The 115,343-nt window shown below is 62.3% G+C and carries 99 protein-coding genes (1 of these 99 cut by a window edge); 50 read left to right on the top strand and 49 right to left on the bottom strand.

Annotated elements, in window-relative coordinates; all coding sequences use genetic code 11:
• Positions 1–89: 89 nt before the first annotated feature.
• Together WNZ15_RS16945 and WNZ15_RS16950 are read left to right on the top strand one after the other, a co-directional pair.
• Positions 90–839, top strand: a complete 750-nt coding sequence (locus tag WNZ15_RS16945) for an SDR family oxidoreductase (protein ID WP_342894173.1) — start codon at positions 90–92, stop codon at positions 837–839.
• 118 nt (positions 840–957) lie between these two features.
• Complete coding sequence (locus WNZ15_RS16950; RefSeq protein WP_342894174.1) at positions 958–1,485, top strand: N-acetyltransferase; 528 nt, start codon at positions 958–960, stop codon at positions 1,483–1,485.
• Positions 1,486–1,500: 15 nt separating this feature from the next.
• Here WNZ15_RS16950 and WNZ15_RS16955 read toward each other — a convergent pair whose 3' ends face one another.
• The 4 genes from WNZ15_RS16955 to WNZ15_RS16970 form a co-directional block, all read right to left on the bottom strand.
• The gene (locus tag WNZ15_RS16955; RefSeq protein WP_342894175.1) at positions 1,501–2,475 is read right to left on the bottom strand and encodes a helix-turn-helix domain-containing GNAT family N-acetyltransferase; all 975 of its coding nucleotides are present in this window, start codon (positions 2,473–2,475) and stop codon (positions 1,501–1,503) included.
• A gap of 452 nt (positions 2,476–2,927) precedes the next feature.
• On the bottom strand, positions 2,928–6,497 hold the full coding sequence (locus tag WNZ15_RS16960) for an efflux RND transporter permease subunit (RefSeq protein WP_342894176.1): 3,570 nt from the start codon (positions 6,495–6,497) through the stop codon (positions 2,928–2,930).
• Positions 6,494–7,597, bottom strand: a complete 1,104-nt coding sequence (locus WNZ15_RS16965; RefSeq protein ID WP_342894177.1) for an efflux RND transporter periplasmic adaptor subunit — start codon at positions 7,595–7,597, stop codon at positions 6,494–6,496. The genes WNZ15_RS16960 and WNZ15_RS16965 overlap by 4 nt, the downstream gene beginning before the upstream one ends.
• Before the next feature lie 25 nt (positions 7,598–7,622).
• Positions 7,623–8,180 (bottom strand): helix-turn-helix transcriptional regulator, encoded by a 558-nt coding sequence (locus WNZ15_RS16970; protein WP_342894178.1) that lies wholly within the window; start codon positions 8,178–8,180, stop codon positions 7,623–7,625.
• A 303-nt stretch (positions 8,181–8,483) separates the two neighbouring features.
• Between WNZ15_RS16970 and WNZ15_RS16975 the strand changes: the two genes are divergently transcribed.
• Positions 8,484–8,867: a hypothetical protein gene (locus WNZ15_RS16975; RefSeq protein WP_342894179.1), complete on the top strand. Its 384-nt coding sequence runs from the start codon at positions 8,484–8,486 to the stop codon at positions 8,865–8,867.
• 12 nt (positions 8,868–8,879) lie between these two features.
• On the opposite strand, the gene WNZ15_RS16980 is transcribed toward WNZ15_RS16975, so the two are convergent.
• Entirely contained in the window at positions 8,880–9,029 is a 150-nt protein-coding gene (locus WNZ15_RS16980; RefSeq protein ID WP_342894180.1) for a hypothetical protein, read from the bottom strand.
• Positions 9,030–9,298: 269 nt separating this feature from the next.
• Between WNZ15_RS16980 and WNZ15_RS16985 the strand changes: the two genes are divergently transcribed.
• The gene (locus WNZ15_RS16985) at positions 9,299–9,715 is read left to right on the top strand and encodes a hypothetical protein (RefSeq protein ID WP_342894181.1); all 417 of its coding nucleotides are present in this window, start codon (positions 9,299–9,301) and stop codon (positions 9,713–9,715) included.
• Positions 9,716–9,720: 5 nt separating this feature from the next.
• Here the strand turns inward: WNZ15_RS16985 and pcaF are convergent, their stop codons facing one another.
• Together pcaF and WNZ15_RS16995 are read right to left on the bottom strand one after the other, a co-directional pair.
• Positions 9,721–10,926, bottom strand: coding sequence for a 3-oxoadipyl-CoA thiolase (gene pcaF, locus WNZ15_RS16990; protein ID WP_342894182.1), 1,206 nt, complete (start codon positions 10,924–10,926; stop codon positions 9,721–9,723).
• Positions 10,927–11,047: 121 nt separating this feature from the next.
• Positions 11,048–12,451, bottom strand: a complete 1,404-nt coding sequence (locus WNZ15_RS16995; protein WP_342894183.1) for a mannose-1-phosphate guanylyltransferase/mannose-6-phosphate isomerase — start codon at positions 12,449–12,451, stop codon at positions 11,048–11,050.
• Between the two features lie 169 nt (positions 12,452–12,620).
• Between WNZ15_RS16995 and WNZ15_RS17000 the strand changes: the two genes are divergently transcribed.
• The 8 genes from WNZ15_RS17000 to WNZ15_RS17035 all read left to right on the top strand — a co-directional run bounded on the left by WNZ15_RS17000 (position 12,621) and on the right by WNZ15_RS17035 (position 20,093).
• A complete protein-coding gene (locus WNZ15_RS17000; protein ID WP_342894184.1) occupies positions 12,621–13,460 on the top strand; it encodes a metal ABC transporter ATP-binding protein in 840 nt (279 codons plus the stop codon).
• Positions 13,450–14,277 (top strand): metal ABC transporter permease, encoded by an 828-nt coding sequence (locus tag WNZ15_RS17005; protein ID WP_342894185.1) that lies wholly within the window; start codon positions 13,450–13,452, stop codon positions 14,275–14,277. The genes WNZ15_RS17000 and WNZ15_RS17005 overlap by 11 nt, the downstream gene beginning before the upstream one ends.
• Entirely contained in the window at positions 14,277–14,678 is a 402-nt protein-coding gene (locus tag WNZ15_RS17010) for a Fur family transcriptional regulator (RefSeq protein WP_342894186.1), read from the top strand. Before WNZ15_RS17005 ends, WNZ15_RS17010 begins: the two co-directional genes overlap by 1 nt.
• 142 nt (positions 14,679–14,820) lie before the next feature.
• Positions 14,821–15,399: an NnrU family protein gene (locus tag WNZ15_RS17015; RefSeq protein WP_342894187.1), complete on the top strand. Its 579-nt coding sequence runs from the start codon at positions 14,821–14,823 to the stop codon at positions 15,397–15,399.
• Positions 15,400–15,599: 200 nt separating this feature from the next.
• On the top strand, positions 15,600–16,283 hold the full coding sequence (locus tag WNZ15_RS17020; protein ID WP_342894188.1) for a tetratricopeptide repeat protein: 684 nt from the start codon (positions 15,600–15,602) through the stop codon (positions 16,281–16,283).
• Complete coding sequence (locus WNZ15_RS17025; RefSeq protein WP_342894189.1) at positions 16,280–17,632, top strand: PQQ-binding-like beta-propeller repeat protein; 1,353 nt, start codon at positions 16,280–16,282, stop codon at positions 17,630–17,632. Before WNZ15_RS17020 ends, WNZ15_RS17025 begins: the two co-directional genes overlap by 4 nt.
• Positions 17,633–17,777: 145 nt before the next feature.
• Positions 17,778–19,205: a ribosome biogenesis GTPase Der gene (der, locus tag WNZ15_RS17030; protein WP_342894190.1), complete on the top strand. Its 1,428-nt coding sequence runs from the start codon at positions 17,778–17,780 to the stop codon at positions 19,203–19,205.
• A gap of 90 nt (positions 19,206–19,295) precedes the next feature.
• Positions 19,296–20,093 carry an inositol monophosphatase family protein gene (locus tag WNZ15_RS17035; RefSeq protein WP_342894191.1) on the top strand — a complete coding sequence of 266 codons (798 nt, stop codon included), beginning with the start codon at positions 19,296–19,298 and terminating at the stop codon, positions 20,091–20,093.
• Positions 20,094–20,167: 74 nt separating this feature from the next.
• Here WNZ15_RS17035 and WNZ15_RS17040 read toward each other — a convergent pair whose 3' ends face one another.
• From WNZ15_RS17040 to rpsF, 10 genes are all read right to left on the bottom strand, one after another.
• A complete protein-coding gene (locus WNZ15_RS17040; RefSeq protein ID WP_342894192.1) occupies positions 20,168–20,539 on the bottom strand; it encodes a VOC family protein in 372 nt (123 codons plus the stop codon).
• 104 nt (positions 20,540–20,643) lie between these two features.
• Positions 20,644–21,372 carry an SDR family NAD(P)-dependent oxidoreductase gene (locus WNZ15_RS17045; RefSeq protein WP_342894193.1) on the bottom strand — a complete coding sequence of 243 codons (729 nt, stop codon included), beginning with the start codon at positions 21,370–21,372 and terminating at the stop codon, positions 20,644–20,646.
• An 82-nt stretch (positions 21,373–21,454) separates the two neighbouring features.
• The gene (gene purF, locus WNZ15_RS17050; protein ID WP_342894194.1) at positions 21,455–22,927 is read right to left on the bottom strand and encodes an amidophosphoribosyltransferase; all 1,473 of its coding nucleotides are present in this window, start codon (positions 22,925–22,927) and stop codon (positions 21,455–21,457) included.
• 327 nt (positions 22,928–23,254) lie between these two features.
• Positions 23,255–23,866 (bottom strand): CvpA family protein, encoded by a 612-nt coding sequence (locus tag WNZ15_RS17055; protein ID WP_342894195.1) that lies wholly within the window; start codon positions 23,864–23,866, stop codon positions 23,255–23,257.
• An 86-nt stretch (positions 23,867–23,952) separates the two neighbouring features.
• On the bottom strand, positions 23,953–25,347 hold the full coding sequence (gene radA / locus WNZ15_RS17060; protein ID WP_342894196.1) for a DNA repair protein RadA: 1,395 nt from the start codon (positions 25,345–25,347) through the stop codon (positions 23,953–23,955).
• Positions 25,348–25,380: 33 nt separating this feature from the next.
• A complete protein-coding gene (gene alr / locus WNZ15_RS17065) occupies positions 25,381–26,523 on the bottom strand; it encodes an alanine racemase (protein WP_342894197.1) in 1,143 nt (380 codons plus the stop codon).
• A gap of 138 nt (positions 26,524–26,661) precedes the next feature.
• Positions 26,662–28,146, bottom strand: coding sequence for a replicative DNA helicase (locus WNZ15_RS17070; RefSeq protein WP_342894198.1), 1,485 nt, complete (start codon positions 28,144–28,146; stop codon positions 26,662–26,664).
• A gap of 366 nt (positions 28,147–28,512) precedes the next feature.
• Positions 28,513–29,109, bottom strand: coding sequence for a 50S ribosomal protein L9 (gene rplI / locus WNZ15_RS17075; protein ID WP_342894199.1), 597 nt, complete (start codon positions 29,107–29,109; stop codon positions 28,513–28,515).
• A 107-nt stretch (positions 29,110–29,216) separates the two neighbouring features.
• A complete protein-coding gene (gene rpsR / locus WNZ15_RS17080; RefSeq protein ID WP_342894200.1) occupies positions 29,217–29,465 on the bottom strand; it encodes a 30S ribosomal protein S18 in 249 nt (82 codons plus the stop codon).
• Positions 29,466–29,471: 6 nt separating this feature from the next.
• The gene (rpsF, locus tag WNZ15_RS17085) at positions 29,472–29,906 is read right to left on the bottom strand and encodes a 30S ribosomal protein S6 (protein ID WP_342894201.1); all 435 of its coding nucleotides are present in this window, start codon (positions 29,904–29,906) and stop codon (positions 29,472–29,474) included.
• A gap of 492 nt (positions 29,907–30,398) precedes the next feature.
• Between rpsF and fabD the strand changes: the two genes are divergently transcribed.
• From fabD to gmk, 7 genes are all read left to right on the top strand, one after another.
• Positions 30,399–31,343: an ACP S-malonyltransferase gene (gene fabD / locus WNZ15_RS17090; protein ID WP_342894202.1), complete on the top strand. Its 945-nt coding sequence runs from the start codon at positions 30,399–30,401 to the stop codon at positions 31,341–31,343.
• Positions 31,344–31,405: 62 nt separating this feature from the next.
• Entirely contained in the window at positions 31,406–32,143 is a 738-nt protein-coding gene (gene fabG, locus WNZ15_RS17095; RefSeq protein WP_342894203.1) for a 3-oxoacyl-ACP reductase FabG, read from the top strand.
• Positions 32,144–32,389: 246 nt separating this feature from the next.
• Positions 32,390–32,623: an acyl carrier protein gene (locus WNZ15_RS17100; protein WP_342894204.1), complete on the top strand. Its 234-nt coding sequence runs from the start codon at positions 32,390–32,392 to the stop codon at positions 32,621–32,623.
• Positions 32,624–32,710: 87 nt separating this feature from the next.
• Positions 32,711–33,976, top strand: a complete 1,266-nt coding sequence (gene fabF / locus WNZ15_RS17105) for a beta-ketoacyl-ACP synthase II (protein WP_342894205.1) — start codon at positions 32,711–32,713, stop codon at positions 33,974–33,976.
• 202 nt (positions 33,977–34,178) lie between these two features.
• Positions 34,179–35,231 (top strand): endolytic transglycosylase MltG, encoded by a 1,053-nt coding sequence (gene mltG / locus WNZ15_RS17110; RefSeq protein ID WP_342894206.1) that lies wholly within the window; start codon positions 34,179–34,181, stop codon positions 35,229–35,231.
• Between the two features lie 42 nt (positions 35,232–35,273).
• Entirely contained in the window at positions 35,274–36,167 is an 894-nt protein-coding gene (locus WNZ15_RS17115) for a YicC/YloC family endoribonuclease (protein ID WP_342894207.1), read from the top strand.
• A 3-nt stretch (positions 36,168–36,170) separates the two neighbouring features.
• Positions 36,171–36,896, top strand: coding sequence for a guanylate kinase (gene gmk, locus WNZ15_RS17120; protein WP_342894208.1), 726 nt, complete (start codon positions 36,171–36,173; stop codon positions 36,894–36,896).
• Here the strand turns inward: gmk and WNZ15_RS17125 are convergent.
• From WNZ15_RS17125 to lptF, 7 genes are all read right to left on the bottom strand, one after another.
• Positions 36,887–38,503 carry a Na/Pi symporter gene (locus WNZ15_RS17125; RefSeq protein WP_342894209.1) on the bottom strand — a complete coding sequence of 539 codons (1,617 nt, stop codon included), beginning with the start codon at positions 38,501–38,503 and terminating at the stop codon, positions 36,887–36,889. The genes gmk and WNZ15_RS17125 overlap by 10 nt on opposite strands.
• Before the next feature lie 87 nt (positions 38,504–38,590).
• Positions 38,591–39,442, bottom strand: coding sequence for a 16S rRNA (adenine(1518)-N(6)/adenine(1519)-N(6))-dimethyltransferase RsmA (gene rsmA, locus WNZ15_RS17130; RefSeq protein ID WP_342894210.1), 852 nt, complete (start codon positions 39,440–39,442; stop codon positions 38,591–38,593).
• Between the two features lie 91 nt (positions 39,443–39,533).
• A complete protein-coding gene (pdxA, locus tag WNZ15_RS17135; RefSeq protein ID WP_342894211.1) occupies positions 39,534–40,553 on the bottom strand; it encodes a 4-hydroxythreonine-4-phosphate dehydrogenase PdxA in 1,020 nt (339 codons plus the stop codon).
• Positions 40,554–40,559: 6 nt separating this feature from the next.
• Complete coding sequence (locus tag WNZ15_RS17140) at positions 40,560–41,480, bottom strand: peptidylprolyl isomerase (protein WP_342894212.1); 921 nt, start codon at positions 41,478–41,480, stop codon at positions 40,560–40,562.
• Between the two features lie 133 nt (positions 41,481–41,613).
• Complete coding sequence (locus tag WNZ15_RS17145; RefSeq protein WP_342894213.1) at positions 41,614–43,989, bottom strand: LPS-assembly protein LptD; 2,376 nt, start codon at positions 43,987–43,989, stop codon at positions 41,614–41,616.
• 4 nt (positions 43,990–43,993) lie between these two features.
• Entirely contained in the window at positions 43,994–45,088 is a 1,095-nt protein-coding gene (lptG, locus tag WNZ15_RS17150) for an LPS export ABC transporter permease LptG (protein ID WP_342894214.1), read from the bottom strand.
• Positions 45,085–46,272, bottom strand: a complete 1,188-nt coding sequence (gene lptF, locus WNZ15_RS17155) for an LPS export ABC transporter permease LptF (protein ID WP_342894215.1) — start codon at positions 46,270–46,272, stop codon at positions 45,085–45,087. Before lptF ends, lptG begins: the two co-directional genes overlap by 4 nt.
• Positions 46,273–46,351: 79 nt before the next feature.
• Here lptF and WNZ15_RS17160 point away from each other — a divergent pair, with 79 nt between their 5' ends.
• Together WNZ15_RS17160 and WNZ15_RS17165 are read left to right on the top strand one after the other, a co-directional pair.
• On the top strand, positions 46,352–46,618 hold the full coding sequence (locus tag WNZ15_RS17160) for a hypothetical protein (protein WP_342894216.1): 267 nt from the start codon (positions 46,352–46,354) through the stop codon (positions 46,616–46,618).
• Positions 46,619–46,652: 34 nt separating this feature from the next.
• Positions 46,653–48,152: a leucyl aminopeptidase gene (locus tag WNZ15_RS17165; protein ID WP_342894217.1), complete on the top strand. Its 1,500-nt coding sequence runs from the start codon at positions 46,653–46,655 to the stop codon at positions 48,150–48,152.
• Positions 48,153–48,237: 85 nt separating this feature from the next.
• Here WNZ15_RS17165 and WNZ15_RS17170 read toward each other — a convergent pair whose 3' ends face one another.
• A complete protein-coding gene (locus WNZ15_RS17170) occupies positions 48,238–48,798 on the bottom strand; it encodes a type 1 glutamine amidotransferase domain-containing protein (RefSeq protein WP_342894218.1) in 561 nt (186 codons plus the stop codon).
• A 738-nt stretch (positions 48,799–49,536) separates the two neighbouring features.
• On the opposite strand from WNZ15_RS17170, the gene WNZ15_RS17175 reads away from it, so the two are divergent.
• Positions 49,537–49,989 carry a DNA polymerase III subunit chi gene (locus WNZ15_RS17175; RefSeq protein WP_342894219.1) on the top strand — a complete coding sequence of 151 codons (453 nt, stop codon included), beginning with the start codon at positions 49,537–49,539 and terminating at the stop codon, positions 49,987–49,989.
• A gap of 26 nt (positions 49,990–50,015) precedes the next feature.
• A complete protein-coding gene (locus WNZ15_RS17180; RefSeq protein ID WP_342894220.1) occupies positions 50,016–50,414 on the top strand; it encodes a rhodanese-like domain-containing protein in 399 nt (132 codons plus the stop codon).
• On the opposite strand, the gene WNZ15_RS17185 is transcribed toward WNZ15_RS17180, so the two are convergent.
• The 3 genes from WNZ15_RS17185 to WNZ15_RS17195 all read right to left on the bottom strand — a co-directional run bounded on the left by WNZ15_RS17185 (position 50,415) and on the right by WNZ15_RS17195 (position 54,177).
• Positions 50,415–51,113: an HAD family hydrolase gene (locus tag WNZ15_RS17185; protein ID WP_342894221.1), complete on the bottom strand. Its 699-nt coding sequence runs from the start codon at positions 51,111–51,113 to the stop codon at positions 50,415–50,417. It lies immediately after the preceding gene.
• Positions 51,113–52,999: an ABC-F family ATP-binding cassette domain-containing protein gene (locus WNZ15_RS17190; protein ID WP_342894222.1), complete on the bottom strand. Its 1,887-nt coding sequence runs from the start codon at positions 52,997–52,999 to the stop codon at positions 51,113–51,115. Before WNZ15_RS17190 ends, WNZ15_RS17185 begins: the two co-directional genes overlap by 1 nt.
• 110 nt (positions 53,000–53,109) lie before the next feature.
• Positions 53,110–54,177 (bottom strand): alpha/beta fold hydrolase, encoded by a 1,068-nt coding sequence (locus WNZ15_RS17195; protein WP_342894223.1) that lies wholly within the window; start codon positions 54,175–54,177, stop codon positions 53,110–53,112.
• A 139-nt stretch (positions 54,178–54,316) separates the two neighbouring features.
• On the opposite strand from WNZ15_RS17195, the gene WNZ15_RS17200 reads away from it, so the two are divergent.
• Positions 54,317–55,357, top strand: a complete 1,041-nt coding sequence (locus tag WNZ15_RS17200; protein ID WP_342894224.1) for an AraC family transcriptional regulator — start codon at positions 54,317–54,319, stop codon at positions 55,355–55,357.
• Here the strand turns inward: WNZ15_RS17200 and WNZ15_RS17205 are convergent.
• Positions 55,323–56,207 (bottom strand): DUF4344 domain-containing metallopeptidase, encoded by an 885-nt coding sequence (locus WNZ15_RS17205; protein ID WP_342894225.1) that lies wholly within the window; start codon positions 56,205–56,207, stop codon positions 55,323–55,325. The two genes, WNZ15_RS17200 and WNZ15_RS17205, sit on opposite strands and share 35 nt — an antisense overlap.
• Positions 56,208–56,454: 247 nt before the next feature.
• Here WNZ15_RS17205 and ndk point away from each other — a divergent pair, with 247 nt between their 5' ends.
• From ndk to WNZ15_RS17255, 10 genes are all read left to right on the top strand, one after another.
• A complete protein-coding gene (gene ndk / locus WNZ15_RS17210; RefSeq protein WP_342894226.1) occupies positions 56,455–56,877 on the top strand; it encodes a nucleoside-diphosphate kinase in 423 nt (140 codons plus the stop codon).
• A gap of 223 nt (positions 56,878–57,100) precedes the next feature.
• Positions 57,101–57,571: an EF-hand domain-containing protein gene (locus tag WNZ15_RS17215; RefSeq protein ID WP_342894227.1), complete on the top strand. Its 471-nt coding sequence runs from the start codon at positions 57,101–57,103 to the stop codon at positions 57,569–57,571.
• A gap of 96 nt (positions 57,572–57,667) precedes the next feature.
• Positions 57,668–59,773 carry a molybdopterin oxidoreductase family protein gene (locus WNZ15_RS17220; RefSeq protein WP_342894228.1) on the top strand — a complete coding sequence of 702 codons (2,106 nt, stop codon included), beginning with the start codon at positions 57,668–57,670 and terminating at the stop codon, positions 59,771–59,773.
• 235 nt (positions 59,774–60,008) lie between these two features.
• Positions 60,009–63,386: a hypothetical protein gene (locus WNZ15_RS17225; protein WP_342894229.1), complete on the top strand. Its 3,378-nt coding sequence runs from the start codon at positions 60,009–60,011 to the stop codon at positions 63,384–63,386.
• Positions 63,387–63,462: 76 nt separating this feature from the next.
• Complete coding sequence (locus tag WNZ15_RS17230) at positions 63,463–64,350, top strand: hypothetical protein (protein WP_342894230.1); 888 nt, start codon at positions 63,463–63,465, stop codon at positions 64,348–64,350.
• 165 nt (positions 64,351–64,515) lie between these two features.
• Entirely contained in the window at positions 64,516–65,238 is a 723-nt protein-coding gene (locus WNZ15_RS17235) for a GNAT family protein (RefSeq protein ID WP_342894375.1), read from the top strand.
• Between the two features lie 258 nt (positions 65,239–65,496).
• Positions 65,497–67,191: a hypothetical protein gene (locus tag WNZ15_RS17240; RefSeq protein ID WP_342894231.1), complete on the top strand. Its 1,695-nt coding sequence runs from the start codon at positions 65,497–65,499 to the stop codon at positions 67,189–67,191.
• A 127-nt stretch (positions 67,192–67,318) separates the two neighbouring features.
• Entirely contained in the window at positions 67,319–67,540 is a 222-nt protein-coding gene (locus tag WNZ15_RS17245; RefSeq protein WP_342894232.1) for a hypothetical protein, read from the top strand.
• Positions 67,537–68,439: a hypothetical protein gene (locus WNZ15_RS17250; protein ID WP_342894233.1), complete on the top strand. Its 903-nt coding sequence runs from the start codon at positions 67,537–67,539 to the stop codon at positions 68,437–68,439. Before WNZ15_RS17245 ends, WNZ15_RS17250 begins: the two co-directional genes overlap by 4 nt.
• Positions 68,440–68,512: 73 nt before the next feature.
• A complete protein-coding gene (locus WNZ15_RS17255) occupies positions 68,513–69,286 on the top strand; it encodes a hypothetical protein (RefSeq protein WP_342894234.1) in 774 nt (257 codons plus the stop codon).
• Positions 69,287–69,368: 82 nt separating this feature from the next.
• On the opposite strand, the gene WNZ15_RS17260 is transcribed toward WNZ15_RS17255, so the two are convergent.
• Positions 69,369–70,346, bottom strand: a complete 978-nt coding sequence (locus WNZ15_RS17260; protein ID WP_342894235.1) for a DUF808 domain-containing protein — start codon at positions 70,344–70,346, stop codon at positions 69,369–69,371.
• A 162-nt stretch (positions 70,347–70,508) separates the two neighbouring features.
• On the opposite strand from WNZ15_RS17260, the gene WNZ15_RS17265 reads away from it, so the two are divergent.
• Positions 70,509–71,489, top strand: coding sequence for a LysR family transcriptional regulator (locus WNZ15_RS17265; protein ID WP_342894236.1), 981 nt, complete (start codon positions 70,509–70,511; stop codon positions 71,487–71,489).
• On the opposite strand, the gene WNZ15_RS17270 is transcribed toward WNZ15_RS17265, so the two are convergent.
• The 10 genes from WNZ15_RS17270 to WNZ15_RS17315 all read right to left on the bottom strand — a co-directional run bounded on the left by WNZ15_RS17270 (position 71,396) and on the right by WNZ15_RS17315 (position 83,059).
• Positions 71,396–72,766, bottom strand: coding sequence for a lyase family protein (locus tag WNZ15_RS17270; protein ID WP_342894237.1), 1,371 nt, complete (start codon positions 72,764–72,766; stop codon positions 71,396–71,398). The genes WNZ15_RS17265 and WNZ15_RS17270 overlap by 94 nt on opposite strands.
• Positions 72,756–74,603 carry an ABC transporter ATP-binding protein gene (locus tag WNZ15_RS17275; protein ID WP_342894238.1) on the bottom strand — a complete coding sequence of 616 codons (1,848 nt, stop codon included), beginning with the start codon at positions 74,601–74,603 and terminating at the stop codon, positions 72,756–72,758. The genes WNZ15_RS17270 and WNZ15_RS17275 overlap by 11 nt, the downstream gene beginning before the upstream one ends.
• Position 74,604: 1 nt before the next feature.
• A complete protein-coding gene (locus WNZ15_RS17280) occupies positions 74,605–75,534 on the bottom strand; it encodes an ABC transporter permease (RefSeq protein WP_342894239.1) in 930 nt (309 codons plus the stop codon).
• Positions 75,534–76,451: an ABC transporter permease gene (locus WNZ15_RS17285; protein ID WP_342894240.1), complete on the bottom strand. Its 918-nt coding sequence runs from the start codon at positions 76,449–76,451 to the stop codon at positions 75,534–75,536. The genes WNZ15_RS17280 and WNZ15_RS17285 overlap by 1 nt, the downstream gene beginning before the upstream one ends.
• Positions 76,452–76,516: 65 nt before the next feature.
• A complete protein-coding gene (locus WNZ15_RS17290; RefSeq protein WP_342894241.1) occupies positions 76,517–78,040 on the bottom strand; it encodes an ABC transporter substrate-binding protein in 1,524 nt (507 codons plus the stop codon).
• Positions 78,041–78,192: 152 nt separating this feature from the next.
• Entirely contained in the window at positions 78,193–78,855 is a 663-nt protein-coding gene (locus tag WNZ15_RS17295) for an aspartate/glutamate racemase family protein (RefSeq protein ID WP_342894242.1), read from the bottom strand.
• A 13-nt stretch (positions 78,856–78,868) separates the two neighbouring features.
• Positions 78,869–79,708 carry an ABC transporter permease gene (locus WNZ15_RS17300; protein WP_342894243.1) on the bottom strand — a complete coding sequence of 280 codons (840 nt, stop codon included), beginning with the start codon at positions 79,706–79,708 and terminating at the stop codon, positions 78,869–78,871.
• Positions 79,709–79,712: 4 nt separating this feature from the next.
• Positions 79,713–80,642, bottom strand: coding sequence for an ABC transporter permease (locus tag WNZ15_RS17305; RefSeq protein WP_342894244.1), 930 nt, complete (start codon positions 80,640–80,642; stop codon positions 79,713–79,715).
• A 68-nt stretch (positions 80,643–80,710) separates the two neighbouring features.
• Positions 80,711–82,003: an extracellular solute-binding protein gene (locus WNZ15_RS17310; RefSeq protein WP_342894245.1), complete on the bottom strand. Its 1,293-nt coding sequence runs from the start codon at positions 82,001–82,003 to the stop codon at positions 80,711–80,713.
• Between the two features lie 63 nt (positions 82,004–82,066).
• Positions 82,067–83,059, bottom strand: a complete 993-nt coding sequence (locus WNZ15_RS17315) for an ABC transporter ATP-binding protein (RefSeq protein WP_342894246.1) — start codon at positions 83,057–83,059, stop codon at positions 82,067–82,069.
• A 301-nt stretch (positions 83,060–83,360) separates the two neighbouring features.
• Between WNZ15_RS17315 and WNZ15_RS17320 the strand changes: the two genes are divergently transcribed.
• Positions 83,361–84,086 carry a GntR family transcriptional regulator gene (locus tag WNZ15_RS17320; protein ID WP_342894247.1) on the top strand — a complete coding sequence of 242 codons (726 nt, stop codon included), beginning with the start codon at positions 83,361–83,363 and terminating at the stop codon, positions 84,084–84,086.
• Between the two features lie 152 nt (positions 84,087–84,238).
• Positions 84,239–85,129, top strand: a complete 891-nt coding sequence (locus WNZ15_RS17325) for an amidohydrolase family protein (protein WP_342894248.1) — start codon at positions 84,239–84,241, stop codon at positions 85,127–85,129.
• Positions 85,130–85,155: 26 nt separating this feature from the next.
• On the opposite strand, the gene purN is transcribed toward WNZ15_RS17325, so the two are convergent.
• Positions 85,156–85,806, bottom strand: a complete 651-nt coding sequence (purN, locus tag WNZ15_RS17330; RefSeq protein ID WP_342894249.1) for a phosphoribosylglycinamide formyltransferase — start codon at positions 85,804–85,806, stop codon at positions 85,156–85,158.
• Positions 85,803–86,879, bottom strand: a complete 1,077-nt coding sequence (gene purM, locus WNZ15_RS17335; RefSeq protein ID WP_342894250.1) for a phosphoribosylformylglycinamidine cyclo-ligase — start codon at positions 86,877–86,879, stop codon at positions 85,803–85,805. Before purM ends, purN begins: the two co-directional genes overlap by 4 nt.
• Before the next feature lie 271 nt (positions 86,880–87,150).
• On the opposite strand from purM, the gene WNZ15_RS17340 reads away from it, so the two are divergent.
• From WNZ15_RS17340 to WNZ15_RS17355, 4 genes are all read left to right on the top strand, one after another.
• Positions 87,151–88,236: an AI-2E family transporter gene (locus tag WNZ15_RS17340; RefSeq protein WP_342894251.1), complete on the top strand. Its 1,086-nt coding sequence runs from the start codon at positions 87,151–87,153 to the stop codon at positions 88,234–88,236.
• Positions 88,237–88,276: 40 nt separating this feature from the next.
• Positions 88,277–88,957 carry an AAA family ATPase gene (locus WNZ15_RS17345; protein ID WP_342894252.1) on the top strand — a complete coding sequence of 227 codons (681 nt, stop codon included), beginning with the start codon at positions 88,277–88,279 and terminating at the stop codon, positions 88,955–88,957.
• A 155-nt stretch (positions 88,958–89,112) separates the two neighbouring features.
• Positions 89,113–91,335, top strand: coding sequence for an RNA degradosome polyphosphate kinase (locus tag WNZ15_RS17350; RefSeq protein ID WP_342894253.1), 2,223 nt, complete (start codon positions 89,113–89,115; stop codon positions 91,333–91,335).
• Between the two features lies 1 nt (position 91,336).
• Positions 91,337–92,863: a Ppx/GppA phosphatase family protein gene (locus tag WNZ15_RS17355; RefSeq protein WP_342894254.1), complete on the top strand. Its 1,527-nt coding sequence runs from the start codon at positions 91,337–91,339 to the stop codon at positions 92,861–92,863.
• A gap of 33 nt (positions 92,864–92,896) precedes the next feature.
• On the opposite strand, the gene rnd is transcribed toward WNZ15_RS17355, so the two are convergent.
• Positions 92,897–94,075 (bottom strand): ribonuclease D, encoded by a 1,179-nt coding sequence (rnd, locus tag WNZ15_RS17360; protein ID WP_342894255.1) that lies wholly within the window; start codon positions 94,073–94,075, stop codon positions 92,897–92,899.
• 197 nt (positions 94,076–94,272) lie between these two features.
• Here rnd and WNZ15_RS17365 point away from each other — a divergent pair, with 197 nt between their 5' ends.
• The 3 genes from WNZ15_RS17365 (at position 94,273) to WNZ15_RS17375 (ending at position 98,757) form a co-directional block, all read left to right on the top strand.
• Complete coding sequence (locus tag WNZ15_RS17365) at positions 94,273–94,899, top strand: ParA family protein (protein WP_342894256.1); 627 nt, start codon at positions 94,273–94,275, stop codon at positions 94,897–94,899.
• Between the two features lie 166 nt (positions 94,900–95,065).
• Positions 95,066–96,847, top strand: coding sequence for an aspartate--tRNA ligase (gene aspS / locus WNZ15_RS17370; RefSeq protein WP_342894257.1), 1,782 nt, complete (start codon positions 95,066–95,068; stop codon positions 96,845–96,847).
• A gap of 122 nt (positions 96,848–96,969) precedes the next feature.
• Positions 96,970–98,757 (top strand): ABC transporter ATP-binding protein, encoded by a 1,788-nt coding sequence (locus WNZ15_RS17375; RefSeq protein WP_342894258.1) that lies wholly within the window; start codon positions 96,970–96,972, stop codon positions 98,755–98,757.
• Between the two features lie 109 nt (positions 98,758–98,866).
• On the opposite strand, the gene WNZ15_RS17380 is transcribed toward WNZ15_RS17375, so the two are convergent.
• Both WNZ15_RS17380 and WNZ15_RS17385 read right to left on the bottom strand, forming a co-directional pair.
• Positions 98,867–100,039, bottom strand: a complete 1,173-nt coding sequence (locus tag WNZ15_RS17380) for a hypothetical protein (protein ID WP_342894259.1) — start codon at positions 100,037–100,039, stop codon at positions 98,867–98,869.
• Between the two features lie 124 nt (positions 100,040–100,163).
• A complete protein-coding gene (locus WNZ15_RS17385) occupies positions 100,164–101,054 on the bottom strand; it encodes a sugar kinase (RefSeq protein ID WP_342894260.1) in 891 nt (296 codons plus the stop codon).
• Positions 101,055–101,211: 157 nt separating this feature from the next.
• On the opposite strand from WNZ15_RS17385, the gene WNZ15_RS17390 reads away from it, so the two are divergent.
• The 4 genes from WNZ15_RS17390 to WNZ15_RS17405 all read left to right on the top strand — a co-directional run bounded on the left by WNZ15_RS17390 (position 101,212) and on the right by WNZ15_RS17405 (position 107,833).
• A complete protein-coding gene (locus tag WNZ15_RS17390; protein WP_342894261.1) occupies positions 101,212–102,852 on the top strand; it encodes an EAL domain-containing protein in 1,641 nt (546 codons plus the stop codon).
• Between the two features lie 165 nt (positions 102,853–103,017).
• On the top strand, positions 103,018–103,581 hold the full coding sequence (locus tag WNZ15_RS17395; RefSeq protein WP_342894262.1) for a TetR/AcrR family transcriptional regulator: 564 nt from the start codon (positions 103,018–103,020) through the stop codon (positions 103,579–103,581).
• A 13-nt stretch (positions 103,582–103,594) separates the two neighbouring features.
• On the top strand, positions 103,595–104,689 hold the full coding sequence (locus WNZ15_RS17400; RefSeq protein WP_342894263.1) for an efflux RND transporter periplasmic adaptor subunit: 1,095 nt from the start codon (positions 103,595–103,597) through the stop codon (positions 104,687–104,689).
• Positions 104,690–104,722: 33 nt separating this feature from the next.
• Positions 104,723–107,833 (top strand): efflux RND transporter permease subunit, encoded by a 3,111-nt coding sequence (locus WNZ15_RS17405; protein WP_342894264.1) that lies wholly within the window; start codon positions 104,723–104,725, stop codon positions 107,831–107,833.
• A 125-nt stretch (positions 107,834–107,958) separates the two neighbouring features.
• Here the strand turns inward: WNZ15_RS17405 and WNZ15_RS17410 are convergent, their stop codons facing one another.
• The gene (locus tag WNZ15_RS17410) at positions 107,959–110,979 is read right to left on the bottom strand and encodes an Ig-like domain-containing protein (RefSeq protein ID WP_342894265.1); all 3,021 of its coding nucleotides are present in this window, start codon (positions 110,977–110,979) and stop codon (positions 107,959–107,961) included.
• 647 nt (positions 110,980–111,626) lie between these two features.
• Between WNZ15_RS17410 and WNZ15_RS17415 the strand changes: the two genes are divergently transcribed.
• Positions 111,627–111,947, top strand: a complete 321-nt coding sequence (locus tag WNZ15_RS17415; RefSeq protein ID WP_342894266.1) for an antibiotic biosynthesis monooxygenase family protein — start codon at positions 111,627–111,629, stop codon at positions 111,945–111,947.
• Between the two features lie 125 nt (positions 111,948–112,072).
• Here WNZ15_RS17415 and WNZ15_RS17420 read toward each other — a convergent pair whose 3' ends face one another.
• The 3 genes from WNZ15_RS17420 to WNZ15_RS17430 all read right to left on the bottom strand — a co-directional run bounded on the left by WNZ15_RS17420 (position 112,073) and on the right by WNZ15_RS17430 (position 114,821).
• Complete coding sequence (locus WNZ15_RS17420) at positions 112,073–113,428, bottom strand: GNAT family N-acetyltransferase (protein ID WP_342894267.1); 1,356 nt, start codon at positions 113,426–113,428, stop codon at positions 112,073–112,075.
• A gap of 99 nt (positions 113,429–113,527) precedes the next feature.
• Positions 113,528–114,298: a glycerophosphodiester phosphodiesterase family protein gene (locus WNZ15_RS17425; RefSeq protein WP_342894268.1), complete on the bottom strand. Its 771-nt coding sequence runs from the start codon at positions 114,296–114,298 to the stop codon at positions 113,528–113,530.
• Positions 114,299–114,353: 55 nt separating this feature from the next.
• A complete protein-coding gene (locus tag WNZ15_RS17430; protein WP_342894269.1) occupies positions 114,354–114,821 on the bottom strand; it encodes a RidA family protein in 468 nt (155 codons plus the stop codon).
• 238 nt (positions 114,822–115,059) lie between these two features.
• On the opposite strand from WNZ15_RS17430, the gene WNZ15_RS17435 reads away from it, so the two are divergent.
• Positions 115,060–115,343 carry the 5' portion of a cell envelope integrity EipB family protein gene (locus tag WNZ15_RS17435; RefSeq protein ID WP_342894270.1) on the top strand. Its footprint extends 595 nt past the window's final position, so the window shows 284 of its 879 coding nt (coding positions 1–284); its start codon is at positions 115,060–115,062; the stop codon falls past the right edge of the window.

A 115,343-nucleotide genomic window follows, 5' to 3' on the forward strand; every position in this document is an offset into this window, starting at 1 on the left:
GGCGGTTTTCGGCCCATCTCGCATATCGGGTTTCCGGCAGCTGAAAACAGGTCCAGACAGGCCTCCTCGACATTATGAGGAGCCATTAGATGATGCATGGAAAAACGATACTGATCGCCGGTGCCAGCAGTGGCATCGGCGCGGCTGCGGCGCGCCTGTTTGCCGGAGCCGGGGCCAGCCTGATGCTTGCGGCCCGGCGCGAACACCATCTTCAAGAGGTGAGGGCGTCCCTCCCGGATGCGTCCGACCGGATCGCCCTATTTGTCGGCGATGTATGTGACAGCGGTTTTTCCGAAGCAGCGGTCAGCGCAACCCTGGATGCCTTCGGCGGGCTGGACGGAGCGTTCAACAATGCCGGAACGCTCGGCGACCTGGGACCGGTGCCGGACATGAGTCTGGAAACCTGGAACCAGGTGATCATGACCAATCTCGACAGCGCGTTCCTGGCAGCCAAACATCAGATCCCGGCAATGAAATTGCGCGGTGGGGGCTCAATCGTGTTCACCTCGTCCTTCGTCGGCCATACGATCGGTCTGCCGGGCATGGCCGCCTATGCGGCGGCGAAGGCCGGCCTGATCGGTCTGACCCAGGTTCTCGCCGTGGAACACGGACCGGACAACATCCGTGTGAACGCGTTGCTGCCGGGCGGCACCAAAACCGAAATGGCCGGTGACGATCCCGCGTTTCACGAATATGTCGCCGGACTTCACGCTCTCAAGCGCATGGCCGAGCCGGAAGAAATCGCCAGGGCGGCGCAGTTCCTGTTGTCCGATGCCGCCTCCTTCGTCACCGGATCGGCCATGCTGTGCGATGGCGGCAACTCCATCTCGAAGGGGTAAGGCTCTGCCGGAAGGGCGGCGGACGGCTGCGGCCGTCCGCCTGTGAGCGGAAATGCTGTTGCCTTGTCGGCCGGACGTGGCAATACAGAGAGGAGTTTTTGTTGAAGGAGCGTCATCCGTGACCGAAAAAACCGTTCTGCGCGCCGGCACCGAATCGGATCTTCATGCGATCGAAACGCTCTACAGGGCGGCGTTTCCGGACGAGGATCTTGTTCCCCTGGTCCGCCGTCTGCTGCGCGAACACGACGGGTTCCTGTCCCTGGTGGCGGTCTCGGGCGATGACATTGCCGGTCACGTGATTTTCACCAGATGCAGCGTTGAACCGGGCGGTCACACGGTCGCGCTGCTTGGACCGCTCTGCGCCGCGCCCTCCGCGCAGAAGCGAGGCATCGGCAGCCGCCTGGTCCGCGCGGGTCTTGAACGCATGGACGCCTGGCAGGCGGTAATGGTGCTGGTTCTGGGAGATCCCGGTTATTACGGCCGCTTCGGCTTCTTGCCCCTTTGCCCGATATTGCCTCCTTACGCAATCCCGGACGACTGGGCCGCAGCTTGGCAATACCTGGATCTGGACGGGAGCAAGGCGCCCAGAACCGGACGACTGACAGTCCCGCCGCCGTGGCAGGACCCGACGCTCTGGTCAGAATAGAGCAGGGCATGTTCGTCAGGGCCGCTTGCGGACAAACATCTGCTCGGTCACTTCCTTGCCCCACTGGTCACCGGCATATTCGTCGGCAAGCACAAAACCGTTTCGCTCATAGAGCGCCCGCGCCGCGTCAAGTCCCTTCAGGGTCCACAAGTGGATCTCACCGAACCCGTGCCGGTCGCAGTGTTCCAGCGCCCGTGCGAGCAATACCTTGCCGAGTCCCTTGCCGCGCAGCCGTTCCGACAGGATGAACCAGCGCAGATGGGCGATGTTGCCGCCAAGGTCCTCACCGTCAATGCTGATCGAGCCGATGACTTCGCTGCCCTCGACAACACTCCAGCTGTTGTTTGCCGGATTGCCGATCCGGGGCATGAATTCCGCCATGGACTTTGACACCACGCTCTCGAAAGTCGGCCCCGTGCCGATGATTGGCCCGTGCGTGCGGGCGTGCAGGGCGGCGATGTCTCCGATCATGCCGGTCTGGTAGCCTTCGACGATTGGCAAGTCAGCCGGCATGTCTGGCGACAAGTCTGGTGAAGAGGCGGGGCCGGTATCTTGCGAAGTGCCAAGGGCCTCGGCATAGGCCGTCATGGACCTTGCAACGACTTCGGCCTGACGGCCTTCGATCCGGGACAGCGCGCGCAGCGCCTGGTCATTGCCGTACTTGTCGACCCTGGCAAAGGTTTCCAGTCCGGCCGGCGTCAGGCTCAGTCCGAAACTGCGGCCGTCGGTCTGGGACTGCGTCTGGACGATGTCGCCGCGGGTCTGAAGGGACTTGAGCAGACGGCTGACGGTCGACTTTTCCAGTTTCAGCCTGTTGCAGAGGTCTTTGGCCGTGATGCCCGGGCAAAGGCCGATTTCCATGATGGCGTGCACGCCCGAACCGGACAAGTCGGTTCCGGCGATGGTCTTGTCCAGAAAACCGAATTCCCGGACCAACTGGCGCGAGGCGGACCGGATGTCGTTGACGAGGTCGGGCGAAGGTGCAGTCATGAGAGTCATCCATATAGTTGTATTAAGCAACTATATGGATGAGCGGACGTTCATGCAAGACCAGATCCGTCGTGCCCCTCGGATCGTTATCCCGGACTTGCGCTTCGGTGTGTCCTGGATGGTTGCCGTCAGGCACCCTTCAGGCAAACCAAAAGGCCGCCGAAAACGGCGGCCTCAGCTTGTTGACAAACTCAATTTCGTCATTCCGGCCGGTCTGCAGCGCAGCTGCATGGCCAGAGCCGGAACCCAGCGATTACTTCGCGCGGCAGGCGCGTCTTTAATAATGATTTCAGATGTTTGAATTGCTCCGGTGCTCGCCTTCGCTCGCGCTGATGCGCTAGGTTCCGGATCAGCGCGCAGCTGCGCTGCACTTGTCCGGAATGACCAACTGGGAGTTTGTCAGCAGTCTGAGGCCGCCGAAAACGGCGGCCTCTTGTTGGAGGAGCTGAAACTCATTCCGCTGCGTGCGGAAGCTCTTCCTGCGGGGGGACTTTCGGAGCAGCCGGCTTCGGCATGGCGACGACCTTGGCCGCCGGGCGCTCCTGTTCCTGTTGCGGGTCCGTCCATTCGACGTCCTGTTCCGGTACTGCCGCCGGAACGAGGGCCGGTGTGCGGCGGTAATGTCCGACGATGTTGGAGAAGGACTTCATCCACACGCTCGGCAGCGCAATCATGACCGGGATCATCAGCAGCGTCAGAAGGGTCGAGAAGGCGAGGCCCGAAATGACCGCCGTCGCCAGTTGCACCCACCAGACCGCCGTGATGCCGCCGTAGGTGATCACCTGATTGAAGAAATCGAAGTTGATCATGGTGGCCATGGGAATCAGCCCGGCGATGGTCGTGATCGTGGTCAGCAGGATCGGACGGATACGCTGGGCCGAGGTTTTCAGGATCGCGTCCAGCGGTTCCAGTCCGTCATGGAGGAACCGGTTATAGGTGTCTATCAGGACGATCGCGTTGTTGACCACGATCCCGGCAAGCGCCACCACCCCCGTTCCGGTCATGATGATCGAGAACGGCTGATTGGTCAGCAGCATGCCGAGCAGCACCCCGAAGGCCGACAGGATGACCGTCGAGAGCGTCAGGAAGGTCTGGTAGAAAGAGTTGAACTGCGTCAGCAGGATCAGGAACATCAGGAACAGCGAAGCTGCGGCGGCCTTGATCAGGAAAACGCCGGATTCCTGCTGATCCTCGTCAGCACCGCGGAATTTGAGGAACACGTTGGACGGCCATTCCTGGGTATCCAGCCAGGTCTGCAGCCCGGCCACCTGTTCGGTCGGGTTGGAGCCGCTTTCGGGGTTGACGGTTGCCTTCACATACATGGAATAGAGCCCATCCCGCCGGACGATCTCGGACACTTTCTGTGCGGGCTGCCGGCTGACGAAATTGGCCATCGGCACCAGACCCAGCTCGGTCTGCAGGCGGAGTTGGTCGAACCGGTCGATGCTGCGTTCATGCTGCGGCAGCCGGACGCGGATATCGACCTCGTCCTCGCTGTCGCCGGGCCGGTAGGTGCCGATCAGGACACCGTTGGTGACCAGCTGGACCATGTTGCCGACGGAGGCGATATGGGCCTTGTAGCGGCCGGCCTGTTCCCGGTCGATGGAGATCTGCCATTCGATGCCGGGCAGGGGACGGTCGTCCTCCTGGTCCATCAGGGTGTCCTGTCCGTCGATTTGCGTGCGCACGCGGGCCACGGCCGCGACCATGTCGTCATAGTCGGTCGACCTGATCTCGAGCTGGACGTCCTTGCCGGTGGGCGGACCGCCCTCGATCTTGCGGGTCTCCACCTTGATGCCGGGAATGTCGGCGGTTGCCGTGCGGATATCGGCGAAGATTTCCTTGGCCACGCGCCGGCAGCAGAAATCGGCCAGTTCGATGTTGATCTCGCCCATGACATCGGCCGGCTTGTCCTGAACGTCGCCAACGGACGGTCCGCCGGACGAGCCGCCCGGTGTGAACGCGTTGGTGATGACGTTGTCGACGCCCGGAATGGTCATGATCCTGTCTTCGACCTGGACCACCAGGTCCCGGGCTTCCGCAGCGGACATGTTGCCCCGGCCGGAGACCAGCACGACAGCCTGTTCCGGTTCTTCCTCGATGAAGAATTCCACGCCGGTGGGATTCGACGCGAAGCTGACGAAGATGGCGGCGCAAGTCCCGAACAGCAAGAGAACGGCGGCGATGTTGCCGATCGGATTGCCGGCGAACAGCTTCAGGATCCGGATGTATACTCCGGTGAAGCCACGGACATTCCGGACATCGAATGCCTCATTGCCGGACAACGCGGCGGCCTCCGCCCGATCCATTTCAGCCCGCTTGGCTGCGCGGGCCTGGGACCAGCGCACGAAGGGGCGCAGGATCCGGTAGGACAGGTAACCGAGCGCCAGGAAGGCAATGACGGCCAGCAACAGCGTCAGGGGCTGGATCATCTGGGCCGGGACCGCGCCCGCCAGGGCAAGCGGCACAGCCGGACCCGTGGCGACGGCGAGAGCCGACAGGATCGCGATAATCGCGGCGAGCAGTGCGGCCGCATACCGGTTCAGCCAGTGCGAGACCTGCGCCAGAATGCCTCCGGTGACCGGCAGGAAGATCATGGCCGTGAACAGCGATGCGGTCAGGACGATGATGACCATGATCGGCAGGTAGCTCATGAACTCGCCGGCAACGCCCGGCCACAGGAGCATCGGAAGGAACGCCACCAGGGTCGTCGCCGTGGAGGACACGATCGGCCAGAACATCAGCTTGGCGGCGCGGATATAGGCTTCCCGGTCCTCCATGCCTTCATGGATCTTCCGGTCGGCATATTCGGTCATCACGATGGCGCCGTCGACAAGCAGGCCCACCGTCAGCACCAGGCCGAACATGACCATGTTGTTGACCGTCTGGCCGATGCCGCCAAGGATCAGAAAGCCGACCATGAAGGAGGTCGGGATCGCCAGCCCCACCAGCAGCGCCGAGCGCAGGCCGAGCGCGGCCAGCACCAGGATCATCACCAGGAAGATCGCGGTCAGGATCGAGGATTGCAGTGAGCCGAGCACTTCAAAGATGTTGTTCGACTGGTCCAGCATCATGTCGACACGGATCGTATTGGGCCAATCCTTGGAAGCGTTCTCGACGACCTCCCGCACCGCGGCGTTGTTCTCGATGATGTTGGTGCCGATGCGTTTGACCACCTGGAGCGAGATCGCCGGATTGCCGTTCACGCGGGTGTAGGCGCTGGCGTCCTTGAACGTGCGCCGGATGTCCGCGACGTCTGCCAGGGTCACGACGCCTTCGCCGCTCTGTTTCAGGGGCAGCGAGTAGACGTCCTCGACGGTCTCCACGAGGCCCGGCACCTTGACGTTGAAACGGCCCTTGCCGCCGTCGATGAAGCCGGCCGGCACGAGCTGGTTGTTGAGCTGCAGCGTGTTGAGCAGCTCCTGCTGGGTGATGGCATAGGATTCCAGCTTCTGGGTGTCGATCAGGACTTCCAGAAGCTCTTCCCGGTGTCCGGTCAGATCCGCCGAACGCACCGTGTCGATGGCCTCGACCTCGTCCTTCAGGCGCCGCGCATGCTGGTAGAGCGTGCGTTCCGGCACGTTGCCCGACAGGGCGATGATCATGGTCGGCGCCAGCGCGAAGTTCATTTCCGTGATGGTCGGCTCTTCGGCCTCATCCGGAAGATTGCTCTTGGCCTGGTCGACCTTGTCGCGGACATCGGCGAGCGCCTCGTCCTTGTTGAACGAAATGTCGAATTCCAGCACGATCCCGGCATGGCTTTCCGAGGCGATCGCGGTGATCTCCTTCAATCCGTCCAGACCGCGCAGCTCCGTCTCCATCGGCCGCACGAGCAGCCGTTCGGAATCTTCCGGCGAAATGCCCTGCTGCACGATCGAGATATAGAAGATCGGCAGATCGATGTCCGGGCTGGCTTCCTTCGGGATCGAGATGTAGGTGGCGACACCGGCGACGATCAGCGCCAGCATCATCACGAAAACCGTTTTCGGACGCCGCAGGACGCCTTCGAGCATGTCTATCATTGGCTTGCCTCTGCGGTTTCAAAGACGGGGTCCACACGTTCGCCGTCCGTCACGTATTCCTGCCCGACAGTGATCGCGACCACTTCTTCCGGCAGGCCGCCGATCCACATGCCGTCCTGTTCGCCGCCGAGCACCCGGATCGGGTGGAACACGGTCATGTTCTTGTCGTCCACGGCGCGAATGCCGACCTGTCCGGCATCGTTCAGGGTCAGGATGGCGGGCGAGATCTTGTGCGCCCTTTCCGCCGGCAGCGGCAGCATGGTCACGGCCGTGACACCGTCCCGCGCCTTGCCGTCCGGATTGGGCAGTTCCACCTCGATGCGGAATGTGCGTGTGTCCGGGTTGGCGGAGGGTGAGATGTAACGCACCTTGCCGTCCAGGGTTTCACCGGTGACCAGATTGACCTTGGCGGGCATGCCCAGGGAAATGGCGCCGATGCTCAGTTCCGACACCTGACCGATGGCGATCATCGGATCGGAATTGACGACGGTAGCGCAGATGCCGCCGCTTTCGAGCTGGGCGCCGATTTCCGCCATGGGGCTTTCGAGGACCCCGCCGATAGGCGCTCGGATGATCGTGCGTTCCAGTTCCAGTTCGGCTTCCTGCAGCCGGGCGCTGGCGGCATCGAGCTGAGCCTGAACGGCGGCAACGCGGGTCTGGGCGGTGAAGCCCTTGCTGTTGAGCTGGGTGGCTGCCGCATGATCGAGTTCGGCCTGGGCCAGCCCGGCCTTGGCTTCAAGCACGCGTGCCTTGCGCGTTCCCGCATCCAGCACGCAGAGGATCTCGCCCGCCGTCACACGGGCACCTTCCCGGGCCGGCCGTTCAATGACGTCGTCCGTGGTTTCTGACCGCACCGCTACCTTGGCTTCCGCCTCGGTCCGACCGCGAACCTCCAGCACCGCACGGCGGTCCTGGGCGACGAGGCGCTGAACCTGCACGCGGAAGACGTCCTCGGTTGCCTGGCTGGCGCGCAGCGCGGGCGGCGGCGTTGCATGTTCGCTGTCGCCGACGCCGCCGATCACCATCGTGCCGCTGTACATCCAGAAGCCGATGCCCGCTGCAAGGCCGGCGGCAAGGACGTAGGAAAACTTCACTCGCATTGTTTCAATCTCCGAAACGTCGCGCCTACTCGGCGGCCGTCGCCAAGGGGCGGGCCGCGTCTTCGGCAATCTTGATAAGGGCGTCGCCATGCTCTTCGAGATGGGCGAGGGTGAAATTCATGCAGGCGATGCCGTACTCCCGGGTCCAGTTTGAACCGGGATGAGCACACTCCTGATCGTGGTCCGGGCCTGTCAGCAGGCGCAATTCCTCCAGCACCTGGGCCTTGCGCCGCTCCAGCGCCCGCCGGACGATTTCGGGAGGCAGTTTTGCGGCATTGAGCGCAATCAGCAGGAAAGGGGACTTGAAGGTATCCGGGGCCTGTGGTTCGCACAGGGACGTGATGAACTCCGTACGTCCGGCCTCGGTGATGGAATACACCTTCCGGGCCGGTTTGCCCGCTTGCGGTTCTTCGCGCACGGTCACCATGCCTTCGGCCTCGAGGCGGGCGAGCGCGGGGTAGATCGACCCGAAGCTTGCGTCCTCGAAATAGCTGAAGCGGCCTTCGGTGGACTCTTTCCGGATTTCGTAACCGGTGGCGTCTCCGAATGACAAGATCGCCAGGCACAGGCTTCTGACACTCATGGCAATCTCCGTGGCCGAAAACCTCTGCCCGGGCGATGATCCGGGCGGACGTTTCGGGCCGGTTGAAACCGGGCTGGGACTTTTGTTTCAGGCATCGTCAAAATTGCCATATGCTGGAACGATATATCGAACAAATATATGTCTTGCCCGCCAGGATCAAGAGTGCGGCGCACAAATTTTACCGATGGCAGTCAACTTCCGGGTCAGGGATCGGAGTGCGATGGCTGTTTTGACAGGTGTCGGCTGCGCCGCAATACAGTTAGGATAAAGCGGTTTCGCGAAAGCTGTATGAAGAGGGGACCGATGACCGGATCAAGCCGCATATCTCGTCGCATCGCACTGCCGAGGGATCCCCTGTTTCGGCTGCTGGCGGTCAACCTTCTGGCGGGGATCTGCATTGCCGCTCTGGTGCTTGGCGGTATCTTCGCGGGCAATATCGGCAATCTGCGCGTTTTGGTGCAAGGGGCCGAAGACCCGGTTCTACCCGTGCTCATGCTCGCTTTCGGCCTTGTGATCACACTTGGCTCGGTTGTCATCGGGTCTGCGATCATGCTGCTTGGCCAGACCGGCCGCAGCGGCGGGCCTCCGCGGAGGGAACGGCCTGGTGCCGATGGGGCCGTCCTGCAACCGGTTCCGGTCAGGGGCGACTCGCACCGGTCGCGCGGGCGGCAATTTCCGGCCGGTTAACGCGCTGAAAATTCAGTATGAAATGATCTGATTGGCTTCCCGCGCATGGGCGGGACTGTCCGGCAATGGCCCGAAATCCGCGAACAGCGTCATGGCCGCTGCGGTGAGCAGGAGCAACAGTCCGACAGATGAGAGAGACATCTCTTCGCTTCGTTTGTTCATGACGTCCTCCTTGTTCGGACGCTGTTTCTACGCCTCCAGGCTCTAAGGGGCCGGTAACACATATTGTAAAATTTTACGGACCGGCAGTTTTGACAGGTCCGGTGTCCGCCAGGGAGCCGCAAGACACGGCCCGCAGGCCGGCGCGTCCTGTGTTAACCACCTTCCTCGAAATACCGTTTCGAAACCATACCACCCGGTTGCGGCGATTCTGCCGATCGGGTACGACCTAGGGTGGGTTAACGATTTGTTAAGCAAATCCTGGGGTTGCAATGAGGTATTTCGTTCGAAACATTCATGTCTTTGTTTTTGCGCTGGTTAGCATCCTGTCGGCGGTCTGGGTCGCCAACAACCCGCACCGGACAGTCCGTCTCATTCGCCCTCTGGTAGAAGACGCGGTTGAGCTTCAGGACCTTGCGCAAGGCGCTTACGATGAAGTGCGCCAGGTCAGCTGGAATAGGGCAGCAGGCGAGGTCGTGACGCTTTACGTGTCCACGCTGCGCATGCCGACCATGCTGTTTGAACGGCTGGCCGACAGAATTGGAGATGTCGAGAGACAGATGAAGCGTCGCCAGCGCGTGGACGCCGCCTCCGATCCGGATATGCCGAGACCGGCACTCGTCGTGTCCGGGACGCAGTTCAAAGGGCGCTGGCAGACCGGCACGTCAAACCGCCCGCCGAAGACCTGAGCGCGTCAGACAGCGGCAAGGGCGATGGCGATGCCCTGGCCGACGCCGATGCACATCGTGGCGAGCGCGAGCCTGCCGCCGCGGACCTTCAACTCCAGGGCCGCCGAACCGGTTATCCTGGCACCGGACATGCCTAGCGGATGACCGAGCGCGATGGCGCCGCCGTTCGGATTGACGAAGTCGGCATCTTCCGGCAGTCCCAGATCCCGCATCACCGCGATGGCCTGGGCCGCGAAGGCCTCGTTGAGTTCGATGACATCGAATTCGGACACTGACAAACGGTTGCGGGCGCACAGTTTCCGGGTTGCGGGAGCGGGGCCGATCCCCATGATGCGCGGCGGAACGCCCGCAGTCGCCCCACCTACGATACGCGCGATGGGGGTCAGATTGTGCTTTTCGATCGCCGCTTCGGAAGCGATCAGAAGCGCGGCCGCACCGTCGTTCACACCCGATGCATTGCCTGCGGTGACCGAACCGTTGTCGCGGAACGGGGTCCTGAGCGCGCCAAGCTGGTCAAGCGTGGTTCCGGCCCTGGGGTGTTCGTCCTTGTCGACCAGCACCGGATCTCCCTTGCGCTGGGGGATCAGCACCGGGATGATTTCCTGATCGAACCTGCCGGACGCCTGCGCTTTGGCGGCCCGTTGCTGGCTTCGAAACGCGAAGGCATCCTGATCCTGCCGGGAGATGGCAAACTCGGCTGCCACGTTTTCGGCCGTTTCCGGCATCGAATCGATACCGTACTGGCTTTTCAGAAGCGGGTTCACGAATCGCCAGCCGATCGTGGTGTCGTGGATTTCCGCATTGCGCGAGAAGCCGGCCTCCGCTTTCGGCATCACGAACGGAGCCCGGGACATGCTTTCCACGCCACCGGCGATCGCAAGGTCGATTTCACCGCTCTTGATCGCGCGCGTGGCCGCAATGACGGCATCCATGCCCGATCCGCACAGGCGGTTCAGCGTGAGACCCGGCACCGTTTCCGGAAGACCGGCGAGCAGGGACGACATGCGCGCCACGTTGCGGTTGTCCTCGCCAGCCTGGTTGGCGCAACCGTAAAAGACATCGTCCAGCTCCATCCAGTCGGTGTCCGGATTGCGTTCCATCAGCGCGCTGATCGGAATGGCGCCAAGGTCGTCGGCGCGGACCGAGGCCAGCTTGCCGCCGTAGCGGCCGATCGGTGTACGGACATAATCGCAGATGAAAACGTGGTGCATGGCTCTTTCCAGTCCCTCGCGCGGGTCCGGCCCCTGAGGGCGTGGGGACCCCGGATCCCGGGCAAGTCTTGCCGGATTTCAGGATACAAGGCAAGGACGTGTCACAGATAAATGGTTCAGTTCAGGATTCTTGTGATGCAATCGGGTGCCGGACGATGTCGTCTTCCTGCAGGTAGGTTCCCGACTGGACTTCGATCATGCGCACGGCAATCTTGCCGGGATTGTGAAGGGTGTGCTGCGCCCCAAGAGGCACATACGCCGATTCGTTTTCGCTGAGCAGCGAAGTCCGGCCGTTGATCGTGATTTCCACGGTGCCGGACACAACGATCCAGTGCTCCGCCCGGTGAAGATGGCTCTGCAGGCTGAGACGTTTTCCAGGCTTGATCAGCATCGACTGCACCGCGAACCGGTCGCCGGAATTGATCCGCTCGGTGTAGCCCCAGGGCCTGTAGGAGCGCGGGTGGCGGTCGACTTCGTCGCGGCCTTCCGCCTTCAGTTGCTCGACAACGGTTTTCACATCCTGGGCGCTGTCCTTGTGCGCGACAAGAACGCTGTCGGCGGTGGCGATGACCATCACATCCCTGAGCCCGATCACCGATACCAGGCCGCGGTCCGCGTAGGCAAGGCAATCGTGACTGTCCAGAAACCGGGCGTCGCCGAGGCCGCTGTTGCCGTCCTTGTCCTTGTCGAGCACGGCCCAGATGGCCGACCACGATCCGAGGTCGTCCCAATCGGGGGCGACGGGCGCGCAAACAACGTTTTCCGCCTTTTCCATGACGGCGTAGTCGATCGAGATATTGTCCAGTTTCGCGAAGGCATCCTCGTCGAGCCGAATGAAATCCAGATCGCCGTGCCGCGTCTTCATGACGGCGACAATATCCTTGTAGAGCTTCGGTTGATGCTGTTTGAAGGCCTCGATCATGGTGCTGGCGGCATAAAGGAAGATGCCGGCGTTCCAGACGTAGCCGCCGTCCCGCAAAAAAGCTTCCGCCGTGTCCTGGTCCGGTTTCTCGACGAACGCCTCGACCGGACGGACAGCCTGGCTGCCTGCGGCAACGCGGATGTATCCATAGCCTGTATTGGGGTCGGTCGGCTGGATGCCGAATGTCACGATCTGTCCGTTTTTCGCGGCCGTCTCCGCTTCGCGGACCGCTGCGAGAAAAACATCCTCCTTGCCGATCAGATGATCGGACGGCAACAGCAGGATCAGGGCCTCGGGGTCTTTTTCCGCGGCGATCAACGCCGCCATAAGGGCAGGGGGGGCGGTATTGCGGCCGACCGGTTCCAGCAGGATCGGCTGGGCCTCCATGCCGAGCTCGGACAATTGTTCGCCGACCAGAAACCGGTGGGCGTTGCTGCCGATCACGATCGGGTCGGCAAAATCAGGCTGCTCGATTCGCCGGCAGGTTTTCTGAAACAGGCTCTCGCCACCGAAAAGAGGCAGAAACTGCTTCGGCCGGTCCGTTCGTGACAGCGGCCAGAGGCGTGATCCGACCCCGCCCGACAAGATACACGGAAAAATCATGATTTCGTTCCTGTGCTGCCGCTTTGCAGCATGCTCGGGTCATGCTGCGGTGCGGTCAGTGTGAAACACCAGGGGAGTGGTTGCAAGTCAGGCACTTGAGGGTTATCTATGTAATAATATAACGCCACGTGGCGTCGCGTGATGTGAGCTGAGCAGGCTTTTTGATACGATGGCAAATCCCAAATCCGGACTGGTGCGGCTGGAGCGAGCAGGCATGCGCATGGGCAGCAACTGGCTGGTCCGCGGCGTGGATCTGACCGTCTCCCCCGGCGAGATAGTAACGCTGATCGGGCCGAATGGTTCCGGCAAATCGACCACTGCGAAAATGGCTCTGGGCATCCTCAATCCCTCCGAGGGCCGTGCCGAGCGGCGACCGGGCCTGAAGGTCGGGTATGTCCCGCAGAAACTTGCGATCGACTGGACCCTGCCGTTGACGGTTGCCCGGTTTCTGCGGCTGACCAATCCGCTGTCCGATGCCGATTGCCGCGCCGCCCTGGAGCGCACCGGCGCCGAGCGCTTGCTGACATCCGAAATGCGGGCCTTGTCCGGCGGAGAAATGCAGCGTGTCATGCTGGCGCGGGCGATTGCGCGCGATCCGGACCTGCTTGTTCTCGACGAGCCGGTCCAGGGCGTGGATTATGTCGGCGAGATCGCGATCTACGATCTGATCTGCAGCATCCGGGACACGCTCGGCTGCGGAATTCTGATGATTTCGCATGATCTTCATATCGTCATGGCGGCCGCGGACCAGGTGATCTGTCTCAACGGGCATGTCTGTTGCCGGGGCACGCCGTCCGAACTCAGCAAGGACGACAATTATCACGCCTTGTTCGGCGCGCGCGGCAATCCGGCGCTGGCCGTCTACCAGCACGATCACGATCATGTCCATCTGCCCGGCGGCGAAGTGCGCCACGCGGACGGGTCGATCTGCTCGTCCTGCTCCGGCGAGCATCACGACCCTGACATCGACGAAACTCCGGACGGGATCGGACTGCGCGATGCTGGATGATTTTTTTATTAGGGCCCTGGTTGCCGGCATCGGGGTCGCGCTGGTCGCCGGGCCGCTCGGCTGCTTCATAGTCTGGCGCCGCATGGCCTATTTCGGTGACACGCTGTCCCATGCCGCGCTGCTGGGCGTGGCGCTGTCGTTGCTTCTGCAAATCAACACCACCCTTGCGGTGGGAGGCGTGTCCGTGATTCTCGCCGGGCTGCTGGTGTTCCTGCGCCGCCGCGAAACGCTGTCCTCGGATGCCATTCTCGGACTGCTGTCTCATTCGGCGCTGGCGCTGGGACTGGTCTGCCTGGCGTTCATGACCTGGGTCCGTGTTGATCTTCTGGGGCTTCTGTTCGGTGACATCCTGTCCGTGACACGGCTGGATATTGCCATGATCTATGGCGGTGGCGCCCTGGTTCTGGTGCTGCTCGTGCTGATCTGGCGGCGGCTGTTCGCGGCCACGGTCAGTCCGGACCTGGCGGCCAGCGAGGGCTTGCGGCCGGAGCGGACCGAACTTGTCTTCATTCTGCTCACCGCCATCGTGATCGCTATTTCGCTCAAGGTGATCGGCGCATTGCTGATCACGGCACTCCTGATCATTCCTGCCGCCGCGGCACGGCGGATGTCCGCTTCACCCGAGCAAATGGCCGTCATTGCCGCATTTGCCGGTGCCGCAGCGGTTGTTGCAGGGCTGTACGGATCGCTTCACTACGACACGCCATCGGGCCCCTCGATCGTTGTCGCGGCGATGCTGCTGTTCATGCTCAGCCTTGTTCCGGGCGGGCGGATTGTGAGAAGGATGAGTGCCGCCACAAAAGGAGATCGACCGTGATGGCCCACTCCCATCCCGAACTGACGAAGAACCAGTCGCTGGTGTTCGGCTCGCTTTCGGAAGCCGGCGGTCCGCTGACCGCTTACGCGATACTGGATGCGTTGCGCGACAGCGGTTTCCGCGCGCCGCTGCAGGTGTATCGCGCGCTCGAAAAGCTCGTCGATTACGGGCTGGTTCATCGGCTGGAGAGCCTGAATGCCTTTGTTGCCTGCAGCCACTCGGGATGCGCCGGTCATGACACCGCCGCCTTCGCGATCTGCGAGAAGTGCGGCCTGGTCAGTGAGTTCACACCGGACAAGGCCATCGCGTACCTGAAGGACTGGACCGGTGAGCAAGGTTTCCAGTTGTCGCGAACCACCATCGAACTGCGCGGCATCTGCAAGCAGTGCGCCGCCGCCTAGGGCCGCCGGAGGCGCAATGACGCGGGGCTGCTTGCCGCGCTGATGGGTGTTGCGGGCGCGCCGTCTGCCTCCTATGGTCCGCCTGTGGCGCGGACACACGGGACCGCGGGGCATCGCCTGCGGGCGCAGAGGGAGAGCGGATATGGCCTTGCTGATTGCGGGACTGGTTTTGTTTTTGGGAATTCATGCAGTTCCCATTTTTTCGTCCAGGCGGGCAGCGCTGATCTCCAGGCTCGGAGAAAACGGCTACAAGGGTCTTTTCGCCCTGGTTTCGGCCGTCGGCCTTGGCCTGATCATCTACGGGTATGGCCTTGCGCGGGCGGAAGGTCCGCTGCTGGTCTACGACCCGCCATTCTGGCTGCGTCATGTCACCATGTTGCTGATGGTGCCGGTATTCATCTTTCTCGTCGCGGCCTATGTACCCAGCCGGATCAGCAGGACCCTGAAACACCCGATGCTGGTGGCGGTGAAACTCTGGGCGTTCGCCCATCTGCTCGCCAACGGCGATCTGGCCTCGGTGTTGCTGTTCGGTGGTTTTCTCGCCTGGGCGGTGGCCGACCGCATTTCCCTGAAACGGCGCGGGCCGGGGGCGGGGCTGATCGCGGCGGCAAAAGACCCCGGAAAATTCTCCGATGTGGTCGTGATTCTGATCGGCCTCGTGCTTTATGCGCTGTTCGTCTGGAAGCTGCATGCCTGGCTGATCGGTGTCCCGGCCGCCTGATCGGTTCGAACAGGACGAAAAAGCCTCCGCAAACCGTCAATTTGCGGCGGATTGCCCCACTTGCGCCATGAAGGACCGATTTAAGCCCGGACAAGGAATTGCCCGAGCCTGATCAAATGGATAATGTGCGCCACTCGATAACGGGCGAGGGCCGGTCTTCCGGACCGGGCCGATGAAGTGAATGCAGGAAAAAGACACGCATGTCTGACATTTTTCGTGAAGTCGATGAAGATATCCGCCAGGAAAAATACCGTCGGCTTTGGGACCGCTTCGGTTTCTGGGTGATTGGTGTCGCGGTCCTGGTCATCGTCGGCACTGGCGGCTACCGGGGCTGGCTCTATTGGCAGGAACAGCAATCCCAGAGCGCCGGCGATACCTTCTACGACGCCGTGCAACTGTCGGAAGACGGAGACTACCAGGAGGCGGCCGCGCTTTATGGCGACCTGGAAGGAGCCATTGGCGGATATCCGGCCCTGGCCCGGTTCCGGCTTGCGACCGATCTCGCCAATGCAGGGGACACCGGCGAAGCCCTCGCTGCGTTCGACGCGTTGTCCCGCGATAGCGGACTGATGGAAGCGCTGCGCGACATCGCAGCTCTGCGCGCCGCCTATCTCGCCGTTGATCTCGAGGACTATTCGGCCATCGCCGACCGGGTGGAGAAGCTCACCGGCGAAACCGGCCCGTTTCGTGCAGCTGCACGTGAAGTTCTCGCTTTAAGTGCCTGGAAAGACGGAAATGTGGATGCGTCCCGCCAGTGGCTGGCCGCGCTTGAGGAAGATCCGGAGACGCCGGCGGAAATCTCCCGGCGCGCAGCGATACTGCGGGATCTCGTTCGCGCCACCAACGGCGCTGCCGAGGCGGCCAGTGAAGGAACCGCTCAGTGAGTTTTACGATTGTGTCCCACCGCGCGCGCGGAACATTCGCTGTCCTGGCGCTGTCCCTGGCACTGACAGGGTGCGGTTCGGTCAGTGATTTCACCGACAACTTCAATCCGTTCAGCCGGGACAAGGTGCTCCCCGGCGAGCGCCAGCCTGTGTTCGACGGTGCCGATCCGGCGACCGTGGCATCAGGCCAGGCCGCCAAGGTTGGACCGGCGACCGGCGGGCAGACCTGGACCACGGCCGGCGGCGGCCTGACCAACGATCCCGGGAATGTCGCAGTGTCCGTTTCCGGCAACCGGGCCTGGCGTGCGCAGGTCGGCACTTCGGGCAGGGGGATCACCTCGGCGGCGCTGCGTTTGTCGGCACGGCCCGTCAGTGACGGCAGCCGCATCTATATCTACAAGCCGAACGGCGAAGTGGTCGCGCTTTCCACGGCTGGCGGAAGGCAATGGACCCAGAACCTGCGTCCGGAAGGCGAGCGGGACATCGGGCCCGGCGGCGGCGTGACGGTGGAAGGCGGCGTGGTCTATGCGGCCACCAGCTACCGGCAGATCGCGGCTCTTGAGGCCGGTTCCGGCCGCGTCATCTGGCGGGCCGACCTCGATACACCGGCCCGCGGCGCACCCGTTGCGGGTAAGGGCCATGTTTTCGTCGTCTCCCAATCCAACGAAGTTTACGCCCTGAACCAGTCCGACGGCACTGTCGCCTGGAGTTATGCCGGCATCGAGGAAACCGGGGGGCTGCTGTCCGCGGCCAATCCGGCGATCTCGGGGAACCGTGTGATTGTTCCGTTCTCGTCGGGTGAGATCATGGCCATCGACATCAAGTCCGGCGAACCGGCCTGGATCGATGGCGTCTCGCGCGGTTTCAGGACCCTTGCGCTTTCCGGGCTGGCGGACGTGTCCGCGAGCCCGGTGGTCACCGGCAACACGGTTTACGCGACCGGGGTGTCCGGCCGGACCGTTGCGGTTGACGTGCGGACGGGTCAGCGCCGCTGGGAGCAAAATCTCGGCAGTGTCCACACACCCGTTGTCTCGGGCAGCGCGCTGTTCATGGTCGATCTGGACGATCGCATGGTGGCGCTCAACCTCAAGAACGGCGAGACCCTCTGGGCAACGGCTCTGCCGCGTCCGGAAAAGAAAAAGAAGCGCCGCAACTGGGCTGGCCCGGTTCTGGCCAACGGCACTCTGGTGGCCTTTTCCAGTGACGGACAGATCGCGATGGTCGACTCCGCCAGCGGCAAGATCATCTTGACGCAACGGACCAACACGGATGTCTTCGTGACGCCCATCGTGGCCGCCGGGCGTATCGTGGTCCTGACGGAAAACGACGGCGTCGCCGCCTTCAACTAGAGCATCCTGCGTTCCATCGAACGCGGAGCGCGTGCTCTGACACATTAAATTGGAACAACGGCTTCCCGGTCCTCTCTGACCGGAAAGCCGTTGTTCCTGCATTCAGGGCGGGCCCATCATGCCCCGCCTGACAGGAGTTATTGCTGTGGGCGCCACTGTCGCCATCGTTGGACGGCCGAATGTCGGCAAGTCCACATTGTTCAACCGCCTTGTCGGCAAACGCCTGGCCCTGGTCGATGACACCCCGGGCGTCACGCGCGACCGGCGGCCGGGCGAAGCCCGTCTGGGTGACCTCAAGTTCACAATCGTCGATACCGCCGGCCTTGAAGACGCGGACAAGAGCTCGCTGGAAGGGCGCATGCGCCGCCAGACCGAGGAGGCGATCGAGACCGCCGACGCGGTGCTGTTCGTGATCGACGCACGTGCCGGTGTCACGCCGCTCGACGCGCATTTCGCCGAAGTGGCCCGCAAAACCACCCGGCCGGTGATCCTGCTGGCCAACAAGGCGGAAGGCCGCGCCGGGGAAAGCGGTCTTTACGAATCCTACGCGCTCGGTCTCGGCGAGCCGATCGCGATCTCGGCCGAACACGGCGAGGGCCTCTCCGATCTCTACGATGCGCTGAAACCGCATGTCGACCGCATCACCGAGGAGGAAGAAGGCCGGCGCGAAGAGGCCGTGACCAATGTCGATGTCGACGAGGACGGCGAAATCGTCGGCGAGGAAGAACCGGTCGGCACCCGCGAGCGCCCGCTGAGGGTTGCCATCGTCGGCCGGCCGAATGCGGGCAAATCCACGCTGATCAACCGGATGCTGGGCGAGGACCGCATGCTGACCGGCCCGGAAGCCGGCATCACGCGCGACTCCATCTCGGTGGAATGGACCTGGCGCGACCATCACATCAAACTGTTCGATACGGCCGGCATCCGCAGAAAGGCGCGGGTGCAGGAAAAGCTGGAAAAGCTGTCCGTGGCAGACGCGTTGCGCGCGATCAAGTTCGCCGAAGTCGTCGTGGTCACGCTGGACGCGACCATGTCCTTTGAAAAGCAGGATCTCCAGATCATCGATCTGGTGGCGCGCGAAGGCCGGGCGCTGGTCATTGCCATCAACAAATGGGACCTGATCGAGGACCGGGAAGAAGCCTGGAAAAAGATCAAGGACGCCAACGAGCGGTATTTCAACCAGATCCGGGGCGTGCGCATCGCCACGCTGTCGGGCCTGCAGGGGCAGGGGATCGACAGGCTGGTAGAGAGCATCTTTGGAGCTTACGAGGCCTGGAACGCACGTGTGTCGACGTCCAAGCTGAACCGCTGGCTGGACCGGGTGACGGCGAAACATCCGACACCGGCCGTGGCCGGGCGCCGCGTGCGCCTGCGCTACATGACACAGCCGAAGACCCGCCCGCCCCACTTCGTGGTGTTCTGCTCACGGCCCGAACAGTTGCCTGAGAGCTATACGCGGTACCTGGTCAACTCGCTGCGGGAGGCTTTCGGAATCCAGGGCACGCCGATCCGGCTGTCCTATCGGAAGGGCGAGAATCCCTACGCGACGAAGAAAAAACGGAAGATTCAGTAGCCGGGCGGCTTCGCCCGGACTTCCACGCTGAAAGTTCCCTGGCACCAGACACCGGTCGCCGGGGCCAATACCTTTAAGGGAGAATTGTTGATGTCACTCGAACGGCTCGATTTTGCCGTCGCCCTCGCCGCAAAGGCAGGCGAGCTCGGACTGGACTATTTTCGCAAGCTGGACACGCTCACGGTCACGCAGAAAGGTCATCAGGATCTCGTGTCCGAAGCCGACCGGAATGTGGAAACGCTGATCCGCGACGAACTTGCCAAGGCCTATCCGGATGACGGTATCCTGGGTGAGGAACACGGCATGGAAGAAGGCGGTTCCGGCTATACCTGGGTCACGGATCCGATCGACGGCACCGCCAACTTCGTCGCCGGCATTCCGCAATGGTGCGTGATCATCGCCTGCGTGCATCAGGGGCAGGTGATTGTCGGTGTCATTCACGATCCCGTTTCCAACGAAACCTTCAAGGCCGCGGCCGGCCACGGTGCGTTTTTGAACGGCAAACCGATCAAGGCGTCCGACAGCCAGAGCCTGTCCCACGGATCCGTCGGCGTGGGCTTCAACGGCCGGACATCCGTGACGGATGCGGTCAACGTCGTTGGTGCGGTGGTGTCCAAGGGCGGGGTGTTCTTCCGCAACGCCTCGGGCGGCCTGATGCTCGCCTATGCGGCGTCCGGGCGGCTTATCGGCTACGTGGAATCGCACATGAACGCCTGGGACTGCCTGGCCGGCATGCTGCTGACCGTCGAGGCGGGCGGCAACGTCATGGAGCAGGATGTCAACCATGCGCTCTATCACGGCGCGCGCGTCGTGGTCGGCGCACCGGGTGTCTATGAAGACCTGCGCGAAATCGCCGAAAGTTCCTTCGCGCCGCTGGAAGCGGCGTGAACCCGGTTCTGGTCCAGGTTCCGGTCTCGCACGCGGGGGCCGCTGACACCCCGTTCAGCTGAAACCAGCCGGAATCACACGTGCTGGTCGATCAGGACCGGATTTCCATCCGGATCGACCAGCATGAAACTTGCGGGGCCGGACGTGGACGGGTCGGCTTCGGCGGTGAACTGGTACCCCTTGGCCTTCAGGTCGTCCTGCAGCGAGCGGATGTCCTGAAATTCGGCCAGCTTTTCCGCATTCTGGTTCCAGCCCGGATTGAAAGTCAGCATGTTTTTCTCGAACATGCCCTGAAACAGGCCGATCACGGTATCGCCGTTCTTCAGGATCACCCAGTCTTCATCCCCCGTTCCGCCCATATCCGAAAAGCCCAGGCCTTCATAAAAGGCCTTCGATTTCCTGATGTCCTTGACGGTGAGGCTGATGGAAAAGGCACCGAGCTGCATGGGTGGTTCCTCCGAAGTTGTTCGCAGACCACCTAACCGCATTTTTAATCGCGGCGTCAATTTTGAAACGCAGGGATAATTTTAAAGCGCCGGGTCAGGCGGGGCTACAGGGTGACCCAGTCTCTGCTGACACGATCATACAGCCTGCCGGTTTCGAGCACTTCCGGCCCGACGAGGGCCAGAAGGTCATCAGCCACTTGGGCCGGCTGCGGCAGGTTGGCCGCGATTTCGCCGGGCATTGCCTTTGCGCGCAGACCGGTCCGGGTGGGGCCCGGATCCGCCAGATTGATCTTCATCGCCGTCTTCAGGCTTTCATGCGCCCAGGTCCGGGCCATGGCCTCGACAGCGGCCTTGCTGGTGGCCTGCAAACCCCAGAAGGCAGCGCAGGTGTGGGCCTGGACCGCCGTCAGAAACAGCGCGCGGCCGGCGTCCGACTGACGCAGCAGCGGGTCGAGGGAGCGGATCAGCCGCCAGTTTGCGGTGACGTTCACCGCCATCACCTTGTCGAAGTCTTTCGGCGAAATGTGGCCGAGGGGCGACAGCACGCCAAGCATGCCCGCATTGCCGATGAAGATATCGAGCTTCTTCCAGCGTTCATGGATCGCCGCGCCGAGACGGTCGAGCGCATCGAAATCCGTCAGGTCAAGCGGAACCAGTGTGGCTTCGCCGCCGGCAGCCTTGATCTCGTCGTCCAGTTCCTCCAGGGCGCCGACGGTGCGCGCAAGCGCGATCACATGCGCGCCGCGTTCGCCGAGCTGCCTTGCAAGCTGGTAGCCGATCCCGCGGGACGCACCGGTCACGAGCGCAATTCGGCCTTCGAAGTCTTTTTTCATGCGTGGTCTCTTGTTCCGGGCCGCCTCCCGGCGATACCGTCCGGAGGCCCGATTCTGATCGATCCTGAAAGGCCGGGCCGGGTCAGCCGACTTCCACCAGCCGCGGGGCGCTGACAAAGTCCTGATCTTCGGAAAGATCCGTCAGGGACGTCGGATAGTCGCCGGTAAAGCAATGATCGGTGAACTGGGGATTGGCATTGTCGCGGCCTTCGAAGCCCATCGACCGGTAGATGCCGTCCACGGACAGGAAGGCGAGAGTGTCGGCACCGATATAGGCCCGCATTTCCTCCAGGCCGTATTTGGCGGCCAGCAATTTCTCGCGGACCGGCGTGTCGATGCCGTAGTAGTCGGAATATTTGATCGGCGGGCTGGCCAGACGGAAGTGAACTTCGCGGGCGCCAGCATCCCGGATCATCTGCACGATCTTCACGGAAGTGGTGCCGCGCACAAGGCTGTCGTCGACCAGCACCACCCGCTTTCCCTCGATCTGGGCCCGGTTCGCGGAATGTTTCATCTTCACGCCCAGGGCCCGGATCTGCTGGGTCGGCTCGATGAAGGTGCGTCCGACATAGTGATTGCGGATGATGCCGAGTTCAAAGGGAACACCGCTTTCCTGACTGTAGCCGATGGCCGCCGGCACGCCGCTGTCCGGCACCGGCACGATCACATCCGCATCCACCTGGGTCTCGCGCGCCAGTTGCCGGCCCATCTCGCGGCGCACGTCGTAAACGCTGCGGCCTCCGACGATGGAATCGGGACGCGAGAAATAGATGTATTCGAAGATGCACGGCCGGGCGGTCTGCTTGCCGAACGGGAAAAAGGATTCGATCCCTGTCGAGGAACAGACGATGACTTCGCCGTTTTCCACTTCGCGGATGAATTTCGCGCCGATGATGTCCAGCGCGCAGGTCTCAGAGGCCAGGATCGGAGCGCCGTTCAGATCGCCCAGCACCAGTGGCCGGATGCCGAGCGGGTCACGGGCACCGATCAGCTTCTTGGAAGTCAGGGCCACCAGCGAGTAGGCGCCTTCCATCTGGGTGATCGCCTCGATGAAACGATCGACGATCTTGCCCGCGCGCGAGCGGGCGACAAGCTGCAGCACCACTTCGGAATCGGATGTCGACTGGCAGATCGCGCCGTCTCGGATCAACTGCCGCCGCAAGGTGAGCGCGTTGGTGAAGTTGCCGTTGTGACACACGGCGATGCCGCCGCCGTCCAGCTCCGCGAACAGCGGCTGCACGTTGCGCAGGATCGTTTCGCCGGTGGTGGAATAGCGGACATGGCCGATGGCGGCTCTGCCCGTCAGGCGGCCGATCGTTTCCGCGTCGGAAAAATGATCGCCGACAAGGCCCAGATGCCGTTCGGCCCGGAACTGTTCATTGTCGAAGGTGACAATACCGGCGGCTTCCTGGCCGCGGTGCTGGAGGGCATGCAGGCCGAGCGCGGCCAGCGCGCTGGCATCCTCGTGGCCAAGAATGCCGAAGACACCGCATTCTTCACGCAGGGTATCGTCGTTGATGTCGAACGGCTCGTGCACCTCTGTTCCGCCAGTCATGGCGAACACTCCTTCAATCTGGCCGGTCGGGAGGGCCGGCCTTGGGCGTCAGATCTATGTCTTTCCAGTGTTCCGGCCAGTGTTCCGGCCAGTGTTCCGGCCAGTGTCCAGGCCGCAGTTCCGGCCAGTACCCCGGAAAATGGACCGGTTTTCACATGTCCGCACGACCCGCATTCGTTGGAACCCGGGTCGCGATGTTCTCATCAACGGGCGTTCCATCGGCGGCGATCGAACGTCCGGAAGCTGATCGATCCGGAAGGCGAGAGCAACTCCTGTGCGGCCGTGTGACCGCAGGTTGCTCCATCGCTGGTGCCGCCGCGACCGGCGTCAGTTGCTGTCCGTCGTCAGCTGCTCCAGGCCCTGGCGCTCGGAATCGCTGTATTCCGGCTCTTCCGCCGGAGCCGCAGCACCGTCTCCGGTGCCGTTGTTCTGGCGGATCTTGTCGAGGATGGCCTTTTCCGGATCTTCGGGAAGCAACGCCACCAGCCGCTCGCCGATCGACAGAAGGATCGGCCGGGACTTGGCGCTCTTGACCCACTGCGGCTGCTGATCCGGCTGCACGAACCAGTTGAAGAACATCATTGCCACGACAACAAGCAGGAGGCCGCGAACCGCGCCGAAAACAAAACCAAGCGTGCGGTCGAGCGCGCCGATCCGGCTGTCCAGCACGAAATCCGAAATCCGCATGGTGATATAGCTCACGACGAGCAGCGTCACCAGGAAGACGGCCGCCGCGGACACGCCCATGGCGACCAGGTCATGCGCGATATACTGTTCCACATAGGGAAGAACACGTTCGTAGAGCAGGAAGGCCGCGGCCGCGGCAGCCACCCAGGAAACGATGGACAGAACTTCCCGCACGAACCCGCGGATCATCGCAAGGACCGCCGAAATGAACATGATGACCAATAGCAGTCCGTCCAGCAGGGTAATCGGCATGGTCCTGAAAATTCCTCTGTCTGGCGCTCTTCCGGGTCCGTGACCCGGAGCAAAAACCTTCAGTTCAAACCCGGTTTCATCATGCGTCAGGTTTCCCCCGACGCACCAGCCTCCGCCGCGATTTTGGCAACAAAGTCCCCAAGTTCCGGCACCCCGGTCGCCTGGAAGGACGATGCGGCGCCGTCCTTGAGGTTGCCCTCCGGACAATAGGCCTGATCGAAGCCGAGCTTCTCTGCTTCCTTCAGCCTGGACTGGGCCTGGGCCACCGGCCGGATGGCGCCTGACAGGCTGACTTCGCCGAAATAGACGCAATTGGCCGGAAGGGCAAGCCCGCTGAGTGAAGAGATCAGGGCCGCGACCACGGCAAGGTCGGCGCCGGGCTCGTTGATCTTCAGTCCGCCGGCCACATTCAGATAGACGTCGTGCTGCGAAAAACGGACCCCGCAACGCGCCTCCAGCACCGCGAGGATCATCGACAGACGCGCGCCGTCCCAGCCGATCACGGCGCGCCGGGGCGTTCCGAGCGAGGATTGTGCGACAAGGGCCTGGATTTCGATCAGCAGCGGACGCGAGCCTTCCAGTCCGGCGAAAACGGCCGCTCCCGGCGCGGACGTGTTGCGGTCTCCCAGAAACAGGGCCGACGGGTTGCGGACCTCGATCAGGCCCTTGCCGGTCATCTCGAACACGCCGATTTCGTCGGTGGCGCCGAAGCGATTCTTGACCGAGCGCAGGATACGGTACTGGTGCGCGCCGTCGCCCTCGAAATACAGCACGGCGTCGACCATGTGCTCCACGACGCGGGGGCCGGCGATCTGCCCGTCCTTGGTCACATGACCGACCAGCACCATCGTGGTGCCGTTCTTCTTGGCGTAGCGGACCATGGCCTGCGCCGACGCGCGCACCTGGGTGACGGTTCCCGGCGGCGAGTCGACCTTGTCGGTCCAGAGCGTCTGGACGGAATCCAGAATGAGCAGGGCAGGGGCGGTGTCCGCTTCCAGCGTCGCCAGAATGTCCTCGACGCTGGTTTCCGCCGCCAGCGCGACCGGAGCCTCGGAAAGGCCGAGCCGTTCCGCCCGGAGCCGGACCTGCCCGACGGCTTCCTCGCCCGAGATATAGACCGTCTTGTGCCCCATGCGGGCGAGCCGCGCGGCTGCCTGGATCAGCAGCGTGGATTTGCCGATACCCGGATCGCCGCCGACCAGCAAGGCTGACCCGCGTACGAACCCGCCGCCGGTTACCCGGTCGAGTTCGGCCACTTCCGTCTCGATGCGCGGTGCCTCCTTGGCATCGCCGGTCAGGCCGACCAGCGGCACCACACGGCCCTTGCTGCGCGAGGCCCGTCCCGGACCGCCGCCGATGCCGCCGCCGGTCTGTTCCTCCACGATCGTGTTCCATTCGCCGCAGTTCTCGCAGCGGCCGACCCACTTGGAGGTCACCGCGCCGCAGGACTGGCAGACAAATGAGGTGGACCGCCGTGCCATGATGTTCGCCTTTCGCTCGCAGACGTGTTCGGTTCAGGAGAGCCGCGCGTAAACGCGTTCGAAACGCCGCCCGAGGCTTGTCAGGTATTCGTAATCGATGGTTTCGGCATAAGCGGCAAGGTCCGAGGCCGCAACATCTGGACCCAGCATTTCCACAAGCGCACCGCGTGCGAGAAGATCCGGCGGCACATCGGTGACATCCAGAGTGATCATGTCCATTGAAATCCGGCCGAGTATCGGTGCCCTGTGGCCGCCGATCATGCCGAAGCCGCCGGGCCTCCCGTCCGATGAACTCGCCCGGCGCAGCATGCCGTCCGCATACCCGGCGGCAACGACCGCGTTTTTGAGCGGCCGTGGTGCCGTCTGTGTGGCTCCATAGCCGATGGTGTCGCCCTGCGGCACGTCGCGCAGGATCATGATGCGGGCCTCGACCCTCGCCACAGGCTTCATCGCATTTGGCGCATTGTCGAGCGCCTTGCCGCCGTAAAGCGCGATGCCGGGCCTGACGAGATCGAAATGGAAGTCCGGTCCCATCAGGATGCCGGCGGAATTCGCAAGGGACTTCGGGATGTGCGGCACAGGCGCGGTAATCTGGCGGAAGCGGTCGAGCTGGTGCCGGTTCATCGGATGATCCGGAGCCGAGCCGCAGGCCAGATGGCTCATCACCAGCGAAGCCTCGAACGGGCCTAGGAAAGCCTTGTCGGTCATCACGTCCGCGAATTGCGTCGCGGACAGGCCCAGGCGATGAATGCCGGTATCGACATGCACGGCGGCGGGAAAGGACTGCCCGGCGGCCTTGCACAGGTCCGACCATTCGGCCAGTTCCTCAAGGCTGCCGAGAACCGGGCGAAGGCGATGCTCCAGAAAGTGCTCCGCGGTTCCGGGAAAAAGACCGTCCAGAACGTAGATGACCGCGTCCGGCAGAAGTCGCCGCAGCTCGATGGCCTCTGTCGGCACGGCCGCGAAGAACGTGCGGCATCCGGCGGCGAAAAGCGCGGGCGCCACCCTGTCCTGGCCGGTGCCATAGGCATCCGCCTTGATGGCCGCCGCGCATTCGGTACGCGCGTCGGTTTTGCTGTCGAGGAACGACCAGTTGTCGGCGATTGCCTCAAGGTCGATTGTCAGGCGCCCGCCATACAGCTCGGACGGAAAGGGCGTTGGCCGGGAAGGTGACACGATCCGGATGTTTCTCCTGTCAGAATCGGCGGGCGTACTCTGCCCTCAAGTCTAGCCCAACAGACCATGCCGAGGCCATCAGTCCGGCACGGGCCTTCCGCGGCGAATAACCGCGTGCCGCCGGAGCCCGTTGACGACCTACTCGTACCGAGCCGGCAGATGGTCTTCCTCGGCCAGATCGGAGAAGCGGGTGTATTGACCCTCGAAGTGCAGGTTGGCGGTGCCGGTCGGTCCGTGGCGCTGCTTGGCGATGATCACTTCGGCCTTGCCCTTGGCGGCCTCGTGCTTGGCTTCCCAGGCGGCATATTCCGGGGAACCGATTTCCGGCTCGGTCTTGGAAAGATAGTACTCTTCGCGATAAACGAAAAGGATCACGTCGGCATCCTGCTCGATGGACCCGGATTCGCGCAGGTCAGACATCATCGGACGCTTGTCGTCGCGCGATTCAACCTGGCGCGAGAGCTGTGACAGCGCGATGATCGGCACTTGCAGTTCCTTGGCGAGCGCTTTCAGGTTGGTGGTGATCTCGGTGATTTCCTGAACGCGGTTGCCCGAGTTCTTGGCGGAGCCGGACAAGAGCTGAATATAGTCGACCACCAGAAGATCGAGACCGCGCTGGCGCTTCAGCCGCCGGGCCTTGGACACAAGCGCGGCGATCGAGATGCCACCGGTCTGGTCCACATGCAGCGGCACGGTCTGCATGGTCTGGGCGCAGGCGGCGAGTTTCTCGAACTCGGCCTCGGTGATGTCGCCGCGCCTGATTTTCGACGAGGAGATTTCCGCCTGTTCGGAAATGATACGCGTGGCAAGCTGCTCGGCGGACATTTCGAGCGAGAAAAAGCCGACCACACCGCCATTGATGGTCTTGATGGTTCCGTCCGGCTGTTCTTCCGACTTGTAGGACTGGGCGATGTTGTAGGCGATGTTGGTGGCCAGGGAGGTCTTGCCCATGGCGGGGCGCCCGGCAAGCACGACCAGATCCGAATGCTGCAATCCGCCCATCAACAGGTCGAGTTCGCGCAGGCCCGTCGAGATGCCCGAAAGTGCGCCTTCCCGATTGTAGGCGGCATGAGCCATCTCGATGGTTTCGGTCAGGGCATCGCCGAAGGAAACGAAACCGCCCTCGGTCCGGCCGGTCTCCGCCAGCTCGAACAGGCGCCGCTCGGCGTCGTCGATCTGCTGGTTCGGCGGGACGTCGATCGGTGCGTCGAAGGCAATGTTGACCATGTCCTCGCCGATGCGGATCAGGTTCCGGCGGATGGCCAGGTCGTAGATGGTACGCCCGTAGTCTTCCGCGTTGATGATCGAGGCGGCATCGCCGGCCAGGCGGACCAGGAACTGCGTCGCCGACAGGTCTGCAATCTTGGCATCGGTGGGATAGAAGGTCTTCAGGGTGACCGGCGAGGCGGTCTTGCCGGCCCGGATCAGGTGGCTGGCCTTTTCAAAGATGTCCTGATGGGGCGGCACGAAAAAATGATGCGGCTCGAGAAAGTCGGAAACCCTGTAGAAAGTCTCGTTGTTGACGAGAATGGCACCCAGCAGCTGCCGTTCGGCTTCCGCGTTGTGCGGCGCCAGGCGCTGGATGTCTTCCTTCGTTTCGACTTTCTGCAACGTGCCCTTCATATCTTCCCCCGATGACTCAACTGCACTTCGAATACTCCTTGGGAGAGGGGGGCTCAAGGACCAAAAAACGCAGTTTTTGATTCTCGGCGGCATCCACAGATCAGCGGGGAAAGAATCGAAACATGCTTGACTCCCAGGGCGATAGGAGACTCAAGGCTGTAGCGCTTAGTTGTTGAAACTAAACGTCTTTTTTTGGAGGTTAATTGCCGGTTAACAATTCTGTAAGGGATTCAACGCCTTGCGGGAAGACGTGAATTCGGCGGATTAGGACGCCCGGTTCCAACCCGCAAAAAGATCGCCGGCAAACAAAAAAACGGCGCTGAAGCCAGCGCCGTTTTGTAAGCTGCTTTAAAGAACGGAAACCCGTCAGGCTTCCTCTTCCACCGGTGCTTCCGCGGAAGCTTCGGCGGTTTCTTCTGCATCGTCCTCGTCGTTTTCGTCTTCGTCTTCCTCGAATTCGAAGATGTCCTGTTCAGGGGTCGTGAGGTCTTCACCGGCAGCCTGCCGGGTAGCCTCGTCCTCGGAACGGGCGACGTTGATGCTGACGGAAACTTCGACTTCCGGATGCAGCTGGATCAGCACCGAGTGCACGCCGATCGTCTTGATCGGGCTGCGCAGCTCGACCTGGTTACGAGCGACGGTGAAGCCGGCTTCGGTCAGGCCGTCAGCGATGTCGCGTGTGGACACCGAACCGTAGAGCTGGCCGGTTTCACCGGCGGACCGGATCATCACGACGGTTTCGCCATCGAGTTTGGCGGCAACGGCTTCGGCTTCGTTCTTGCGCTCCAGGTTGCGGGCTTCCAGCTGGGCGCGTTCGCTTTCGAAGCGGGCCAGGTTGGATTTGTTGGCGCGCAGAGCCTTGCCTTGCGGCAGCAGATAGTTGCGGGCATAGCCGTCACGAACGCGAACGGTATCGCCCATCTGGCCGAGCCTGGCGATACGTTCAAGAAGGATAACTTGCATTTTTCTCTCCTACTGTCCCACCCTCGGGTGGTTAGAGACCGTTTGCCCGCGGCCCCAATTCGGGTCTCCCGGGCGGACCCGGGAGAACGGCCCTCCGAAGAGGACGCTTAGCTGATCACGAAAGGCAGCAGGCCGAGCAGGCGCGCACGCTTGATGGCACGGGCCAGTTCACGCTGCTTGCGTGCGGAAACCGCGGTGATACGGCTGGGAACGATCTTGCCGCGCTCGGAAATGTAGCGCTGCAGAAGACGGATGTCCTTGTAGTCGATCTTCGGCGCGTTTGAGCCGGAGAACGGGCAGGTCTTCCGGCGACGGAAGAACGGACGGCGGCTCGGAAGCTGTGCAACATCAACCATAATTTCTTACTCCCCTTCTGCCCGGCGCGGCGGACGGCTGCCACCCGGACGGTCGCCGCGGTCACCACCTGGACGGTCACCCCGGTCGCCACGGCCACCGCCACGGCGGTCATCGCGGTCACGCTTCTGCATCATCGCAGACGGCTCTTCCTCGAGCTCGTCAACGCGGAATGTCATGAAGCGCAGGACATCTTCGCTGAGGCCCATCTGACGTTCCATCTCGGCGACGGCGTCATGCGGCGCGTCGAGGTTCATCAGGGTGTAATGAGCCTTGCGGTTCTTCTTGATGCGGTATGCAAGGGTCCGCAGACCCCATGTTTCCACCTTGCCGACCGTACCGCCAGCGCCTTCGATGAGGCCCTTGTACTGTTCGACGAGTTGTTCGACCTGCTGGGCCGAAACGTCCTGGCGAGCCAGGAATACGTGCTCGTAAAGAGGCATGGAAAAGCCTTTCCTCGTGTTGACAACGCGGGACAGGCGCAGAGCCTCCTCGTAGCCCCGGAAAGGCACGAGAATACTAACGAGAGCGGGAACACGGGAAGTCGGATCTTTTGAAGGATCCTGGCTTTCGCCCTTCCGTTCAGCCCCCGGCCACATCCCGGATGAAGCGCGCTCTATACGCTGTTTTGAACAAAATGCAAGAGCCGCAGACCAAGTTCGGCAGGAAAGCCCGCGAATGGGAGCTGCGGCACCGTGAACCGGGCCCGGAACGAGACCCGGAACCGGACAAAGGCGGGAAATCACTCAAATGCGCCGGAAAATCGGCATTGATTGGCCGCAGCCTCTTGACAGTCCCGCCAAGAGCGTATCATAGCCTCGCGCCAAGGTTCGGCGACGGCCCACTGCCGGGCTGTCTTACCCGCTTTCATAAAAATCGACGGCCTGTTGAACCCAACAAAAGGTCCGCGCACGAGTCTTAGGAGGCGTTTCCAGATGACCATCGCATTTACATTCCCCGGACAGGGCAGCCAGAGTGTCGGTATGGGCAAGGCGCTCGCCGACGCGTTTCCGGATGCCCGCGCCGTCTTTGAGGAAGTGGACGAGGCGCTCGGCCAGAAGCTTTCCGACGTCATGTGGAACGGACCCGACGACGCGCTGATGCTGACCGCGAACGCCCAGCCCGCCCTGATGGCGGTAAGCCTGGCAACCATGCGCGTGCTGGAAGCGCGCGGCATCGATCTGGCGGCCAGCGTTTCTTATGTCGCCGGCCACTCGCTGGGGGAATATTCAGCGCTCGCGGCCGCCGGCAGCCTTGACGTTGGCACTGCGGCGCGTCTGCTGCGTGTGCGCGGCGATGCCATGCAAAATGCGGTTCCTGTCGGCCAGGGTGCCATGGCGGCCCTTCTAGGGCTCGATTTCGACGTGGCCGTCGAGGTTGCCCGGGACGCCGCCCAGGGAGAGGTCTGCCAGGCGGCGAACGACAATGCGCCGGGGCAGGTGGTCGTTTCCGGTCACCTTGCGGCGGTCGAGAGGGCCATCGAGATCGCCAAGGCGAAGGGCGCGCGCCGGGCCGTCATGCTGCCGGTCAGCGCACCTTTCCATTGCGCGCTGATGGCGCCTGCCGCCGATGCGATGGCCGAGGCCCTGGCAGGTGCGAACATCAGTGCGCCCGCCGTGCCGCTGGTCGCAAACGTGCTGGCGGCACCGATCACCGATCCCTCGGAGATCCGCGCCAGGCTGGTCGAACAGGTCACCGGTACCGTGCGCTGGCGTGAAAGCGTGACATGGCTTGCGCAAGACGGTGTCGACACCTTTGTCGAGATCGGAACCGGCAAGGTCCTGACCGGAATGGTCAAGCGTATCGCCCGGGATGCGGCCGGCCTGGCGATCAATGCGCCGGACGATATCGACATCCTTATGGAAAAGATTTCCGGTTGAGGCTTAAATCACCGGAGCAGGACGCGGCCCTCGGGCTGTAACGAGGAACGGAAGGACCCCACATGTTCACCTTGCAAGGCAAAAACGCGCTTGTCACCGGCGCTACCGGCGGGATCGGCGAGGCCATCGCGCGGGTGCTTCACGCCCAGGGAGCGACCGTATCCCTGTCCGGCACGCGCGCGGAAAAGCTCGAGGCGCTGGCCGCCGACCTGGGTGAGCGTGCCTTTGTGACGCCTGCAAATCTCTCCGACCGTGACGCGGTTGATGCTCTGCTGCCGGCGGCGGAAGAGAAAATGGGGTCCGTCGACATTCTGGTCAACAATGCCGGTATCACCCGCGACAACATCTTCATGCGCATGAAGGATGAGGAGTGGGATCAGGTGCTTGAAGTCAATCTGACATCGGGTTTCCGTCTGTGCAGGGCGGCCATCAGGGGGATGATGAAGCGGCGCTCCGGTCGCATTATCGGCATCACCTCGGTTGTCGGCGTCACCGGAAATCCCGGTCAGGTGAACTATGCCGCCGCCAAGGCCGGCATGATCGGAATGTACAAGTCGCTTGCCCGGGAAGTGGCCAGCCGCAACATCACGGTCAACACGATCGCTCCCGGGTTCATCGAAACGGCGATGACCGGCGCTTTGAACGACAAGCAAAAAGAATCGATTTTGACGAGTGTGCCCGTGGGACGTTTGGGGACTTCGGCTGAGATCGCCTCCGCCGCGCTCTATCTCGCCAGTGATGAAGCCGCTTACGTGACCGGCCAGACCATGCATGTAAACGGCGGCATGGCCATGATTTAAAAGGAATTTTTGCCGAGCAGGCAAAAAGAATCCAGACCGTTCGCAAGCGGTCTGGATCGGCTGGTAAAGGTCAACAAAGTGTGTTACCAACCCGCCGATTGTTACGAATTGCGCCGTCAACCGGGAAGTCTGGTTGCGGGGGCGCGAGGAAGTCTATAGACCGCGATTTCGCACCACCTCCTGCCAGCAGGATGTCCGGGGTGAACTGGCGAGTGATGAACAGACGAAAAACTAAGGAAGTTAAAGATGAGCGATATCGCGGATCGGGTTACAAAGATCGTCGTTGAGCACCTCGGTGTGGACAAGGAAAAAGTTGTCGAAAAAGCCAGCTTCATCGACGACCTGGGCGCGGACAGCCTTGATACCGTTGAACTGGTGATGGCATTCGAAGAAGAATTCGGTGTTGAAATCCCGGATACCGCAGCAGAAACCATTCTGACCGTTGGCGACGCTGTCAAGTTCCTTGAAGCCAACAAGTAAGGGCGCGGCCCTTCTTGGTGAATGATTGAAAATAGGGCCGGCGGGGCAGTCTCTCCGCCTGGCCCCTGAAACTGTAAGTGCGGGTGTATGAGGCGAGTTGTCGTAACGGGGTTGGGCATGGTGACGCCGCTTGGCTGTGGTGTCGATGTCACTTGGAAAAAAATCCTCGAAGGGAAAAGCGGGGCCAACAAGGTCACGAATTTCAAGGTCGACGACCTGGCCTGCCAGATCGCTTGCCAGATCCCGCGCGATCCGTCTGTAGAAGGTGCGTTCAATCCGGATGACTGGATGGACGTCAAGGAACAGCGCAAGGTCGACGACTTCATCGTCTACGCCATGGCGGCCGCCGATCAGGCGATGGCCGATTCCGGTTACAAGGCGGAAACGTACGAACAGCAGGCGCGATCCGGTGTTCTGATCGGATCGGGCATTGGCGGACTCCAGGGTATCGAGCAGGGTGCAAACCAGCTCGCCGAAAAGGGGCCGCGCCGGATCTCACCGTTTTTCATTCCCGGCCGCCTGATCAATCTTGCCGGCGGGTACGTGTCCATCCGTCACGGACTGAAGGGGCCGAACCACGCCGTGGTGACGGCCTGCTCGACCGGTGCGCACGCCATCGGTGACGCGTCCCGGCTGATTGCCTTCGGTGATGCGGACGTCATGGTGGCGGGCGGAACGGAATCGCCGCTCTGCCGGTTGGCGCTCGCAGGGTTCGCGGCGTGCCGTGCCCTGTCGACAGGTTTCAACGACGAGCCGGAAAAAGGCTCGCGCCCCTATGACGTTGCCCGTGACGGCTTCGTGATGGGTGAGGGCGCGGGTGTTGTGGTTCTGGAAGAATATGAGCACGCGGTGCGCCGTGGCGCGACCATTTACGCCGAAGTGATCGGCTACGGTCTCTCCGGGGATGCTTTCCACATTACCGCGCCGTCTTCCGATGGCGACGGGGCCTATCGCTGCATGGAGGCCGCGCTGAAGCGCGCTCAGATCACGTCGGCGGATGTGGATTACGTGAACGCGCACGGAACCTCGACACCCCTTGGTGACGAAATCGAACTTGGCGCCGTTTCCCGTCTTTCCGGAGAACATGCGTCCGGCCTGACGATGTCGTCGACCAAGTCCTCGATCGGCCATCTGCTCGGTGCCGCCGGCGCGGTGGAATCCATTTTCTCGGTTCTTGCGATCCGCGACAGCGTTGCTCCGCCGACGATCAATCTCGACAATCCGTCCGTGAAATCGGAAATTGATCTGGTGCCGCACAAGCCGAAGAAAATGAACATCGATGTGGCCCTGTCGAACTCGTTCGGTTTTGGCGGCACGAATGCCTCGCTCGTCTTCCGCAAAGTTGCCGCATAACCCCTTCAGATTTGTCGGGCCGGATCGATTCCCGCGATTCGGTCGTGAACTTTGTTTGTGACAACTGGTCCGTTTGAGCCTAAATCTGGGACTTGGGGGCTCGATCCTGGAGGTGCGACCCGAAATGCGCATTAAGCCGAAAAGCCCGCGAGAAGCCTTGCAGCCGGAACCGGCTCCAGGCCCCCCGCAACGTTCCCGTCATGTGCGCAATCCGCTTGTGATCCTGATCAATCTCGTGATTTCCCTGACTGTCTTCGGCCTGGCCGCCGTCGGCGGAGCGCTTTATTTCGGCAAGCACAAATTCGAGGAACCGGGTCCGCTTGAGGAAAACGCCACGGTCATCATCTCTTCGGGGGCCGGCCTGTCAGGCATCACGGACCGGCTGTCCGGGCAGGGTGTCATCGAGGACAGCCTCCTTGACGAGTGGGTCTTCAATCTGGGCACCCGCTTGTACAAGAACGCGACCAAGCTGAAGGCCGGGGAATATGCCTTCGCGCCGGGAGCGTCCATGCATGACATCATGACCGACCTGGTGGAAGGCAACGCCGTCACCCATTCGGTCACGATCCCGGAAGGCTGGACGACGGCCCAGATCATCGATCGGGTCCGAAAACATCCGGTGCTGTCCGGCGAGATCACCGAGATCCCCGCAGAAGGCGCTCTGCTGCCGCAAACCTACACCTTCGCCCGGGGAATGACGCGTCAGGAGGTCATCGACCAGATGATCGCCGCGCAGGACAAGCTTCTGGCTGAAGTCTGGGAGCGCCGTTCGGATGGGCTGCCGGTCAAAACGCCGGAAGAGCTGGTTATTCTGGCCTCCATCGTTGAAAAGGAAACCGCTCTTGCCGACGAACGCCCGCGCGTTGCCGGTGTGTTCGTCAATCGCTTGAACAAGAGCATGCGGCTGCAGTCCGATCCCACGATCCTCTACGGCCTGTATGGCGGCGAAGCCTGGCTGAAGGACCGGTCCGCGATCAAGCAGTCGGAACTGAAGGCGGACAACAAGTACAACACCTACCAGATCGACGGCCTGCCGCCGGGACCGATCGGGAACCCGGGCCAGGCGGCCATGGAAGCGGTTGCCAGTCCGTCTCGCACCCTTGATCTCTACTTTGTCGCAGACGGCACCGGCGGGCATGTGTTTGCGGAAACCTACGAGCAGCACCAGGCCAACGTACGCAAGTGGCGCCAGATCGAAAGAGACCGCCGGCAGGCGGAGCAAGACCAGGAAACGCAGCCGGCGACATCCAACTGACCGTGTAAGCGGCACGCGCCGGACGGCACACCGGAGGGGCATATGGCACTTGCCAGCATGACGGGGTTCGCGCGCGCTCAGGCGGAAGCGGGACCGGTTCGCTGGACCTGGGAAATCAGGTCCGTCAACGGCAAGTCGCTGGACTTGCGCATCCGCATTCCCACGGGACTGGAAGTGCTGGAAGCTAAAATCCGCGAGCGCTGCGGTCGGGTGCTCCGGCGGGGCAATGTGACCGTCGGTCTTGCCATGCAGCGCGGCCAGACGGAGCAGCAGCTCCAGGTCAATGAATCGGCGCTGGCGGCTGTTCTCGCAACCATCGAGATGTTGCGCCAACGCGTGCCGGATCTTGGGCCTCCTTCGCTGGACGGCATCCTGTCGCAAAAGGGCGTCTTCGAACTCAAGGAGCCAGAGGACGACGAGGAGGCGCAGGCCGCGCTTCACACGGCTCTCCTGACGTCTCTCGATGCCGCGCTGATCGACCTGGTGGACATGCGTCATTCGGAAGGCCAGGCAATCAGCTCGGTCGTGCGCGATCAGATCGATCGCATTGCCGAACTGACCCAGGCCGCGGAAGGACTTCCCGCACGCACACCCGAAGCCATCCGGGAGCGCCTTCACAAGCAGGTCAGGGAGCTGATGACCGCCTCCGACGGTCAGCTCGATCCGCAACGCCTGCATCAGGAGGCGGTCTTCCTCGCGACCAAGGCCGATATACGCGAAGAGCTGGACCGGCTGCATGCCCATGTCGCCGCGGTCCGCGACCTGATGGACAGCGGCGGGGCAATCGGCCGACGGCTGGACTTTCTGGCCCAGGAATTCAACCGGGAAGCCAACACGTTGTGTTCCAAGTCGAACGATGTGGATCTGACGGCCCTCGGTCTGGACTTGAAGGCTGTTATCGATCAAATGCGTGAGCAGATACAGAATCTGGAGTAAGCCATGACCGACGCGCCCGCCGGACGCCCTCAGGGGACTATTGTCAGTGCCGAAGAGGCAGAACAGCAGCGGCGTGGGCTGATGCTGGTTCTGTCGTCGCCGTCCGGTGCGGGAAAGTCGACCATTGCCCGGCTTCTTCTGGAAAAGGAAGACAATCTCGCCCTGTCCATCTCCGTGACGACGCGGCCGCGCCGGTCCAGTGAGGTCGACGGGGTGCACTACCATTTTCTGGATGCCGGCCGGTTCGAGCAGATGCGCGAGCACGACGAGCTGCTGGAATGGGCACAGGTGCATGGCAACTATTACGCCACACCCCGGGGGCCCGTCGAGGACGCGATCGAGAGCGGCCGCGACATCCTGTTCGATATCGACATCCAGGGTACTTTCCAGCTCTACGACAAGATGCGCGCGGACGTGGTGTCCATTTTCATTCTGCCGCCTTCCATCGCCGAAATGAAATCCCGCCTGAAACGGCGCGCGGAAGACACCGACGATATCATCGCCAAGCGCATGAAAACGGCCGTCGAGGAGATGCGGCACTGGTCGAAATACGACTATGTTGTCGTCAACGACGATCTTGAACGGGCCTATGAAAACGTCCGGGCCATTCTCCGGGCCGAGCGATTGAAGCAGTTTCGCTCTCCGCGGATCGGACCTTTGATCCAGGGAATGGTCGACGACCTCGAGCAGGAACTTGGCAGTTCGGACCCGGACATGGATCAGTCCTGATCGACGTCCATGCGCGCTTCGTCGCGCGGTGACACCCGGGCCTCGACCACACCGGTCAGGGCGTTCAGATGCAGGCGGATGCGCCAGAGGTGATAGGCCACCCTGTGCAGCCACCTCAGGGCATCCAGTCTCACCCAGACCATCTCGCTGACCGCAGGGTTGGCCGCGGCCTCCGAGATCATGGCCTGGCGCCTGATCCTGCGCTGGCGGCGCAGCAGCACACGCAGCCGGTTCAGCTGTTTTTCGCATCCCTGCGGGTCGTCGCTTTCCGAATGTTTCCCGGTCAGCCGGACAACAAGGCCTGTCAGACGCACCAGCCGCGGATCCCGGGACAATTGGTCGATCCGCTCCGCCTGGCTGAAACGGTAGACCAGCCGGTCCAGGTGATCGAGGATGTGATACGCACTGGCTTTCTGCCGGAGCAGATCCGCCTCGGATTTCGGGATGGTGAGCCGCTCGAGAAAATCCCGTGTCTCGGAAATCGCCGTTTCCAGGCCTCTCTGGTCCACGGCAGTCCCGCGAAGCGGAGCGGCCCCCAGAGCGGCGCGCAGATGATCGACGACGGCCGCCGACAAGCCGGAGACGGATTGCGCCGCAAGGGCCATTGCGGTCCGTGGATCGCCGAGCACCAGAGGATCGAGGGATCGTGTGAGCGAAGAGCCCTTGTCGGGAACCAGAAACTCGATCAGCCGCGCGAACGGATGCGCGACAGGCAGCACCAGGACAACTCCCAGCAGATTGAAACTGCTGTGAAACGCCACCAGGGCAATCTGCGCGTCGCCATTGACGATCAACGGGTTCGCGAGCATCAGAAAGGGCCCGAGCAGGACGAACGCCAGTGTTCCGGTCAGCATGTTGTAGATCACATGAGCGTATCCCGTCCGCCGGGCCATGGTGCCGCCGCCCAGGGTTGCCAGGGCGGCCGTGAAGGTGGTGCCCACGTCCATGCCGATCACAAGGGCCGCCGCCTGCGGAAAACTGATCGCGCCCGCACCGAGCGCCGCCAGCGCCGTGGCGACGCCGGCGCTTGAGGATTGCGTTACAAGGGTGATGAGGATGCCGAACCCGACCATCATCAATCTGCCGGTGAACGTATCGGGTGGGAAGTCGGTCGGTGTCACGATGCCCCGAAAGGCCTCGAGCCCCGCCTGCATGTGCTCGATCCCGATAAAGATCAGACTGAAGCCCGCGATGGCTTGGCCGATATGCGCGGCACGGCCCTTCAGGGCGAGGCTCAGAACGGCGCCCAGGAAGACGAAGGGCAGCGCAACCTGTCCCAGGTCCAGCTTGAAGCCGAGAATGGCGACAGCCCAGCCCGTCAGCGTCGTGCCGACATTCGCTCCGAATATGATCCCCAGCGCCTGGGGAAAGGTCAGCAATCCGGATGCGACGAAACCCACCGCCGCCACGGTGGTTGCGCTTGACGACTGAATCACCGCCGTTGTGACCGCTCCGGTCGCCGCTCCGGACAGCGGGGTCGAGGTGAAACGCGCCAGCACAGCGCGCATGCCGTGACCGGCGATGGCTTTCAGTCCGCCGGTCAGCAGGAACATGCCGATCAGGAAAAGGCCGACGCCGCCAAGGGCGGAAAAGAGATTCATCACCATGAGTTGAGACTAACTGACAAGCCGGACCCGCGTAATACCAAAGAGTGTTCGCGAAGCGCGCAAGGAGGGAATGCAGGCGGACCTGGCCTAGACGGCCCCGGCGTCCCTGAACATGTTCGCCAGGCGGACAAATCCGGCGATGTCGATTTCCTCGGCCCGGGACGTCGGTTTCAGGCCGGCCTGGATTATCAGGCTTTCCGCGTCCGGCGACAGCGCCTTGAGGCTCGCGCGGAGCATCTTGCGCCGCTGGCCGAAGGCGGCGGCGGTCAGTTTCTCCAGGGCTCTGAGGTTGCAGGGCAGGGGGGTGTCCCTGGGGGTGAGATGGACAACGGCGGACGTGACCTTGGGAGGCGGGATGAACGCCTTCGGACTGATGTCGAACAGGATCTCGCCATGGCAGCGCCAGCCGGCGAGCACCCCAAGCCGGCCATAGGCCTTCGAACCCGGTTCGGCGGTGATCCGTTCACCGACTTCCTTCTGGAACATCAGTGTCAGCGACGACCAGAACGGCGGCCAGTCCGCGGTGGTGATCCAGTTGATCAGGAGCTGGGTTCCGACATTATAGGGGAGGTTCGCCGCGATGCGGACCTTGCCGCCACCGGTGACGGCGACCGGATCGATCTGGAGCGCGTCCCCTTCGATCACGTCGAGCCTGCCGGGATAATACGCAGCGATCTCCGCCAGCGCCGGCAGGCACCTGGTGTCTTTTTCTATGGCGACGACCTTCTTGGCGCCCGCGGCCAGCAGCGCGCGGGTCAGCCCGCCGGGACCCGGACCGATTTCAAGCACGGTACAGTCCTGCAGGTTGCCGGCGGATCTTGCGATGCGCGATGTGAGATTGAGATCCAGCAGGAAATTCTGCCCGAGCGATTTCTTGGCGTTGAGGCCGTGCGCGGCAATCACGTCACGCAGCGGGGGCAGGTCGTCGATCTGGGCCATCCTTGCCGTTCCTGATGCCTTGGTTGGAGCTCGAGGTGCTCTGAAAGGTGAAATCCGCCGGTATTGGGAAGGTGATTTCGAAACCGGCCGTCTAGTACCGGTCCGGATTGCCGAGCACGTTGGCCATGCGCAAGGACGCCACGAAACTGTCGAGGCGCACGGCGCCCTTGCCCGCGAGCCCGTAGGCCGTGCCGTGATCCGGCGACGTGCGCACGAATGGCAGGCCCAGGGTGACATTCACGCTGTCGTCGAAGCCGATCGTCTTTGCCGGAACGAGCACCTGGTCGTGATACATCCCCAGCACACAGTCATATTGCGTGCGTGCCGCGGGATGGAACAGGGTGTCCGCCGGGTGCGGGCCGCTTACGACGTGTCCCGCGGCGCGCAGCCGTTCGATGGCCGGTTCGATCACATCGCGGTCTTCCGTGCCGATGGACCCGTTTTCCCCGGCATGGGGATTGAGGCCGCAGACGGCCAGTCTGGGGTTCGGATATCCGAACCTTTTTTTGAGATCCGCGATGGTTATCTCGGCGGTTTCGACGATCAGGTCGACCGTGACGGCTTCCGGCACCTGGCTCAGTGGAATGTGGATCGTGACCGGAACCACCATGAGCTCGGGACCGGCGATCATCATCACGGGCCTTGCCTGTGCATCGGGCCAGTATCTTTTGGCCAGCGCCCCGAGAAACTCGGTGTGGCCGGGAAAGGTGAAGCCCGCGTTGTAAAGCGCTGCCTTGTTGATGGGGCCGGTCACGACCGCGGTTGCCAGTCCCGCGTGGACATCGGCGACACAGCCTTCGATCGATGCGATCACCGAAGATGCGGTCTCGGGGCGCTCTTCGCCGGGCGTGTCGTCAAGGGCGGGGCCTGTCTGGACGAGCGGCAGCGCCTTGGCGAAAAGCCGCGCGGATTCGTCCGGGGTGGTGTTTTCGATCTTTGGATCAAGTCCGAGCTTGCGGGCACGCTCCCGGAACAGGGCCAAATCGCCCCGGACGTAAAAGGGGGGCAGTTTCAGGGATTTGCGATTGACCCATGCGAGCAGGGCAAGATCGGGACCGATCCCGGCGGGTTCCCCCATGCTGACCGCGAGCGGCTTTTGAAGCGCTCCCATGCCTGGTCAGCGGTAAATGATCGTGGCGCGGCGGCGCAGATCCATGAGGAAGCGGCGGGACTGGCTTTCGCCTTCCTTCGCGCGCAGTTCGTTTTCCAGTTCCGTGCGAACCGCGATGTCCGAGGCGATCTCCCGCTTGCCGCAGATCGCGATCATTTCGTAGCCGACCGGTGTCGTTGTGGGTTTGGTCAGCTTGCCCGGTTTCAGCGCGGCGATTTCCTTGCGCCTTTCCTCGGGGAGTTCCGTTTCCAGCCGGCGCCCGATCGGCTGCACCACGACTTCGCTGTATTTTCCGAGCACGCTGCCGGCATCGTCGCAGCCATCGAAGGTGGCGCGGATCTGGTTGCTCTCTCTCTTGCGCTTGGACTTGAAGCCGCCCGAAGAGTTCTTGGGAACGACGACGATGACCCGTTTCAGATCGTATTCGATCGATTTGAGCCGATCTTCCTCATCTGTCTTCTGCAAGGCCGCGATGATGTCGGATTCGTCCACATCGATCTGTCCGCTGAAACGCGCGCGCACCAGCCGGCTCCAGGCCAGTTGTGCCCTGAGCCGGGACTTGAGGGTGTCTGCCTTGACGCCACCGTTGCCGAGCGCCTTGGCAAGCTGGGACGGCGACATTTTCACATTGCGGGCGATCCCGCCAAAGGCATCGTCGACCTCGGACTGGCTGACTTCCATGCCGACCCGCTCGGCTTCGGCCAGCTTGATCTGGTCCTCAATGAGCTCTTCCTGCGCCTGCTTCCTGGCGATGGCGGCGGACTTGCGCTGGGTCAGGGTGATCAGCCGGGCGCGCTGATTGATATCGTAGTCGGTAATGGGCACCTCGTTGACGATGATCTTGATCGCCGCGTTTGCCGGAGCGGAAAACGGCGCGGCCAGGATCAGTGCAAGGCCAAAGAGAACCGGGACGAGACGAAGTCGCATAGAATAACCATCCGTACTGGCACGAGGCCAAATCGAAATTCGCGTTCAAGGCATGATATTTCGCATATCACGCGTGCAAATACAAAGTTTCCGCACATGTTGCCTTATTTCATGGCGGCATCATGACCTGGCCCTAATTGAGGGCGCCGCTGGAAACCTGTGTGTTGCCGATTGTTCTCAGGCCGACACGGAAATACAGCGTGCGATTGACGTCATCGCCGTCGTTGCGGCTGCGGTCTTCCGCATAGGTGACCGACAGCGAGAAGCCCTCGTCGTCATACCCGATGCCCACTCCGTCCTGAACGAAGTCGCTGTTTTCCAGATCGTAGCGCATCGACCCGAACACACGCCAGTTTTCCACCAGCCGCAGGCTTGCCGATCCGAGGAGTTCCTCGCGCGGATCGTCGATGCCGACATCCGGCTGGGCGTTCAGGAAAGCATAGGCGAGGGAGGACACCACCGGGCCGTAGATCGCGCTCGCCTGCGCCTGGACGCGGTTCAACGTGAAGTCTTCCTTGTCGAGCCGCGCCTGCGCGCCCAGTTTCACGCCATATTGCGTATCCAGGTAGAGGCTGCCGACATAGTCCGACAGATCGGTCTCCAGGCCGGAATCCTGGGTCGCGCCGAGTATGTCGGGAACAGCGTAGGAGTTCTCGCCGGCCAGATGGTAGGACCGGCCGAAAAGCCCGCTGAGGTAATAGCCGCTGTCGAGCTGGAGCTTGTAGTTCAGGCCGACGTTCAGCCGGGTGCCGCCTTCTGCCCGGTCGAAGCCCGAGAACTTGTCGGCATCGAACAGCGTTGTCGTGTCGAAAACGATGCTCTGGGCATCGTCGTTGGGCAACTCGCCGATCCGCTGCTCGTTCGAGCGGGCGACGATCTGGGCAACGGGCTCGAGGATCTGGTTGCCGCCGTCGAAGGTCGCGATGAACGGGTAGCGGTATTCCATGCCGATCGCCGGCATCGCCCGTCCGACGAAGCTTTCGCCGGTCAGGGCCGTTACGTCCGAATCGGGCGAGGCCAGGAAGAATAGGTCGCCGCGCATGTAGGCGAAGGGCGTGAAGGACTGACCGAGGGGATCGATGAAGGTGCGGCGCCAGTTGGCTTTCAGCGACAGCCGCGAGAACGTGCCATCGACGCCGCGGAATTTCGCCGTGGTCCCGCCGTCGATCGAGAAGGCATCCGTTTCATCCCGAGTCAATGACGTGAAATTCGCCGTCAGCGCGAGTTCGCCCGCAAGGACCGGGTCGGCGAACACGTAGTCGTAATCGATCACCGGCAGCACAAGCGGCTGCTTGTCCTGCAGCGAGCTGCCGACCGGAGAGAAGCCGTTGGCGTCGAAGGTGCTGTCGGTATAGTCCTCCTGGGAGATCTGGTAGGCATACGCCCGCACGGACAGGGAATTGCGGTCCGTCTTGCCCTGCAGGTAGATCTCGGAGGTCTCGCCGTTGTCACCGAAGGTGGTGAAGGAATAGTCGTTGAAGAACTGGCGGTCGCTCTTGTAGGTCACGTTCCAGCCGAGCGTCCAGTCTCGGGCGATGTTGAAGGACGCCTTGGAGTTGACGGCTCCGCGCCAGCGCTCATCGGCGCGGGACGTGGAGAACTGGTTCGGCTGCGCCTGGAAAAGGCCGGCAGCGGAAAAGCTGACCTGGCCGGCCGCGAATCTGTGCCGGTATTCCACATCACCGAACAGGCCCTGCTTGGTCAGCGGCGTCAGGGTCGTGGTCACGTCGTAATAGGGGCTGAGGGCCCAGTAATAGGGAACGGTCACCCCATAGCCGAGCTTGTCGTTGACGATGCCGCTCGGCATCAGGAAGCCGGACTTGCGCTTCACCGACGGGTCGGGCATCGACAGGTAGGGCAGAAAGGCGATCGGCTGTCCGTAGACCTCGAAGGCCGCATTCTCGAACCGGATGATCTTTTCCTGCTGATTGTGGATGATCTTCTCGGCCCGGACCCGCCAGAGCGGCGGCTTGTCCGGCGGAGTGGTCGGCTTGGTATAGACGGTGTAGACGCCGTTCTCGATAGAGGTGACATTGTTGCCCTCGCGCCGGGCCTGTTCCGCCAGGAAACGGGTGCGCTTGGTGGTGTCGATCTGCAGCGCGCGCGCGAAGCCTTCCGAGAAGTCCTCGGACAGGACCATCTCCTCGGTGCGAACGACGTTGCCGCTGCTCTCGATGAGTATGACGTTGCCGGCTGCCTTGAGCTGCTGGCTCTTGCGATCGAAAATGATCCGGTGTGCCTGGACGGTGTTGCCGTCGTAATAGACCTGGACATCGCCGGTCGCGACGATCAGGTCCCGGTCGAAGTCATAGGTGATTTCGCTGGCTTCCAGCAGCAGATCGGCGTTCGGATCCATCTGGTCCGCGAGCCCTGCGGCAAGATCCTGGGCGGCCGCGGGTGTGCCGAAGTCAAGGCAAAGGGTTGCCGCAATCGATAAAACGCTCGCGGCGGCCAGAAGTCTGCCTTTCTTGGCCCAAATCTCTGTGGTCAGGAAAACTGGAGAAGACACCGCCTTATCCGTCCTCCTGATGCAAGAGAATTGTCAAACCCATGAGTACTCCAAATATCCCAGGCGCCCATGCCGCCACCAGAGGCGGGACGATACCCGCGCCTCCAAAGTCCTTGGCAAGCTCGGTAAGAACGTAAAGCACGAACCCGGAAAGGATTCCACCCAGAATCATACTTCCCAATCCGCCAAACCTCGAAACCTTAAGGGAAACCGCCGCCGCGATCAAAATCATGGCGATGAGAAGCAACGGTCTGGCCAGCAAGGTCTGGTACTGCAAATTGTAGCGATAGGCGGGTAACCCTGCGTTCCTTGCCAGTTCGATGAAGCGGGGCAGCTTCCAGAACGAAATCGATTCGGGCGAGCCGATGCTTTCGCGAACTTCGGTGGCTGTCAGGTATGTGCTGACCTGGTAGCGCCCGTAAGTCTGTGGATCCTGCTCGGTGGTGTAGACGACCGCGTCGTCCAGGTACCAGATTTCGTCGCCAAGACGGCCTTCCGCCGCCTCGATGCGCTCGCGGAAGGTGCCGGTCTCGTCGAAGGTGAAGATGGTGACGCCGAGCAGCCGGGTGCCGCCCTCAAGCAGTTGCTTGGCAAGCAACACCGATTCGCCGTCCAGCCCGTCCTGCCTCACCCAGACATCGCTCGACGACTGCAGCAGAAAGCTCTGTTCGCTTCCGAACAGGCCGCTGGCGACCTCGTCGGACTTCTGCTGGAACCAGACCGCTGCAGGGTTGTAGAGCGTGACCGACAGGATGCCGAGCACAAGGCCGACCGTGATCGCCGGCAGCGAGAATTGCCAGATCGAGATGCCCGAGGCGCGCGCGACGACCAGTTCCAGCGCCCGGCTCAGGCTGACGAAGGCCGCGATCGAGCCGAAGAGAACCGTGAACGGGATCACCTGCTCCAGGAGCAGCGGCACACGCAACATGGATATCAGCGCCACGCGCAGCACCGAAAAGCCTTCGCGGTCGCCGCCGCGCCGGACCAGTTCCAGAACGTCGAAAAGAAATATCAGCACGGCGGCGAACAGGAACAGCCCCAGGATCGCCTTCAGGAAGCGTCCTGAGAAATACAGGGTGAGGGTGCGCCCGAGGATCATGCGGGCCCTCCGGTCTTGCGGCCGTTCAACCGGTCGCTCAGGGCGTCCATGCGCTCGTGGAGGGCAAGTTGTAGGTCACCCAGCCATTTGGGCTGGGCGCCGCTCTGTTCCCTGAAGATCGAGGCGAGCGCCAGGGCCGCTCCGGTCACGGGGACGACGTAGAGCAGGCTCAGGACGGCGGTGGAGCCGCCCGATACGGCGGTGACGCCGAAACCCGTCGTCCTGAGCAGGACGCAGGCGCAGATCGCCCCCAGCACCGCGAGACCGCGGCCCTGCCTGGTCGTGCGCGCCTTGCCGAGGAAGGCGAACACGATCAGCCCGAAGGACAGGCAGTAAAGTGGCTGGCTGATGCGCTCGTGCAGTTCCTGGGTGAGCTTTTCCCGGTTTTTCAGGGCGTAGGCATCATTTCGGCCGGGCGACAGAAGGTTGGCCGTGGTTCTCTCGCTCGCCTTGAACACGGGTTCTCCGGCCTCCGGAATGAGGTTGGAGAGGTCGAAGGCATAGGACTGGAAGCGCACGATCGAAATGTCGCCTTCCTTTTTCGTCCGCCTTTGAATGGTGCCGTTCTGCATGACCAGAAGGGTCCTGTCGGCGGTCTCGACGATCTGGCCTGTTTCCGCCTGGTAGGTGAAGGCGGTTTCCTCGTCCCGTGTGTCGTGAAGCAGAAGTCCGTCGAGCGTGCCCTTGCCGGACCGGTTGCGGATGTGGAACGTCAGGCCGTTTTCCACGGTCATGAACCGCCCGGGCTTGACGATGTTGGCAACCAGGTCGGCGCGCACCCGGGTGATCTCCGTGCGCAACTGGGCGAGCCCAGCTGGCGCGAAATAAAGGGACATGCTTGCGGTCACGAGCATGACGACAAAGGAGATCAACAGCACGGGCTTGAGAACCAGGAAGCGGGAACCGCCGCTGGCGTCGATCACGATGAGTTCGCTGTCACCCGAAAGGGCGCTGAGAACAAGGATCAGGGCGATCATGAGCGCGAAGGGGGCGACAATCACCACGAGAAACGGCAGCGCGAGCATGGTGATGCCGATAAACTGGACGATGGTCTGCCCCTTGGACGTGACAAGATCGAGCTGTCGCAGAGCCTGTGTCGCCCAGACCACGCCCGTCATCGCAGCAATCGTGAGGGTGAATGCATAGACGGACCGGCGGATGATGTAACGTTCAAGCGTTTTCATAAGCGTGCCGGTACATGTCCCTGCAATAATGACCTAAATCGGCCTAGCCTCGAATAACACGGAATGTGGTGAATGGCCCATGAATAAGAATGGTAAATATACATTAATTTTTGCCGCACTTGCCGAACTGCCGTTGAAACTTCATGATTTGCCAAGGAAAAATCGGACGCCGGGAAAGGCGGATCTCCGGCAGCGCTGCACTGGCGTGACAGGTCGCCAGCAGGCCTCACGGGCCGCGCTGCGCCATCTGGCAAGGCTGCCGGCGGCACCGGTTGCCCTGCAAAGGGCGCGCTGCGTGGTCGCTTCGATCTGTTGCATCCGGCCGCTCTGGTTTATGAGGGTGTGACCCAGACACTTCACAAGAACAACGGGAATGACGCATGACCAAACTGGCAAAACTCTCTTTTTCGAAGGCTTCGGCGCCAACCGGCGGCGTCGCGGTGATCCTGGCGGGCGAGGACCTCGCGCTGGGGCCGATTGCGGAGGAGGTTGCCTCCGGTCTCGAAGGCGGGCTGGCTCGGGCATCGAAGATCGCCGGGTTCTCCGGCAAGAAAAAGTCCAGCCTTGACCTCGTCGCTCCGGCCGGGGCCGCCCTCGACCGGTTGATCGTCTTCGGTCTCGGCAAGACAGCCGATTTGACCCGGGACGATTGGCGCGCGTTTGGCGGCGCCGTGTTCGCGGAACTGTCGACGGCGAAAGCGGCCGCCGCGACGGTGGTGCTTGAACTTCCGGACGGCTCCGTGCTTTCGGCAGAGGACGCCGCGGAATTCGCCATGGGCGCGAAACTGCGTGCCTATACGTTCGACACCTACAAGACGCCCGACAAGGACGCGGAAAAGGCGAAGGACCTGAAGCTGACCCTCGCCGTGACCGACACCAAGAGCGCCAAGAAGGCCTGGAGCGCGGCGGACGCGATCGCCGACGGCGTCATTCTGGCGCGGGATCTCGTGAACGCGCCGGCCAACGTGCTCGGCCCCGTGGAATTCGCCAGGAAGGCAAAGGATCTTGAGGCGCTCGGCGTCGAGGTCGAGATCCTCGGCGAGAAAGAGATGAAAAAGCTCAAGATGGCCGCGCTGCTCGGCGTGTCACAAGGGTCTCCCCGTCCGCCGCAACTCGCGGTCATGCGCTGGAACGGCGGCAAGAAAGGCGTGGCACCGGTCGCGCTCGTCGGCAAGGGCGTTGTGTTCGACACCGGCGGCATCTCGATCAAGCCCGCCGGCGGCATGGAGGACATGAAGGGAGACATGGGTGGGGCCGCCGCCGTCATCGGTGCCATGCATGCCATCGCGGGCCGCAAGGCCAAGGCCAATGTGATCGGCGTCATCGGACTGGTTGAAAACATGCCGGACGGCAATGCGCAGCGTCCGGGTGACATCGTCACCGCAATGTCCGGCACCACCATCGAGATCCTCAACACGGACGCCGAAGGCCGTCTGGTTCTGGCTGACGCGCTCTGGTACACGCAGGAAAAATACAAGCCGGCTCTCATGATCGATCTGGCCACGCTGACCGGCGCGGTGCTGGTGGCGCTCGGCAATCTGAACGCGGGCATGTATGCCAACGACGACGCGCTGGCGGACAAGTTGCTGGCGTCGGGCAAGGCAAGCGGCGAACCGGTGTGGCGCCTGCCGCTATCCCCGGAATACGACAAGATCATCGACACGCCGAACGCGGATGTGAAGAACACCGGCGGCCGCTGGGCCGGATCGATCACCGCCGCGCAATTCCTGCAGCGCTTCACCAACGATGTTCCCTGGGCGCATCTCGATATCGCCGGAACCGCTTTCGGAGCGCCGAAGGACGACATCTGCCAGAGCTGGGCGTCGGGTTATGGCGTCCGCCTCCTGAACCAGCTCGTCGCCGATCACTACGAAGGCTGACGCCTGCCCATCAAAAAGCCGGGGGCACCTTCAGGGCGCCTCCGGCTTGCGTCTGGATCTTGCGTTGCCGCTGTCCGGCGGAAGGTCAGGCGGCGTCGCGCTGGTGTTCGCCTTCCTTGATTTCCTCGACGATCTTGGCCACGAATGCGTCCAGGTCGTCCGGGGAGCGGCTCGTGATGATGCCGTTGGAAATCGCGACGTCCTTGTCGACGACGTTGGCACCGGCATTTTCAAGATCGGTGCGGATCGAATGGTAGGACGTCATCTCCCGGTCTTCCACGACACCGGCCTCGATCAGGAGCCAGGGCGCGTGGCAGATGGCCGCGACGATCTTGTCGTGGGTGACGAAGTCCCTGACCTTGGACACGGTGTCCTTGTCGGCGCGCAGGATGTCCGGGTTCATCTGTCCGCCGGGCAGGACCAGCGCGATATAGTCCTCGACGTTGACGTCGGAAATCTTGAGGTCCGCATCGACTTCCCGGCCCCAGTCCTTGTTGTCCCAGCCCCGGATCGCCTTGCCGTCAAGGGTTGCGACGTGAACGGTGGCGCCCTGTTCGCGCAGCTTGTTGAGCGGAACCTCCAGCTCGGACTGTTCGAAACCGCTGGTCGACATGATCAGAACTTTTGCTTCGGTAATCTTCGGCATGGATATTCTCCTGTTTGACCCCAGCACTTTCGGATCTTTCAGGTAAAACAGGCCGCTCTCGCAGCCGTTTTGGCCGGAGATATGCGACGCCGCCTTGCCTGATTGATCCTTCGGGGGGCAAACGGGAGGCGGGCAGGAGAGTTCCCTTGAAGACCGTGAAAATTTTCCGGCAGGAAACGCCTGAGAAATGGGCGGAATGCGGTTTGCGCTGCCGCAGGACATCCTTCGGGACCGGTGCTGCCTCGACGCTGCGGGCCCGAAGTCCGGATAGTCCCGGCAGGGGGGAAGGGCAGATGCGCAAAGAAAAACCCGCCGGACGGCGGGTCTTGAAACGTCACTTCAACTCAGGTGTCAGCAGGTCTTGTAAGCCTGGCAGGCAGTAGCGGGCTCGACCAAGAGACCCATTCCGACGGTGGCACCCGCGACGACAGCCACCAATGCAAAAAACACAACAACACGCGCAAGCATACACCAATTCCCCTTTTGAGCTGGGTCGGGAATACCGGTCACCAGCCAAATCAAATGATCCTTGGATCGTCCCCTGGATCGAACCCTAGTCAATCGACATTTTCGAAGGGTTAATGATACGAGTCTTTTGGCGTGTCCATCATAGGTTTGCCGTTAAGGGAAATTGAACGGGCCTGTGTTGCAGGGCTGCATCACTTTCCGTCCGGTCTTCGGACAATCGGCTCCGGTGAAGAGGGGAAACACGAATGAGGCGTTGCAACAGGAACCGGCATGAGCGTTGAAGTTGTCTTTTACCACCTTCTGCACAGACCGCTGGAATCGGCGCTGCCGCAGCTTCTGCAAAAGTGCCTGGAGCGCGACTGGAAGGTCGTGGTGCAGACCGGGACGCAGGAACGTTGCAACGCGCTGGACACGCACCTGTGGACCTTCAGCGATGACGGCTTTCTGCCCCACGGGACCAGCGCCGACGGCCATGCGGAACACCAGCCCATCTATCTGACACACGAGCAGGACAATCCGAACGAGGCCGACATCCGCTTTCTGGTGGACCGGGCCGCGCCGCCGCCGCTGGACGGTTACAAGCGTGCGATCTACATGTTCGACGGCACCGACGACACCGCCGTTCAGGAGGCCCGCCAGCGCTGGAAGGATGCCAAGGAGGCCGGATTCGACATTGCCTACTGGCAGCAGACAGAGGCCGGGGGCTGGGAACGCAAGGCCTGAAGCGTATTCACAACATGGTGGACAGGATGAAGAAACTGAAACTCTCCTCCGCGGACATGGTCGCCCGGGCCCGGGCCCGGATCGAGGAGGTCGAAACGGCGGATGCGATTGCGCTGGTGAACGACCCGGATGTGGTCTTTGTCGACATCCGCGACGTTCGCGAACGCCAGAAACTCGGGTTCATTCCCGGCAGCGTGCATTGCCCGCGCGGCATGATCGAGTTCTGGGTGGATCCGGAGAGCCCCTATTTCAAGGAGATCTTTGCCGAGGACAAGCGGTTCATCTTCCACTGTGCCTCCGGCTGGCGCTCCGCGCTGAGCGTGGCCACGCTTCAGGAGATGGGCTTTGAAGCCGCCCACCTGAAGGCCGGCTTCACGGACTGGCTCAAGTCGGACGGACCGGTGGAAATGCAGGCGCCGCGCTGATCAGCTCAGCCGTGCCAGCAGTTGCGGCACCTTGCCGATGTGATCCAACCGGTGGAAACGTGCGTGGCCGAGCGGCGCGTCGGCATCTTCGAGCGCCCATGTGATGTCATAGGGCACATGGGCCGCGAATGCGCCCGCGTCGAGCGCCGGCAGGATGTCGGATTTCACGGAATTGCCGATCATCAGGGCGTCCTCCGGCCCGGTGCCGTGGCGCGAAAACAGCGTCCGGTAGGTCCCGGCGGTCTTTTCCGAGACGATCTCGATCGCATCGAAACAGACATCGAGACCCGAGGCGGTGACTTTCCGCTCCTGATCGAACAGATCGCCCTTGGTGACCAGAACCAGCGTGTGGTCCTTGCCGACCGCTTTCAGTGTCTCTTCCACATGGGGCAGGGGCTCGACAGGATGATTGAGCATGTCCCGTCCGGCTTCGAGGATCTCGGCAATCACGTCGGCCGGCACCTGCCGGTCCGTGACCTCGATCGCGGTCTCGATCATCGACAGGGTAAAACCTTTCACGCCGTAGCCGTAATGCAGCACATTGCGCCGTTCCGCCGCCAGCAGGCGCTCGGAAAGATGGGCCTTGTCCGAAAAGTCGGCGAGCAGCAACGCGAACCGCTCTTCCGTCAGCCGGAACACGCGTTCGTTGTGCCAGAGCGTGTCGTCCGCGTCGAAACCGATCGTGGTGATCCCGGCCATCAGGAGGCTTCTTCAACTTCGGAAGACAGTTCCAGCCACTCTTCTTCCGTCTTGATCAGCTTCTTCTCGCAAAAGGCCCGTTCCTTGGCGAATTTGGTCGCGCGGCTCGGGTCGTAGGTGAAGAAGTCCGGATCGGCCAGGGCTTCGTCGAGCTTGGTGATCTTGTCCTGAAGCCGTGCCATTTCCTTTTCCGCCGCGGCGATTTTCTGCCTGACGGGTTTCAGTTGGCCGCGCTTCTGGGCGGCCTCCCGGCGCTTGATCGGGGCGGACTCCTTGGCCGCCTCCTCGGCGGCAGCCCTGTCACGCGCCTTCTGGGCGGCCTCGGGACCCTGCAGGATCAGCCGCCGGTAGTCCTCCATGTCGCCGTCATAGGCACCGACCCTGCCGTCCGCAACCAGCCAGAGCTGGTCGGCGCAGGCCTCGACAAGATGCCTGTCGTGGCTGATCAGGACCACGGCGCCCTGGAACTCGTTCAGCGCCATCACCAGCGCCTCGCGGCTGTCGATGTCCAGATGGTTGGTCGGCTCATCAAGGATCAGCAGATGCGGTCCGTCGAAGGTGGCCAGGCCCAGAAGAAGGCGGGCCTTCTCGCCGCCCGACAGATCCTTTGCCGGCGTGCTCATGCGGTCGGTGGGCAGGCCGAAGCGCGCCACCCGCGCGCGCACCTTGGCTTCGGGTGCGTCCGGCATCAGCGCGCGCACATGGGCCACGGCGCTTTCGGCCGGTTTCAGCTCGTCCAGTTGGTGCTGCGCGAAAAACGCGATCTTCAGTTTCGATGCCTTGGTGATCTCGCCGTCCATGGCGCCCAGCCGGCCGGAAATCAGCTTGGCGAAGGTCGACTTGCCGTTGCCGTTGGCGCCGAGCAGGGCGATCCGGTCGTCGGTGTCGATGTTCAGCGTCAGGCCGGACAGGATCCTGGTGTCGCCATACCCGGTGGCAACGTTTTCAAGCTTGATGATCGGCGGGGCCAGCTGGGACACGGGATCCGGAAAGTGGATCGGCTTGCTGCTGTCTTCCGTCAGTGCCGAGATCGGCTGCATCTTTTCCAGCATCTTGAGACGCGACTGAGCCTGCCTGGCCTTGCTGGCCTTGTAGCGGAATCGGTCGACGAATGCCTGCATGTGCTTGCGCTGGACGTCCTGTTTTTCCTTGGCCTTTTCGGCAAGCACCAGCGCTTCGCGCCGTTGCCGGTCGAAACTGTCGTAGCCGCCGGAATAATAGGTCAGTTTGCCGCCCTCGAGATGCACGATGCTGTCGACGGCCTTGTTGAGAAGGTCGCGGTCGTGGGAGATCAGCAGCACCTGGTGCGGATAGCGGGAGACATAGTTCTCCAGCCAGAGCGTGCCTTCCAGATCCAGATAGTTGGTCGGCTCGTCGAGCAGCAGAAGGTCGGGCTCGGAAAACAGCACCGCCGCCAGGGCGACGCGCATGCGCCAGCCGCCCGAAAACGATCCGCACGGCCGCTGCTGGGCGGCGGCATCGAAGCCGAGCCCGGACAGGATCGCTCCGGCCCGGGCTTCCGCCGTATGGGCGTCGATGTCGGCGAGCCGCATGTGAATTTCGGCGATCCGGTTCGGATCGGTTGCCGTCTCCGCGTCGGCAAGCAACTGGCTGCGTTCCTTGTCCGCCGCCAGCACCACCTCCATCAGGGTGTCATCGGTGCCGGGTGCCTCCTGGGCAACCTGGCCGATGCGCGCGCGTTTGGGGATCTGGGTGGAGCCGGTCTCCGTCGACAGGTCGCCGGTGATGATCTTGAACAGCGTCGACTTGCCGGCACCATTGCGCCCCACCAGCCCGGTTTTGGCCTTGCCGGGCAGCGTGATGCTGGCTTTGTCGATCAGGAGCCGGTCTCCGATCCGATATGTCAGGTCCGTGATTTGCAACATGGCCGGGATGTTTGGCTGAGCGACCCGAAGGATGCAAGCGGAAAGCGGCCTGTTTCGCGATCCGGCGGCGGGCTGTGGCATCGCTGCACCGATTGCCCGCCGCAGACGTGTCAGGGAGCCGTGAAGCGCAGGATCTCCGCCAGGATACGGTCATGCTGTTTCACACGCTCCGCTGTCCCCTTGATGCAGATAATCTCGTCTCCCGGCTCGTGTTCCGCCAGAATTGCAAAGCCGCCGGGTTTGCATACGCCCATGAAATCGAAATGCCCTGCATCTTCCAGTTCAACGTGCCGGACCCTGTCCTGCGGCAGAGCCGCTGCGAGCGCGCGGGATTCGACATCCTGGTTCAGCATGTCTGCCCGCTGCGAACCGAGCACGAGAACGGGGATGTCGACCGCCGCGAGACTGGCTCTGGACAAGACGGGTGTTCCGCCAAGGTCGAGACTGATGGCGCCTGCAAGACGGGCATCCTTGCGCGGCCTGGCCATTTCCTTCCGGTCGGCGTCTGTCTCCGCGACGGACCATCCGGCCAGCACGTCGCACGCAATCGGCAGGTGATCGCCCGAACAGACCGACGCGTGGCGTTCCGGATCGAATTCGGCCCCGGCCAGAAGCATGACCGTAAAGCCGCCGAGCGAATGTCCGGCCGCGTATATGCGCGCCGGGTCGATCCGGTCCCTGTAGTCGCTGTCACCGATCAGAAAGTTGATCAGACGGGACACGTCGACGGGCCGGTCCCAGAGTTCGCGGGCCTGGTCCGGATCGCGCAGAAACGAACTGGTGCCGGGATGGTTGACCATGGCCACGATGTAGCCGCGCCTGGCAAGAGCCGACCCGAGCCAGGCCTGATTTTGGGTGTTGCCATACATGCCGTGCGACACGACGACGAGGGGAAAGGTGCCTTCGGCGGGACGGCCGCCCGGATCCGCGAGCGCCAATTGCCAGACCTTGCTCTTGTCCGCCCGGACGGCAATGTCCGGTGTTCCGGTCGGATACCAGATGTCACCGGAAAGGAGCCGGTCGGTGCGTGCGTCGGCGACCGTCAGCTTCGCGGCGCCGGGACCGTAGGGCAGGGCCGCCTCGTCCGCGGCGTGCAATGCCGTCGCCGGCAATGCGGCGCAGGCAAGCAGGGCAATGGCCCGCAGCCGGTTGCCGGCACGAAAGATTGGAATGGACATGTGACCTCCGATGACGTTTTTCCGATGTCCATGAAATGATCCGCGCCTGAGCGGTTGACAATCGCCCGGACGGCAATGTCCTGTCCTCGAACGTGATAAAGGACAGGATACACTTGGTGCACATACCCCCGGGCCCGCGATGATCAGCATTCCGGTATCTTTTCTGCTCGCCGCCGCCTTTCTCGGGCTTGGCCTGTCAACGCTGTTCTGGAAGTCGGTGCCGATTGTCTCCAGGCTCATGTTTCTGGGCCTGTTCTTGCTGATTGCATTGGAAGCTGTTCTGGTGGGCGTACGGTTTGCCTATGGCAATTTTGCCTTTGTGGCCGTGCAAAGAGCCCTGCCGGTCTGGATAGCCCCTGCCGCTTATCTCGCCTTTTGTTCCCTTGCCGAGCCGCCGGCGAAACTTGGCCGAAGGGTCGGTTTCAATGGTCTTGCAGCCATTTTGGTCACGCTGGCGATGTACTTGCGCGTGCCCGTTGACGGCTACGCCGACGGACTGATCGCGGCCAGTTTTATCGTGTACACGGTGACCCTCGTCCGGCTCTGGAGGGACGGCCCGGACAGGTTTTCGCAGGCGCCGACGGAGCTGGGAAGCAACCTGCATCGATTGCTGCTGGCGGCGATCCTGTTGATGGTCGCCACGCTGCTCCTGGACGGGGTGATCGCCTATCTGTTCACGCAGGATCGGCGCGATACCGCCGCAACCGCTATCTCGCTTGCCAGCTTGCTGTTTCTGGCTTCTGCCCTGGTGCTCGCCGTCATATCCACACACCTTCGCCGGTCTGCGCCGCGCGGCGCAGGAGACACAGGAAACCGCGAGGAGGCTTCGGGCCTTGTGGCTGCCGCCAGAACACTTCTGGACGAGCAGGGCCTTTACCGGGACCAGGGTTTGACGCTGACCCGGCTGGCACGCAGGGTCGGCGTCCCCGACCGGGATCTGTCGCGGGCCATCAACGCGGTCACGGGCATGAATGTCAGCCAGTTTGTCAATCAGGTGCGGCTGGAAGCGGCGGCCAGGCAGCTTGAATCGACCGACGACCCGGTAACCCGGATCCAGGAGCGCGCCGGATTCCTGACCCGCTCGAATTTCTACAGGGAATTCCAGCGGGTCTATGGCGAAACGCCGGGAAACTACCGCAAGAAGCTCACTGGTCTGCGGGAGCATCCTCGGGAAGACTGAGATAGATGTCGGCGAAACCGCCCAGAAGTTCATGGCACAGGATGACCTCCCGAATCTCCGGATCCCAGAAGGCATTCTCCACGCCGCAGGCGGCCACGCGGAAAGTCACGTTTTCGGGCAAGTCGTAGAATGTGTCGATTTCCTCCGCGACCAGTTCAACCAGCTCGGATTCCCGGAGAAAGACGCCCAGAGACTTCATGCCGTCCGGCGCGGGTTCATGGACGATCGATATCCGGCCGCCGGGGGTGCCGTCTTCGCGCACATGGGGATCGGTCACGAATTCCCAGGAGTCGGCCGCCTGATCATAGTCCAGCCCGCAGGTCTCGATGCGCTCGTCCGGCAGGTCCAGATCGCGCGCGAGGTCGAGAAAGGCGTCCTCGTCGGCGCCGACCATGAGGCAGAGCATGGCGAAGCCGCGCTGCTGGTCGAGATCGTGCTCGTCATAGAACACGAGATCGTCGTAGTCCTCTTCGGCGATCAGGAACCAGCCGATCATGGCCTGGGTGAGGAAGACGTCCATGTCCTCGGTGTCGGCACCGAGCATGGCGACCGTCGCCAGGTTGTCGACCGCGTCTTCCTCCTGGGCCAGCACCGGCAGAGCGAGTTCGGAGATCAGCATGTGTCCGCTCTCGTGGTAGAGCGTGAACAGCGCGTTGCCCGCGACAAAAACAAACAGTTGCTGCCTGGCTTCCGGCGTCAGCTCCGCGATCTCCGCGTCAAGAGACGGCAAATGCGCCTGGTGCCCGCTTTCCGCGCCGTCCGCCGGACTTGCGGGCGTGGCGGCAATCACCAGGACGCAAGCGGCTGCTGCGTGAAAAAGCGCCGGCAACAGCGCAAACAGGTTGGGCATGGTCTCCCCCGGGAGCGGATGTCGGGCGGAAGGCGCCTGGTCCTTTCACCTCGTTGGCAAACAAGAATATGCGCGGCCAGCACGGTTTGCCAGCGCGATATCGGCCGCGTTGCGCCCCGCCGACATCAAATTGTCATCAGTGCGCCCCCTTGCAGGTCAGACAGTGCCCCGGTATGAAGGCCGCGAAATTGCGAAATTACGGGACCGGCAATCCGCCGGCCCGATCTGAAACGAGAAAGATGAAACCATGGCGATTGAACGCACGTTTTCCATGATCAAGCCGGACGCCACCAAACGCAACCTGACCGGCGCCATCACCGCCAAGCTGGAAGAAGCCGGCCTGCGCGTGGTTGCCTCCCGGCGCGTGTGGATGTCCCTGCGCGAAGCGGAAACATTCTATGCCGTTCACAAGGACCGTCCGTTCTTCGGCGAACTCACCGAATTCATGAGCTCGGCTCCGACAGTCGTTCAGGTTCTGGAAGGCGAAGATGCCATCGCCAAGAACCGTGACGTCATGGGCGCCACCAATCCGGCGGAAGCGGCCGAAGGCACCATCCGCAAGGAATTCGCCCTTTCGATCGGCGAAAACTCCGTTCACGGCTCCGATGCACCGGAAACCGCTGCCGAGGAAATCGCTTTCTGGTTCTCCGGCACCGAACTCGTCGGCTGAGCCTGACATCAGGAAGACGATCGAAAGCCGGTCCTTCGGGGCCGGCTTTTTCTTTTCCCCAAGGTCCACCTGACAGATCCCGTTACACTTTGGCGCGGACGGGTGAAGGCGCCATCTCGCGATCCCGGGCATCGCGGGGCAGTCCGGCCTGCGTGGTTTCACGCACTTTTTTCATATCAAAAACATTCTATATTTCGAATACATGAAATAATGGAGTGTTGTCATGAGGAAGTTGATCGCGCCGACTGCAGTCTTGCTGGTTCTGGAATACTCTGTTGCCCTTGCGAGCCCGGGGCCGGGTGCGCATTTTATTGAAAACTGGGATCTTGACGGCAACGGCCAGGTGACCGTGGAGGAAGCACGTGAACGCCGCAGCGATGTGTTCGCCAGTTTTGATGCCAATGAGGACGACTTTCTGGACGCCGAGGAATACGAACTCTTCGATGAAGCCCGCGCCCTGGACCAGGCGGAAAACGAACCGCAGGGGCACGGTCGGGGGCAGGGCCTGGGGCAGGGTCGGGGAAATCGCAATCCCGCCAACGGCATGCGGTTGGAAGTCAATGACAACGACGGTGACGGCAAGGTTTCGAAGACCGAATTTCTGGGCAATGCGGATGCATGGATCGAGATGATCGATCGCAACGGCGACGGCGTCGTCACCCGGGCGGATTTCGGGCCACGCAAAGGCCAGTAACGCAGCAGCCTTCGGCGAAATGCGGTCAACTGTCTTGACAGTCCCTTGCTGTGCGGGAAGGTTGCCGGGCTCCAGATCCCGAACCCGGTAATCGTCATGACGTCTCAGCCACCCAAGAGTACATTTTCCGCCTGTCCGCATGACTGCCCGTCAACCTGCGCGCTGGAGGTGCAATTCGATGCCGATGGCACCATCCGCAGGCTGAAGGGCGCGCGCGACAATGCCTATACGGCAGGCGTGATCTGCGCCAAGGTCGCACGCTATGCGGAGCGGCTCTATCATCCCGAGCGGCTGCTGAAGCCGATGCGCCGGGTCGGCGCGAAGGGAGAGGGCCGGTTCGAGGAGATTTCCTGGGAAGCGGCTCTGGACCTGATCGCGGAGAAGTTCCTGGCCGCGGAAGCCGAATTCGGCGCCGAAAGCATCTGGCCCTATCATTATGCCGGCACGATGGGCCTGGTGCAGCGCGACAGCATCCACCGGCTGCGCCACGCCAAGGGCTATTCGCGTCAGTTCGACAGCTTCTGCACCAACATGGCCTGGACGGGGTATGTCGCGGGAACCGGCAGGCTGGCCGGTCCCGATCCGCGCGAGATGGCGCTGTCCGACCAGATCGTCATCTGGGGCACCAACCCGGTGGCGACCCAGGTCAACGTCATGACCCATGCGATCGCGGCCCGCAAGAAGCGCGGCGCGCGCATCATTGTTGTCGACGTCTACGAGACCGAGACCATGAAACAGGCCGACATCGGCCTGGTCGTGAAACCGGGCACGGACGCGGCGCTGGCTTGCGCGATCATGCATGTGCTGTTCCGCGATGGTCATGCGGACCGGGACTATCTGGAACGCTATACCGACTGCCCGGCGGAGCTGGAAGCGCACCTGAAGGACAGGACCCCGGCCTGGGCTGCCCGGATCACCGGCCTTGACGCGCACCGGATCGAGGAGGCTGCCCGGCTGATCGGTTCGGTCCGGAAGACCTATTTTCGCCTAGGCTATGGCTTCACCCGCTCGCGCAACGGCGTGGTCGGCATGCATGCCGCCTGTTCCATCGCCGCGGTCACCGGCTGCTGGACCCAAGAGGGCGGCGGCGCGTTCCACAACAACGGCGCCATTTACGAGCTCAACAAGGAAATGATCGAGGCCGGCTCGCTCAGGGATCCGTCCGTACGTGCCCTCGACCAGAGCCTGGTCGGCCGGATCCTGTCCGGCGACAAGGCCGCGCTGCTCGGCGGACCGCCGGTCAAGGCGATGCTGATCCAGAACACCAACCCGGTGTCGGTTGCTCCCGAACAGGACCGGGTCAAGAAGGGCTTTCTCCGCGAGGACCTGTTCACGGTCGTGCACGAGCAGTTCCTGACCGAAACGGCGCGGATGGCGGATATCGTCCTGCCGGCAACCCAGTTCCTGGAACATGACGACATCTACAAGGGCGGCGGCCACCAGTACCTGTTGCTCGGACCAAAAGCGGTCGATCCGCCGGCTGGGCCGAAAGAAAACATATTTGTGATCAATGAGATCGCCCGGCGGGTTGATTCAAAATCTCACCCCGGATTCGATCTTGGCGCGCGCGATCATATCGACTGGATGCTGAAGAATTCCGGCTACGGCACGCTCGCTGAGCTGGAGGTGTCCAGGTGGATCGATCTGCAGCCCGATTTTGAAACCGCGCATTATCTGAAAGGCTTCGGCCACGCGGACGGAAGATTTCATTTCAGGCCGGACTGGGGCCGTTCGCCGTCGCCCAACAAGCCGGACGGCGATCCGTTCGGCCCCTGGCAGTCGATGCCGGAACTTCCGGACCAGTGGGACAGCATAGAAGCCGCCGACGACCGGCATCCGTTCAGGCTGGTGACCGCACCGGCCCGCTCGTTTCTCAATTCCAGTTTCAACGAGACGGAAACGTCGAGAAAGAAGGAAGGCCGTCCCGAAGTCTGGCTGCGTCCGGAAGAGGCCGCGCGCCTGGGTATTGCGGAAGGCGCAAGGGTAAGGATGGGCAATGACCGCGGCGTGGTCACGCTGCATGCGCGGCTGGTCGCCGCCGTTGCGCCGGGAACGGTGATCTCCGAAGGCTTGTGGCCCAATGATGCCTTCGAGGACGGCAGGGGCATCAACACCCTGACCGGCGCCGATCCTGTCGCCCCCTATGGCGGTGCGGCCTATCACGATACGGCTGTGTGGGTGAGGGTGGTCCAGGGCGCGTGAACCGCCGTCTCTCCGGTGGGTTCGGCCTCGTGAGAACGCGAATTGTTGGCGATCACGTATTATCTTCGTTGCCAGATTGATCCTGTAACGGAAGCAACTTAGGGTGGGTCTGAGGGATTCTTTTCGTCGGGTGGGTTGTGTTCTCGCTGAGCGCACTAATCGCGTTTCCACCTGTCGGTGCGTCAGATTGCGGACCCGCGCGGGCTGCCTGAAAAAGAAGTTGCTGGAGAGGGCGATGATCAAGACTTTTGTTTCTGCCATTGTGATGGCCGGGTGCGCGTTTTCTGCTCAGGCTGAGGTCTGGTGCGATGCTGTGCCGCCAAGCCCGTACAATACGGCGGCGGGCCTGATGCCGACCGAGGGAACATTCGAAGGCACGACATGCGCGGAGCTTGAGGTGCTGCTGAAGAAGCCGAGCGCGACCCAGCCGTCCGGCGACAAGTCGGCACCTGAAGTCTACGAAAATCTGGTCAGCCTGTTTTTCCTGAACATGTGCCACCGCCGGTTGGCGCCCATCAAGGATGGCAAGCCTGCAGGTGAGGGCTGGTATCGCGACAAGTTTGTGCGCCAGTTGGGCCCCGACATGGCAACCGCCGTGACTTTCGGCACAACCGGCTCCGGCGAATGGCAGACCTTTCAGAGCGCTTTTCATTCGCCTGCCGTGATCTGGTACAACCAGATCGCATTCGAGTGGATTTCCAAGTACCGGCCGGGTGAGGACACAGGCTACACGCCTCCGCAGGCGCCGATGCCCGATGGCGCGATCATCGTGAAGGAAATGTATGCCGCGCCTGCCACCGTGTGCCAGGATCGCGATCCGATGACGCTGTATCCCGAAAGCGGCCTGGCTTTCATGGTGCGCGAAGCGGAAGCCACCAGCGACGGCTGGTATTGGGGCTACTACGGTCTGGCGCTCGGCGACACCAAGGCGGATGCGCAACGCAACTTCGCGACGCAAACCACGAAATTCAGCAAGGGCGCGACCACGAAAAATACGTCCGCCAATGATTGGCCGGCTGCCTACTGGGGCGCCCCGTCCATGGGCTTCGGGCAGTATTGCGTCAATTGCCACGCCTCCGCCATCGACAATTCGACCTTCTCGACCATGAACAACCTGCAGGTCGGCGAGGGCGAGCCACAGACCTACCTGACCAACTCCTGGTTCGATGTCCAGGTGTTCAGCGACCCGACGTCCATAACACCGTCGACCACGAACTCGGGGACCGCCGTACCGGCAAGCGGGCATCAGCAGCGCGCCTTTCAGCCTGCGATCGATGCAACGGAGCGCCTTGACCCGGAGGCGGCCAAAAGCCTGCTTGAGACCTATCTCTACGACAAGACCCCGGTGCCGACCGACACCACCAACATCAGCATGGTCAGCGCGACCTATGACACCGCGACTGCCCTTGCCGGCGCGCCCACAGATGCGAGCGAATATCTGACATCGGATCAGTGTGCCGGCTGCCACGATGCGGGCGGTACAGGGATGCAGTTCGACATGACCCAGCCGCTGACTGCGGCGGAGCACACGCGGCTGATGGAGAACGCGGGTGCGGATGCGTCGGTGCCGCATCTCTACAACTATTCGCCTTATGCCACATGGCGGACCTCGCCGATGGGTCTGGCCGGGCGCGATCCAATCTTTTACGCGCAGCTGGCCTCCGAGACGACGACGTTCCACCCGGGAACCTACGACAACGGCGCCAAGAGCGTACCGGATTTCATCGAAAACACCTGTTTGGGCTGCCACGGGATCTCGGGTCAGCGCCAGTTCCAGATCGACACATACGACGCGGCGACCGACACCTGTAAGGAATTCACCCGCGGCGATGTCATGGCCAGGCAGGAGACGTTCGACGACCTGCCGGCGCGCCACGCAGCTCTTGCCAGGGACGGGATCAACTGCACCTCCTGCCACCGCATGGATTTCAGCGACGCGACCGTTGCCGGGTCCGGCGACAACAGTGAAACTGCGGCCGCACCCGAGACACGCAACGCCTGTGTGGAACAGCGCCAGGAAATCTTCAGCCAGAACGGCGACGGCAAACCGGCCAACACCAACTTTGCCGCCACTTTCACCGGCAGCTTCAAGGTCGGCCCGGCTACGGAGATCAACGGACCGTTCGGCGGTCCGGACGATCCTGCCGGACCGATCAAGCCGGTGCCCATGCAGAATTCCCTCGGCATCACGCCGCAGTACCATGATGGCTTTGGGGAATCCGTTGTGTGTGGTTCCTGCCACACGGTGCATCTGCCGGTTCTGGGCAAGACGGATCCAGCCAGCGACAGCCTGAACATACTTGGCTACGTCTATGAACAGACGACCTATCCGGAATGGGCCTTCAGCGACTTCCGCTCCGGAGAACTGCTCGGCGTTGAACTGTTGGGCAGGCCCGACAAGGGCAGCAAGGATCAGGAATGCCAGGGCTGCCACCTGCCGAGCAAGACGCGCGATGGCAAGGACTTCGTGAGCAAGATCGCGGGCATTCAGGAACGCACGAATTTCCCGGCCTCCGACTACGTGGAGACGGCGGAAGATGTCGATCTGCCTTACCGCGAGGGCTTCGCCAAGCACACGCTGGTCGGCCTGAACATGTTCCTTGTGGAGATGGCCGATAAATTTCCGAGCGTTCTCGGAATTGCCTCCAAAAGCCCGATGCTGGTCGGCAATGGGCTGGACCCGGCCGATCTGACAAAGCTCGCGATGCTCGACAACGCGAGAAACGCAACGGCGAACGTCGCGGTGGGCAAAGCTGCGTCCGTTCCGGTAAACCCGGCCACCGGCAGCCCCTTTGGCAATGCCTATGAGGTGACGGTGACCAACAAGACCGGGCACAAGTTTCCCTCGGGCGTCGGTTTCCGGCGCGCATTTATCGAATTCACCGCCTATGACGACGACGACAAGGTGGTGTGGCAATCGGGGGCGGTGAACCCGGCGGGGCAGATCGTCAACGCGAAAAAAGACCCGATCGAGGGGGAGGTCTGGTGGACCAAGCAATGCGGACGCCCGGCCAACTGGAAGGACCGGCCGCATCAGCCGCACTACGAGCTGATCACGGCACAGGATCAGGCGCAGATCTATCAGGAACTGGTCAGCACGCCGCCCGCGAATGCGACACCGGCGAGCTGCGGCCATGATGCGAAGCCGGCGGGTACGCTGACGACCAGCTTCCTGTCGATCTGTTCGGAGGTCAAGGACAACCGGCTCTACCCGTCCGGCTTTCTGCCGCTGGCACACCGGATCGAGATCGCCAAGGCCCTGGGTGCGCAAGCGGATCTGGCCGAAGATACGACGGCGCTGGGCGTGAGCGATGCCGAGGGTGTCATCGATCCCGATTATGATGCGGAAGGAAGCAGCCCGATCACCGGTGCGGACACCCTGACCTATGCCTTCGATCTGCCCGACGCGACTGTCGCCAGGGTTACGGCACGGCTTCTGTATCAGGCAACGCCGCCCTTTTATCTGCAGGACCGCTTCTGCACCGGCGTTGGCAACAGGGATACGAACCGGCTGTTGTATCTGACCGAGAACCTGGTTGGCGAGGACACGCCGGAGATCAAGGACTGGGTGCTGCAGGTCGGTGCCACGGCGGTCGACCAGGTCTCACCGTGAGCCAATGGCGTACCTGTGCTGTAACAGTTGGCGAAAGGCGTATTTTGACAAGTTCGCCTTTCCCGACACCGCTGCGGTGCCGACCGACGACGCGGATGCCTACCGGCTCAATCCGCGTCATCACTGGTTGTTCAACAAGCTGATTGTCGCCGAGCTGCAGGGACTTCAGGCCGGACCATTCGGGGTTCCGCCGACGTTGCAACCGCTCTTCGCCAAGCCGATCTACAATCTTTCCGGCATGTCCGTGGATGCGCGCAGGTTCGACACGATCGACGAGTTCGAAAGCACCCTGCGCGCCGGCATGATGTGGTGCGAGTGCCTGGAAGGGCCGCACTACAGTGTCGATTGCGTTGCCGTTCGCGGAAAAGTGCCCTGGATCTGCGTCACCAGGGGATATCCTCTGGACAAGGGCACCTGGAACTACTGGCATGTCAATGTGCCCGTACCGCTGCAGGTCGAGGCCCATCTGAAGGACTTCGTCGCCCGGCATCTGGACGATTATACCGGGGCGCTCAATTTCGAGTTTATCGGCACCGCCATCATCGAGGTTCATCCCAGGATCGCCGTGCAGTGGATCGACCTTTACGGCGACGACTTCGTGAGGGCGCTGCACACACTCTACGAGACGGGACAATGGGACTGTCAGCCGGAAGATGAGGGCGGTTACAGTGTGGTCGCCTTTGCGCCACCTGCCCACTACCGGGCACCGTCACCGGAAGTCTGGGAGCAATGGACGGCGACCGAAGGCGTGACCTACATGCAGTTGCCTTCCTACGCGCCGGACGGGAGTTTCAACACGCTCGGCATGCCGGAAGGCGGCATGCGGCTCGTCGTGATCAACACGCGCGACCCCGGATCCGGCTTTGCATTGCGCGACGATCTGGTGGCCTATTACCTCGGCACAGCGGAACTCTCCGAGCAAGGAAGCCGGACCCAGCCGGAAGCCTGTCAGACGGGATACTGACACATGCCGCTGGCGGACAGGCCAGACAGGAACGTCCGGGAATACGCGAGAACACGCGATACCGCACTGACGGGTGCGGACACCGGCACCTGGACACATCGGGACTTCACGCCGATCCGCCAGATCTGTAGACAGGGGGTGTCGTATTTCTCACTGGAGACCCGGATGCCGGAAGACCTCAGTCACTGGACGCCGCGCGAACGGCCGGAACGCAAGGTGCTCGAAGGCCGCACTGTCAGACTCGAACCGCTGAACCCGGCCCGGCACGGCAAGGCGCTGTTCGACGCCTCGAGCGTGGCCGATGCGGACAGCCGGTTCCGGTGGCTGCCCGAATATCCACCTGCCACTGAAGCGGACCTGCTCGACTGGGCGGCAAGGGCCGCCTCAAGCGAGGACCCGCTGTTCTTTGCGGTGGTGGACAAGGCCAGCGGAAAAGCCGCCGGCCGGCAGGCCCTGATGCGCATCGACCCGGCCAATGGCGCGATCGAGATCGGCAACATCTATTGGGGGCCGATGATCTCACGCAAGCCCGCCGCCACCGAGGCCCTCTACCTGTTCATGAAGTATGTTTTCGACGATCTCGGTTACCGCCGGTTCGAGTGGAAATGCAACAATGACAATGGGCCGTCGAAGGACGCCGCCCTGCGCTTCGGCTTTCAGCCGGAGGGTGTCTTCCGCCAGCATCTTGTGGTCAAGGGACAGAACCGGGACACGGCGTGGTTCGCGGTGATCGACAAGGAGTGGCCTGCTCTCTCGAAAGGCTACGAGACCTGGCTCTCGCCGGAGAATTTCGGTTCAGACGGCGGGCAGGTCCGGCGCTTGGCCGACTGTATTGCAGAGGCGGTAAAAGCGATGACGGTAAAAGCGATGACCGGCGGAGCCGCCTGACCGGAGCGATGCGTGCTGGTTTCAGGGCAAGCCGGGATCCCCCTGATCGCCGTCTCGTCCGTCCGGGTGGATGGTCAAGTTTTCGGTTGAGATTTGTTGCTTTAAAACAATAAATTGTATTTGCTCCGGTACCCATGTTTAATGAAGCAGCGGAATTTTGCGATGCCGTTCTGGCGGAAATGAACATTTGACGGGAACGGATGCGCAAGGCGAACTTGAGCGCCGGCAGGCTCCCGAACTGTTTCAGTGGGGGCACAAGTGAGCAGCATTGTCGACGAGATCGTCAGCCTTTGGTCCGATGTCAATCCGGTGGTGGGCTATACCAGCGGCTATCTCGGCAAGCTGACGGCACTGTTGTTCCAGACCCCGGAAAATGTTGAGAAGCTCTATCAGCGCATCGAATACCTGACGACCCGCCTCGACGAAATCGCCGATCTCGACATCCGGACGGCGGCCCGGGCGGTGCTGGTCAGCCAGCGGACCCAGCTGGAGCTTGCGCGGCCGAGCGGTGCGGGCCCGTCCGGCACGGGGGCGGGTGGCGTTTATGCCGCTGCCGACGGCATCTTCTATATTCTCCTGAAGGGCGACGGCAACAAACCCTGGGTCGCCGGTTACCTGGAAGTCGTGCGCGAGATGATCGTGTTCGAGGCGGAGCGCTGGGCCGAGGGCAATTATACCGCCGAGATCCGCAAGGAATGCCTGAACACGGTCGGCTATGTCGACGGCAATCTGAAGGCCATGCTGCAGGCCAATCCGACCGTGTCCTCCCAGGTCCGCGCCATCGAAAAGGCCCTGCAGCGCTATCAGGAAATCTTCTACAGCCCTGGGCTTGCTTCCAGCGAGTTCAAGGTCTATTGGCCGGCGCTGCTCGAAGGCGACGCGGCGAGCGGTCCGGTTCGGGCCAGGGGGTATCCGGGCACCTTGAAGAACTACTACGCGCTCCAGATGAACGAGGCCGATGTCGAACTGCAGGCGAAAAGCTGGATGCAGCTCGACATGCCCGTGACCCTGGACCTCGCCCGCCGGATCGCGCCCAAGGTGGGGGCTGCGCAGGACAGTTCGCTCCAGACGGTCTGGGACGCGGTGAGCAGGAATTACGCCGTCGATTTTTCGGCCGAGAAGATGCAGAAGGTGCTGAAGGCCTGCAACGATTTCGGCCAGCGCTACATCATCGGCTTCACCTCCGCCGACAAGGTGCTGTTCGATCCGACACCCGGTTATCTGGTCAATCTGGTGACCGGCGGCGAGGACTTCGCGGTCGACTACCTTACCGACAAGCCCTATTCGCAGCTCTACCTGACGGCCTCCAAAAACACCTCTCTGCTGACCATGATCAACATCCTGGTGCATGAGGCCTCGCACGGCTTCAATTTTGTCATGTCGGCACGCAAGGCCCCGAAGCTCCTCAACCTGAACACCTCGATCGAGGTGCCGATGACCGAGGGTCAGGCTTTCTACCGGGAATATCAGTATTACGCGGCGGCCGCCGACCTCGTCGGCCAGACCGGTCTCGACCCGGTTCAGCAGGCCTACCTGAACCTTTACGGTACCACGCCCGTGGACCAGGCCAATGCCGTGCAGGCCGCGCAGCTTGAAACCTATATCTGGCGGGTGATCCGCTACATCCGCGCACTCTGCGACACGGAGGTCAACGGGGGCAAACGCACCTATACCGACTTCATCGCCTGGGCGGCGGCGGCCACCGGCCTCAGCGAGGAAACGCTCCACGGCGAGTGCTTCACCTTCCTGGCCGCACCCGGCTACGCGCCGTGTTACGCGTTGGGTGGGGCCATCTACGGATTTCTCCAGACCAAGGGCATTCCGAACGGGGTTCAGGAAGCGGCCTTCAACACCGAAGCCTCCTCGATAGGTTTCTCATCCTGGCCGGTGGACCAGGCCAGGCTGGCGAAAATCGCCGCCGGCGACCGCGCCCCCGCCGGCGCGGCGCCATAGGAAAAGCACCTCGTTCACGTCTCCCCGGCCTGGTGCGGGAGCCAGGCGCGGACAAGAGGAAGGGCAGGCCGCCGATCCCGTTGCGCCCGTCAGCACCACGATGCCGCGCATATAAGGAAGCATCACGATGACACAGCACCGCACGCCCGAACCGGGGCCGGTCACGTTTCTGCCGGGATACGGCGCGCCGAAGGAGGTTCAGCTTGCCGGTCATCTCACCGCCAATGAGGCCTGCGGCGACAATCTGTTCTTCTGGTTTTTCGAAAGCCAGGGTGATCCGGCCAACGACCCGGTCGTCATGTGGCTGAACGGCGGGCCAAGGAAACGTGAGGGAGGAATAATTTCATGAACATGCAATCGTTGCCACTGGTTCTCCTGGCTTTCACCACGTCACATGTTGCATCGGCTGAAATGGTTATTGTCACCGGGACCCCAGGAACCGGCAGCTGGCAAGTGGCTGAGACTGTCGAGGAGTTTCTGCTGGAACACGACGACCTGAAAGTGGGTCCTATTCAGACGCACGGGACGAATTCCAATCCGGAATTTCTGGAAGCGAGCCGTCGTGCCATCGAACTGGGATCCAATCGACCCATCGGAGTGAGTTTTGATGACCGGCTGGATGCCCTGGTGGGTGATGACACCCTGTTTGGCCAGTTCGGAGAAGCGCAACCTTTCGAGAACATCAGCCGACACAAACGCATAAGTACCAAAAATGACAGAGTGGACTGGGTCGGGCTTGGCTGGGTAAGGCAGCAACCGTTCGAGCCGATTGGCGATGAAGAGAACGACTGTGATCCTCAACGTGATTGGGAGAACAAACAATGTGCCTTCAGGAGCGAATTTGGGGACGAGTTCACAATTCGGGTTCGGCTGGGTCACAGAGGTTGGTCTGTCTATGGGGTCGTCGGATTCGCCCCCGCGGACGAAGACGCAATGAATCCGCTGGTGGACGCTCTTGCCTCAGAAGACTGGAGCGAAACGGCGCGCGATCACTTTTTCATCGTTCCCGATGATGTCGTGCGCAAGCAGCGCAAGGTGACCTTTGAACTGTGGGACTATTCGGACATGAACAATCCGCTGGAAACTGTCTCGGGAGAAGCTGCGGTCCCTTCCTTGAAATCGGACAAACTTCAGTCCGGCAGCCGGAACAGTTGTGGCGGCCAGTCCAGCGCCTGTCCGGAGTTCAATATTCCTGAAGATGTCATGGATAGCCATCTGAAAGGTGCAGGATTGGACGAGCTGCGGTGAAACGGACATGACGGAGAAACCGGAGAAACCGGAGAGACCGCTTGAGAAACCCGAAGCTTCGCGGCCCTCCGGAATGAAGTGGTACAAAAACGAGGATATACCGCGCTGGATCGGCGCGCTGTCGGCTGCCCTGAGCGCCGCTGCGATCATCGTGGCAATATCGTCTTATCTCCTTGCCCGGTACTGTTTCGAGACCGAACTGGTGGTCTCGGCTCCCGAGGTCATCGAGTTTCGCTGTTCGACGGCTTCGTTCGAGCCTTCGGATTGCGCCGGTGAGTCCAGCAATTTCGTGTATTTGTCACTGACGGCTGCATTCAGGATTTCCGCTGTCGGGCCGGACCTGCATGAGGCGGCCCTGAAAGGCATGGACGCACTGGTCTCCATTCCAAGGAGCGATGGAACCACGGATGGGTACCGGCTTCGCTCATTCTGGTCGGGAGATCTTGTCGGTACGGAAAATCCGGGCCTGAAACAGTCCGTCCCGCTTTCGCTGAAAGGCGGACAAAGCATCAGTCAGGAGATCTGGTTCTTCCCGATTTCGGTTCTTTGCGAGTCCGAGGCGTGTGATGAAAGACAGAACTTTTTGTCCTGGCATGATTTCAAGTCCCAGCTTCAAACGGCCAGCGCGCTCAAATTGCCGGGATTGCAGGTGGTGTTCAGGTTCGACGGCCAGAACGCCGGCGGCGGCAATCCCGAACCGATCGTCTGCTCAGTCAACAATGGCAGCAGCCTGGCAACAAAGCTCAAACGGATCGAGGCCAGGGAGGATCGCAGCTCCGTTCCCTGGCCGATATCGGTGACACTTCCCTGCACCGAATTCCTGAAAGGATGGGGCAAAGAGAGCTGATGCTCTCTTATGCGCGTGAGGAACCCGCGCGGTTCAAACTGTTTTTGAGGCCGCAAACGGCAGGAGTTCCAGGAGATGAACCCTAGTGTCCCTTCGCCGCCGAAGGTTTCCCGCGCGCCATCCGCCAGAGCGGCAGGAACACCTTGTCGGTAACCGGGATCAGTACCAGTCCGAGGGCCAGGCCGAAGACACCGTCCATGGCTGCCGTGGCAAGCCAGGCCATGAAACCCTCGAAGTGTCCGATGGTGTGGGCGAGGCCGTGGGCAAGGTCGTGAATGATGCCATAGACAAGGCCGAAGCCCAGAACGTCGAAACCGTGCAGCACGATGGAGCCGCCGACCCACAGCATGGCGGCCGTGCCGATGGTCATGAGCAGTTTCAACAGGCCGGGCATCGCCTTGACGATGCCAAGGCCGAGCGCGCGCGTGACGCCGAGGCGGCCCTTCTGCGACATCATCAGGCCGATGTCGTCCGCCTTGACGATCAGAGCGACCGATCCGTAGACCATTACCGTGATGCCGATGGCAACGACGGCCAGGGTTGCCGCTTCCATCCAGATGGTGCCGTCCGGGATCTCGGCCAGCGCAATGGTCATGATCTCCGCGGACAGGATGAAATCGGTCTTGATGGCCCCGGCGACCTTCTGTTCCTCCAGGTGGCGCGGATCGAGGACAATATCCTCCGGTTCGTCCGCGTCGTGATGTTGCGGCGCGAAGATGTGATAGATCTTTTCCGCCCCCTCGAAACACAGATAGGCGCCGCCCAGCATGAGCAGCGGCGTGATGATGCCGGGCAGAAACGCGTTCAGCGCCAGGCCCGCGGGCAGCAGGAATATGAGCTTGTTCTTGAGCGACCCCATCGCGATCCGCCGGACGATCGGCAGCTCACGGGCGGGGTGGAAACCGGCGACATATTTCGGCGTCACGGCGGCGTCGTCGATCACGGCGCCAGCCGCCTTCGCCCCGGCCTTGGCGGCCTGTCCGATCACGTCATCGGCGGACGCGGCGGCAATCTTCGCGATCGCGGCAACATCGTCCAGAAGGGCAAGCAATCCGCTCATGTCAGCTCCAGTTCCGCTCCACTGCGTCCGGTTCAAGCATATAGCGGTTTGTGGGGGAGGGGGCCAGTGGGGAAGAAGGTCGGTAGCGTGAAGGCTGGGAACTGCGGTTGAAAATGTGCGCGACGACTTGGTGCCGGCTGACAACACCCGTATGGTGGCCGCATGAACCTGCGCTCTGTTCAGCTTTTCAGGATGATCGTGCGGACAGGCTCCCTGGCCTCGGCCGCGGAGCGCCTGGGTATGAGTCCCTCCGCCGCAAGCCGCATGATCGGCGTGCTTGAGCATGAGCTGAAGCTGACGCTGTTTTCCCGGCGCAGCCGCAATCTGGATCTCACCGGCGAAGGCCACGAATTCCTGCGGCGTTCCCAGCATATTCTCGAAGGCCTTGAGCGGCTCACGGACATTGCCGCCCAGGTGCGGTCCGTCGATTCCGATCCGCTCAGGCTGGTCAGCACGGTCCCGGTGGCCGCCTCGGTGTTTTCGCCCGTTCTCGCGATCTGGCAGGCGGAGAACCCGGGCGCGCGCAGCGTCCTGAACATCGAGACGCGCTTCGATCTGGAAAGCAAGGTGGCGGCGCGGGAATACAATCTCGGCATTCTGTCGCTTCCGGTCGAGAATGCCATCGTCGATCTCGACGTGGCCCCGCTTGTGAGCGCGCGCTACGAGGTGGCGATGTCGAAGGGGCACCGGCTGGCCGGTCGGGACACGCTGTCGGTTCAGGACATCATGGACGAGGATTACGTCGCCCTGCGACCGGCCCAGCGCTGGCGCAAGCGGCTTGATGCGATGGCGATGTCCCACTCCTTTACGCCGCGGATCGTCTCCGAGACGAGTTCGAGTGCGGCGGCACTCGACCTTGTCCGCAACGGGCTTGGCATAACGCTTGCCGACAGGCTTCACGCGGGGTTCGACGAGGACGAGAAACTGGTGCTCAGGCCGCTCGAGCCGGTCATGTGGACCGATTATTGCCTTGTCACGGGCAAGGGCAGAACGTCAGAGGCAACGTTGGATTTTTCCGACCGGCTTCGCGCCTGGCTGGAGCATCGGTTCTATGACAATCCAGCCCTGGCGGATGTGTTGCGGTTTGCTTCCGATGACGATTCGAGCCGGTTTGCCCGCTCGGTCCCTGCCGCCGCAAGCTGACGGGCAATCGCCGCGCTCTGGCCAGTGTTGCGATGCGGATCGAACAGGATGGTCAGGGACGCGGTGTCTATCGCCCCTTCGATGCCGGGCAGGGCAAGGATCAGACTGTCGAGCCTCTCACCCGTCGACTTCGCCCGCACGGCCGCCGCGTGGAGCGCGTCATGCGCGGCGGCGCGGCCGAGTTCGGGAGCCAGATGCATCATCACACCTTCGAGGGCCGTCAGGTCGCCCGACGATGCCAGGTTCCGGTCCATGGCCCCGGTCTCGACGACCACCACGTTCAGCAATTCCGAAAGACGCGCGAGCACACTCATGGCCAGCAGGCTTGTCTCCTCGACCAGAATACGCAGTTCGCGGTTCGTGACCGCATCGCCTTCATGGCTCGGCGGTGTGATCGTATAGGCTCCGGCGGCCTTGGACCGGAGCTGATTGGCGTCGGCCACAAGCGTGACCACGAGTTTCGGGTTGACCTTGTGCGGCATGGTCGAACTGCCGACGACATCGTGGCCAAGGTCCTCGCTGATCTCGCCGACCTCGGTTTGCATCAGCCTGTACAGGTCGCTGCCGATCCTGGAAACCGCGACGCCCAGCATGGCAAGGCACGAAACATATTCGATCAACCCGTCCACCTGGGAGCGGCCCTCGAAAAGCGCGGACTTCAGTCCAAGCTCCTCGGCAAGCCGCGCGGAAACAAACTGCCCCTTTTCGCCAAGGCTCTGGAAGGCTCCGATCGCGCCGCCGAAACGCAACTGGAACAGGCGTTCTTCGCAATCTGCGATGCGCTCTTCGACGCGCAGGACCTCGTCGATCCAACCGGCGACCTTGAAGCCGAACGTTATCGGCAGGGCATGCTGGCGGTTCGTGCGGCCCACCATTGCGGTCTCCGCATGGGTCTCGGCCAGACCGGCCATGCGGCGCAGGGCCAGTGCAAGCCTGTCTTTCAGGTCGGCCTGCACGTCCTTCAGCACGAGAAGGCGTCCGGTGTCGATCACGTTCTGTGTGGTTGCCCCCCAATGCACCCAGGCGCCGGCCTCGCCGCAGGCATCGGCAAGGCAGCGGGAGACGGCATGGACGGGTGCCATTGTCCGCTGGATCTCGGTGCGAAGCGCGACGGTATCGAGCCTGTCGAGCCGCGCGGACGCGGTAATCCCCAGGGCGGCCCAGTCCGGGATCACGCCCGCCTCGGCCTGGACACGAGCCAGTGCAGCCTCGACTTCCAGCCAGGATTGCCAGCGTCTTTCCTCGCAGAAATAGTCGGATTGTAGGTCAGTCTGCATGGGTCTGTGCTTTCGGTCGCCTGGCATGGAGCGCGCGCGCAGTGGAGGGAACTGCGGACAGCAATGCCTGCGTGTAACTGTCTCTCGGGGCTTGGAGGACGTGCTCGGATGGTCCCGCCTCGACAATCCTGCCCGCCTTCATCACCGCCACACGGTCGGCGATCTGATGGACGACGCCGATGTCATGGGTGATGAGGAACAGCGTGAGGCCGATGTCCGCCTTCAGGTCCGTCAACAGGTTCAGGATCTGGGCCTGAACGGACACGTCGAGGGCCGATGTCGGCTCGTCACAGACCAGGATCTCGGGCTGCATGATCAGGGCCCGGGCGATGGCCACGCGCTGGCGCTGGCCGCCGGAGAGCTGGTTCGGATAATTGTGCAGAAAGGCGCCGGGCAGCCCGACAAGGTCCATGATCGCGCGGACCTTGTCCCACCGCTCCCGGCGCGTGCCGATGGCATGGAGCGCGAGCGGTTGTGCGATTGTCTCGCCGATGCTCCGCCTCGGATTGAGGGAGGAATAGGGATCCTGGAAGACCGGTTGCACGAGCTTGGCCCGATTGACGCCGTTCAGGTCCCAAACCGGCCGGTCGCAAATGCGGACCCTGCCTTCGCTCGGAGCGTCCAACCCGAGCAACATGCGGGCCAGGGTGCTTTTGCCCGAACCGCTTTCCCCGACCAGGGCAAAAGTCTCGCCGCGGGAGACGGTCAGGCTCACGCCATCGACCGCCCGCAGGGACTGAACGGGTTGAAACACACTCCGGCGGGTGGCGAAGACACGCGCCACGTTTTCGATCTCTATCACCGGCGCGCTGCCCGGATCCACATGGGAGGGCAAAAGAGGCATTTCCTCCGCCAGCGCAGTGGCGCGTTGCGGTGGCAGAATGCAGCGGTACTCGTGTCCGGCACCGGCATTCTGAAGGCCGGGCCAGTCCGCACGGCAGCGGGCCTCGGCCAATGTGCACCGGTTCTCGTAGATACAGGCCGTACGGGCACCGTAGACCGGGCGGATCCGACCGGGGATCGCGGACAGGCGCCGCCGTTCGCCGCCAAGTTCCGGCGCCGCGTGCAGAAGCGCCGCCGTGTAGGGATGGCGCGGGCTGCCGAGCACATCGCGCACGGAGCCGGTCTCGACAAACTCCCCGGCATACATCACCGCAACCTTGTCGACCGTCTGGGCGACAACGCCCAGATCGTGGGTGATCAGGATCATCGCCATGCCCAGTTCACGCTGGAGGTCGGCCATGAGCGCGAGGATCTGGGCCTGCACCGTCACATCGAGCGCCGTGGTCGGCTCATCGGCGATCATGAGGTCGGGCTTCGACATCAGGCCCATCGCGATCATGACACGCTGGCGTTGCCCGCCCGAGAACTGGTGCGGATACTGGTTGAAACGCGCCTTGGGATCGGGCAGGCCAACACGGTCCATCAGGTCCATGGCCAGGCGCCGGGCCTTTGCTTCGGACATCAGACCGGCGCGCACGACACCCTCGGTCAACTGGCGGCCGATGCTGTAGACCGGATTGAGCGACGTCATCGGCTCCTGGAAGATCATGCCGATCTTCTGCCCGGCGAAATTGCGCGCAAAGTCCTTGTCGCTGAGCTCGGTAAGGTCGTGATCCAGAAGCCGGAGGCGCTCCGCTTTCCTGACCGCCGACTTGGGAAGAAGGTTCATGAGCGCAAGTGCCGTCATGGATTTGCCGGACCCGCTTTCGCCGACAATCCCGAGGCTTTCGCCCCGCTTGAGATTGAAACTGATCTCGTGCACGGCGTTCAGACGCCCGTTGGGGGTCGTGAGCGAGACGGACAGGCCTGCGACATCAATGACTGTCTCGGACATCTCAGTTCCTTCCTTCGGGAGAAGTTATGTCGCGCAATCCGTCACCGGCCAGATTGGCGCCGACCACAAGCAGGAAGATCGCCGCGCCCGGGAGGACGACCTGCCAGGGCCGGAAGAACATCACTTCCTTGCCCTCCGCGATCATCAGGCCCCAGGACGGAGTGGGCGGCGGGATGCCGACCCCGAGAAAACTGAGTGAACTTTCCGCCAGGATCGCGACCCCGAGTTCGAAGGTGAAGATCACCAGGATCTGCGGTGCCAGATTGGGCAGGATCTCGCGCACCAGGATCTGAAGCCTTGAGGCCCCGACCGCCTGGGCGGCAGCGACAAAATCGATCTCCCGAAGCCGCATCGTCGCCGACCGGGTAACCACCAGGTAGTAGGTCCAGTGCAGAACCCCGACGATGCCGATGACGACCCAGACGGAAGGTCCGATGATGAAGACCAGCGCCATCGCGAGCAGCAGACCCGGAAGCGCGAGCTGCGCGGTCAGGACGAAGTTCACGGCATAGTCGATCCGGCCGCCGAAATAGCCCGCCAGAACGCCGAGGGTCACTCCGATCAGCATTCCGATGGTCGCCGCACCAAAACCGACGATCAGCGAGATGCGGGTTCCGTAGATCAGCCGGCTCAGATAGTCGCGTCCCACCTGGTCGGTGCCGAAGAGATAGTCCCAGCGGCCGCCCTCGGACCACACGGGCGGCAGCATGCGCGCCGACAGGGTCTGGGCGAAAGGGTCGTGGGGCGCCAGCTGCGGCGCGAACAGGGCAATGAGAAGAAGACCGAGAAGGATGCCCATTCCGATCTGCAGGCCGCGATGGGTTCGCGCGCGGGCACGCAGGACCTGTCCGGGCGTCAGCGGCACCGGCATCGGGGCTGCGTTGGAATCGTCGGCGTCGACCTGGGCGGTGTCGATGTTTGCATTGCTCATCATGCGATCCTCAGTCTTGGGTCGAGCACCGCGTTGAGAATGTCCGCAAGCAGGTTCATCGAGACAAAGACGATGGCGAACAGGAAGATCAGCATCTGCACGGTCGGAATGTCCGACCCGAGGATCGACTCAAGGGCCAGCCGCCCGATCCCGTTGATCGCAAAGATCGTTTCCGTGATGACGGAGCCGGAGAACTTGTGGCCGAGCTGAACTGCCAGAACACTGATGACAGGCAAAATGGCATTTCTGAGCGCATGCCTGCGCACCAGCGCGCCGCCGCGATACCCCTTGGCCCGTGCGGTGCGGATGTAGTCGCTTTCCATGACGTCCAGCATCCCGGTCCGCGTCAGGCGCATCACGGCCGGAACCGAGCTGGCCCCCAGGACGAAGGCCGGCAGAACGAAGTGCGACAGGGACCCGTCGCCGGAGACGGGAAATATCTGCCAGGTCACCGCAAAGAGGATGATCATGATCAGGCCGAGCCAGAAATTAGGGATCGCCTGCGCGGAGACCGCGATGCCGAGGGCCATCCTGTCGATCAGTGTGTTCGGCTTGAGGGCCGCGACAATGCCCAGTGGCAGCGCGATGATGATGGTGACGGAAAGCGACAGGACCGCCAGCAGCAGGGTCACCGGAGCGCGTTCAAGGACAATTTCGGCGACCGGTTTGTTCCAGTAGTAGCTTTCGCCGAAGTCGCCGCGAAGCACGCCTCCCGCCCAGTCGGCGTAGCGCACCAGAAGCGGACGGTCGAACCCGTACGTCTTGCGAATCTGCTCAACGACCTCCGGCTCGGCGTCTTCCCCGGCGATCGATTGCGCGGGGTCGGTGGCGAAATTGAGGAGCAGAAAGGTCACGAAGGACAGCACAATGGCCACGGCGACGGCAAGCGACAGCCGCTTCAAGGAGTACTTCAACATTTATCTGGCTTTACGGTCAGAGGAACAACCGGAGAGGTCCGGCGCAACATGTGCGCCGGCCACCGTTATTTCCATTTTGCGCGATAGAGACGCGGGAGACCATCCGCATAGGTCGGGAATTCCAGTTCGGAACTGACCAGGAAGTTCTGTGCGTAGGAGAACATCGGCACCCAGTAAGCTTCGTCGGCGATGATCGACAGGGCTTCGGAAAACAGCGCATCGCGCTTTTCCTGGTCTCCGGTGACCTCCGCCGCCAGAATCAGGTCGGTGACCTTCGGGTTGTTCGACATGTTGCGGTCGCCGTCTGCGCTGAAATGCACCCGGGCGATTGCCGCGGTGTCCGGCGTGCCGCCGGACCCCCAGGTCCCGAAATAAGCCTGGATCTGGCGGTTGGCGCGGGCCTCGTTCAGCGATGCAAGCTTGCCGTGGCGCAGCGACACAGTGATGCCGACGGCCTCCAGCTTCGCCGCGACAACCTCCGCGACGGACTTGTCGCGGTACGACCACAGTTCGAGGTCAAACCCGTCCGGAAATCCGGCTTCAGCGAGCAGGGCCCTGGCCTTTTCCGGGTCGTAGGCATAGTCCGCGACGGACTGGTCGCAGCCGAACTGGGCAGGGTGGCATGCCGTGTGAACGACCTGGGCACCGCCGCCCATCAGGAACTCGGCGATTTCCTTGCGGTTGATGGCGTGGTTCATGGCCCGGCGAACGAGCACATTTGTCAGCGGACCTTCGGGGTCCGTATGGCCGAAGGCATCCAGCACAAGGAAGCCGATGCGCAGATCGGTGGAAACGACGTGATCGATATTGGGGGCCGCCCCCATGGATTCAGCCACATCGCGCGAGACCTTGAATATCCAGTCGACACCACCGGAAAAGAATTCTGCCTGCTGGGTTCCGGAATCGGGCAGGCTCCGGATCACGATGTTGCCGATCTGAACGGGCTGCTTCGGGCTTTCGGCGAAATAGCCGTCATAGGCTTTCAGGACGACTTCCTTGCCCGGCTCGAAAGACACCACTTGATAGGGGCCCAGACCCACGAGATCGATTGCGGCGGCGTTCGGGTCGTCATCGTAGGTGCCGGCCTTGCGGATCTGGATCCGGTTGGCCATATCCCGCACGGCCAGCGGATATTCCTCCAGCATGTCGAAGCGGATGGTTTTGCTGTCGACCACGACAGCCTTGTCGAGCCAGCGTTCAATCGCGCTCTTGGCCTTGCTTTCGCTGCCTTCGCTGATGATCCAGTTGTATGTGTAGGCAACGTCTTCGGCAGTAAGCGCGGATCCATCGTGAAACGTGATGCCGTCGCGCAGCTTCACTTCGATGGTGAGAGGGTCGAGATACTCGTAGCCGGTGGCGACCGACGGGACATAGGTGTTGGCTTCCGGGTCGTAGTCGAACAGACCCTCGTCGACCAGGTCCGACAAGATGATGTATTCGCGCTTTGTCGTGTTGTTGTAGTCGAGGTTCAGCACCTCTTCGCCAAAGGCGACACGCAAAGTGTCATCGCCGGCATCCGATCTGGCGCCGGTCGACAGCATGAATGGAATCGTTGCCGCGACCGCGGCAATACGCAGGTATGAAAACATCTTGTAGGCCTCCCTTAGTCCTGGCGGGACAATAAGAGGCACGAAGACATCGAACAATTGCAATGAAACGATAGTCAATTGCAGTTTTTGCAACATTGAGGGGTTTGTTTCAGTCCGACGCTGTGGCCCAGGAGGGTTTCGGAGCCTTTCTTCTACCCGACAACGGCTTCCGCCAGCCGAACCGCCGATGCCACACCGTCGATCACCGGCACCTTGAACCGCCCGGTGAGGTCATGTGCCAGATCCGCCATGCCGGCGCAGCCGAGCGCGATCGCGCCGATGCCGTCCTGCTGCAGGGCGGTCTCGATTTCCGCCTCGATCCTGCGCCGGCCATCGCTTGCCGGGTCCTCAAGGGCGAGCACCGGCACATCCGAGGCGCGGACCTTCGCGCAGCGGCCGGCCAGCCCGGTGCGGACGAGATTTTCCTCAAGAACGGGCACGGAGACGGGCAGGGTGGTGACCACCGAGAACAGGGGCGCCGCAACCGAGGCCACGTGATAGGCGGCCTCGCCGATGCCGATGACCGGCACAGGGGCCCGCGCCTTCAAGTCCCACAGGCCGGTGTCGTCGAAACACGCGATGATGACCGCGCTGATGCCCGGGTCCGACGCCAGCGATGCGTCGAACAGCTCCAGAAGGCCGGGCAGGGCGGCTTCGCCATCCTCCCGTCCCTGAATGGCTGCCGGTCCCCCGGAAGGATTGATGGCCGTGATCCGTGTGGAGGGACCGGCCGCGGTGCGAGCCGCCGCCGCGATCTTGTCCGTCATCGACGCCGTGGAATTCGGGTTGATGACGAGGATATGGGTCTCTTGCATATCTGTGCCGGCCTCAGACCATGCCCTTGCCGGCATCCGAGCCGAGCCGGGACCGGCGCCTGTTCATGGCAATGACAACGGCCAGGAACAGCCCGATGACCAGGAACGAGAACACCGTCGTCAGGGTGCCGAGGGCGAAAATCACTGGCGTCGTCACATTGGTGGTCATGCCGTAGATTTCCAGCGGCAGCGTGTTGTAGCTGCCTGCCGTCAGCAGCGTGCGGGCGAACTCGTCATAGGAGAGCGTAAAGCCGAACAGCGCCACGCCGATCAGCATCGGCGCGATGATCGGCAGCACCACGTGGCGGACGGTCTGCCAGGCGCTGGCGCCCTGGTCGCGCGCGGCTTCCTCGTAGGACTTGTCGAAGCGGTTGAACACCGCGAACATGATCAGCAGGCCGAACGGCAGCGTCCAGGTGAGCTGGGACCCGTATCCGGAGGTCGACCAGTGAACGGCAAGACCCGACTGCGAGAAGATCAGGCCGACACCGAGCGAGATCAGGATCGACGGGATCACAAGCGAGGTGATGATCAGGTAGAAGATCACACCGGAACCCGGAAACCGCTTGCGGAACGCCAGGCCCCCCATGACGGAGACGACGACCGTCGTCACCATCACCATCAGACCGAGGGTGAGCGAGCGGAAGAAGCTGCCCCAGATGTCTCCGACCGCCTGCTGCCGGAACAGATCGGCAAACCAGTGCAGCGAGACGCCGCGCATCGGAAAGGTCAGCCCGCCCTTGGGCCCCTGGAACGAGAGGATCGCGATGGTGATCGTCGGCCCGTAGAGAAACACCAGGAACAGTGCGAAGAACGCGGCGAGCACATAAAAGGACCGTGAGCGTTTGTCCATTTTCCTAGAGCTCCTTCCGGATGTCGACAAAGCGCAGCAGGATCGAGATCACCAGAAGCACGGTGACCAGCAGGATCACGGCGGTCGCCGCCGCGGACGGGTACTGCAGCAGAGCGATGTCGTTGGAAATCAGCCGCCCGACATTGGCGCTCTGGCTGCCCGACATGAAGCGCACGGTGATGAAGTCCCCCATCACCAGCGTGACCACGAAGATCGAGCCGATCATGATGCCCGGCTTGGTCAGCGGAATGATCACGTTGGTGAGTGTCTGCAGGCCGCTGGCGCCATTGTCATAGGCCGCCTCGATCAGGGATTTGTCGATCCGCATCATGGTGTTGAATATCGGCACCACCATGAACAGCGTGTAGAGATGAACGAATGCGAGGATCACCGAGAAATCGGAAAACAGCAGCCAGTCCAGCGGCTCGTCGATGACGCCCATCGAGATCAGCGTGGAATTGGCGATGCCGTTGCGCCCCAGGAACGGGATCCAGGAAATCATCCGGATGATGTTGGAGGTCCAGAACGGGATCGTGCACAGCAGGAACAGCACGATCTGCCAGGTCAGGGTGCGCACGTGAAAGGCCAGGAAATAAGCGACGGTAAAGCCGATCGCCAGTGTGATTGCCCAGGTGATGAACGCGTATTTGAGGGTGTTGAAGAACACCTTGTAGGTGACCGGCGAGGTCAGCAGAAACTCGTAATTCTCGAACTGGAACGCCGGATAGATGGAAAATTCGGTCGCGCCCCAGAAACTGACCACGACGATCATGGCGATCGGCAGCACCAGGAAGAAAAACAGGATCAGCGCCAGCGGCAGCGACAACAGCCATCCTGTGGCGGCGTCAGGAAGCCGGCTCAGGCTGAACGAGGCCCGACGCGCAGGCGTGTCACCCGGTTCCTTGTGAATGAAGAGATGCGTCTGGTCCGTCATGGGGCTTCGGTCCGGTTGGGAGGATGGCGTCCGGGGTATGCCCCGAACGCCGGTGTCGACCATCAGCCTCAGGCGGCGATGAACTCGTTCCACTTGCGGACCATGTACTGGTTCTCGTCCATGACGGCGTTCCAGCAGGCGACCGCACCCATGCGCTCCTGGAAGGAGCCGCCATCGCGGGTCTCGCCGGATTGCGCCAGCACATCACCGAACGGGTTGGTGATGTCGCCCGTGGCTTCCTTGCCCTCGAACCAGTAGCCCCACTCGTTCTCGTCCATGTGGTTCTTGGAGGTTTCCGGCACGGCGGAGTAATAGCCCTGGCGCATCAGGAAGCCGCCGACCCAGCCGTCGAGATACCAGTTGATGTATTCGTAGGCCGCGTCCAGCTCCAGGCCGGACAGGCTCTTGGACAGGCCGATGCCGCCGCCCCAGGAGCGGTAGCCTTCCTTTAGCGGCTGGTAGACGCACGGAATTCCGCGTGACTTCACGGCGGTGATCGCCGGCGACCACATGGACTGGATGACCACTTCGCCGGAGGCCATCAGGTTGACACTCTCGTCGAACGACTTCCAGAAGGCACGGAACTGGCCGTTCTTCTTGGCTTCGGTGAAGATCGCCATGGTCTTGTCGATCTCTTCGCGGGTCATGTTGCCCTTGTCGCCATACTGGATCTCGCCCATGGCCTCGCAGACCATGGCCGCGTCCATGATGCCGATGGAGGATATGTCGAGGATCGAGGCCTTGCCCTTGAACTCCGGGTTGAGCAGTTCGGTCCAGCTTCCGATCGGCCGGCCGATCAGGTCCGGGCGGATGCCGAGCGTGTCGGCGTTGTAGATGGTCGGGATCAGCGTCATCCAGCCGGTTTCTTCCGACGCGAAGCTCGTGCTGTCCGGACCGTCGACGAAACCGACCGTGTGCGGCGCGGTGCCCTGGGCAATCACCGATTCCGGTGTCAGCTTGCCGCTCTTGAAGATGCCGACGATCTTGTCGTAATTCTTGATCTTGGACGTATCCATGGCCTGAAGGTTGCCGGTCGGCCAGATCTTCTTGCAGATCCAGTATTCGATGTCGGCGATGTCGAAGCTGTCCGGCTGGGTCGCGGCGCGCTGGGTGACGGCGTCGCTGTCGAGCGAGGTCATTTCCAGCGTGAAGCCGAGGTCTTCCTTCACCTTCTGGGCGACTTCATTGAGATTGGAAACGCCGGTGCCGAACTGGCGCAGGGTCACATCCTTGATGTTCTGCGCCCAGATGGTGGGAAAACCGGTGATCGCACCCGATCCGATGGCGGCCCCTGTCGCGGCGGCGCCGCCCTTCAGGATGCTGCGGCGGCTGAGGCCCTTCTTGGTCACTGTCTCTGTCATGTTCCTGCTCCTGTTCCCCTGTGGAGTTGTGTCTGGCCCGCGGAAGGCCGTTAACGGCGGCCGTCAGGCCGCCAATTGGTGCGCGTCTTCCGGCTTCCAGGTCAGGAAGACGGTCGCGCCGATGTCGATCGGATCGAGAAAGAAGGCCTCGTCGGTGAGCGCGGCGGTAAGATCGCCCGCGCCGCCCGCGTCGAGTGCCAGATTGACCGTGGAGCCGAGGTATTCGACATCCGTGACGCTGGCGGTCAGCAGCGCGCGGTCTTCGCTGGCCGACTTCATGACCCGCAGCCGGTCGGCCCTGAGCGCGACGGCGGCGCCGTGTTGCTGCAGCACGTTGTGCCCGCCGATGAAGCGGGCGACGAATTCGGTGGAAGGTGTGTTGAAGACCTTGCGCGGACTGCCGGCCTGTTCGATCCGGCCACCGTTCATGACGATGATGTCGTCCGCCAGCGCCAGCGCCTCGTCCTGGCTGTGGGTGACATGAATGAAGGAGATGCCGAGTTCGCGCTGCAGCTTCTTCAATTCCAGCCGCATCCGGATGCGCAGGAACGGATCGAGCGCGGACAACGGCTCATCCAGCAACAGCACCGACGGCTCCGTGATCAGCGCGCGGGCCAGGGCGACGCGCTGCTGCTGGCCGCCGGAAAGCTGGGCGGGCAGACGGTTCGCGTAGGCGTCCATATCGACGAGGTCCAGAAGCTGGTGCGCCTTCCTGAGACGCACCGGCTTGTCGACGCCCTTCATCTTCTGGGAAAAGGCGACATTGTCGAGGACGGTGAGATGCGGAAACAGCGCGTAGTTCTGGAACATCATCGCGGTGCCGCGCCGGGCCGGCGGCAGGTCGGTGATGTTGACGCCGCCCAGCACGATGTCGCCTGCTGATACGCTCTCGTGGCCGGCGATCATCCTGAGTGTCGAGGACTTGCCGCAGCCCGATGGACCGAGCAGGCACGAATAGGACCCGGCGGCGAACCTGTGATTGATGGCATCGACGGCGACCGTGTCACCATAGCGTTTGGTGGTTGCCGCAAGCTCAAGCTCCAGGGATGTCGCCATGGCCGGAGTTTTCCTTCTTCAAGACCGGGTTCGGATCCTGTAAAAGCAAACGCCGTGCCAACGTCTGAAAACGTTGAATTGCTGCGGTTTTTGGTGTTTTTTGGGAGGAGGAGAAACGAGTTGAGTGAAAGAAGTGCACAATGTTACGGCATTTTTAATACGAAGTGATCAAAAATTGTATACGATTTGAATTGCCCGGGTCTGCTGCCGGGAGTAGCATCGACATAACCCCTGATCCTGCCCCATCTTGCCCCATCTTGCCGATGATCCAGATGGGCGCCTGACAACAAAGACAAGATCCGTGACCACCGCCGCACGCGACCAACGCCGTAAACTGCACGAAGTGTTTGCCCTGCCGGAAGGGCGCGCGCTCGACATCTGTCTGAAACTGCAGACCGCCATTCTGGAACACAGGCTCGCCCCTGGCGTGAAGCTGTCGGAAGACGAGGTCGGCGAAATCTATGGAGTCAGCCGCACCGTGATCCGGGCGGTCTTGCAGGCACTTGCCCATTCCGGTCTGGTTGCGATCGAGAAGAACCGCGGGGCCTTCGTTGCCAAGCCTTCCATCCGGGAAGCGCATGAGGTTTTTCAGGCCCGCGCCCTGATCGAACCCGCCGTCGCGCGGCTGGCCGCGAAGGGGATTACCAACGCCCGGCTTGATCGACTGAAGGACCATCTGGACGCCGAACACGCGGCCCTGCATGCAGGCGACATGGGCAGGGCGCTGTTCCTGTCCGGAAGCTTTCACACAGAGATCGCCGACATCGCCGATCACCGGATTTACGCGGGCATGGTACGCTCGCTGATATCCCGGTCGTCGCTGATCATCGCGCTCTATTGGAAGCGCTCCGACACCGCCTGCGAGAGCCATTCCCATCATGCCCTGATGACCGCCTTCGAAAGGCGCGACGGCGACGCCGCCGAAAGCATTCAGAAAAGCCATATCGTCGACCTGCATTCCGGCCTCGACCTCAGGGAAAAACCGGAACCGGGAAGATCGCTCAGCGAAGCGCTGAAACCCGCCTGAGCAAGCGTGCCGCCCGACAGGGGCGCGCAGCCGGGTTTCCGGACCGCTGAGCACAAAAAGCCTGCGGAAACATCCGCAATGCGTTTAATCTTGTCGCTATGCTGAGGGCCATTCGGCGCCGGGCATCCTGTGGACAGGCATTGGAGAGCGATATGGGGATTGGGCACTTCGGGCGGACAGCGGTGGCTGCCGGGCTTCTTGCGGTACTCCTCGTACCGTCCCGGGCGGACGACCAGCCCATCGGCGATGCCGTTCATTCCCTGCCGCTGTTCGATGCCCACATGCACTACAAGGAACCCGCCTGGGAGCAGTATCCGGTTGAAAGCGTCATCGAGTTGATGGACAGGAACGGTGTTGCCATGGCGCTGGTTTCATCGACGCCGGACGAGGGCACGATCATGCTCTGGGAGCATGCGCCGACCCGGATCGTACCGGAACTGCGCCCCTATCACGGCGCCGCCGGATCCGGGAACTGGACCAAGATAGCCGGCATGGACGCCTACCTGGAGGGGCGGCTGAATGACTACCCGCACGAAGGCATTGGAGAGTTCCACATTCACCGGATGGACACGGCCGACGAACCGCTGTTTCGAAAGATCATCGGGATGGCGAAGGCGCGGGACATCTATCTCCATGTCCATTCCGGAGCGGATCCGGTGCGCTGGCTCTACAGTCTGGATTCCGAGGTGAAGATCATCTGGGCCCATGCCGGACTCAGCACGCCCGCGGCGGAGGTCTACGACCTGATGGCGGAGTTTCCACACCTTTTGGCCGATACATCGCTCAGGGAATGGGACATAGCCGGCCCCGGCGATGCTCTGGCGCCCGAATGGGCGGAGATCGTGATCGCGTTTCAGGATCGCCTGATGATCGGCAGCGACACCTGGGTGAACGGCCAGTGGGACAATTATTCCGACATCATGGCGTCCAACCGCGCCTGGCTCGCCAATCTGCCCCGGGAGGTCGCCGAAAAGATCGCCTACAAGAACGCGGAACGTCTGTTCGGGCGCGAGATCACGATGGATCAGATCGGCAAGCGATAGGCAGGCGCCGTCCCGCCAGGGCAACGCTACGGCCAGATCAGCGGCTCTGCCGTCTCGCCATCGTTGCCGCCGGCGGTCACCCTGGCGCCTGAGATCCGGGCCTTGCCGCTTGCGACAAGTTCCAGGGCTTTGGGATAGATCCTGTGTTCCACGTCCAGAACCCGTGCGGCGAGGGTTTCCGGCGTGTCGGTGTCCAGAACGGGAACGGCGCCCTGGACGATGATCGGGCCGTCATCCATTTCCGCCGAAACGTAATGGACCGTCGCGCCGTGCAGCTTGACGCCTTCTTCCAGGGCACGTTCATGGGTGGCCAGACCCTTGAACGCGGGCAGGAGCGCCGGATGGATGTTGATCATCCGGTTCGACCAGGCGTTGACGAGAAACGGCGTGAGAATGCGCATGAAACCGGCCAGCGCGACCAGTTCGATCCTGTGATCCTTCAGGGCCGCGTCGACCTGCCGCTCGAAGGCCTGCCTGTCGCCGGCAAAGTCCGTGTGGTCGACGACCGCGGTCGCAATGCCGAATTCCGCAGCCCGTTCCAGGCCCTTGGCGTCCGGCCGGTTAGACAGGACGAGGGCGATTTCAGCGGGAAAACCGGGATCCATCGCGGCCGAGATCAGCGCGCTCATGTTGGTGCCGCGGCCGGAAATCAGGATCGCGGTTCTCCTGCGGCTCATGTGCCAAGTCCAAGGCTGCCGTCGAACAGAACCGGCGCATCGCCCGCGGCCTCGATCTGCCCGATGCGGCTGACCGTCTCGCCCTGTTCCGTCAGGACCCGGGCCACATTTTCCGCCTCATCTGCGGCGGCCACGATCACCATGCCGATGCCGCAGTTGAAGGTGCGCAGCATTTCCTTTTCCGCAACGCCGCCGGTCCGGGCCAGCCAGCCGAAAACGTCGGGAACGGCAATCTGCGTCAGGTCGATGCGGGCCGAGGTGGCGTCCGGCAACACCCGCGGGAGGTTTTCCGGCAGGCCACCGCCGGTGATATGGGCAAGGGCCTTGATGCCGGAACCGGCCTTGAGTGCCGCCAGCAGCGGTTTGACGTAGATCCGTGTCGGCTCCATCAGTGCCTCGCCGATGGTCTTTCCCTCCGTGAAGGGCGCCGCGTCCGACCAGGTCAGGCCGGACAGGTCGACGATCTTGCGAACCATGGAATACCCATTGGAATGGACGCCGGAGGACGCCAGGCCGAGCAGCACGTCACCGGCCGCCAGATCCTTGCGCGGCAGGATCGCACCCCGCTCCACCGCTCCGACGGAAAATCCGGCGAGATCGTAGTCGCCTTCCACATACATGCCCGGCATTTCCGCGGTCTCGCCGCCGATCAGGGCAGCGCCCGCCAGCTTGCAGCCGTCGGCAATGCCGGCAACCACGTCGGTCGCGGTCGTCAGGTCCAATGCGCCGGTGGCGAAATAGTCCAGGAAAAACAGCGGTTCGGCACCCTGAACCACCAGATCGTTGACGCACATGGCAACAAGGTCGATGCCGACCGTGCGATGCTGTCCGGTTTCGATGGCGATCTTGAGCTTGGTGCCGACACCGTCGTTGGCGGCCACCAGGACCGGGTCTTCAAATCCGGCGCCTTTCAGATCGAACAGGCCGCCAAATCCGCCGATGTCGCTGTCTGCGCCCGGCCGTGACGTTGCCTTGACCAGTGGCTTGATGCGGTTCACCAGTTCGTTTCCGGCATCGATATCGACCCCGGCATCGGCATAGGTCAGGCCGTTGGATCCAGAGGATTCGCTCATGGGGCACTCCAGGACTTAAAAGCGGTTGGCTGTGCCAACGCGGCTTACAGTCTGGCGCGGCGGAACACAAGAGGCGAGGCGCCCGATGCCCTGAGGATTGCAGGGACAATCTGCCTCCTGAGCAGGGAACAGGCCTGGCCGGTGGTGCAAATCCGGTCACGGGTCTATAGAAGCGGTCATGTCGGCTGCGCTGACGCGGTCCGCCATCCGGGCGGCTGCCAACAACAGCCGGCGCAGAAAAGAGTTTGGTCCCCGCCAGGGAGAAAGTTTCATGACCCTACGCCGTCAGGTCCAGTTCTGGCTGATGTCCCTCGTCGTCTTCTGCCTGTTTCTATACGTTTTTTCCGGCGTGCTGCTGCCCTTCGTGGCCGGCATGGCGGTTGCCTATCTGCTCGATCCGATCTGCGACCGGCTGGAACGACTGGGCATGGGCCGGATGTGGGCGACGCTCACCATATTGTTCACCTTCCTCCTGATCCTGGTGCTGTTCTTCGTCTTGCTGCTGCCGCTGCTGGGCAACCAGCTGGCGCTGTTCCTGGAGCGGTTTCCCGAACTCGTGCGCAAGCTGCAGGCGCTGCTGTCGAATTATTTTCCGACCGATCTGGCCGCGGTCGCCGGCATCGATGCGGAGGACCTGCAGTCTTCCATGACCGACCTGATCGGGCAGGGCGCGTCCTTCGTCGGCAAGCTGGCGCAATCCCTGTGGAGCGGTGGTCAGGCCCTGTTGTCGATCCTGTCCCTGTTCGTGATCACGCCGGTGGTCGCGTTCTATCTGCTGCTCGACTGGGACCGCATGGTCACCCGCATCGACGGCTGGTTGCCGCGCGCTCATCTGGAGGAAATCCGCGGACTTGCCGGGGAGATGGACCGGGCAGTGGCCGGGTTCGTGCGCGGGCAGGTCTCCGTCTGCGTGATACTCGGTTTTTTCTACGCGGTTTCGCTCGCGGTGGTGGGGCTGAACTTCGGCTTGCTGATCGGCATGGCCGCGGGCCTGGTGAGCTTCATTCCCTTTGTCGGTGCCGGTCTCGGCCTGATCCTGTCCGTCGGCGTGGCGCTGGTGCAATTCTGGCCGGACTGGCCCTGGATCCTTGCCGTTGCCGGCATCTTCGCGGTCGGCCAGTTTCTGGAGGGCAACATTCTCCAGCCAAAACTTGTCGGAGACAGCACGGGTCTTCATCCTGTGACCTTGATGTTCGCGCTGTTTGCCTTCGGGTCTCTCTTTGGATTTGTCGGCATGCTGATTGCGGTCCCCGCAGCGGCGATGATCGGCGTGCTTGCGCGATTTGCCCTGAGGCAGTATCTGGCAAGCCCGGTTTACACGGGAACAGGCCGGCCATCGGCGGTTTCCGAAGACTAGGCGCATGAGTGTCTAAGCGTATCAGTGTCAGAGTGAGTACATGGCGGAACCACCGCATCAACTGCCGTTAGAGCTGCCTCACGAGGCCGCGCTCAGCCGCGAGGACTTTCTGGTCGGCAGCTCCAACCGGGCGGCCCTGGAGATCCTTGAGCGCTGGCCGGACTGGCCTTCGCCGGTGGTTGTTCTTGCCGGTCCCGTCGGGTCAGGCAAATCCCATCTGGTTCAGGCCTTTCAGGACGAGACCGGTGCCGTGGTTGTCTCCGCGCCCGACCTGACCGAAGCCTGTGTGGATACGCTCGCCGCAGCCCCGGCCGCCGTGCTGGAAGATGCACATCTGGGGGTCGACGAAACGGCCTTGTTCCATCTGCTCAATGCGGCGCGGCAGGCGGGCAAGACGGTGCTGATCACCAGCCGGACCTGGCCTGCGAGCTGGAAAATCACCTTGCCGGACCTCGTCTCCCGCCTGCGTGCGGCGACGCCGGTGGAAATTCTGGAGCCCGACGATGACCTGTTGCGCCGGGTCCTTGTGAAGCTTTTCGCGGACAGGCAGATCTCGGTCGAACGCAGTGTCATCGACTATCTGGTGGTGCGCATGGAGCGATCGCTGGGTGTGGCACTCCGGGCGGTCGAAGCCATTGACCGGGAAGCCCTGGCGGGCCGTGTGAAGATCACCAGGCCCCTGGCCGGCCGGGTTCTTGAAAATGTGCATAAAGGCCAATAATCCGTACGATTGTCTCAGGACTGTCATTTGTCCTTGCGGGAGTCCATGCTAGGCACTGCGGCGCGCGAAATCGGCACGTGCTGTCGATGCCTGACTGGACAAAAGGGCAGTGAGCGGAACAAGGGCCGAACAGGGCCGGAAAAAGAGAAGGTGCCATGAACGAAACTCCTGATCTTTCAGACATTCTGCCCTCTTCCAAGGTGACGTTCGACACCGGCGGCGGCTATGTCGATGGCGCCTTGCAGGGGGATCTGGCGACGTCTCCCGCACGTTTCATGAACCGCGAACTCTCCTGGTTGCAATTCAACCTGCGGGTGCTCGAAGAGGCGATGAACCCGGATCATCCCCTTCTGGAACGGGTGCGCTTTCTGTCCATCTCGGCGAACAACCTGGATGAGTTCTTCATGGTGCGTGTCGCGGGCCTGCGTGGCCAGCAGCGCGCCGACGTCACCAACCTGTCCGACGATGGCCTGACACCGACGGAACAGTTGCAGAAAATCAGCGACGCCGTGCGGGATCTTCAGGCATCTCAGCAGAAGATCTGGGGCGCGCTGCGCAGCGATATCGCCGACAAGGGCATCGAGATCCTGCACGGCGACACGATTGCCGACAGCGACCGGATCTGGCTGCAGGACTATTTTCTGTCCTATGTCTTTCCGGTTCTGACGCCGCTTGCGATCGATCCGGCGCATCCGTTCCCGTTCATCCCGAACCTGGGGTTCACCATCGTCTTCGAACTGGTCCCGACCTCGGGTGGCCGGGGCATGATCGCGCTGCTCCGGATCCCGAACCAGGTCGACCGGTTCGTGCAGTTGCCGGCCGGCGAAGACGGATCCGCGCGTTTCATCGCCATTGAAAGGGTTGTCGGCCTGTTCATCGGGCGCCTGTTTCCCGGTTATGAAATCCGGGGCAAAGGAGCCTTTCGGGTCATTCGCGACAGCGATCTGGAAATCGAGGAAGAGGCCGAGGATCTGGTCCGCCTGTTCGAAAGCGCCCTGAAGCGCCGCCGGCGCGGTTCGGTGATCCGTCTGGAGATCCAGGAAACCACGCCAGCGGCCCTGCGTGAATTCGTGGCCGACGCCCTGGACGTGAAAGAAAACGAGATTTTTCTCGCCAACGGCCTGCTGGCCCTCAACAACCTGTCGCAAATTGTCGATCTGGAACGCCCGGACCTGAAATTCGAACCCTACACGGCCCGGTTTCCGGAGCGGATCCGGGAGCACGGCGGTGACTGCATGGCCGCGATCCATCAGAAGGACATCATCGTCCACCACCCCTATGAGTCCTTTGATGTGGTGGTCCAGTATCTGCGTCAGGCAGCCCGCGATCCGGATGTGGTCGCCATCAAGCAGACGCTCTATCGCACGTCCAACAATTCACCGGTCGTCAAGGCGCTTGCGGAAGCTGCGGAAGCCGGCAAGTCCGTAACGGCCCTGGTCGAACTGAAGGCCCGTTTCGACGAAGAGGCGAACATCAAGTGGGCGCGCGACCTGGAGCGGGCGGGTGTGCAGGTGGTCTTCGGTTTCATCGAGCTCAAGACGCATTCAAAACTGTCGATGGTGATCAAGCGCGAGCATGGCCAACTCAAAACCTATTGTCATATCGGCACAGGCAATTACCATCCGATCACAGCGCGTATCTATGAAGACCTGTCCTTCTTCACCGACGATCCCGGCATAGCCGAAGATGCGGCGCGGGTATTCAACTTCATCACCGGCTACGCGCGCCCGGCCGAACTCAACAACCTGATGGTCTCACCGGTCAATCTGCGACAGCGCATCCTTGAAATGACCGAGGCCGAGATCGAGCACGCACGGGCAGGGCATCCGGCACAGATCTGGATGAAGATGAATTCCCTTGTGGATCCGGAGATCATCGACGCCCTCTACAGGGCCAGCCAGTCCGGGGTGCAGATCGATCTGGTGATCCGGGGGATCTGCTGCCTGCGCCCCGGCATTGCCGGACTGTCGGAGAACATCCGGGTAAAATCGATCGTCGGCCGGTTCCTGGAGCACTCCCGCATCTTCTGTTTCGGCAATGGCCACGGTCTGCCCTCTCCGGAGGCGCATGTCTATATCGGCTCCGCGGACCTGATGCCGCGCAACATCGACCGCCGTGTGGAGGTGCTCACACCCTTGCTCACGCCAACCGTCCACGAACAGGTGCTCGACCAGATCATGGTCGCGAACCTGAAAGACAATCAGCAGAGCTGGCGCATCCTGCCGGACGGCAGTCATGAGCGCATCGCTCCGGGTGCCAACGAGGAGCCTTTCAATGCGCATCGGTATTTCATGACGAATCCGTCGCTGTCCGGTCGGGGAAAATCGTTGAAAAGTGACCGCCCGAGGCCGTTTCTGAAACGGAAAAAGCGAGGTTAGAGTGTCTGGTCAGTTCAAACCGGCCCGGGGCCGACTCAACGGATCCGGACCGGTCGCGGTCGTGGACATCGGTTCGAATTCCGTTCGTCTGGTGATCTACGAACGCAAGGCGCGCACGCCCACAATGCTTTTCAACGAAAAGCTGCTCGCCGGTCTGGGTCGTGGTGTTGCCGCCACCGGCAGGCTTGCGGACGAATCCGTCAGCCTGGCACTGGGCGAACTGGCCCGGTTCAAGGCCCTGATAAAACATACCCAATGTCAGGAGCTCTACATCGTCGCGACGGCGGCGGCCCGCGACGCGGCCAACGGCCCTGAGTTCGTCAGGGAAGTCGAACGATTCCTGGAAGCGCCGGTGCGTATCCTGGACGGGAGCGAGGAAGCCTATTATTCCGCCCTGGGTGTGATTGCCGGCTTCTGGCAGCCGCGCGGCATCGTCGGCGATATGGGCGGCGGCAGCCTGGAGCTGGTCGAGATTGCCGACAAGAAGCCGGGTCAGGGGGCGACCTTTCCCCTCGGCGGCCTGCGCTTGTCCGAGGAAGCCGACGGCCGGATCGCCAAGGCGCAAAAGCTCACGGAAGCAGCGTTGAAGGGCTATGACTGGCCGGTTCTTGCGCCCGGTGAGCGCACCTTCTATGCGGTCGGCGGCACCTGGCGATCGCTCGGACGGCTTCATCTGATGCAGAACAACTATCCGCTGCATGTCATGCACAATTACGAGATCGGCGCGGAGGAGGCGATCGCGTTCTGCAGGAAGATCGCCGTGCCCAACCTGGAAGGCGTCGAGATGGCGGAGGTCGTCTCGAAACAGCGGCGGGCGCTGGTGCCGATCGGGGCGGTCGTTCTGGAACAGGTGCTGACGTCCATGAAGGCCGAACGGCTGGTCTTTTCCGCCACCGGCGTGCGCGAGGGGCTGCTTCACGAAAAGCTTCCCGGCGAGATGCAGGATCAGGATCCGGTGATCGAGGCCGCGCGCGAACTGTGCACGCTGCGCGCCCGCTCACCCGATCATGCCGAGGAACTCATTGCCTGGACGGACCGTCTGTTCACCGAAGTCGGCATCGAGGAAACGGCCAACGAAACAAGGCTGCGCCACGCGGCCTGCCTGCTGTCGGACATCGGCTGGCGGGCCCATCCGGATTATCGCGGCGAGCAGAGCCTCAACATCATCTCGCATGCCTCGTTTGTCGGTCTGGATCACGCGAGCCGGGCCTATCTGGCCGCAGCGGTCTATTACCGACATGACGGCCTGCGCGAAGGCGCGCTGTCGTCCGTGATCCGGGAGCTGTTCACCGACCGGCTGCGCATCCGGGCCAAGGTCCTGGGAGCGACATTGCGCGTCGCCTCGCTTCTGAGCGCGTCCATGGCCGGGCAGTTGCCGAAGGTGGGGATCACCAGAACCGGCAAGGGCCTGTCCCTGAACCTGGGCGGAGAACTCGCGAGTCTCGACGGAGAGCGGCTGCGCAAGCGCGCAAGCCAGCTTGGCAAGGCCATCGAAGTGAGTGTCGAGGTCACGACCGGATCGGCGTGATCCGTCTCGGGCTTCCCGCGAAAATCCGGTCGCCTATTCGGCGGCCTGGGTTTCGATTTCCGGTTCTGGCGGCTGGTCGAGCGCGACGATCTGCCGGTTCCTGAAGGCGAGGGCGACCTCGCCGCGTTTCAGCTTCAGGGCGGTCTCGCCGAACAGCTCCCGCCGCCAGCCTTTCAGCGCCGCGACATCTGCGCGGTCGTCCGCGGCGATCTTCTCCAGATCGTCGACCGTGGCAATCACCTTGGCGGCAACGCCATGGGCTTCGCTGACCAGTTTCAACAGCACCTTCAGAAGATCCACTGCAGCGGCGGATCCGTCCGGCGCCTGCCGGCCCTTGGGAAGCTTCGGCAGATTGCCTTTCGGCACAGCCAATGCGCGCCTGACGGCCTTCAGGATGTCTTCGGCTGATTTCGATCGTTCGAACCCGCGCGGGATGGTCCTGAGCCGGCCGAGCGATTCCGTATCCTGCGGCTGCTGGGCGGCAAGTTCGTAGATGGCATCGTCCTTGATGACCCGGCTGCGCGGCACGTCGCGCGCCTGGGCTTCTTCCTCGCGCCAGGCGGCAACCTCGATCATGACGGCGAGTTCCACCGGTTTGCGCACACGCAGCTTCAGCCGCTTCCAGGCCTGGTCGGGATCGGTGCGGTAGGTGGTGACCGACGTCAGCACCTGCATCTCGTCCTCGACCCAATGGCTGCGCGACTGTTCTGCGAGATTCGCCTTCAGGAACTGATAGGCGTCCCGGAGATGGGTGACATCGGCCAGCGCGTAATCCAGCTGCTTGGCGGTCAGCGGCCGCCGGGCCCAGTCGGTGAACCGGGACGACTTGTCGATGCTGGCGCCGGTCACCTTGTAGACAAGCTGGTCGTAGGAAATGGAATCACCGAATCCGCACACCATGGCCGCCACCTGGGTGTCGAACAGGGGGGCGGGAATGAGTTCGCCCAGATGGTAGATGATTTCGATGTCCTGACGCGCCGCATGAAACACCTTTGTCACACTGGCGTCGCGCATAAGGTCGAAAAAGGGTTGAAGGTCAAGCCCTTCGGACAGCGCATCGACTATGAAGGCCATATCCGGCCCGGCCATCTGGATGACACAGAGCTTGGGCCAGAAAGTGGTTTCACGGAGGAATTCCGTGTCCACGGTGACATAGTCATGGGCGGCAAGGCGCTGACACGCAGCGGCAAGATCTTTTGTTTTTGTAATCACATGCATGGTGATCGGAAGCTATACCCGAGTTCTGCCGCTTTGTCGCCACGAAATGGTAAAATTTGAAAGACCTGCCCTTGAAAAGGCGCAATATGTGCGCTTATGTTGGGCGGTGACCGGCAGCAAGGAAACCGGACAGATGCCGGACTGGTGCCGGACCGGGGCCCGGATATAGGAGGCCGGACATAGGAGGACTGATGCGCAAGATACTGGTGGTGAATTCCAAGGGCGGTTGCGGCAAGACGACGATTGCGACGAATCTTGCGGTTGCGCTTGCCGCGCGCGGCGAGGAGGTCGCGCTGGCGGATGCGGACCGGCAGAAGTCGTCTTTCTCCTGGGTCAGGCGCCGGCCGAAAACGCTCAGGCCGATCGAGGGATTGAACTGGACCAAGGAAGAAAGCATCGGCGACAAGGACAAGGCACTGGACGCCATCGTGATCGATGGTCCCGGAGGGTTGCGCTCGGAACTTGCCAAGAACCTGATCGCGGAGGCCTCCGATATCGTCGTGCCGGTGCTTGCGTCCGCTTTCGACTGGGACGCGACGCTGAAGTTTCTGGACGGCATTTCCGACATCAAGCGGGTCAGAAAGGGCAAGGCCGATATTTTTGTGATCGCCAACCGGATCAACCGCCGCTCGACCCAGGTGAGTGCGCTGGAGCAGACCCTCGCAGGCAAAGGCTATCCGTTGCTTGCCAGGATTTCCGACCGGGTGCTTTACGCGCGCCATGCGGCGGCCGGTTCGGGCGTGTTCGACTATTCCGACGCCAGTTCGCACCAGGTCCGCGGCCAGTGGCATCCCCTGCTGCAGGCACTGGACACCTGACGTTGCCGGGGGCGGCGCTGTCTCGACGGGGCCGTCCGGTATTGCCGGATGCCTCTCCCTTGACTTTCGCCGCGCAACATGGCTTTTGCAGCCGGATACGGCCTGCCTCCGGCGGGCCGTAGTCATTTTCCATGCTAGCCAGCTACCAGAATGTCGAGGAAGAAGAATGCACCCCTACCGTAGTCACACGTGCGGTGATCTCCGTCTGTCAGACGAAGGCCAGACCATCCGGCTTTCCGGCTGGGTTCACCGGGTCCGGGATCATGGCGGGGTGCTTTTCATCGATTTGCGCGATCATTACGGTGTGACCCAATGCGTGGTCGATCCGGATTCGGCGGCCTTCGCTCTGGCCGAGACCGTGCGCTCCGAGTGGTGCATCCGTATCGACGGCAACGTCAAGAAACGCACGGACGAAACGGTCAATCCGGACCTGCCGACCGGCGCGATCGAGGTGTTCATTCGCGAGATGGAAGTGCTTGGCGCTGCGAAGGAATTGCCGCTGCCGGTGTTCGGCGACCAGGAATACCCGGAAGAGGTGCGCCTGCAGTACCGTTTCCTCGACCTGCGTCGCGAGAAGCTGCACGACAACATGATCCTGCGCTCCAATGTGGTGCGCGATGTGCGCGACCGCATGTGGGCGATCGGCTTCAACGAATTCCAGACCCCGATCATCACCGCGTCCTCGCCGGAAGGCGCGCGCGACTTTCTGGTGCCGTCCCGTCTGCATCCGGGAAAATTCTATGCCCTGCCGCAGGCGCCGCAGCAGTTCAAGCAGCTCCTGATGGTCTCCGGCTTCGACAAGTATTTCCAGATCGCGCCGTGTTTCCGCGACGAGGACCCGCGCGCCGACCGCTCGCCGACCGATTTCTACCAGCTCGACATGGAAATGTCCTTTGTCACCCAGCAGGAGATTTTCGACACCATCGAGCCGGTGATCGCAGGCTGTTTCGAGAAGTTCGGCAAGGGCCGCCCGGTCAACCGCAACTGGCCGCAGATCTCCTACAAGGACAGCGCGCTCTGGTACGGCAACGACAAGCCGGATCTCAGAAACCCGATCAAGATGCAGATCGTCTCCGAGCATTTCGCCGGGTCCGGCTTTGCCATCTTCGCCAACCTTCTGGAGCAGCCTGGCACCGAAATCCGTGCCATTCCGGCGCCGAAGGGCGGCAGCCGCAAGTTCTGTGACCGGATGAACAAGTTCGCCCAGGGCGAGGGCCTGCCGGGCATGGGCTACATCTTCTGGCGCAAGGCCGAGGACGGTTCCACGGAGGCTGCCGGTCCGCTGGCCAAGAACATCGGCCCGGAGCGCACCGAGGCAATCCGCGTTCAGCTAGGTCTCGAGCAGGGCGATGCGGCCTTCTTCCTGGGCGGCAAGCCGAAACAGTTCGAACCGGTGGCCGCCAAGGCGCGCGTCATCATCGGCGAGGAACTGGGTCACACCGACAAGGACAGGTTCGAGTTCGCCTGGATCGTCGACTTCCCGATCTATGAGCGGGACGAGGAAACCGGTGAGATCGACTTCTCGCACAACCCGTTCTCCATGCCCCAGGGCGGCATGGACGCGCTCAACGGCGATCCGCTCGAGGTTCTCGGTTTCCAGTACGACCTGGCCTGCAACGGCCATGAGCTGCTGTCCGGCGCGATCCGGAACCACAAGCCGGAAATCATGTACAAGGCGTTCGAGATCGCCGGTTATCCCAACGAGGAAGTCGACAACCGCTTCGGCGGCATGGTCAACGCCTTCCAGTACGGGGCCCCGCCGCATGGTGGCTGCGCCGCCGGGATCGACCGCATCGTGATGCTTCTGGCAGACGAGGCCAACATCCGCGAGGTCATGCTGTTCCCGATGAACCAGAAGGCCGAGGATCTGATGATGGGTGCGCCCAACGAAGCGACACCGGCCCAGCTCCGCGATCTTCATCTGCGGCTGAACCTGCCGGATGCGTAAAACGGCGGGTCCTCTTGCGGGACCGGCCTGAAAAAGGGTACCCATTTGAAATGGGGTAGAGGGGCCGGCTTTGCTGGCCTCTTTCATGCCGGAGACGGCAAGCTGTAGAAAGGCATGGCTTCGTGCTTAACCCTGCAAAATGGCAGGTCTGGGAAGATCCGGACGGGACCTTCCAAACCATCAAGCGCCTGCTGAGCGAAAACATCCGGGCCTATATCCCGCGGTATGCTCTGGCATTTGTTTTCATGGGGCTCGTCGCGGCAACCACCGCCGCCAGCGCCTGGATCATGAAGGACATCATCAACGAGGTCTTCATCGACCGCGACAAGGCGATGATCTACACGATCGCGGGCGTTGTGATCCTGATCTTCACCCTCAAGGGGGCTTCGACCTACGGTCAGATGGTCGTCCTGTCCCGCGTCGGCAATGCCATTGTCGCCGATCTTCAAAAGAAGCTGTTCCGGCGGTTGACTGAGCAGGACCAGGCCTATTTCGACCGCATGTCCCTGCCGGAACTGTCGATCCGTGTGAACACCGGCGCGGGCAGCGCCCGGGGCGTCATCGACATGATCGTTCTCAGTCTTGGCCGGGACGTGCTGACGCTGATCGGTCTTGTTGCCGTCATGGTCGTCCAGGACCCGCTGATGAGCGGGCTCGCGCTGTTGATCATGCCCCCTGCCGTCGTCGGGGTCAGTCTGCTGGTCAAGCGCGTGAAAACCTACGCCAAGCGTCAGGTGGTGTCCAACGCACGCATCGGTGCCACCTTGCAGGAAACGGTCCTTGGCGTGCGCATCGTCAAGGCCTTCGGCATGGAACCCGCGATGCAAAAGCGCATGGCCGCATCCGTCGCGGAAGTGCAGAGCCAGTCCAACAAGATCGCTTCGCTGACGGCGCGCACGTCTCCGCTGATGGAGACGCTGGGCGGCTTTGCCATTGCCCTGGTCATCTTCTACGGCGGGTTCTCCGTCATCGAACTGGGCAAGGATCCGGGGGCATTCTTCGCTTTCATCACGGCGTTGCTGCTGGCCTATGATCCGGCGCGTCGTCTGGCCCGGCTGAACGTCAATCTGAACAAGGCCATTGTCGGCGTCCGGCTCATGTATGAGCTGATCGACGAAAAGCCGGACCTGGAAAAGGTTGAAGACGCACCCGATCTGGCGATCTCGGACGGCCGTGTGACCCTGGAAGACGTTCAATTCTCCTATGGCGATGGAGCGGCGCTGAACGGCCTGTCCCTGACCGCCGAAGGCGGACGGACCACCGCCCTGGTCGGTGCGTCAGGGGCCGGCAAGTCCACGGTCTTCGCCTTGATCGAGCGCTTCTACGACCCTCAGTCCGGCCGCATCCTGATTGACGGTCAGCCGGTCGCGGGCGTTTCAATGACCTCGCTGCGCCGGAACATCGCCTATGTCGGGCAGGAATCCTACCTGTTCAACATGAGTGTGCGCGAGAATATCGCGGTCGGTAAACCCGGCGCATCGCAGGACGAGATCGAAGCGGCTGCCCGGGCTGCCAATGCGCATGACTTCATTCTGGAGTTGCCAGAAGGATATGACACTCAGGCAGGACAGGGGGGCGACCGTCTGTCCGGAGGCCAGCGTCAGAGGGTGGCGATTGCCAGGGCAATGCTCCGGGATGCGCCGATCCTGCTGCTCGACGAGGCGACATCCGCGCTCGATGCGCAGTCGGAGGCAAAGATCCAGGCCGCGCTGGAGACCTTGATGGCAGGCCGTACCACGCTCGTGATCGCGCACCGGCTGAGCACCGTCCGCCACGCCCACCAGATCCACGTTCTGGACAAGGGCCGCGTCATCGAAAGCGGCTCACACGATGCCTTGTTCGAGCAGGACGGCATCTATCGGCGGCTGTGTGAATTGCAGTTTCAGAACCGCAACGAGGCGGCTGAATAGACCAGCCTGAGGCCTGGAAAGCCCGGGCGCGAACCCGGGCTTGCTCCGGACCGGCGGATCTGGTGCCGCCGGATCTGGTGTAGGCGGACCTGGTGCCGGTGGATTTGGCTCACTGGTTGGCGGCTATGCCCACCGAGAGGATCTGCGGGATCATCTGCGGTGCCAGCATGGCGGTGCCCATGACCTGCGACAGGGGCACGGGGCCGGCGGGGGCGGCTGTCAGTTCCAGGGAACCCGGCGCGGTCAGGAATTGCGTTACGGCGCTTGCCACCTGTCGCTGCAGATCCTCGTTCTGCAGAATGCCGAGCATCAGCGGCAGGGCACCGGTCAGGCCCGCCACGAACTGGGGCCTTTCCACACCGGCCTTGCCGGCTTCGTGATCGAGAATTCGCCCTGTCAGGGAGGAGTCTTCCAGACGGATCGTGGCCTTGGCGACAGTCACGTTCTGCAACAGGGCCATCGCCTCTTCCGGCTTGTCCGTATTGTTGTTGAGCTGGGCGACCACGTCCCGGGTGACATCACCGAGCAGGAGGGACAGGGACAGGCTTGCGGCTTCCTTGGCGTCGATCCTGAGATCGGGAACGTCCAGTGTCGCCGCTTCCGGGTCCCAGGTTGCGGACCCGGACAGGTCGAGCGACAGGGTCTCGTAGCCAAGGTCCCTGAGTGGCTTGGTTTCCTCGGCCTCCAGTTGCGTGACATCGATCACGGCACCGGTCACCGCGAACCGGCCGCTGGTCGGAAGGTCGCCGTCCATGCTGTCGATAGAAGAGGAGATCTGCGCGATGTCGGCCACCTTGCCGTCTTCGTCGCGGATATGAATGGTGCTGGCTTCGAAGGTACTGTAGCCCGGGCCCACAGGCGGCGTGTCGGAGGCCATCTCTTCGGCGGAAGGCAGGAGAAGCCCGGTCACTGAAAGACTGGCAAGGGACATGCCGCCGTCGTCCGCTTCCAGCTCAAGGTCCTGAAGTGCGAGACTGGAGAGCTTGAGCCGGCCGTTGTTCTGGACGGCACCGTCCGTCAGCACGGTCGAGGCAATCGTGACCCTTGAGTCCTCATGGCTTTCGTTGGTGATCACGATGTCGCTGATGGTGATCGTGTCACCGCTCGTGTCGACGGCGCCGTAGCTTTCGACGGTGCCTTCCTCCGAGTCGAGCAAGGTCAGAAACGTGTCGGCGACTTCGTTTCCGGAGGGGTCGAAGGCGAGGGCAGGTGCGCCCTGCAGGGCTATAAGGCTGACCGCAGCGGTCAGGCAGGCGGCGATCCGGGGGGCACGGACAAACATGATCAAAAACTCCACCGTGAAAAGGCGGCCACACTCTGCGTCAAGATCCCGGACGTGGCAAGGTGAAAGACCGTACCGCCGCCGCATCGCCTGCCGGGACGGAAACGAACTTGAATTCAAGCCTCTATTTTTCCGCAAAGGTGCTGTTGGCCTGCTCGACATCTGTCATCGACGGCAGGCTAGCCTCGTTGCCCAGGTGCTGAATGGCGTGGGACGAGGCACCGCGTGCGAAATGGAAATGCCGGTCCCAGCTGTTTTCCGGCCAGTGAAGGTATGAAGCGATATAGGCGCCGTGGAAGACATCGCCGGCACCGTTTGAGTCGACGACCTTGCTCATCGGCACGGACAATGCGGGCAGCACCTTGTCCGGGCCGCCGGCCTCATACCAGACCATGCCGTGTTCGCCGAGCGTGACCGCCCCGACAGGGCAGTTCTTGGACCGCAGGTAACTCAAGGTCTCGCCGGTGGATTTGCCCAGTTGCTGGCAAAAGCGTTCCGACACCACGGCGATGTCGATGTGATCGAGCAGCCTGTCGGTGTTCTCGCGCACGGCGCCGCCGTCCAGGGATGTCAGAATGCCGAGGTTCTTGCAGGTGGCGGCATAGTGAAGCGCTGCATCCGGCATGTGGCCGTCAACATGCAGGGCTTTCATGCCGGTCAAGGTCAGCGGCGGGAAGGGGTGCAGGAAGTCGTTGTCCCGGCAGCGCACGATCGCGCGCTTGCCGCCCATGGGCATGATGAAGGACAGCGAACTTTCGTGCACCTTGCGGCCGTGGATGGAAATCCCGTAGGCGGCGGCCATGTCCAGGAACATGCGGGCCAGCCAGTCGTCGGCCTGGGAGCACAGCAGTTCGGGCTTGCCGCCGAGCTTGGCACAGCAGAACGCGGCGGTAACCGCGTTGCCGCCGAAACTGATGGCGTAGTCCTCGGCGATCGTCTTCTCGTCGCCCGTCGGCAGCCGATCGGTCAGAAATGTAACGTCGATATAGGCTTGTCCGATAAACAATGCCTGCATGTGAACCTCCCCAGAACCGGTTTCTCCGACTGAGCGCAAGCTAAGCACGGGGCTGCGATGCCAGGCTTTGATCTCGATGAAACACCTGGATATTCAGTCCTTGTTTACCCAGATCAGCCATTCTCGGAAAGTCTTTGCACATACACAGGCGCGCGACTTGTCTTTCCGCTACATCGGTTTCGCTAAAACGGTGATGATCGCCCTGGTGCTGGCGACGACGCCCTTGTTCGCGATCAACATCGTGCTCAACCAGTACGCGGAGCGCCGTGCCGTCACCGAGATGGAAGCCATGGGCAGCGTGGCCATCCACCGTGCGGAAGAAGCCATCAGCACCACCGTGTCCCTGTTGCAGCGTCTCGACAGGGACGGGGTTCAAACCTGCAGCGCACAGGACAGGGTCATTTACGAGAAGCAGATCGTCGAACACGGCATGATCGATGCGATCGGCCTGGCGGATGCCTCGGGTCAGCGCATGTGCATCATCCCGGACCGCGATCTGGCCGGAAAATTCGTTCTGCCGCCGTCGCGTGAAAACGGACCTCTTGTCGGCATCGGCATGCTGGACAGGTCCTACCTTGGCGCGCGCGCGGCCGTTATCAGTTGGGACCTGAAGGATCAGACCCGTGTTTTCGCGGAAGTCACGCCCGCCGTGATCGCCATTGATCCCGGGCCGGAGTATCTGCGGTCCTACCGCCGGGCGGAACTGCGCCTTGGCGACAATCTGCTGTGGTACACGGTCGGAGGATACAATTCCGAAGCGACCGATCCGTCCGACAGGGTAACCGTCGAGGTCGCTTCCGAACTCTATCCTCTCGTGGCGACCATCACCGCACCGGTCTCGGCGGCCGTGCATCTGGTGCAGGATCTCAAGGTCCTGGCCGCCGCGGCCTGTGCGGGCATTGCGGTTCTGTTTGTCGCCATCGGGGTCTGGCTGTCGTGGCGCCCCGAACGGGAGGCGGACGACGAGTTCGCCGCAGCGATTCGCAACGGCGAGTTCATTCCCTTTTATCAGCCGGTCATGGATATCGAGAACGGGCGCCTGCGGGGCTGTGAGATCCTGATGCGCTGGCGGCGCCCGAACGGCACAATCGTGTCGCCGGGCCAGTTCATGGCCTATGCGGAGAACAACGGCCATATCTTCGACATGACCCGGCACATGATGCGGGTGTCTGCGGAGGAAATCGGCGACCTCTACGGCGACAACCCGGATCTGAAACTGTCGATCAACCTGTTCGCAGGCCATTTCCTCGACCGGGAAATCATTTCGGATATCAAGGGTGTGTTCGAGGAGTCGCGCATTTCCTATCAGCAGATCGTGGTCGAGGTGACCGAACGCCATCCGCTCGAGGACATGGAGCTGGCCCGCAAGATCATCGCCGAGCTTCAGGCCCTCGGGGTCCGAGTTGCCCTGGACGATGTCGGTACCGGCCACGGCGGCATGGCCTATCTGCAAAAACTCGGTGTCGACATCATCAAGATCGACAAGATGTTCATCGACACGATCGGCTCGGATGACAATTCCACCACGATCGTGGATTCCATGGTCGAACTGGCCGACAATCTCGGCATGGGCATCATTGCCGAAGGTGTCGAACTGGAAGAGCAGATCGAGCGGCTTCTGGAACTCGGCGTCACCGCGGCGCAGGGGTATTATTTCGCCGCCCCGATGCCCGCGTCGGAATTCATCGCGTTCGCCGACAAGGCCGAACAGGAGGCGAATGAACGCGCCCGGCTGGCCGCCGAAGCCGCCGCCGCGGAGCAGGCCGCGAACGAAGCCGCGGGTGCAAACGCGGCCTGAGCCGGCTGATCGCTTCCAGACGCACGACGCACAATTCTCGAGATCCGGAGACGCAAGCGCTGCCGACCCCCTGGGCTTCGGTGGCGATTTTTTCGATTCCGTCTTGTCTGTACCGACTGGACGGTATATGTAGCCGCAACTGTACTGACCGGACGGTAAAGTGACATGGCAATGCGACCTGCGCGATCTTCGCAAGATTCGAAATCGGAAATCCTGAAAGCCGCCCTGGAACTCATCCGGCGCTCGGGGGCTCCGAGCCTGACCATCGACGCCGTCGCGGTCGAAGCCAGTTTTTCCAAGGGCGGTGTTCTCTACAATTTTCCGACCAAGGATGCGCTCATCACCGGCATGGTCGAGTTTCTCGCCGGCCAGTTCGAGGCGGAAGTGGCCGCAGCGCGCGCCCGGAACCTGTCCTCGCACTGTCCGACGCTCGCTGCGATGATCGACGTGACCGAAGGCTGGTTGATGGAGAACCGGGATATCGCCCGGGCGATACTGGCTACAAAGGTGGACCGGCCCGAGCTCAGCGAACCCTTCAGGCTCGTGAAGGAACGGCTCAAGGCTGCGATCGAGGCGGAAACCGATCGCAGGGCCAGGGCCTGGGCCATCTGGGCGAGCCTGGAGGGACTTCATTTCTCGGAAGCCCACTGCGTTACGATCTTCACCGATGACGAACGCGCGGCCGTGTTTGAAGAACTCCGCATGCGTTTGAAAGATTTCAGGAACTAGAACGGAAAACCAGATGTTGGCACTTGGTAGAGCCCCGATAGGGCGTTGGGCCTGTTTGTTGCTGGCCGCCGGATTGCTGGCGGCCTGTCAGGACGAGGCGGTGGATCCCGTCGCGCAGGCTGAGGCGGAGCTGCATGCCGCGCCCCGGCCGGCCAAGATCTTCACGGTGACGGACCAGGTCGGTCTGCTTGAGCGGCGCTTCGTCGGCCGCGTGGCGGCCGTCCAGACCGTGGACCTGTCGTTTCAGGTTCCCGGAAAACTGATAAAGCTGCCGGTTCTGGAAAGCCAGGTGGTCAAGCAGGGCGATCTGATCGCGGCACTGGACACCACCGACTACGACCGCGCTGTCCGCGAAGCGACGTTCCGGCTCGAACAGGCCAAGCGCGAACTCGACAGGCTGGAGACCCTGCGCGACCGGTCCGTGATTTCCCAGTCCTCCTATGACGAAAAGAGGAACACCTACGATCTCGCGCTCGAGGAACTGAAGGAAGCCAGGCAGAACCTGGAATACACGTCGTTGAAGGCCCCGTTCGACGGCATTGTGTCCGTGCGCCTGGTCGACAATTTCACCACGGTCAGCGTCGGCTCGCCGGTCGTGAAGATGCACGACGTCTCTGAAGTGCATGTCGATATCAACGTCGCCGAAGCCTTGTTCGGCCGGGTCACGGAGGAGGAGGTCGTCTCGATGGAGGCGAAATTCCCGGCCTATGGCGAAAAACTGTTTCCGCTGCAATACCGCGAGCACTCCAGCCAGGTGGACGAAATCACCCAGACATACCGCATCACCCTGGCCATGCCCCGCAAAGGCGCTGACAAGCTGTTTCCGGGCATGTCCGCTTCGGTCATCGTGAAGGTGCTGCCGGAGGGGCTTGAACTGGGCGAACAGTTCCTGGTGCCGTTCGGCGCCGTGGCGGTGGACGGTGACGGCAAGGCCTACGTCTGGAAGTTCGACGGCGCGACCGGGGCCGTCTCCAGGGAGCCGGTGGAGATAGGCACCGTGATGGGTGACTACATTCCTGTCAGCTCCGGCGTTGCCTCCGGTGACGAGATCGTTTCGGCCGGCGTCGCCTATCTGAGCGACGGCCAGATCGTCCGCCGTTTGAACTGATCCCTGCCCGGGACCACAAGAGGATCAGAAGCCTTGGATATCGCACGCTATTCCATCAAGAAGCCGGTCAACACCTGGATGATCGTCCTCATGTCGCTGCTGGGCGGCCTGTGGGGTCTGTCGACTGTCGGCAGGCTCGAGGATCCGTCCTTCACCATCAAGCAGGCCCAGGTGATCACCAGCTATCCGGGCGCGACCGCGGCGGAAGTTGAAAACGAGGTGACGGAGAACCTGGAAACGGCGATCCAGCAGATGCCGCAACTGGATCTGATCACCTCCGTGTCCGAACCGGGACTTTCGCGCATCAGCGTGGAGATCAAACCCACCTATGACGGCTCGGAACTGCCTCAGGTTTGGGACGAACTGCGCCGCAAGGTCAATGACGAGGTCCGCAATCTGCCGACGGGAGCGGGCACGCCTCTGGTCTACGACGATTTCGGCGATGTCTACGGTCTGTTCTACGCCTTCACGGCCGATGGTTATACCAATCGGGATATCCGCGAGACGGTCAAGCGCATCCGCCGGGAGCTGCTGACGGTGCCCGGAGTGGGCAAGGTCGAGATTTCGGGTGAGCCGGAGGACGTCATCTACCTGAATGTCGACCAGGACAAGATGGCCGGCCTCGGGATTTCCTTCACCGATATCATTGGCGTGCTGGACGCGGAAAACCGCATCCAGACCAACGGGTCCGCCATTTCCGGGAAAAAACGGATCCGGCTCATGACCGCATCCGCCTTTGACGATTTTCGCGGCATCCAGGATCTGGTCATCGGGCGCCCGGGGTCGACCGCGATGATCCGGCTCTCCGACATTGCCTCGCTGGAACTGGGAGAGCCGGAAAAGCCGAGCCGGCTCATTCGCCACGATGGCCACGACGCGGTCACCATCGGGGTCTCGCAGGTGATCGGCACCAATATCGTCGAGGTCGGCGGGCTCGTGATCGACAAGCTCGCGGAGGTCGAGGCGCAGCTCCCGGTGGGAATGCAGATCCATCCGATCTACGAGCAGAACGTCGTGGTTGATGAAAGCGTCAACGGCTTCATTCTCAACCTCGCGGCGTCCGTGGTCATCGTGATCGCGGTGCTGGCGCTGTTCATGGGCTGGCGCGCGTCGATCGTGGTCGGCACGGTTCTGCTTCTGACCGTGATGGCGACGGTTCTGTTCATGCGCATCTTCTCCATCGAGATGGAGCGGATTTCGCTCGGCGCGCTGATCATCGCCATGGGCATGCTTGTGGACAACGCCATCGTTGTCGCCGAAGGCATGATGATCAACATGCAGCGCGGCCAGAAGGCCATCGCCGCCGCCAGCAAGGTGGTGGCGCAGACCATGTGGCCGCTGCTGGGAGCAACCGTGATCGGCATCATGGCCTTTTCCGGCATCGGCCTGTCGCCGGATGCCACCGGCGAGTTCCTGTTTTCCCTGTTCGCGGTGATCGGGATTTCGCTGCTGTTGTCCTGGGTCTTCGCCGTCACGGTGACGCCGCTGTTCGGAAAGTATTTTTTCAAGACGGCGACCGGCAACCTGGACGGCCATGATCCCTACAAGGGCATTCTCTACAGGATCTATCGCGGCCTTCTGGTCGGGGCCCTGCACGTCCGCCTTTTGAGTGTGGCCGCCCTCATCGGCATCACGATTGCCTGCGTCATGGCCTTCGGCAACGTCAAGCAGGCCTTCTTCCCCGACAGCAACACACCGATCTTCTATGTTCACTACTGGGCGCCCCAGGGAACCGACATCCGCGCGACGGAGGCTGATCTGAAGGCGATGGAGCAGGTCGTTCTCGGTGATGACCGGGTGGAGGACGTCACGAGTTTCGCCGGGGGCGGCGCGTCGCGGTTCATGCTCACCTACGCGCCCGAGGACGCAAATCCGTCCTACGGCCACATGATTATCCGAACCGCGAACCGAGACGTCATCGACACGTTGGCGCTCGACCTGCGGCGCGCCTTTGCCGACCGCTTCCCGTCGGCGCAGGTGATCACCAAGCGGCTCGTGTTCGGACCGGGCTCGGGCGCAAAGATCGAGGCCCGGTTCTCCGGACCTGACGCAAACGTGCTCAAGCGCCTGAGCAGCGAGGCCGAGGCGCTGTTTGCGCTGCCGGACAACAGGCTGGCCGACGTCAGCACGAACTGGCGCCAGCGGGAACTGGTCGTGCGGCCGATCTTCGACGAGGACCGGGCCCGCGTGTCCGGCGTCACCCGCGAGGAACTGTCCGTTGCCCTGCAGTTCGCGACCGAGGGCATCCGCGTGGGGTCCTACAGGGATGTCGACGAGGGCATCCCGATCATTGCCCGCAAGGCCAACCAGAACGGGCTTTCCGTCAATGAAAGCGTGTCCGACTCTCTCCTGTGGACCAGCAGCCAGCGCCGCTACGTTCCGATCGACCAGGTGGTCGAGGAATTTGTCATGGAGCCGCAGGATACGCTGATCCACCGGCGTGACCGTGTACGCACCCTGACGGTCAAGGCGGAGACCACCGCAGGCGAAACCGCCTCCGCCGCCCTGGCGCGGGTTCGGCCCCAGATCGAGGCCATTGCCCTGCCGGCGGGATACGCGCTGGAGTGGGGTGGGGAATACGAGAGCACCAATGATGCCCAGGCATCGCTCGGAGCCCAGTTGCCGCTCGGCTTCCTGGTGATGCTGATCATCTCGATCCTGCTGTTCGGGTCGGTCCGCCAGCCCCTGATCATCTGGCTGATGGTGCCCATGTCGATCAACGGCGTGGCCATCGCGCTGCTGGTGACGGACACGCCTTTCGGCTTCATGTCGCTGCTCGGCTTCCTGTCGCTGTCGGGCATGCTGATCAAGAACGCGATCGTGCTTCTGGAAGAGATCGATCTGCTCATCGACGAGGGCAGGGAAAAATACGCCGCCATTGTCGAGGCGAGCGTGTCGCGTATGCGTCCCGTCATGCTGGCGGCGGTCACCACCATCCTCGGCATGGCGCCGCTCCTGTCGGACGCCTTCTTCCGCGGCATGGCGGTAACGATCATGGGTGGCCTGGCTTTTGCCACGGTGCTGACCCTGATCGCGGCACCCGTCCTCTACGCGCTGTTCTTCCGGGTTCGCCCACCGAAGAAAAACAGCGCAAAGGGCGAGGACGACACCATGTCGACGCCTCTGGAAACGGCGCCGACCTGACAATCAGGACCCGGCCCCTTGAGGAAACCTGCCCCCAAGTCCGGTGCGAAGACAACGGACAGGGTGGGCAGGCGGGATCGAGATCGTCAAACGGGAGAGGGCGGGCGGCTCTCTCCCGGTTCCCGTCAGACGAAGCTGAAGTCGTCCTGATGCAGGTCTGCAACAAGGACATTCTGCAGCTCGATCGACGTGTTCGCGTCAATCGTGATCACGGTGTGCGTCCCGTCATCAGCGGCTGCCGCAAGCAGGCTTGCGAAGTCGGCAAAGACCGTGGTCTCGAACTGAACGACGTCTTCAGATCCCAAGCCGGCCGCGAAATCGGTAATGGAATCGTTGCCGGTTTCGCCGGCCGCAAAGACAAACGTGTCGTCGCCGGCACCACCTGTAAGCAGATCGTCACCGGCAGAACTGTTCAAAATGTCGTTTGTGTCGGTACCTGTGAGTTTCAGAGCTGCGGCGCCTGTCGGCGCATAGACGGTTCCGTCCGGTCCGGCATAGTTGCCGTATTCGTCCGGGACGAAAGTGTAGACGGCCCCGGTATTGGTCACGTTGCCATCGCCATATGTCGCACCGACCGTGACAACACCGTCCGAGTTGACATCGACCGAGTTCCCGAACCTGTCTCCTGCTGCCATGTCGGGTGCGGTCAGCTTGAATTCCGTGTAGCCGCCGGACCCATCTGGCACATATACGTAAGCCGACCCGGTCTTCAGTCCGCCGTTGTAGTCGTCGCGAGCACCGGCAACGACGACGCCACTGTCGTTGATGGCGACACGGAACCCGAAAAAGTCATTGTCGGCCGCGTCGGACGCGACGATCTTTGTTTCGAGATAGCCGCCGGAGCCGTCGGGCTCATAGATATAGATGGCGCCCGCTTCAGCCCCGGCTCCATCCTGGCCATAGGCTCCGACCACGAGGGTGCCGGAGGCGTTCACCATGCCGCTGAAGCCAAAGTTGTCGCCCGCCAGTCCATCGGAGGGGCTGATCTTCGTCTCCGTGTAGCCGCCAGTGCCATCGGGCGTGTAGATGTAAGCAGTTCCGGATCCGTCTTTCAGGTAGGCTCCTGCGTAAACGGCGCCTGCATTGTTGATACTGACGGAGTATCCGAACTGACTGCTTCCACTGCCGTCGGAAGGGAGAAGCAGATGTTCCGTGTAGTCGCCGGAGCCATCGGGTGTGAATACATACACGCCCTTGTTCATTCTGCTGACAGCAACGACCCCGCTGTCATTGACCGAGACGCCGACCCCGCTTCTGTCATCCAGGGTTCCGTTGGTGATTGTGAGCTTTGCCTCGGAGTACCCACCGTTTCCGTCCGGCGTGAACACATAGACAGCCCCGGCATCGACGGCTTCGTCGTCGTCGCGCGGCGCGGCGGCTGCGATGATCCCGGTGTTGCTGACTGCAACATTGTAGGCAAACCAGTCAGCGGCCTCCAGTTCTCCCGGTGACAGTTTGGTCTGGGTGTAGCCACCTGCGGAATTGGGCACATAGACGTAAACACTTCCGGATGACGAGCCGTGATCGTCGTCTCCCCATGCGCCGGCGACCACAACGCCCAGATCGTTCATGGCGACATACGAGCCAAAAAAATCGTTTGTGATGCCATCGGAAGAAATCAGCTTCGTTGGTTCGACTTGTCCTTCGACAGTGACCGTCACCGTCTCGGTCGCGGTGCCACCGTGTCCGTCATCGACGGTGTAGGAGAAGGTATCGGTCGCGGTTTCTCCGGCAGCCAGGTGTTCGAACTGGCCGTTCGGATCGTAGGCGAATGTGCCGTCGTTGTTGTTCGTGACGGTACCGAGAGTGCCGGTCGTGTCGATGCTGAAGGTGTGGCCGTCGGAAGCGTCCAGATCGGAGAAGTCGGCGGTGACGGTGATGAAAGGACCGTCTTCCTGGGCAACAGCCGTCACGGCCAGGGCGACCGGGGCGTCGTTCTGGCCTGTTATCGTGACGGTGACGGTTTCGGTCGCAGTGCCGCCGTTTCCGTCATCGACGGTGTAGGAAAAGGCATCGGTCGCGGTTTCTCCGGCAGCCAGGTGTTCGAACTGGCCGTTCGGATCGTAGGCGAATGTGCCGTCGTTGTTGTTCGTGACGGTTCCAAGGGTGCCGGTCGTGTCGATGCTGAAGGTGTGGCTGTCGGAAGCGTCCAGATCGGAGAAGTCGGCGGTGACGGTGATGAAAGGACCGTCTTCCGCCGCAGAGGCGGCCACGGCCAGGGCGACCGGAGCGTCGTTCTGGCCTGTTATCGTGACGGTGACGGTGACGGTTTCGGTCGCGGCGCCGCCGTTTCCGTCATCGACGGTGTAGGAGAAGGTATCCGTCGCGGTTTCTCCGGCAGCCAGGTGTTCGAACTGGCCGTTCGGATCGTAGGAAAAGGAGCCGTCGTTGTTGTTCGTGACAGTACCGAGAGTGCCGGTCGTGTCGATGCTGAAGGTGTGGCTGTCGGAAGCGTCCAGATCGGAGAAGTCGGCGGTGACTGTGATGAAAGGCCCGTCTTCCTGGGCAACAGCCGTCACGGCCAGGGCGACCGGAGCGTCGTTCTGGCCTGTTATCGTGACGGTGACGGTTTCAGTCGCGGTGCCGCCGTTTCCGTCATCGACGGTGTAGGAGAAGGCATCGGTCGCGGTTTCTCCGGCAGCCAGGTGTTCGAACTGGCCGTTCGGATCGTAGGAGAAGGAGCCGTCGTTGTTGTTCGTGACGGTTCCAAGGGTGCCGGTCGTGTCGATGCTGAAGGTGTGGCTGTCGGAAGCGTCCAGATCGGAGAAGTCGGCGGTGACTGTGATGAAAGGCCCGTCTTCCTGGGCAACAGCCGTCACGGCCAGGGCGACCGGAGCGTCGTTCTGGCCTGTTATCGTGACGGTGACGGTTTCGGTCGCGGCGCCGCCGTTTCCGTCATCGACGGTGTAGGAGAAGGCATCGGTCGCGGTTTCTCCGGCAGCCAGGTGTTCGAACTGGCCGTTCGGATCGTAGGAGAAGGAGCCGTCGTTGTTGTTCGTGACGGTTCCAAGGGTGCCGGTCGTGTCGATGCTGAAGGTGTGGCTGTCGGAAACGTCCGCGTCGGAGAAGACGGCCAACAAGAGAATGCCTGCGTCTTCAGTGGTGTCGCCTGAAACGGGCTGGGAATTAGGGGCAGTGTTTGACAAGGATCTATCTCCAATTGCGTCTTATAGAGAAAGCAAGACGTATCAATAAAAGTGTGAGAGATCAGAGCTTGGATAGTCAGTATCTGCAACCTGAAATATTTGTGGAAAAAATAACTGGCTTCAAATAATTGCTATCATCGAAAAAAGGAAAATTGTTCTTAATAGTAACGGGAGGATGTGTAGTAAATTTCTAATTGGTGATCATGAAAAAAATTTAATACAAGAAAAGATGAGCTGTCTTGAAAAAATATGTCGGATTATTATTGTGAACTTATATCTCTGGCGGGCTGTTCGCGCAATTTTTCTGATGGATCGTGATAACGATAGCGAAGAGTGAAAAAACTTCCGTAGAAGTATCAGGGGCGAGAATTAGGCGGCCATTGCCAGGCCAGTCAAATCAGGCAAATCAGGCCTGAGGCACTGGCGGCAATAAGACAACTGCGATCCGGTCAGGGGCGCGTCGGCAGCAGCCTGGAGTGCCAGTCCGGTATCCGTGTAACGCAGATCTCATTGAGACTGACAACGAGTGGCGGCCATCTTCGGCATGGCAAGACATATCGGTCGGTGTCGTAATCCGTGATCCCGCCAATGTTGCCGCTCCCTCCGAAACGTGCCAGCCTCCGGGGGACCGGCAAGGGAGGAGAGCCATGCCCGAGATTTCGAGCGATCGCGATTGCCAGACCGTCATCACCACCTTCGAGATGACCCCCGGCACCTGCTACGATCTTCTGGACGAGTTGAAGGACGCCTACGAAAATTTCATCCGCCATCAGCCCGGCTTCATCGGCGCGGGGCTGCATGTCAATGACGCGCAGACGCGCATTGCCAATTATTCACAGTGGCGGCGGCGCGAGGACTTTCTTGCCATGCTGCGCACGCCGGAAATGCGGGACCGCAACCGCAGCATCAGTGCGCTCTGCAAGAGCTTCGAGCCGGTCATGTACGATGTCGCCGAGAGTTTCGAATAGGTCATCGGACCGGATGGCGGCATCGGCGGGACCCCGGTGACCGGTTCAGGACCGGCCGCGCGCCCGATCCGTGTTCGACGGAACGCCTGACGAACTGACAGCGGGCGGGGCAGAGGCGGCGTGTCTCAATCGCCTTTCCGAAACGGCGCATGATCCGCAAGTGCCGCGTTTTCGCGTTCCACCGCGCGCCGCTCATGTTCCAGGAAATCGGCGACCGCGTCGTGCAGACCCTCGTGGGCGATCCAGTGGGCGGAGTAGGTGGTCGCGGGAAGGTAGCCGCGCGCGAGCTTGTGCGCTCCTTGCGCGCCCGCCTCGACACGTTTGAGGCCATGGGCGATGGCGAAATCGATCGCCTGATAGTAGCAGAGCTCGAAATGCAGAAACGGGTGATGTTCGGTGCAGCCCCAGTTGCGCCCGAACAGGGTCTGTGAGCCGATGAAGTTGAGGGCGCCGGCAATATAACGGCCATGACGTTTTGCCAGCACGAGCAGCGTGCGCTCCGCCAGCCGCTCGTTGATCAGCGAGAAAAACTTCCGGTTCAGGTAGGGGCGGCCCCATTTGCGGCTGCCTGTGTCCACGTAGAACGTGTAAAATGCATCCCAATGCGCCTCGGTAAGGTCGGCGCCGGTGACCCATTCGACCTCGATGCCGTCGGCGCTGAGTGCTTCCCTGCGCTCCTTGCGGATGGCCTTGCGCTTGCGCGAGGCCAGATCCGCCAGAAAATCCTCGAAACTTTCATAGCCCTGGTTTTCCCAGTGGAATTGCTGGTCGGTGCGCTGCAGATACCCCAGTTCGCCCAGCGTGTCCCATTCCGGTTTCGTCAGGAAGGTCGCATGGACGGAGGAGGCGCCGGTGCGCTGGCAGACCTGAACCAGGCCGGCGGCAAGCGCCTGCAACCCGGCCTCGCGGTTGATGCCGGGGCCGGTCAGGAACCGACGTCCCGTCGCCGGTGTGAACGGCACCGATATCTGCAGCTTCGGGTAATAGTCGCCGCCCGCCCGGTGAAAGGCGTCGGCCCAGCCGTGATCGAACACATATTCACCCTGGGAATGGCTTTTCAGGTAGGCCGGTACGGCACCGAGGATCTCTCCCGAGGTGTCTTCAAGGACCATGTGCCGCGGCAACCAGCCGGTTTCGGCGCAAGCGCATCCGGCTGCCTCGAGGGCCTCCAGAAAAGCGTGCGACAGGAACGGATTGAAGTCCGCATCCGCCCCCTCCGTGTCGAAATCGGCGCCAAGTGCCTGGCTCAACTCCTGTTCCAGGTGACAGTCCGAGGACCTGTGAAGGGCGCCCCGGCCCGACAGGATCCAGCCCGGATTGGCCACATTGTCCCAGGCCGCCGAGGGGACGTCCCCGAGCGCCGACAAGATCCGCAGGGTGACAGCCTCGGAAGGCTCCCGGGTCTCTGGAGCTTTCGACGTCTCAGGGGCCTCAGGGATGCCGGGTGGGGTCGTGTCGTCCTCGGATCGGGATGAGCTCATGCCTTGGAAAAACCACAGATTGAAACCATTGCAAAGATGTAGCGCGGCTTTGTTGCGGTGCAAGAGCCCGGATCGGAATTCTACCCGACAGGCCGGTCTTCAGAGCGGCACCCGGTCGGGGTCGAACCCCTCGAACACGATCTGGTCCGCATGACGCCGCGCCGTTTCCCGCTGCTCGCGCGTGCGCACCGTCCAGCACATCAGCGGCACCTTGAAGACGGAGCGCAGAAAACCGGGCCCGGCCCGGGGCAGGTCCCGGACGCCGTAGGAGATGAAATGCGGCCGGGTGCGCGGCGCATGCAGGATGTGACGCAGGATGAACCGGTCCACGCGGCTGAAACGGGCGTACTCGGGCCCGGGTTCGGCGCCGTCGGCGACAATGCCGCGCAGCACGTGGGGCCGGTGGGCCCTGGCGATCGACAGCATGTCCGGATCGAAGGACTTGATACAGGCCGGGCCCTTGTAGTCCGCGACCTGATCGGCGACGTGCCGGACAAAGGCGCCCTGCGCATCGCGCCGCAGGAGCGACTTGATCTCGATGACGAGCGGAACCTTGCCATCGACGAGGTCGAACAGGTCCCTGAGCAGCCAGAGCCTGTCGGTTCCGGTTTTCATGTGCGTGCCGAGCAGATCGCAAGCCTGCCGTTCGATGACCCTGCCGCTGCTTTCGGTGAGCCGGTCCAGCGTGTAGTCGTGGAACACCAGCGCTTCGCCATCCGCCGTCTCCTGGACGTCGACTTCGATGGAGAAATTCCTGTCGACCGCCTGCTGGATTGCGGAGGGGGTGTTTTCGATAACACCGTCGTCGGTGTTGTGATAGCCGCGATGGGCGATCGGGCGGGCAAAAACGGCTTCAAGATCAGGGGTCATGACAGATGTTCTGGTCGCGAGGGCGGCCCCTCGGGAAAGGCGCCGCGCAGGGAGATCAGGGCGCAATCTCGAAGATGGCTTCGATTTCGACGGCGGCACCGAACGGCAGCGAGGCGGCGCTGACGGCGGACCGGGCGTGCCGGCCCTTGTCGCCCATGGCATCGACGAGGAAATCCGAAGCGCCGTTGATCACCTGGGGCTGATCGGCGAAAGCGCCGGTGGAATTGACGAAGCCGACGATTTTCACCAGGCGGACAATCCTGTCCAGATCCCGGGTGGCGGCCTTCGCCTGGGCGAGCAGGTTGACGGCACACAGTTTCGCAGCCCGTTTGCCGTCTTCCACGCCGAGGTCATCCCCCAGTTTTCCCGTCACCTGGATCGCGCCGTCGGCCATCGGCAACTGGCCCGATATGAACAGCTGATTGCCGGACTGGACGAAAGGAACGTAGTTCGCGGCCGGTGCGGCCGCTTCGGGCAGCGTAATCCCCAGTTCTTTCAGTCGCGCTTCGATGGAACTGGTCATTGGCCTTCTCCGGATCTCGTAACTTTCCCCGTGTCTTGGCGCAATTCGGCGAGGCTGACAAGGTAAAAATCGAGCGCCTCGAGCCCTTCAGACCAGATGGCGCAAGCCTGTTGTGAGACCGGCTGGATCTGATTATGTACTGGGATGCGCATTCCCTGTGGCGCCGTGCACCTTTTGCCGGATAATGTGTGGGCCGGTTCCCTGGCGTGGACCGTCAGGATGAAGAAGAGGGTTTTTCATGCAAATCGTTCCGAATACGGTGCCTCTGGCTGCCGGCACGATCATCCTGATCGCACTTGCCGCGCTGGCGCCGGGAACACACGCGCTTGCGGCGAATGCAGGGGGGGCGGCAGGCCACAAGCTGGTCCCGCACAGAGCCGTCTACGACATGAAACTGGCGGACGCGGAGGAACAGGCCGGCATAGCCGGGCTGAAAGGCCGCATGGTCTATGACTTTTCCGGCGATGCCTGTGAGGGCTACAGCGTCAATTTCCGTTTCGTGACCGAATTTCAGGACAAGAA

Origin of the sequence: Roseibium sp. AS2 (assembly GCF_038900065.1) — a bacterium.
In the GTDB taxonomy this organism is placed as follows: Bacteria; Pseudomonadota; Alphaproteobacteria; order Rhizobiales; family Stappiaceae; genus Roseibium.

What these genes read in the sequence shown, in the direction of transcription:
- WNZ15_RS16945 (WP_342894173.1), top strand. Translation starts at nt 90, where the DNA reads ATGATGCATGGAAAAACGATACTGATCGCCGGTGCCAGCAGTGGCATC.
- WNZ15_RS16955 (WP_342894175.1), bottom strand. Translation starts at nt 2,475, where the DNA reads ATGACTGCACCTTCGCCCGACCTCGTCAACGACATCCGGTCCGCCTCG.
- WNZ15_RS16960 (WP_342894176.1), bottom strand. Translation starts at nt 6,497, where the DNA reads ATGATAGACATGCTCGAAGGCGTCCTGCGGCGTCCGAAAACGGTTTTC.
- WNZ15_RS16965 (WP_342894177.1), bottom strand. Translation starts at nt 7,597, where the DNA reads ATGCGAGTGAAGTTTTCCTACGTCCTTGCCGCCGGCCTTGCAGCGGGC.
- WNZ15_RS16970 (WP_342894178.1), bottom strand. Translation starts at nt 8,180, where the DNA reads ATGAGTGTCAGAAGCCTGTGCCTGGCGATCTTGTCATTCGGAGACGCC.
- WNZ15_RS16975 (WP_342894179.1), top strand. Translation starts at nt 8,484, where the DNA reads ATGACCGGATCAAGCCGCATATCTCGTCGCATCGCACTGCCGAGGGAT.
- WNZ15_RS16980 (WP_342894180.1), bottom strand. Translation starts at nt 9,029, where the DNA reads ATGAACAAACGAAGCGAAGAGATGTCTCTCTCATCTGTCGGACTGTTG.
- WNZ15_RS16985 (WP_342894181.1), top strand. Translation starts at nt 9,299, where the DNA reads ATGAGGTATTTCGTTCGAAACATTCATGTCTTTGTTTTTGCGCTGGTT.
- pcaF (WP_342894182.1), bottom strand. Translation starts at nt 10,926, where the DNA reads ATGCACCACGTTTTCATCTGCGATTATGTCCGTACACCGATCGGCCGC.
- WNZ15_RS16995 (WP_342894183.1), bottom strand. Translation starts at nt 12,451, where the DNA reads ATGATTTTTCCGTGTATCTTGTCGGGCGGGGTCGGATCACGCCTCTGG.
- WNZ15_RS17000 (WP_342894184.1), top strand. Translation starts at nt 12,621, where the DNA reads ATGGCAAATCCCAAATCCGGACTGGTGCGGCTGGAGCGAGCAGGCATG.
- WNZ15_RS17005 (WP_342894185.1), top strand. Translation starts at nt 13,450, where the DNA reads ATGCTGGATGATTTTTTTATTAGGGCCCTGGTTGCCGGCATCGGGGTC.
- WNZ15_RS17010 (WP_342894186.1), top strand. Translation starts at nt 14,277, where the DNA reads ATGGCCCACTCCCATCCCGAACTGACGAAGAACCAGTCGCTGGTGTTC.
- WNZ15_RS17015 (WP_342894187.1), top strand. Translation starts at nt 14,821, where the DNA reads ATGGCCTTGCTGATTGCGGGACTGGTTTTGTTTTTGGGAATTCATGCA.
- WNZ15_RS17020 (WP_342894188.1), top strand. Translation starts at nt 15,600, where the DNA reads ATGTCTGACATTTTTCGTGAAGTCGATGAAGATATCCGCCAGGAAAAA.
- WNZ15_RS17035 (WP_342894191.1), top strand. Translation starts at nt 19,296, where the DNA reads ATGTCACTCGAACGGCTCGATTTTGCCGTCGCCCTCGCCGCAAAGGCA.
- WNZ15_RS17040 (WP_342894192.1), bottom strand. Translation starts at nt 20,539, where the DNA reads ATGCAGCTCGGTGCCTTTTCCATCAGCCTCACCGTCAAGGACATCAGG.
- WNZ15_RS17045 (WP_342894193.1), bottom strand. Translation starts at nt 21,372, where the DNA reads ATGAAAAAAGACTTCGAAGGCCGAATTGCGCTCGTGACCGGTGCGTCC.
- purF (WP_342894194.1), bottom strand. Translation starts at nt 22,927, where the DNA reads ATGACTGGCGGAACAGAGGTGCACGAGCCGTTCGACATCAACGACGAT.
- WNZ15_RS17055 (WP_342894195.1), bottom strand. Translation starts at nt 23,866, where the DNA reads ATGCCGATTACCCTGCTGGACGGACTGCTATTGGTCATCATGTTCATT.
- radA (WP_342894196.1), bottom strand. Translation starts at nt 25,347, where the DNA reads ATGGCACGGCGGTCCACCTCATTTGTCTGCCAGTCCTGCGGCGCGGTG.
- WNZ15_RS17070 (WP_342894198.1), bottom strand. Translation starts at nt 28,146, where the DNA reads ATGAAGGGCACGTTGCAGAAAGTCGAAACGAAGGAAGACATCCAGCGC.
- rplI (WP_342894199.1), bottom strand. Translation starts at nt 29,109, where the DNA reads ATGCAAGTTATCCTTCTTGAACGTATCGCCAGGCTCGGCCAGATGGGC.
- rpsR (WP_342894200.1), bottom strand. Translation starts at nt 29,465, where the DNA reads ATGGTTGATGTTGCACAGCTTCCGAGCCGCCGTCCGTTCTTCCGTCGC.
- rpsF (WP_342894201.1), bottom strand. Translation starts at nt 29,906, where the DNA reads ATGCCTCTTTACGAGCACGTATTCCTGGCTCGCCAGGACGTTTCGGCC.
- fabD (WP_342894202.1), top strand. Translation starts at nt 30,399, where the DNA reads ATGACCATCGCATTTACATTCCCCGGACAGGGCAGCCAGAGTGTCGGT.
- fabG (WP_342894203.1), top strand. Translation starts at nt 31,406, where the DNA reads ATGTTCACCTTGCAAGGCAAAAACGCGCTTGTCACCGGCGCTACCGGC.
- WNZ15_RS17100 (WP_342894204.1), top strand. Translation starts at nt 32,390, where the DNA reads ATGAGCGATATCGCGGATCGGGTTACAAAGATCGTCGTTGAGCACCTC.
- fabF (WP_342894205.1), top strand. Translation starts at nt 32,711, where the DNA reads ATGAGGCGAGTTGTCGTAACGGGGTTGGGCATGGTGACGCCGCTTGGC.
- WNZ15_RS17115 (WP_342894207.1), top strand. Translation starts at nt 35,274, where the DNA reads ATGGCACTTGCCAGCATGACGGGGTTCGCGCGCGCTCAGGCGGAAGCG.
- gmk (WP_342894208.1), top strand. Translation starts at nt 36,171, where the DNA reads ATGACCGACGCGCCCGCCGGACGCCCTCAGGGGACTATTGTCAGTGCC.
- WNZ15_RS17125 (WP_342894209.1), bottom strand. Translation starts at nt 38,503, where the DNA reads ATGGTGATGAATCTCTTTTCCGCCCTTGGCGGCGTCGGCCTTTTCCTG.
- rsmA (WP_342894210.1), bottom strand. Translation starts at nt 39,442, where the DNA reads ATGGCCCAGATCGACGACCTGCCCCCGCTGCGTGACGTGATTGCCGCG.
- pdxA (WP_342894211.1), bottom strand. Translation starts at nt 40,553, where the DNA reads ATGGGAGCGCTTCAAAAGCCGCTCGCGGTCAGCATGGGGGAACCCGCC.
- WNZ15_RS17140 (WP_342894212.1), bottom strand. Translation starts at nt 41,480, where the DNA reads ATGCGACTTCGTCTCGTCCCGGTTCTCTTTGGCCTTGCACTGATCCTG.
- lptG (WP_342894214.1), bottom strand. Translation starts at nt 45,088, where the DNA reads ATGATCCTCGGGCGCACCCTCACCCTGTATTTCTCAGGACGCTTCCTG.
- lptF (WP_342894215.1), bottom strand. Translation starts at nt 46,272, where the DNA reads ATGAAAACGCTTGAACGTTACATCATCCGCCGGTCCGTCTATGCATTC.
- WNZ15_RS17160 (WP_342894216.1), top strand. Translation starts at nt 46,352, where the DNA reads ATGAATAAGAATGGTAAATATACATTAATTTTTGCCGCACTTGCCGAA.
- WNZ15_RS17165 (WP_342894217.1), top strand. Translation starts at nt 46,653, where the DNA reads ATGACCAAACTGGCAAAACTCTCTTTTTCGAAGGCTTCGGCGCCAACC.
- WNZ15_RS17170 (WP_342894218.1), bottom strand. Translation starts at nt 48,798, where the DNA reads ATGCCGAAGATTACCGAAGCAAAAGTTCTGATCATGTCGACCAGCGGT.
- WNZ15_RS17175 (WP_342894219.1), top strand. Translation starts at nt 49,537, where the DNA reads ATGAGCGTTGAAGTTGTCTTTTACCACCTTCTGCACAGACCGCTGGAA.
- WNZ15_RS17180 (WP_342894220.1), top strand. Translation starts at nt 50,016, where the DNA reads ATGAAGAAACTGAAACTCTCCTCCGCGGACATGGTCGCCCGGGCCCGG.
- WNZ15_RS17185 (WP_342894221.1), bottom strand. Translation starts at nt 51,113, where the DNA reads ATGGCCGGGATCACCACGATCGGTTTCGACGCGGACGACACGCTCTGG.
- WNZ15_RS17190 (WP_342894222.1), bottom strand. Translation starts at nt 52,999, where the DNA reads ATGTTGCAAATCACGGACCTGACATATCGGATCGGAGACCGGCTCCTG.
- WNZ15_RS17195 (WP_342894223.1), bottom strand. Translation starts at nt 54,177, where the DNA reads ATGTCCATTCCAATCTTTCGTGCCGGCAACCGGCTGCGGGCCATTGCC.
- WNZ15_RS17200 (WP_342894224.1), top strand. Translation starts at nt 54,317, where the DNA reads ATGATCAGCATTCCGGTATCTTTTCTGCTCGCCGCCGCCTTTCTCGGG.
- WNZ15_RS17205 (WP_342894225.1), bottom strand. Translation starts at nt 56,207, where the DNA reads ATGCCCAACCTGTTTGCGCTGTTGCCGGCGCTTTTTCACGCAGCAGCC.
- ndk (WP_342894226.1), top strand. Translation starts at nt 56,455, where the DNA reads ATGGCGATTGAACGCACGTTTTCCATGATCAAGCCGGACGCCACCAAA.
- WNZ15_RS17215 (WP_342894227.1), top strand. Translation starts at nt 57,101, where the DNA reads ATGAGGAAGTTGATCGCGCCGACTGCAGTCTTGCTGGTTCTGGAATAC.
- WNZ15_RS17220 (WP_342894228.1), top strand. Translation starts at nt 57,668, where the DNA reads ATGACGTCTCAGCCACCCAAGAGTACATTTTCCGCCTGTCCGCATGAC.
- WNZ15_RS17225 (WP_342894229.1), top strand. Translation starts at nt 60,009, where the DNA reads ATGATCAAGACTTTTGTTTCTGCCATTGTGATGGCCGGGTGCGCGTTT.
- WNZ15_RS17235 (WP_342894375.1), top strand. Translation starts at nt 64,516, where the DNA reads ATGCCGGAAGACCTCAGTCACTGGACGCCGCGCGAACGGCCGGAACGC.
- WNZ15_RS17245 (WP_342894232.1), top strand. Translation starts at nt 67,319, where the DNA reads ATGACACAGCACCGCACGCCCGAACCGGGGCCGGTCACGTTTCTGCCG.
- WNZ15_RS17250 (WP_342894233.1), top strand. Translation starts at nt 67,537, where the DNA reads ATGAACATGCAATCGTTGCCACTGGTTCTCCTGGCTTTCACCACGTCA.
- WNZ15_RS17255 (WP_342894234.1), top strand. Translation starts at nt 68,513, where the DNA reads ATGAAGTGGTACAAAAACGAGGATATACCGCGCTGGATCGGCGCGCTG.
- WNZ15_RS17260 (WP_342894235.1), bottom strand. Translation starts at nt 70,346, where the DNA reads ATGAGCGGATTGCTTGCCCTTCTGGACGATGTTGCCGCGATCGCGAAG.
- WNZ15_RS17265 (WP_342894236.1), top strand. Translation starts at nt 70,509, where the DNA reads ATGAACCTGCGCTCTGTTCAGCTTTTCAGGATGATCGTGCGGACAGGC.
- WNZ15_RS17270 (WP_342894237.1), bottom strand. Translation starts at nt 72,766, where the DNA reads ATGCAGACTGACCTACAATCCGACTATTTCTGCGAGGAAAGACGCTGG.
- WNZ15_RS17275 (WP_342894238.1), bottom strand. Translation starts at nt 74,603, where the DNA reads ATGTCCGAGACAGTCATTGATGTCGCAGGCCTGTCCGTCTCGCTCACG.
- WNZ15_RS17280 (WP_342894239.1), bottom strand. Translation starts at nt 75,534, where the DNA reads ATGAGCAATGCAAACATCGACACCGCCCAGGTCGACGCCGACGATTCC.
- WNZ15_RS17285 (WP_342894240.1), bottom strand. Translation starts at nt 76,451, where the DNA reads ATGTTGAAGTACTCCTTGAAGCGGCTGTCGCTTGCCGTCGCCGTGGCC.
- WNZ15_RS17290 (WP_342894241.1), bottom strand. Translation starts at nt 78,040, where the DNA reads ATGTTTTCATACCTGCGTATTGCCGCGGTCGCGGCAACGATTCCATTC.
- WNZ15_RS17295 (WP_342894242.1), bottom strand. Translation starts at nt 78,855, where the DNA reads ATGCAAGAGACCCATATCCTCGTCATCAACCCGAATTCCACGGCGTCG.
- WNZ15_RS17300 (WP_342894243.1), bottom strand. Translation starts at nt 79,708, where the DNA reads ATGGACAAACGCTCACGGTCCTTTTATGTGCTCGCCGCGTTCTTCGCA.
- WNZ15_RS17305 (WP_342894244.1), bottom strand. Translation starts at nt 80,642, where the DNA reads ATGACGGACCAGACGCATCTCTTCATTCACAAGGAACCGGGTGACACG.
- WNZ15_RS17310 (WP_342894245.1), bottom strand. Translation starts at nt 82,003, where the DNA reads ATGACAGAGACAGTGACCAAGAAGGGCCTCAGCCGCCGCAGCATCCTG.
- WNZ15_RS17315 (WP_342894246.1), bottom strand. Translation starts at nt 83,059, where the DNA reads ATGGCGACATCCCTGGAGCTTGAGCTTGCGGCAACCACCAAACGCTAT.
- WNZ15_RS17325 (WP_342894248.1), top strand. Translation starts at nt 84,239, where the DNA reads ATGGGGATTGGGCACTTCGGGCGGACAGCGGTGGCTGCCGGGCTTCTT.
- purN (WP_342894249.1), bottom strand. Translation starts at nt 85,806, where the DNA reads ATGAGCCGCAGGAGAACCGCGATCCTGATTTCCGGCCGCGGCACCAAC.
- purM (WP_342894250.1), bottom strand. Translation starts at nt 86,879, where the DNA reads ATGAGCGAATCCTCTGGATCCAACGGCCTGACCTATGCCGATGCCGGG.
- WNZ15_RS17340 (WP_342894251.1), top strand. Translation starts at nt 87,151, where the DNA reads ATGACCCTACGCCGTCAGGTCCAGTTCTGGCTGATGTCCCTCGTCGTC.
- WNZ15_RS17345 (WP_342894252.1), top strand. Translation starts at nt 88,277, where the DNA reads ATGGCGGAACCACCGCATCAACTGCCGTTAGAGCTGCCTCACGAGGCC.
- WNZ15_RS17350 (WP_342894253.1), top strand. Translation starts at nt 89,113, where the DNA reads ATGAACGAAACTCCTGATCTTTCAGACATTCTGCCCTCTTCCAAGGTG.
- WNZ15_RS17365 (WP_342894256.1), top strand. Translation starts at nt 94,273, where the DNA reads ATGCGCAAGATACTGGTGGTGAATTCCAAGGGCGGTTGCGGCAAGACG.
- aspS (WP_342894257.1), top strand. Translation starts at nt 95,066, where the DNA reads ATGCACCCCTACCGTAGTCACACGTGCGGTGATCTCCGTCTGTCAGAC.
- WNZ15_RS17380 (WP_342894259.1), bottom strand. Translation starts at nt 100,039, where the DNA reads ATGTTTGTCCGTGCCCCCCGGATCGCCGCCTGCCTGACCGCTGCGGTC.
- WNZ15_RS17385 (WP_342894260.1), bottom strand. Translation starts at nt 101,054, where the DNA reads ATGCAGGCATTGTTTATCGGACAAGCCTATATCGACGTTACATTTCTG.
- WNZ15_RS17395 (WP_342894262.1), top strand. Translation starts at nt 103,018, where the DNA reads ATGGCAATGCGACCTGCGCGATCTTCGCAAGATTCGAAATCGGAAATC.
- WNZ15_RS17400 (WP_342894263.1), top strand. Translation starts at nt 103,595, where the DNA reads ATGTTGGCACTTGGTAGAGCCCCGATAGGGCGTTGGGCCTGTTTGTTG.
- WNZ15_RS17415 (WP_342894266.1), top strand. Translation starts at nt 111,627, where the DNA reads ATGCCCGAGATTTCGAGCGATCGCGATTGCCAGACCGTCATCACCACC.
- WNZ15_RS17420 (WP_342894267.1), bottom strand. Translation starts at nt 113,428, where the DNA reads ATGAGCTCATCCCGATCCGAGGACGACACGACCCCACCCGGCATCCCT.
- WNZ15_RS17425 (WP_342894268.1), bottom strand. Translation starts at nt 114,298, where the DNA reads ATGACCCCTGATCTTGAAGCCGTTTTTGCCCGCCCGATCGCCCATCGC.
- WNZ15_RS17430 (WP_342894269.1), bottom strand. Translation starts at nt 114,821, where the DNA reads ATGACCAGTTCCATCGAAGCGCGACTGAAAGAACTGGGGATTACGCTG.